The 112,394-nt window shown below is 62.9% G+C and carries 112 protein-coding genes, 2 tRNA genes and 1 pseudogene (2 of these 115 running past the window's edge); 57 read left to right on the top strand and 58 right to left on the bottom strand.

Annotated elements, in window-relative coordinates:
* Positions 1–12 carry the 3' end of a hypothetical protein gene (locus ASF66_RS22865; RefSeq protein WP_056843038.1) on the top strand. Its footprint begins 297 nt before the window's first position, so 12 of the gene's 309 nt are visible here — the last part of the coding sequence; its start codon lies beyond the left edge, outside the window; it ends in the stop codon at positions 10–12.
* A gap of 76 nt (positions 13–88) precedes the next feature.
* Here ASF66_RS22865 and ASF66_RS05415 read toward each other — a convergent pair whose 3' ends face one another.
* The 3 genes from ASF66_RS05415 to ASF66_RS05425 are packed head-to-tail and all read right to left on the bottom strand — an operon-like array spanning position 89 to position 2,167.
* The gene (locus ASF66_RS05415; RefSeq protein WP_236707049.1) at positions 89–682 is read right to left on the bottom strand and encodes a hypothetical protein; all 594 of its coding nucleotides are present in this window, start codon (positions 680–682) and stop codon (positions 89–91) included.
* A gap of 34 nt (positions 683–716) precedes the next feature.
* On the bottom strand, positions 717–1,415 hold the full coding sequence (locus tag ASF66_RS05420; RefSeq protein WP_056843039.1) for a replication protein P: 699 nt from the start codon (positions 1,413–1,415) through the stop codon (positions 717–719).
* Complete coding sequence (locus ASF66_RS05425) at positions 1,412–2,167, bottom strand: DnaT-like ssDNA-binding domain-containing protein (protein ID WP_056843040.1); 756 nt, start codon at positions 2,165–2,167, stop codon at positions 1,412–1,414. Before ASF66_RS05425 ends, ASF66_RS05420 begins: the two co-directional genes overlap by 4 nt.
* A 73-nt stretch (positions 2,168–2,240) precedes the next feature.
* Between ASF66_RS05425 and ASF66_RS05430 the strand changes: the two genes are divergently transcribed.
* Positions 2,241–3,101 carry an XRE family transcriptional regulator gene (locus ASF66_RS05430; protein ID WP_442962758.1) on the top strand — a complete coding sequence of 287 codons (861 nt, stop codon included), beginning with the start codon at positions 2,241–2,243 and terminating at the stop codon, positions 3,099–3,101.
* A gap of 42 nt (positions 3,102–3,143) precedes the next feature.
* Here the strand turns inward: ASF66_RS05430 and ASF66_RS05435 are convergent, their stop codons facing one another.
* From ASF66_RS05435 to ASF66_RS05450, 4 genes are all read right to left on the bottom strand, one after another.
* Positions 3,144–3,488: a DUF1654 domain-containing protein gene (locus ASF66_RS05435; RefSeq protein WP_056843041.1), complete on the bottom strand. Its 345-nt coding sequence runs from the start codon at positions 3,486–3,488 to the stop codon at positions 3,144–3,146.
* Positions 3,489–3,672: 184 nt separating this feature from the next.
* Entirely contained in the window at positions 3,673–4,470 is a 798-nt protein-coding gene (locus ASF66_RS05440) for a sulfite exporter TauE/SafE family protein (RefSeq protein ID WP_056843042.1), read from the bottom strand.
* Between the two features lie 4 nt (positions 4,471–4,474).
* A complete protein-coding gene (locus tag ASF66_RS05445) occupies positions 4,475–6,040 on the bottom strand; it encodes a bifunctional protein tyrosine phosphatase family protein/NAD(P)/FAD-dependent oxidoreductase (RefSeq protein ID WP_082484486.1) in 1,566 nt (521 codons plus the stop codon).
* 41 nt (positions 6,041–6,081) lie between these two features.
* Positions 6,082–6,411 carry an ArsR/SmtB family transcription factor gene (locus ASF66_RS05450; protein ID WP_049859180.1) on the bottom strand — a complete coding sequence of 110 codons (330 nt, stop codon included), beginning with the start codon at positions 6,409–6,411 and terminating at the stop codon, positions 6,082–6,084.
* Positions 6,412–6,502: 91 nt separating this feature from the next.
* On the opposite strand from ASF66_RS05450, the gene ASF66_RS05455 reads away from it, so the two are divergent.
* Together ASF66_RS05455 and ASF66_RS22870 are read left to right on the top strand one after the other, a co-directional pair.
* Positions 6,503–7,366, top strand: coding sequence for an MBL fold metallo-hydrolase (locus ASF66_RS05455; protein WP_056843043.1), 864 nt, complete (start codon positions 6,503–6,505; stop codon positions 7,364–7,366).
* A gap of 3 nt (positions 7,367–7,369) precedes the next feature.
* A pseudogene (locus ASF66_RS22870) lies at positions 7,370–7,567 on the top strand (integrase); the annotation flags it as partial.
* 79 nt (positions 7,568–7,646) lie between these two features.
* Here ASF66_RS22870 and ASF66_RS05460 read toward each other — a convergent pair.
* From ASF66_RS05460 to thrS, 9 genes are all read right to left on the bottom strand, one after another.
* Positions 7,647–7,723: transfer RNA gene (locus tag ASF66_RS05460), tRNA-Pro, on the bottom strand.
* An 88-nt stretch (positions 7,724–7,811) separates the two neighbouring features.
* The gene (locus ASF66_RS05465; RefSeq protein ID WP_056843044.1) at positions 7,812–8,168 is read right to left on the bottom strand and encodes a MerR family transcriptional regulator; all 357 of its coding nucleotides are present in this window, start codon (positions 8,166–8,168) and stop codon (positions 7,812–7,814) included.
* Positions 8,149–8,451, bottom strand: coding sequence for an integration host factor subunit alpha (gene ihfA, locus ASF66_RS05470; RefSeq protein ID WP_002553164.1), 303 nt, complete (start codon positions 8,449–8,451; stop codon positions 8,149–8,151). The genes ASF66_RS05465 and ihfA overlap by 20 nt, the downstream gene beginning before the upstream one ends.
* 3 nt (positions 8,452–8,454) lie before the next feature.
* Entirely contained in the window at positions 8,455–10,833 is a 2,379-nt protein-coding gene (gene pheT, locus ASF66_RS05475; RefSeq protein WP_056843045.1) for a phenylalanine--tRNA ligase subunit beta, read from the bottom strand.
* Positions 10,834–10,860: 27 nt separating this feature from the next.
* Entirely contained in the window at positions 10,861–11,877 is a 1,017-nt protein-coding gene (gene pheS / locus ASF66_RS05480) for a phenylalanine--tRNA ligase subunit alpha (RefSeq protein ID WP_043188391.1), read from the bottom strand.
* A 109-nt stretch (positions 11,878–11,986) separates the two neighbouring features.
* Complete coding sequence (gene rplT / locus ASF66_RS05485; protein WP_043188388.1) at positions 11,987–12,343, bottom strand: 50S ribosomal protein L20; 357 nt, start codon at positions 12,341–12,343, stop codon at positions 11,987–11,989.
* Between the two features lie 27 nt (positions 12,344–12,370).
* Positions 12,371–12,565, bottom strand: a complete 195-nt coding sequence (rpmI, locus tag ASF66_RS05490; RefSeq protein WP_002553160.1) for a 50S ribosomal protein L35 — start codon at positions 12,563–12,565, stop codon at positions 12,371–12,373.
* 60 nt (positions 12,566–12,625) lie between these two features.
* Positions 12,626–13,177 (bottom strand): translation initiation factor IF-3, encoded by a 552-nt coding sequence (gene infC, locus ASF66_RS05495; RefSeq protein WP_177327948.1) that lies wholly within the window; start codon positions 13,175–13,177, stop codon positions 12,626–12,628.
* Positions 13,177–15,099: a threonine--tRNA ligase gene (gene thrS / locus ASF66_RS05500; RefSeq protein WP_049859166.1), complete on the bottom strand. Its 1,923-nt coding sequence runs from the start codon at positions 15,097–15,099 to the stop codon at positions 13,177–13,179. Before thrS ends, infC begins: the two co-directional genes overlap by 1 nt.
* A 343-nt stretch (positions 15,100–15,442) precedes the next feature.
* On the opposite strand from thrS, the gene ASF66_RS05505 reads away from it, so the two are divergent.
* Positions 15,443–15,745: a hypothetical protein gene (locus tag ASF66_RS05505; RefSeq protein WP_056843046.1), complete on the top strand. Its 303-nt coding sequence runs from the start codon at positions 15,443–15,445 to the stop codon at positions 15,743–15,745.
* 290 nt (positions 15,746–16,035) lie between these two features.
* On the top strand, positions 16,036–16,248 hold the full coding sequence (locus ASF66_RS05510) for a cold-shock protein (protein WP_032631434.1): 213 nt from the start codon (positions 16,036–16,038) through the stop codon (positions 16,246–16,248).
* Between the two features lie 64 nt (positions 16,249–16,312).
* Here ASF66_RS05510 and ASF66_RS05515 read toward each other — a convergent pair whose 3' ends face one another.
* Together ASF66_RS05515 and ASF66_RS05520 are read right to left on the bottom strand one after the other, a co-directional pair.
* Positions 16,313–16,630 carry an I78 family peptidase inhibitor gene (locus ASF66_RS05515; RefSeq protein WP_056843047.1) on the bottom strand — a complete coding sequence of 106 codons (318 nt, stop codon included), beginning with the start codon at positions 16,628–16,630 and terminating at the stop codon, positions 16,313–16,315.
* A gap of 149 nt (positions 16,631–16,779) precedes the next feature.
* On the bottom strand, positions 16,780–17,085 hold the full coding sequence (locus tag ASF66_RS05520) for a hypothetical protein (protein WP_056843448.1): 306 nt from the start codon (positions 17,083–17,085) through the stop codon (positions 16,780–16,782).
* Between the two features lie 144 nt (positions 17,086–17,229).
* Here ASF66_RS05520 and ASF66_RS05525 point away from each other — a divergent pair, with 144 nt between their 5' ends.
* Positions 17,230–17,469 carry a hypothetical protein gene (locus tag ASF66_RS05525; protein WP_056843449.1) on the top strand — a complete coding sequence of 80 codons (240 nt, stop codon included), beginning with the start codon at positions 17,230–17,232 and terminating at the stop codon, positions 17,467–17,469.
* Positions 17,470–17,500: 31 nt separating this feature from the next.
* Here ASF66_RS05525 and ASF66_RS05530 read toward each other — a convergent pair whose 3' ends face one another.
* The 8 genes from ASF66_RS05530 to ASF66_RS23165 all read right to left on the bottom strand — a co-directional run bounded on the left by ASF66_RS05530 (position 17,501) and on the right by ASF66_RS23165 (position 25,238).
* Positions 17,501–18,520 carry a nucleoside hydrolase gene (locus ASF66_RS05530; protein WP_056843048.1) on the bottom strand — a complete coding sequence of 340 codons (1,020 nt, stop codon included), beginning with the start codon at positions 18,518–18,520 and terminating at the stop codon, positions 17,501–17,503.
* A 28-nt stretch (positions 18,521–18,548) separates the two neighbouring features.
* Positions 18,549–18,953 carry a D-ribose pyranase gene (gene rbsD, locus ASF66_RS05535; RefSeq protein WP_056843049.1) on the bottom strand — a complete coding sequence of 135 codons (405 nt, stop codon included), beginning with the start codon at positions 18,951–18,953 and terminating at the stop codon, positions 18,549–18,551.
* On the bottom strand, positions 18,950–19,867 hold the full coding sequence (rbsK, locus tag ASF66_RS05540; protein ID WP_056843050.1) for a ribokinase: 918 nt from the start codon (positions 19,865–19,867) through the stop codon (positions 18,950–18,952). The genes rbsD and rbsK overlap by 4 nt, the downstream gene beginning before the upstream one ends.
* A gap of 12 nt (positions 19,868–19,879) precedes the next feature.
* A complete protein-coding gene (locus ASF66_RS05545) occupies positions 19,880–20,902 on the bottom strand; it encodes a LacI family DNA-binding transcriptional regulator (protein ID WP_056843051.1) in 1,023 nt (340 codons plus the stop codon).
* A 1-nt stretch (position 20,903) separates the two neighbouring features.
* On the bottom strand, positions 20,904–21,896 hold the full coding sequence (locus ASF66_RS05550; RefSeq protein ID WP_056843052.1) for an ABC transporter permease: 993 nt from the start codon (positions 21,894–21,896) through the stop codon (positions 20,904–20,906).
* Positions 21,893–23,437: a sugar ABC transporter ATP-binding protein gene (locus ASF66_RS05555; protein ID WP_056843053.1), complete on the bottom strand. Its 1,545-nt coding sequence runs from the start codon at positions 23,435–23,437 to the stop codon at positions 21,893–21,895. Before ASF66_RS05555 ends, ASF66_RS05550 begins: the two co-directional genes overlap by 4 nt.
* A gap of 70 nt (positions 23,438–23,507) precedes the next feature.
* Entirely contained in the window at positions 23,508–24,464 is a 957-nt protein-coding gene (locus ASF66_RS05560) for a sugar ABC transporter substrate-binding protein (protein ID WP_056843054.1), read from the bottom strand.
* A gap of 195 nt (positions 24,465–24,659) precedes the next feature.
* Positions 24,660–25,238 carry a hypothetical protein gene (locus tag ASF66_RS23165; protein WP_442962744.1) on the bottom strand — a complete coding sequence of 193 codons (579 nt, stop codon included), beginning with the start codon at positions 25,236–25,238 and terminating at the stop codon, positions 24,660–24,662.
* A 567-nt stretch (positions 25,239–25,805) separates the two neighbouring features.
* Here ASF66_RS23165 and ASF66_RS23170 point away from each other — a divergent pair.
* The 4 genes from ASF66_RS23170 to ASF66_RS05585 all read left to right on the top strand — a co-directional run bounded on the left by ASF66_RS23170 (position 25,806) and on the right by ASF66_RS05585 (position 31,086).
* Positions 25,806–27,482 (top strand): RHS repeat domain-containing protein, encoded by a 1,677-nt coding sequence (locus ASF66_RS23170; protein ID WP_442962745.1) that lies wholly within the window; start codon positions 25,806–25,808, stop codon positions 27,480–27,482.
* Positions 27,483–27,623: 141 nt separating this feature from the next.
* The gene (locus ASF66_RS05575) at positions 27,624–28,964 is read left to right on the top strand and encodes a cation:proton antiporter (protein WP_056843057.1); all 1,341 of its coding nucleotides are present in this window, start codon (positions 27,624–27,626) and stop codon (positions 28,962–28,964) included.
* Positions 28,965–29,241: 277 nt separating this feature from the next.
* The gene (locus ASF66_RS05580; protein WP_177331292.1) at positions 29,242–30,687 is read left to right on the top strand and encodes an ATPase domain-containing protein; all 1,446 of its coding nucleotides are present in this window, start codon (positions 29,242–29,244) and stop codon (positions 30,685–30,687) included.
* A gap of 21 nt (positions 30,688–30,708) precedes the next feature.
* Positions 30,709–31,086 (top strand): response regulator transcription factor, encoded by a 378-nt coding sequence (locus ASF66_RS05585; protein ID WP_056843059.1) that lies wholly within the window; start codon positions 30,709–30,711, stop codon positions 31,084–31,086.
* 16 nt (positions 31,087–31,102) lie between these two features.
* On the opposite strand, the gene map is transcribed toward ASF66_RS05585, so the two are convergent.
* On the bottom strand, positions 31,103–31,861 hold the full coding sequence (map, locus tag ASF66_RS05590; RefSeq protein ID WP_082484491.1) for a type I methionyl aminopeptidase: 759 nt from the start codon (positions 31,859–31,861) through the stop codon (positions 31,103–31,105).
* A gap of 380 nt (positions 31,862–32,241) precedes the next feature.
* On the opposite strand from map, the gene ASF66_RS05595 reads away from it, so the two are divergent.
* From ASF66_RS05595 to ASF66_RS05620, 7 genes are all read left to right on the top strand, one after another.
* Positions 32,242–33,702: a sugar porter family MFS transporter gene (locus tag ASF66_RS05595; RefSeq protein WP_049859152.1), complete on the top strand. Its 1,461-nt coding sequence runs from the start codon at positions 32,242–32,244 to the stop codon at positions 33,700–33,702.
* Between the two features lie 51 nt (positions 33,703–33,753).
* Positions 33,754–34,083, top strand: coding sequence for a DUF3253 domain-containing protein (locus tag ASF66_RS05600; RefSeq protein WP_201782761.1), 330 nt, complete (start codon positions 33,754–33,756; stop codon positions 34,081–34,083).
* Between the two features lie 92 nt (positions 34,084–34,175).
* Positions 34,176–35,399: an MFS transporter gene (locus ASF66_RS05605; protein ID WP_056843061.1), complete on the top strand. Its 1,224-nt coding sequence runs from the start codon at positions 34,176–34,178 to the stop codon at positions 35,397–35,399.
* Positions 35,400–35,435: 36 nt separating this feature from the next.
* Complete coding sequence (locus ASF66_RS22730) at positions 35,436–35,591, top strand: hypothetical protein (RefSeq protein WP_167375915.1); 156 nt, start codon at positions 35,436–35,438, stop codon at positions 35,589–35,591.
* Between the two features lie 106 nt (positions 35,592–35,697).
* On the top strand, positions 35,698–36,948 hold the full coding sequence (locus ASF66_RS05610; protein WP_056843062.1) for a D-mannose isomerase: 1,251 nt from the start codon (positions 35,698–35,700) through the stop codon (positions 36,946–36,948).
* A 113-nt stretch (positions 36,949–37,061) separates the two neighbouring features.
* The gene (locus tag ASF66_RS05615) at positions 37,062–37,286 is read left to right on the top strand and encodes a DUF6555 family protein (protein WP_049859148.1); all 225 of its coding nucleotides are present in this window, start codon (positions 37,062–37,064) and stop codon (positions 37,284–37,286) included.
* A gap of 171 nt (positions 37,287–37,457) precedes the next feature.
* Positions 37,458–38,747 carry an MFS transporter gene (locus tag ASF66_RS05620; RefSeq protein WP_056843063.1) on the top strand — a complete coding sequence of 430 codons (1,290 nt, stop codon included), beginning with the start codon at positions 37,458–37,460 and terminating at the stop codon, positions 38,745–38,747.
* Positions 38,748–38,912: 165 nt separating this feature from the next.
* Here the strand turns inward: ASF66_RS05620 and ASF66_RS05625 are convergent, their stop codons facing one another.
* Positions 38,913–40,376 (bottom strand): glyceraldehyde-3-phosphate dehydrogenase, encoded by a 1,464-nt coding sequence (locus tag ASF66_RS05625; RefSeq protein WP_049859146.1) that lies wholly within the window; start codon positions 40,374–40,376, stop codon positions 38,913–38,915.
* Between the two features lie 294 nt (positions 40,377–40,670).
* Here ASF66_RS05625 and mfd point away from each other — a divergent pair, with 294 nt between their 5' ends.
* Positions 40,671–44,120 (top strand): transcription-repair coupling factor, encoded by a 3,450-nt coding sequence (gene mfd / locus ASF66_RS05630; RefSeq protein ID WP_056843064.1) that lies wholly within the window; start codon positions 40,671–40,673, stop codon positions 44,118–44,120.
* 1 nt (position 44,121) lies between these two features.
* Positions 44,122–46,446: a DEAD/DEAH box helicase gene (locus tag ASF66_RS05635; RefSeq protein WP_056843065.1), complete on the top strand. Its 2,325-nt coding sequence runs from the start codon at positions 44,122–44,124 to the stop codon at positions 46,444–46,446.
* 17 nt (positions 46,447–46,463) lie between these two features.
* Here ASF66_RS05635 and ASF66_RS05640 read toward each other — a convergent pair whose 3' ends face one another.
* Positions 46,464–47,390 carry a Gfo/Idh/MocA family protein gene (locus ASF66_RS05640; protein ID WP_056843066.1) on the bottom strand — a complete coding sequence of 309 codons (927 nt, stop codon included), beginning with the start codon at positions 47,388–47,390 and terminating at the stop codon, positions 46,464–46,466.
* Between the two features lie 146 nt (positions 47,391–47,536).
* Between ASF66_RS05640 and ASF66_RS05645 the strand changes: the two genes are divergently transcribed.
* The 6 genes from ASF66_RS05645 (at position 47,537) to ASF66_RS05670 (ending at position 54,730) form a co-directional block, all read left to right on the top strand.
* Positions 47,537–48,823, top strand: a complete 1,287-nt coding sequence (locus ASF66_RS05645; protein ID WP_236707050.1) for a nitrate regulatory protein — start codon at positions 47,537–47,539, stop codon at positions 48,821–48,823.
* 273 nt (positions 48,824–49,096) lie between these two features.
* Complete coding sequence (locus ASF66_RS05650) at positions 49,097–50,422, top strand: CmpA/NrtA family ABC transporter substrate-binding protein (RefSeq protein ID WP_056843068.1); 1,326 nt, start codon at positions 49,097–49,099, stop codon at positions 50,420–50,422.
* Between the two features lie 27 nt (positions 50,423–50,449).
* Positions 50,450–51,325 carry a nitrate ABC transporter permease gene (ntrB, locus tag ASF66_RS05655; protein WP_082484494.1) on the top strand — a complete coding sequence of 292 codons (876 nt, stop codon included), beginning with the start codon at positions 50,450–50,452 and terminating at the stop codon, positions 51,323–51,325.
* A 9-nt stretch (positions 51,326–51,334) separates the two neighbouring features.
* Positions 51,335–52,135: an ABC transporter ATP-binding protein gene (locus ASF66_RS05660; RefSeq protein ID WP_056843069.1), complete on the top strand. Its 801-nt coding sequence runs from the start codon at positions 51,335–51,337 to the stop codon at positions 52,133–52,135.
* 337 nt (positions 52,136–52,472) lie between these two features.
* On the top strand, positions 52,473–53,564 hold the full coding sequence (locus tag ASF66_RS05665) for an enoyl-CoA hydratase/isomerase family protein (RefSeq protein WP_056843070.1): 1,092 nt from the start codon (positions 52,473–52,475) through the stop codon (positions 53,562–53,564).
* Positions 53,565–53,578: 14 nt separating this feature from the next.
* Entirely contained in the window at positions 53,579–54,730 is a 1,152-nt protein-coding gene (locus ASF66_RS05670) for an acyl-CoA dehydrogenase family protein (RefSeq protein ID WP_056843071.1), read from the top strand.
* Between the two features lie 56 nt (positions 54,731–54,786).
* Here the strand turns inward: ASF66_RS05670 and ASF66_RS05675 are convergent, their stop codons facing one another.
* Positions 54,787–55,560 carry an enoyl-CoA hydratase gene (locus tag ASF66_RS05675; RefSeq protein WP_056843072.1) on the bottom strand — a complete coding sequence of 258 codons (774 nt, stop codon included), beginning with the start codon at positions 55,558–55,560 and terminating at the stop codon, positions 54,787–54,789.
* A 243-nt stretch (positions 55,561–55,803) separates the two neighbouring features.
* Here ASF66_RS05675 and ASF66_RS05680 point away from each other — a divergent pair, with 243 nt between their 5' ends.
* Complete coding sequence (locus tag ASF66_RS05680; RefSeq protein WP_056843073.1) at positions 55,804–56,820, top strand: alpha/beta fold hydrolase; 1,017 nt, start codon at positions 55,804–55,806, stop codon at positions 56,818–56,820.
* A gap of 9 nt (positions 56,821–56,829) precedes the next feature.
* Entirely contained in the window at positions 56,830–57,789 is a 960-nt protein-coding gene (locus ASF66_RS05685) for a D-2-hydroxyacid dehydrogenase family protein (protein ID WP_056843074.1), read from the top strand.
* 6 nt (positions 57,790–57,795) lie between these two features.
* Here the strand turns inward: ASF66_RS05685 and nagZ are convergent, their stop codons facing one another.
* Both nagZ and ASF66_RS05695 read right to left on the bottom strand, forming a co-directional pair.
* Positions 57,796–58,806, bottom strand: coding sequence for a beta-N-acetylhexosaminidase (gene nagZ / locus ASF66_RS05690; RefSeq protein ID WP_056843075.1), 1,011 nt, complete (start codon positions 58,804–58,806; stop codon positions 57,796–57,798).
* A 43-nt stretch (positions 58,807–58,849) separates the two neighbouring features.
* Complete coding sequence (locus ASF66_RS05695; RefSeq protein WP_056843076.1) at positions 58,850–59,557, bottom strand: TetR/AcrR family transcriptional regulator; 708 nt, start codon at positions 59,555–59,557, stop codon at positions 58,850–58,852.
* Between the two features lie 229 nt (positions 59,558–59,786).
* Between ASF66_RS05695 and lexA the strand changes: the two genes are divergently transcribed.
* Complete coding sequence (gene lexA / locus ASF66_RS05700) at positions 59,787–60,395, top strand: transcriptional repressor LexA (protein ID WP_049859132.1); 609 nt, start codon at positions 59,787–59,789, stop codon at positions 60,393–60,395.
* Positions 60,396–60,404: 9 nt separating this feature from the next.
* A complete protein-coding gene (sulA, locus tag ASF66_RS05705) occupies positions 60,405–60,881 on the top strand; it encodes an SOS-induced cell division inhibitor SulA (RefSeq protein ID WP_049859131.1) in 477 nt (158 codons plus the stop codon).
* A gap of 62 nt (positions 60,882–60,943) precedes the next feature.
* Here sulA and ASF66_RS05710 read toward each other — a convergent pair whose 3' ends face one another.
* The 7 genes from ASF66_RS05710 to ASF66_RS05740 form a co-directional block, all read right to left on the bottom strand.
* Entirely contained in the window at positions 60,944–61,177 is a 234-nt protein-coding gene (locus ASF66_RS05710) for a hypothetical protein (protein ID WP_049859130.1), read from the bottom strand.
* Positions 61,178–61,227: 50 nt separating this feature from the next.
* Complete coding sequence (locus tag ASF66_RS05715; RefSeq protein WP_056843452.1) at positions 61,228–61,749, bottom strand: DUF6586 family protein; 522 nt, start codon at positions 61,747–61,749, stop codon at positions 61,228–61,230.
* A 126-nt stretch (positions 61,750–61,875) separates the two neighbouring features.
* Positions 61,876–64,488, bottom strand: coding sequence for a type I DNA topoisomerase (gene topA, locus ASF66_RS05720; protein ID WP_056843077.1), 2,613 nt, complete (start codon positions 64,486–64,488; stop codon positions 61,876–61,878).
* 99 nt (positions 64,489–64,587) lie between these two features.
* Positions 64,588–64,839: a DUF1653 domain-containing protein gene (locus tag ASF66_RS05725; protein WP_056843078.1), complete on the bottom strand. Its 252-nt coding sequence runs from the start codon at positions 64,837–64,839 to the stop codon at positions 64,588–64,590.
* A gap of 104 nt (positions 64,840–64,943) precedes the next feature.
* A complete protein-coding gene (gene fadA / locus ASF66_RS05730; protein ID WP_056843079.1) occupies positions 64,944–66,119 on the bottom strand; it encodes an acetyl-CoA C-acyltransferase FadA in 1,176 nt (391 codons plus the stop codon).
* A gap of 3 nt (positions 66,120–66,122) precedes the next feature.
* Positions 66,123–68,300, bottom strand: coding sequence for a fatty acid oxidation complex subunit alpha FadB (gene fadB / locus ASF66_RS05735; protein ID WP_056843080.1), 2,178 nt, complete (start codon positions 68,298–68,300; stop codon positions 66,123–66,125).
* A 319-nt stretch (positions 68,301–68,619) separates the two neighbouring features.
* A complete protein-coding gene (locus ASF66_RS05740; protein WP_056843081.1) occupies positions 68,620–69,057 on the bottom strand; it encodes a hypothetical protein in 438 nt (145 codons plus the stop codon).
* 109 nt (positions 69,058–69,166) lie between these two features.
* On the opposite strand from ASF66_RS05740, the gene ASF66_RS05745 reads away from it, so the two are divergent.
* Positions 69,167–69,610 carry a universal stress protein gene (locus ASF66_RS05745; protein WP_049859124.1) on the top strand — a complete coding sequence of 148 codons (444 nt, stop codon included), beginning with the start codon at positions 69,167–69,169 and terminating at the stop codon, positions 69,608–69,610.
* A gap of 59 nt (positions 69,611–69,669) precedes the next feature.
* On the opposite strand, the gene ASF66_RS05750 is transcribed toward ASF66_RS05745, so the two are convergent.
* The gene (locus tag ASF66_RS05750; RefSeq protein ID WP_056843082.1) at positions 69,670–71,583 is read right to left on the bottom strand and encodes an ATP-binding cassette domain-containing protein; all 1,914 of its coding nucleotides are present in this window, start codon (positions 71,581–71,583) and stop codon (positions 69,670–69,672) included.
* A gap of 180 nt (positions 71,584–71,763) precedes the next feature.
* Between ASF66_RS05750 and ASF66_RS05755 the strand changes: the two genes are divergently transcribed.
* Positions 71,764–73,695, top strand: a complete 1,932-nt coding sequence (locus ASF66_RS05755; RefSeq protein WP_056843083.1) for a transglycosylase SLT domain-containing protein — start codon at positions 71,764–71,766, stop codon at positions 73,693–73,695.
* A 33-nt stretch (positions 73,696–73,728) separates the two neighbouring features.
* On the opposite strand, the gene ASF66_RS05760 is transcribed toward ASF66_RS05755, so the two are convergent.
* The 3 genes from ASF66_RS05760 to yegS all read right to left on the bottom strand — a co-directional run bounded on the left by ASF66_RS05760 (position 73,729) and on the right by yegS (position 76,523).
* Positions 73,729–74,544, bottom strand: coding sequence for an MOSC domain-containing protein (locus tag ASF66_RS05760; protein WP_056843084.1), 816 nt, complete (start codon positions 74,542–74,544; stop codon positions 73,729–73,731).
* 64 nt (positions 74,545–74,608) lie between these two features.
* Complete coding sequence (locus tag ASF66_RS05765; protein ID WP_056843085.1) at positions 74,609–75,538, bottom strand: chemotaxis protein CheV; 930 nt, start codon at positions 75,536–75,538, stop codon at positions 74,609–74,611.
* An 82-nt stretch (positions 75,539–75,620) separates the two neighbouring features.
* Positions 75,621–76,523, bottom strand: a complete 903-nt coding sequence (yegS, locus tag ASF66_RS05770; protein WP_056843086.1) for a lipid kinase YegS — start codon at positions 76,521–76,523, stop codon at positions 75,621–75,623.
* A 342-nt stretch (positions 76,524–76,865) separates the two neighbouring features.
* Here yegS and ASF66_RS05775 point away from each other — a divergent pair, with 342 nt between their 5' ends.
* Positions 76,866–78,335 carry a mannose-1-phosphate guanylyltransferase/mannose-6-phosphate isomerase gene (locus ASF66_RS05775; protein WP_056843087.1) on the top strand — a complete coding sequence of 490 codons (1,470 nt, stop codon included), beginning with the start codon at positions 76,866–76,868 and terminating at the stop codon, positions 78,333–78,335.
* Here ASF66_RS05775 and ASF66_RS05780 read toward each other — a convergent pair.
* On the bottom strand, positions 78,332–79,546 hold the full coding sequence (locus ASF66_RS05780; RefSeq protein WP_056843088.1) for a molybdopterin molybdotransferase MoeA: 1,215 nt from the start codon (positions 79,544–79,546) through the stop codon (positions 78,332–78,334). The genes ASF66_RS05775 and ASF66_RS05780 overlap by 4 nt on opposite strands.
* On the bottom strand, positions 79,539–80,078 hold the full coding sequence (gene moaB / locus ASF66_RS05785) for a molybdenum cofactor biosynthesis protein B (RefSeq protein ID WP_056843089.1): 540 nt from the start codon (positions 80,076–80,078) through the stop codon (positions 79,539–79,541). Before moaB ends, ASF66_RS05780 begins: the two co-directional genes overlap by 8 nt.
* Positions 80,079–80,150: 72 nt before the next feature.
* On the opposite strand from moaB, the gene mobA reads away from it, so the two are divergent.
* The 3 genes from mobA to ASF66_RS05800 all read left to right on the top strand — a co-directional run bounded on the left by mobA (position 80,151) and on the right by ASF66_RS05800 (position 81,209).
* Positions 80,151–80,735 (top strand): molybdenum cofactor guanylyltransferase MobA, encoded by a 585-nt coding sequence (gene mobA, locus ASF66_RS05790; RefSeq protein ID WP_056843090.1) that lies wholly within the window; start codon positions 80,151–80,153, stop codon positions 80,733–80,735.
* Positions 80,736–80,848: 113 nt separating this feature from the next.
* Positions 80,849–81,070: a YgdI/YgdR family lipoprotein gene (locus ASF66_RS05795; protein WP_049859114.1), complete on the top strand. Its 222-nt coding sequence runs from the start codon at positions 80,849–80,851 to the stop codon at positions 81,068–81,070.
* A 62-nt stretch (positions 81,071–81,132) separates the two neighbouring features.
* A tRNA-Pro gene (locus ASF66_RS05800) sits at positions 81,133–81,209 on the top strand.
* A gap of 41 nt (positions 81,210–81,250) precedes the next feature.
* Here ASF66_RS05800 and ASF66_RS05805 read toward each other — a convergent pair.
* A complete protein-coding gene (locus tag ASF66_RS05805; RefSeq protein ID WP_056843091.1) occupies positions 81,251–82,141 on the bottom strand; it encodes a pseudouridine synthase in 891 nt (296 codons plus the stop codon).
* 55 nt (positions 82,142–82,196) lie between these two features.
* Positions 82,197–82,511: a hypothetical protein gene (locus ASF66_RS05810; RefSeq protein ID WP_056843092.1), complete on the bottom strand. Its 315-nt coding sequence runs from the start codon at positions 82,509–82,511 to the stop codon at positions 82,197–82,199.
* A 180-nt stretch (positions 82,512–82,691) separates the two neighbouring features.
* On the opposite strand from ASF66_RS05810, the gene ASF66_RS05815 reads away from it, so the two are divergent.
* From ASF66_RS05815 to ASF66_RS05845, 7 genes are all read left to right on the top strand, one after another.
* The gene (locus tag ASF66_RS05815; protein ID WP_049859771.1) at positions 82,692–83,006 is read left to right on the top strand and encodes a DUF883 family protein; all 315 of its coding nucleotides are present in this window, start codon (positions 82,692–82,694) and stop codon (positions 83,004–83,006) included.
* Position 83,007: 1 nt separating this feature from the next.
* Entirely contained in the window at positions 83,008–83,397 is a 390-nt protein-coding gene (locus ASF66_RS05820; RefSeq protein WP_049859111.1) for a phage holin family protein, read from the top strand.
* Positions 83,394–83,765, top strand: a complete 372-nt coding sequence (locus ASF66_RS05825; RefSeq protein WP_049859110.1) for a hypothetical protein — start codon at positions 83,394–83,396, stop codon at positions 83,763–83,765. The genes ASF66_RS05820 and ASF66_RS05825 overlap by 4 nt, the downstream gene beginning before the upstream one ends.
* Positions 83,766–83,940: 175 nt before the next feature.
* The gene (locus ASF66_RS05830; RefSeq protein WP_056843093.1) at positions 83,941–85,272 is read left to right on the top strand and encodes a deoxyguanosinetriphosphate triphosphohydrolase; all 1,332 of its coding nucleotides are present in this window, start codon (positions 83,941–83,943) and stop codon (positions 85,270–85,272) included.
* 188 nt (positions 85,273–85,460) lie between these two features.
* The gene (locus ASF66_RS05835; protein ID WP_049859108.1) at positions 85,461–86,087 is read left to right on the top strand and encodes a response regulator transcription factor; all 627 of its coding nucleotides are present in this window, start codon (positions 85,461–85,463) and stop codon (positions 86,085–86,087) included.
* Between the two features lie 8 nt (positions 86,088–86,095).
* Entirely contained in the window at positions 86,096–86,425 is a 330-nt protein-coding gene (locus ASF66_RS05840) for an Hpt domain-containing protein (RefSeq protein WP_056843094.1), read from the top strand.
* A 103-nt stretch (positions 86,426–86,528) separates the two neighbouring features.
* Positions 86,529–86,873, top strand: a complete 345-nt coding sequence (locus tag ASF66_RS05845; protein WP_056843095.1) for a YggL family protein — start codon at positions 86,529–86,531, stop codon at positions 86,871–86,873.
* Between the two features lie 53 nt (positions 86,874–86,926).
* On the opposite strand, the gene ASF66_RS05850 is transcribed toward ASF66_RS05845, so the two are convergent.
* The 9 genes from ASF66_RS05850 to rlmM form a co-directional block, all read right to left on the bottom strand.
* Entirely contained in the window at positions 86,927–87,838 is a 912-nt protein-coding gene (locus ASF66_RS05850) for a hydroxymethylglutaryl-CoA lyase (RefSeq protein ID WP_056843096.1), read from the bottom strand.
* Positions 87,825–89,759 carry an acetyl/propionyl/methylcrotonyl-CoA carboxylase subunit alpha gene (locus tag ASF66_RS05855; protein WP_056843097.1) on the bottom strand — a complete coding sequence of 645 codons (1,935 nt, stop codon included), beginning with the start codon at positions 89,757–89,759 and terminating at the stop codon, positions 87,825–87,827. The genes ASF66_RS05850 and ASF66_RS05855 overlap by 14 nt, the downstream gene beginning before the upstream one ends.
* Positions 89,756–90,556, bottom strand: a complete 801-nt coding sequence (locus ASF66_RS05860) for an enoyl-CoA hydratase-related protein (protein ID WP_056843098.1) — start codon at positions 90,554–90,556, stop codon at positions 89,756–89,758. The genes ASF66_RS05855 and ASF66_RS05860 overlap by 4 nt, the downstream gene beginning before the upstream one ends.
* 32 nt (positions 90,557–90,588) lie before the next feature.
* The gene (locus ASF66_RS05865) at positions 90,589–92,196 is read right to left on the bottom strand and encodes a carboxyl transferase domain-containing protein (protein WP_056843099.1); all 1,608 of its coding nucleotides are present in this window, start codon (positions 92,194–92,196) and stop codon (positions 90,589–90,591) included.
* Between the two features lie 50 nt (positions 92,197–92,246).
* Entirely contained in the window at positions 92,247–93,425 is a 1,179-nt protein-coding gene (locus tag ASF66_RS05870) for an isovaleryl-CoA dehydrogenase (protein ID WP_201782769.1), read from the bottom strand.
* An 80-nt stretch (positions 93,426–93,505) separates the two neighbouring features.
* Positions 93,506–93,874 carry a MerR family transcriptional regulator gene (locus tag ASF66_RS05875; RefSeq protein WP_056843100.1) on the bottom strand — a complete coding sequence of 123 codons (369 nt, stop codon included), beginning with the start codon at positions 93,872–93,874 and terminating at the stop codon, positions 93,506–93,508.
* Positions 93,875–94,018: 144 nt separating this feature from the next.
* Positions 94,019–94,624, bottom strand: a complete 606-nt coding sequence (locus ASF66_RS05880; RefSeq protein ID WP_049859100.1) for a tRNA-(ms[2]io[6]A)-hydroxylase — start codon at positions 94,622–94,624, stop codon at positions 94,019–94,021.
* Positions 94,625–94,711: 87 nt separating this feature from the next.
* On the bottom strand, positions 94,712–94,957 hold the full coding sequence (gene tusA / locus ASF66_RS05885) for a sulfurtransferase TusA (protein ID WP_049859099.1): 246 nt from the start codon (positions 94,955–94,957) through the stop codon (positions 94,712–94,714).
* A gap of 110 nt (positions 94,958–95,067) precedes the next feature.
* Positions 95,068–96,132, bottom strand: a complete 1,065-nt coding sequence (gene rlmM, locus ASF66_RS05890) for a 23S rRNA (cytidine(2498)-2'-O)-methyltransferase RlmM (RefSeq protein WP_056843101.1) — start codon at positions 96,130–96,132, stop codon at positions 95,068–95,070.
* A gap of 138 nt (positions 96,133–96,270) precedes the next feature.
* On the opposite strand from rlmM, the gene acnA reads away from it, so the two are divergent.
* From acnA to ASF66_RS05940, 10 genes are all read left to right on the top strand, one after another.
* A complete protein-coding gene (acnA, locus tag ASF66_RS05895; RefSeq protein WP_056843102.1) occupies positions 96,271–99,021 on the top strand; it encodes an aconitate hydratase AcnA in 2,751 nt (916 codons plus the stop codon).
* 298 nt (positions 99,022–99,319) lie between these two features.
* Positions 99,320–100,534, top strand: coding sequence for a PepSY-associated TM helix domain-containing protein (locus ASF66_RS05900; RefSeq protein ID WP_056843103.1), 1,215 nt, complete (start codon positions 99,320–99,322; stop codon positions 100,532–100,534).
* Positions 100,531–101,073 carry a hypothetical protein gene (locus ASF66_RS05905; RefSeq protein ID WP_056843104.1) on the top strand — a complete coding sequence of 181 codons (543 nt, stop codon included), beginning with the start codon at positions 100,531–100,533 and terminating at the stop codon, positions 101,071–101,073. The genes ASF66_RS05900 and ASF66_RS05905 overlap by 4 nt, the downstream gene beginning before the upstream one ends.
* On the top strand, positions 101,070–101,405 hold the full coding sequence (locus ASF66_RS05910; protein WP_056843105.1) for a hypothetical protein: 336 nt from the start codon (positions 101,070–101,072) through the stop codon (positions 101,403–101,405). The genes ASF66_RS05905 and ASF66_RS05910 overlap by 4 nt, the downstream gene beginning before the upstream one ends.
* Positions 101,402–101,965, top strand: coding sequence for a DUF6162 family protein (locus ASF66_RS05915; protein ID WP_056843106.1), 564 nt, complete (start codon positions 101,402–101,404; stop codon positions 101,963–101,965). Before ASF66_RS05910 ends, ASF66_RS05915 begins: the two co-directional genes overlap by 4 nt.
* Before the next feature lie 26 nt (positions 101,966–101,991).
* Positions 101,992–102,921, top strand: coding sequence for a metal ABC transporter substrate-binding protein (locus ASF66_RS05920; RefSeq protein ID WP_056843107.1), 930 nt, complete (start codon positions 101,992–101,994; stop codon positions 102,919–102,921).
* On the top strand, positions 102,918–103,667 hold the full coding sequence (locus ASF66_RS05925) for a metal ABC transporter ATP-binding protein (RefSeq protein ID WP_056843108.1): 750 nt from the start codon (positions 102,918–102,920) through the stop codon (positions 103,665–103,667). Before ASF66_RS05920 ends, ASF66_RS05925 begins: the two co-directional genes overlap by 4 nt.
* On the top strand, positions 103,667–104,566 hold the full coding sequence (locus tag ASF66_RS05930; RefSeq protein ID WP_056843109.1) for a metal ABC transporter permease: 900 nt from the start codon (positions 103,667–103,669) through the stop codon (positions 104,564–104,566). The genes ASF66_RS05925 and ASF66_RS05930 overlap by 1 nt, the downstream gene beginning before the upstream one ends.
* A complete protein-coding gene (locus ASF66_RS05935; RefSeq protein WP_056843110.1) occupies positions 104,567–105,445 on the top strand; it encodes a metal ABC transporter solute-binding protein, Zn/Mn family in 879 nt (292 codons plus the stop codon).
* A gap of 145 nt (positions 105,446–105,590) precedes the next feature.
* Complete coding sequence (locus ASF66_RS05940; RefSeq protein WP_056843111.1) at positions 105,591–107,156, top strand: methyl-accepting chemotaxis protein; 1,566 nt, start codon at positions 105,591–105,593, stop codon at positions 107,154–107,156.
* A gap of 55 nt (positions 107,157–107,211) precedes the next feature.
* On the opposite strand, the gene ASF66_RS05945 is transcribed toward ASF66_RS05940, so the two are convergent.
* Positions 107,212–107,868, bottom strand: coding sequence for an alpha/beta family hydrolase (locus ASF66_RS05945; RefSeq protein WP_056843112.1), 657 nt, complete (start codon positions 107,866–107,868; stop codon positions 107,212–107,214).
* Positions 107,869–108,032: 164 nt separating this feature from the next.
* On the opposite strand from ASF66_RS05945, the gene ASF66_RS05950 reads away from it, so the two are divergent.
* The 4 genes from ASF66_RS05950 (at position 108,033) to ASF66_RS22455 (ending at position 110,510) form a co-directional block, all read left to right on the top strand.
* A complete protein-coding gene (locus ASF66_RS05950) occupies positions 108,033–108,242 on the top strand; it encodes a DUF6434 domain-containing protein (protein ID WP_043188013.1) in 210 nt (69 codons plus the stop codon).
* Positions 108,243–108,326: 84 nt separating this feature from the next.
* Positions 108,327–109,214, top strand: a complete 888-nt coding sequence (gene yghX / locus ASF66_RS05955) for a YghX family hydrolase (protein WP_056843113.1) — start codon at positions 108,327–108,329, stop codon at positions 109,212–109,214.
* 37 nt (positions 109,215–109,251) lie between these two features.
* Positions 109,252–110,190 carry a class I SAM-dependent methyltransferase gene (locus ASF66_RS05960; protein ID WP_056843114.1) on the top strand — a complete coding sequence of 313 codons (939 nt, stop codon included), beginning with the start codon at positions 109,252–109,254 and terminating at the stop codon, positions 110,188–110,190.
* A 176-nt stretch (positions 110,191–110,366) separates the two neighbouring features.
* Positions 110,367–110,510, top strand: coding sequence for a hypothetical protein (locus ASF66_RS22455; protein ID WP_156463138.1), 144 nt, complete (start codon positions 110,367–110,369; stop codon positions 110,508–110,510).
* A 60-nt stretch (positions 110,511–110,570) separates the two neighbouring features.
* On the opposite strand, the gene ASF66_RS05965 is transcribed toward ASF66_RS22455, so the two are convergent.
* Positions 110,571–112,394, bottom strand: the 3' portion of a protein-coding gene (locus tag ASF66_RS05965) for a hybrid sensor histidine kinase/response regulator (RefSeq protein WP_056843115.1). It continues 237 nt past the right edge of the window; 1,824 of the gene's 2,061 nt are visible here — the last part of the coding sequence; the start codon falls outside the window, past its right edge; its stop codon occupies positions 110,571–110,573.

Consider the following 112,394-nt stretch of genomic DNA (forward strand, 5'->3'; position numbering starts at 1 on the left):
TCGGGTGTTTAAAATTGTTTTCTTTGAGCAGAGTTCTGAAGACGAAATGCTCAAGATGGGAAAATGATGCCTGAGCGCCGACAAAAGATCAAGCAACTTCTTTCATGGCAGCGATTGTTTTTGCAACGGGCGCCAACGCGGCCTTATCCAGTTGGCTGCAGGCATCGAAACAGCGATCGACGAAACTTCCCCAGTCCCTGGCCCACTGATCACCCACCAGCCGCACCCCTGAAGTTTCCAGAATGTACTCGCGCATCTTCTCCACTGTTGGTAGAGGGTCGATCCCCTCCCCCTGCCCGCCCTGGTTCAGACGCTTGTAGCGCAACAGCACCACTTGAGCCACATACCGTGCCTTCTCCAACTTGCGCGCCGTCATCTTCGGGCCGGCGGCGTAAGCGATGTGCAGCACGCGCTCCTGCGCCTCTTCTTGCTCATCGATATCGCTGAGCGGACTGTACAGATGGTTGCCAAAGGCCTGCAGATAACCTGGCAGTGTTGCGATCGCCTGCTGGATCCGCGCAGAGATCGACTGGTGCATCGCGTGCCGGCTGTTGATCGATTTCGCGGTCTTTTGCACCGAGCAGCCCAGACGGCCGATCTGTTCGAAGTGCGCACCTTGGCGGTCCCATGGGGTATAGAAAGCGTCGTGCCAGGCTGCCCGGGCGGTGTTGAGTTGCATCATGCTGTTCTCTCCTTGAATTCGCCGCAGTCAGTCATCACGAAATGCTCCGCTTGCCCAATGTCGCCATCAGCAGCTCGCGGGCCTGAGCACCGTCCGCTGGAATACCCTGCTGAATCATCCGCGCCTGCACCTGACGATCGGCGTGTTCATCAGCACGCTGCAGCTCGGTCTTGCGCCGCTCCTGGTCAATCTGGATCACGGCTTCCATGGGGCGGCCCGCCTGCGCGCGCAGCAGGATGACCGCATAGTGGCGGTCGAAGCGCTGGCGCAGACCCTTGTCGTCCGGCCTGGCCCCACGCAGATCGAACAAGCCGGTGGCCCTGGCCGCCAGATGGACGCCCTCATGGCTATAAGTGCCCATCAGCACTTCGATCCAAGCTTCCATCGCCGAGGGCATGCCCAGGCATTCGGGGCCTGGCCTGCACATGGCGATGAACTCACCCACGCTCGGTGCGAACGGCTTCTGCGCCTTGCGGCAGTTCTGGATACCGAACTCGATCTGCTCCAGCGAACGGATACCCTGCACCGCGAACCCCTGGATCCACTCTTCCTTCGCCGCGTTCAGCGCCTCAGTCGATGGCCACGCCTGGCGCCAGGCCGGGAAGATCCCGCGCAGCTTGCGAAACAGTGCATTGACGACCGCGGTGGTTTCCGCCGAAACCGGCACAGCCTCGACCGTCTCGACCGCAGGCAGATTGTGAGCGGATGCCAGCAATTGATTCACGGATTTCATGCCTTCACCATCAGCCCTTCGGCCCACGAGGTGTCATCGAAATCAGGCTCGCTGGCTTTGCGCAATGGGAACGGATGGACGCTCGCGCCGGTGGCCGCATCGCGCTTGATCCACTTCACCAGCAGACTCACCCAGGCCAGCTGCGTCTCGAAACGGCCAGAGGCGGCGTAGTGGCAGACGAACGCACCGATGGCCTCATGCGTGAACAGCGCCTCAGCCAGGCCCATGCGTTTGGCGAAGGCGGCGAGCAAGCGCGGGTCGGGCTTCCACTCGAGGCTCATCTGGCAAGCCGCTGTGGGATCAACTGATTCAGGCAGATTTTCAACGCCCGCGCCGAGTGGGTTGTGTTGATCTTGTCCTGTTCCATTCCCTTCCCTTCCGGCGTCGAGCGGTCGGCGATCGCTCGACGACTCGTTGTAGAGCGCCGCCGGAAAAGGCGGATGCCTGAAGTTCTTTTTCTCGATCTTCTGGTGCTTCCAGCCCATGACATGCAAGTACTGCTTGCCCTCGGCGGTGTAGCGACGCGTCAGCTGGGCGCCTTCCAGCTCGTCCAACAGTTCGCCGACCTCATCGCTGGTCATGTCGTCGCCGGGAAACACAAGCGCCTTGATCGTCCTGGGTGACAGCGGATGGTTGCCGCCGTCGTCGCAGAAATTCCAAAGACCAATGAACAGCAGACGGGCCAATGGGCGGCAGGACATGACCTGCTCGCTAGACCAGAACTCGGGTTTGACGGTGCGGATACGGGCCATTTGCTGAGCCTCCCTGTAAATATATGCACACAATAATGCACTGGTGCATATATGTAAACAGAGTGCATCCTTGATGTATGCACCGCTTGAAGCGACGATTGCACTCATGCATAAAACTATCGATAAAATCCTGGCCGAGCTGATGGCTCGCGAAGGACTGAACCAGGCCAGGCTTTCAGCCCTGACGAAGGTCGGTCAGCCCACGATCTCGCGAATACTCAAGCCCAACGGCCCCAGGGGAATCAAGAACCCGACCGACACCCAGGTGCGGCCGATCGCCGATCACTTTCGGATCAGCACCGATCAATTGAGAGGCTATGCGCCACTGGATGCTGCCGCGACCCAGGACTCGGCAGCACAGGCCGAGCCGGCTTCGGCCATCGCGCTGGTGAAGGACATGCTGGCGCGCGCTTCCAAGCTGCCGGAAGGCTTGAAGCAAAGGATTCTTGCCACTGCCGAGCACGGAGACAACGTTATCACGGTCGATTTCTCGCGCCCTGGCCAGGTCGGGGATGAAGTGTGGATTGCCCATTACGACGTGCGCGCCGCCATGGGTGGCGGGCAGATCCCCCATGAATACCCGGAAATGCTCCAAGACATCAGGGTCAGCCCGCAGCACCTTCGCGAAATGGGGGTCAGGTTCAAGGAGCACTTCCACCTGAAGATGATCACCGGCTGGGGCCAGTCGATGGCGCCGACGATCAAGGATCGCGATCCCCTGCTGGTAGATGTGACCATTCGCGAGTTCACCGGCGACGGCATCTACCTTTTCTCCCACGATGAGATGCTCTACGTGAAGCGTCTTCAGAAGAAAGGCAAAGATCGGTTCAAGATGATCTCGGACAACGAGCGTCACGACCCGGAAGAAATCCGCATAGACGATACGCACATCCTGGCCCGGGTGTTGTACGTGTGGAATGGGCAGCCCGTTTGACGTGCGACTGAAGCTCAATAAGGGCAGGCGCTATCTGTACATTCAGAATGGCGCCGATCTGGAGTCGGAGGCCCAGGGATCCGTTTCCACCTGGCTATCCTGCTCCCATTCATCCACGCCCGGCCTGCCTTTCTTCTCGGGCTCCTCCCACCGGACCGTTACGCTGCCGTCATCATTGTGCGACAACTCCAGTTCGTCGGTATCGGCCAGTATGCCCAGCACCTCGTGCCACTCCCTGTCGCCATCGCTGTCCAGCCTGGCAATAGTCACCCATCGCTGAAGTTGGGCGATCGGATGATTGATCATTTCGGACACGCGCAAGCTCAGGCGCTCCATCCCTGTCAATCCTTGGCGCTCCTCGTGCGCCGCCTCCACGTGCCCCACCATACCGCCCCCTGAAGCTGTATGCATATCCAGTAGTAGGCGGAAGCATAACGAGGGCTGCGGGAAATGGGAACCCTGCGTTGTGGGATTTTTCCTTCAAGCATGCAGAGGTCGGATGATGCACCGGCGCATGCCCGCACAAGCGGCATCCTTCGGACAGCACTGCAGCATTGACTGTCTCGACCGCTCATCCAATGGCAAAGAAAGCCTTGCCCAGCATCAGCAGGCTCACGCAGACGCAGAGCACAGAAAACATTTGCTGCAAAAGCCGTGCAGGCAGGTTCGGTGCCGCAAGGCGACCGCCAATCATTCCAACCAGTGCTGCCGCAGTGAACAAAGCGCCTGCCGAGGAAAACGTCATACCCTGGCTGAACAGATGGCCCAGAGTGCCCAGCGAGACCAGCGTGACGACCATCAACGAGGTGGCGACCACACCGTGCATGCGCACATCGCTGAACTTTCGAAAGGCGGGGACGATGAGAAACCCTCCCCCCACGCCCAGCAGGCCGGTCAGAAATCCCGACGCTGCGCCGATCGAGGCCAGGGTGGCCAGGCAGCGGGCATTCCAGTCGAGTCGGCCCGTGGCGGGATCGAGCATGCAGTTGCGCTGCAGCGTGCCTTGCGCTTCGTTGTCAGCCCTGGCCTGCAGGTACATTCGACAAGCCACCACCAGCATGACTGCGGCGAACAAGATCATCAGCGCCGTGCCAGGGATCCGCGCGGCGACGTAAAGTCCCAGCGGCGCAACCAACCAGCCTACGGCGGCCATGGTGGCTGCCGCCTTGTAGCGCACCAGGCCTTGGCGCAGCCCCTGCATCGCGCCGATCAGCGCCGCGCTGCCCACCGCGAGCAAGGCGACGGGGGTGGCCTGGGTCACCGACCAACCCAGCCCCAGGGTCAGCGCCGGAATCGCCAGGATGCCACCACCTGCGCCGGTAAGCCCCAGCACCAGGCCCACGCAGGCCCCCAGCAGGAAAGTCAGCATCCGCTCACTTCGAGGCGCAGTCGGTGAACCACTCGCGCCCCTTGAGCATGCCGTTCCAATAGAACCATGGCAGCAATCGCGCCTTGAGGAACCACGCCGACCGGCGCGGGATGGTCGGGTCCATGGGAAACGTCGGCAGCAGTTTCCCGCCATAGCCGAACTCGGCCAATATGACCTTGCCCTTCTCGACAGTGAGTGGACACGAACCGTAGCCGTCGTAACGACGAGGCGGTTCAAGGCCTTTGCGCAGTGCCATGAGATTCTCCGCAACCACCACGACCTGCTTGCGGGCTGCCGCAGCGGTCTTAGCGTTGCTGGTGCCGCAGACATCGCCTGCGGCGAAGATTTCCGGATAGCGCGGATGCTGCAAGGTCGCCGAGTCGACCTCGAACCAGCCTGCCTTGTCGGCCAGTTCGCTGCGACGAATCACATCCGGCGCTTGCTGGGGTGGCACGACGTGCAGGACATCGAAAGGCTTCTGCACACGGGTCACATTGCCGTGCGCGTCCGTGACATCGAACCAGGCGGTTTTGCCGGGACCGTCGACCTTGACCAGATTGGACTGGAAAACCAGTGCTGCGCCGTACGCTTCGACGTACTTCATCAGCGGGGCGACGAATGTGGCAACCCCGAACAACGCAGGCCCCGCCAGGTTGAATTCCACGGAAATCGACTTCAGCACGCCCGCCTTGCGCCAATGATCGCAGGACAGATACATCGCCTTCTGCGGTGCGCCTGCGCATTTGATCGGCATCGCCGGCTGGCTGAACAAGACGTTCCCGCTGCGCAGAGCGCGCACCAGTTCCCAGGTGTAGGGCGCAAGGTCGTGTCGGTAGTTCGACGTCACCCCATGCTTGCCAAGCGTGTCTTCGAGACCCTCGATTTTCTCCCAGGCCAGCTGCAGGCCGGGGCAGACGATGAGCTGCTGGTAACCCAGCTCGGTACCATCGCTGAGCAACACACGCTGACGGCCGGGCGCGAAGGCCGATACCGACGCCTTGATCCAGTGTGCGCCTTGGGGAATGACGCCGGCCATTGGACGCAGGGTGTCATCGATGTTGTAGGCGCCCCCGCCCACGAGCGTCCAGGCGGGTTGGTAGTAATGCTCGCTGGCGGGCTCGACGATCGCAACGCGTAGCGATGAATCCCGCTTGAGCAGACTGGCCGCGGCAGCGATGCCGGCAGAACCACCGCCCATGATCACGACCTCGTACTGCCGGGTTTCAGGGCTGCCCTTGGTTGCCAGCTCGTAAAGTCTGGCGGATCGATTGCCGGTACGGCAGTAGGCAAGAATGGGCTTGGGCAGTCGGCCCAGCAGTGCCTTCAGCGCTTGACCCTGCGCATCGGTGGCACCAGAGCTGGCCACAGGCAGATAGTGAAACTCCAACCCTGAGGCGGCGGCCGCGCGCTCCATGGCCAGATGATCGGGTTGCTCCGCCCCACCCTCTTGATCCGGACGATTGCAGATCACGCTGGCGAAGCCTTGGACCCGCACCTGCGGCAGATCACCCGGTTCGAGCTGGCCCGCCACCGAGAACCCTGCATCTATACGCTTTACCACTTGCTCCATTGCAAACTCCAGGCATGTACGCTGTGTGAGGGTGCAGAGGCTTACTTCTTGAGCGCCTGGCCGCAGTACAGGCCCGACAGCGTCTGCATCAACGAGACCACTTCGAAGCTGGCCAACGAGTAGTAGATGTACTTACCCATCCTGCGCGTGTTGACCATGCCCTCGTCACGCAGCACGCCCAACTGCTGCGACAACGTCGGCTGCCTGATCCCGGACAATGCCTCCAGTTCTCCCACGTTGCGCTCGCCCTGCGTCAGTTGGCACAGCAACAACAGACGGTCCTCGTTGGCCAATGCCTTGAGCAAGGCACACGCCTTGGAGGCTGAATCGCGCAGCAGACCGATTTCCTCGGCAGACAATTGAGCAGACATGGCAAGCCCCGACGGTGGAAGATCGACAGTCTACGATTGGATAGTATATCTTTCAATATAGTGTAATGACGTGCATTGAAGGAGGCTGCCAATGGCCGCGCAGATCGAAGGTTTCTACGACACCGCCACGGCAACCGTGAGCTATGTCGTTTTCGAGGCCCCGGGAGGACCTTGCGCGATTGTGGACCCGGTGCTGGATTACGATGCCAAGGCCGGACGCATCCACACCGACAACGCAGACCGTATCATCGCGTTCGTGAACGAGCACCGGCTGCAGGTGCAGTGGCTGCTGGAAACCCACGCGCATGCGGATCACCTCTCTGCCAGTGCCTACCTCAGGGATGCACTCGGCGGCCAGATCGGCATCGGTGCGCAGATCACTGCGGTGCAGAAAGTGTTTCGCGACATCTACAACCTCGAACCCAGCTTCCTGCCCGATGGTTCGCAGTTCGACAGGCTGTTCGAAGCGGACGAGACGTTTCACATCGGCGCGATCCTGGTGAAAGTTCTGCATGTACCTGGACACACGCCGGCGGACATCGCCTATCAGGTCGACGACTCACATGTCTTCGTCGGCGATACGCTGTTCATGCCTGATGTGGGCACCGCCCGATGCGACTTTCCGGGCGGGGATGCCGAACAAATGTACGGATCGATCAAACGCCTGCTGAGCCTGCCCCTACACACCCGACTGTACATGTGCCACGACTACCCTCCCGCTGGCAGAGAGGCGTGCTGGACAACCACCGTGGCCGAGCAGCGGAAGAAGAACATCCACGTCAGCGACGCGTCGGATCTGGCGTCGTTCGTGCGCATGCGCACAGCGCGTGATGCCAGTCTGTCGGTTCCTGCGCTGTTGTTGCCGGCGATACAGGTGAACATCCGGGCCGGGAATCTTCCGCCTGCGGATGAAAGCGGTTTGTGCAGCTTGAAGATTCCGGTGAACAGGTTTTGAAAATGGAAGGAAGAGGAAGCGCCAGGCTTTCATGAGATCCGCGCCCTGTTGCTGCACCTGTAAAAGCGTGCCGGAAAGGACGGACAAAAGATCGCCGGCCACGCCAGCGAAGAGATGACGCGCACTTACAAGATAAACCATGCGGACGTGGTCTGGTCGGAGGTCCAAGCAGACTTGGATATCAGCGGTATTGCGAGATAGTTTTGCGCATGTTTTACGCAGGCACAAAAAAGCCACTTTCAGAAAGTGGCTTAATTGTCTGATTTTACTCAGGAATAAATGGTCGGGACGGAGTGATTCGAACACTCGACCCCTTGCACCCCATGCAAGTGCGCTACCGGGCTGCGCTACGCCCCGACCGAGCGTAAAGCTGTTCCAGAACCTCTGAGAACGTCGAGAAATATACCTTAAGCATTTGAATTATGGAAGTATTTTTTTCAAAAATTCACTTCTTCAGGACACTCAAGACATCTTCGAGCTCGGAGATCGTCTGGCGAATCAATTGCTTGTACTGCGTGGTGTCATCCTTGGCTTCGTCACCGGACAGACGCAGACGCGCACCGCCGATGGTGAAACCCTTGTCATACAGCAGCGCGCGGATCTGGCGGATCATCAGCACGTCCTGGCGCTGGTAATACCGACGGTTTCCGCGACGCTTGACGGGGTTGAGCTGAGGAAATTCCTGCTCCCAGTACCGCAGCACATGAGGCTTGACGGCACACAAGTCGCTGACTTCACCGATGGTGAAGTAGCGCTTGCCGGGAATGGGCGGAAGTTCGTCGTTATGACTTGGTTCCAGCATAGGCCTCAACTCGGGCTTTCAGTTTCTGCCCTGGACGAAAGGTGACCACGCGGCGAGCCGTGATCGGGATTTCTTCACCGGTTTTCGGATTGCGGCCAGGCCGCTGGCGTTTGTCCCGAAGGTCGAAATTGCCGAAACCCGACAATTTGACCTGCTCGTTGTCTTCAAGAGCGTGCCTGATTTCTTCGAAGAACAGCTCGACCAATTCCTTGGCCTCCCGCTTGTTCAGGCCCAACTCTTCATAAAGACGTTCCGCCATTTCAGCTTTCGTCAAAGCCCCCATGCGCTACTTCCTTAACGTGGCGTTCAACCTTTGTTCGAGCGAGGTGAGGATGGCTTGTGTCGTGGTATTCACCTCATCGTCGTTAAGAGTGCGCGATGGATGCTGCCAGGTCAAGCCAACAGCGAGGCTTTTTCTATGAGGATCAATGCCTTTACCCTGGTAGACGTCAAACAACCTGAGGTCGGTGAGCCATTCCCCGGCGTTCTCGCGAATGACCTCCATTACTGCACTGGCAGCCACATCACGATCGGCCAGCAATGCCAGGTCACGACGCACTTCGGGGAAACGCGACAGCTCCTGGAATTTCGGCAGGCAACCTTCGGAAACTTCGGCAAGCACCAGCTCGAACACGAAGACGGCGCGGTCCAGACCCAACGACTTCACCAGCTCCGGATGCAAGGCACCCAGGTAGCCTACTTCCTGACCATCGCGTTCGATACGGGCGGTCTGGCCTGGATGCAGCGCCGGGTGCTGACCCGGAACGAAGGTGAAGGCGTCCAGCGCACCGGCGAAGCCCAGCACGGCCTCCACATCAGCCTTGACGTCGAAGAAGTCCACGGTTTCGCGGCCCTGGGCCCAGCCTTCGGGCAGGCGACTGCCGCAGACGACGCCAGCCAGCATGGGCTCCTGCTTCAAACCCTCCAGTTGGCCAACGAAGCGCAGGCCGCTTTCGAACAGGCGCACGCGGTCCTGCTGGCGGTTGAGGTTGTGCTGCAGGGCCTTGACCAGACCTGGCCACAAGGACGAGCGCATCGCTGCCATGTCGGTCGAGATCGGGTTGGCGAGCAGCAGCGGCTCGACGCCAGGGCTGAACAGCTCGAACAGCTTGGGATCGATGAAACTGTAGGTGATCGCTTCCTGATAGCCACGGGCGACCAGCAGGCGACGCAAAGCAGGCAGGTCGGAGCGAGCTTCCGGGCTGGCCTGCGGCGCCAGACGCGCCTGTGGGTAGCGTACCGGCAGACGGTTGTAGCCGTAGAGCCGAGCCAGCTCCTCGATCAGATCGACTTCCAGGCTGATGTCGAAGCGATGACTCGGCACTTCCACCGACCACTGCCCTTCCCCACTGGCCTTGACGCCCAGACCCAAACCGGTCAGCAGCGCTTCGATCTCGCTGCTGCCCAGCTCCAGCCCCAGCATCTGGCTGACCCGCTCGGCACGCAAGGTGATCGGGGCGATCTGTGGCAGGTGTTCCGGGCTGACGCTTTCGATGATCGGGCCCGGTTCGCCGCCGGCGATGTCCAGCAGCAACGCGGTCGCGCGCTCCATGGCTTCACGGGCGAGGTTCGAATCGACACCACGTTCGAAGCGATGGGAAGCGTCGGTGTGCAGCCCATACGAACGCGCCTTGCCTGCCACCGAGATCGGTTCGAAGAACGCCGCCTCGAGAAACACATCGCGGGTCTTGGCGGTCACGCCACTGTTCTCGCCGCCCATGACGCCAGCGATGCCCAGCAGACGAGCGTGGTCGGCAATGACCAGAGTGTCGCTGCGCAGAGCGACTTCCTGACCGTCGAGCAGGGTGATTTTCTCGCCCTCCTCGGCCATGCGTACCCGGATGCCGCCGTCGATTTCGGCCAGGTCGTAAGCATGCATCGGCTGGCCCAGCTCGATCATCACGTAGTTGGTGATGTCCACCGCGGCATCGATGCTGCGCACTTCGCTGCGACGCAGGCGCTCGACCATCCACAGCGGAGTGGCCCTTGACAGATCCACATTGCGCACTACACGGCCGAGAAAACGCGGGCAAGCTGCCGGCGCAAGCACTTCCACCGGGCGCACGTCGTCGTTGACCGGAGCAACGGCGGCGATGACCGGGCGAGTGACCGGCGCGGCATACAGCGCACCCACTTCACGGGCCAGACCTGCCAGGGACAGGCAGTCACCACGGTTGGGGGTCAGGTCGACCTCGATGCTGGCATCGTCCAGCCCCAGGTACACCCGAAAATCCTCGCCGGTCGGCGCATCGGCTGGCAGCTCCATCAAGCCGTCATTACCTTCGCCAACCTGCAGCTCGGACTGCGAGCACAGCATGCCGTTGGACTCGACGCCGCGCAGCTTGGCTTTCTTGATCTTGAAATCGCCCGGCAACTGCGCACCGATCTTGGCGAATGGAATCTTCAGGCCGGGGCGCACGTTCGGCGCACCGCAGACCACCTGAAATGTTTCATTGCCATCGCTGACCTGGCACACGCGCAGCTTGTCGGCGTCCGGGTGCTGCTCGGTGGCCAGCACCTCGCCCACCACCACACCGCTGAACTCACCTGCGGCCAGGGTTACGCTGTCCACTTCCAGACCTGCCATCGACAGACGCGCAACCAGCTCGTCTCGCGAAGCCTGCGGGCTTACCCAGCCACGCAGCCATTGTTCACTGAATTTCATCCTGCTCTCCTGAAAGATTCGTTACGGCTAGCGAAATTGCGCGAGGAACCGCAAGTCGTTGTCGAAGAACAGGCGCAAATCATTGACGCCGTAACGCAGCATGGCGAGACGCTCCGCGCCCATGCCGAAAGCGAAACCCTGGAACTCTTCGGGGTCGATACCCGACATGCGCAGCACGTTGGGGTGCACCATGCCGCAGCCAAGCACTTCCAGCCAACCGGTCTGCTTGCAGACCCGGCAGCCCTTGCCGCTGCACATCACGCATTGAATATCGACTTCAGCCGAAGGTTCGGTGAAGGGGAAGAACGAAGGGCGGAAACGAACCGCCAGCTCTTTTTCGAAGAACACCCGCAGGAATTCCTCGATGGTGCCTTTCAAGTCCGCGAAGTTGATGTCGCGGTCGATCAGCAACCCCTCGACCTGATGGAACATCGGCGAGTGGGTGATATCCGAGTCGCAACGATAGACCCGGCCCGGGCAGACGACCCGAATCGGCGGCTGTTGCGACTCCATGGTCCGCGCCTGCACCGGAGAGGTGTGGGTACGCAGCAACATGTTGGCATTGAAATAGAAGGTGTCATGCATCGCACGGGCCGGGTGATGGCCTGGGATGTTGAGCGCTTCGAAGTTGTGATAGTCGTCTTCCACCTCGGGACCTTCGGCGATGCCGTAGCCGATATGGGTGAAAAACTGCTCGATCCGCTCCAGCGTCCGGGTGACCGGATGCAGGCCGCCAGTTGTCTGGCCACGGCCAGGCAGGGTCACGTCGATCTGCTCGGCAGCGAGCTTGGCGCTCAGCTCGGCTTCTTCGAAAGCCGCCTTGCGCGCATTGAGGACATCTGTGACACGCTCCTTGGCTTCGTTGATCAGCGCACCCACTTTAGGACGCTCATCGGCAGGCAGGTTGCCCAGGGTCTTCATCACCTGAGTCAGTTCGCCTTTCTTGCCAAGGAATTGAACCCGGATCTGCTCCAGGGCATTGATGTCTTCAGCGTGTTGCACGGCCTCCAAAGCTTGAGAGACCAGCGCATCCAGGTTTTCCATGTACAGACTCCAGATACGAAATAGGGGAAGAGCTTGAAGGCTCTTCCCCTATTCATGACGTTTAACACCCCAACCCGCCGACGGCGGGCCAAGGTGATTGTCGGGGTACTTAGGCCAGCGAGGCTTTAGCTTTCTCGACAATCGCAGCAAACGCCGCTTTTTCGTTCACTGCCAGATCAGCCAGAACCTTGCGGTCGATCTCGATGGACGCTTTTTTCAGGCCGGCGATGAAACGGCTGTAGGACAGACCGTTGACACGAGCACCAGCGTTGATACGAGCGATCCACAGGGCGCGGAACTGACGTTTTTTCTGACGACGGTCGCGGTAGGCGTATTGGCCTGCCTTGATGACCGCTTGCTTGGCTACACGGAATACGCGCGAACGAGCGCCGTAGTAGCCTTTAGCCAGTTTCAGAATTTTCTTGTGACGCTTACGGGCAATGACGCCACGCTTAACACGAGCCATGAGTTAGTCCTCTATCTTTGACCGAAATTAACGAAGGCGCAGCATGCGCTCGACTTTTGCCACGTCAGACGGGTGCAGCAAGCTGCTACCGCGCAGTTGACGCTTACGCTTGGTCGACATTTTGGTCAGGATGTGGCTCTTGAAAGCGTGCTTGTGCTTGATGCCGTTGGCGGTTTTCAAAAACCGCTTCGCCGCACCACTCTTGGTTTTCATCTTTGGCATGTTCGGGTACTCCACATTCAATTGATAAACATAACCGCAAGGCCTGCCGTGCCCTGGTGGTTACTTCTTTTTCTTGGGGGCGATGACCATAATCAGTTGGCGTCCTTCCATCTTCGGATGCTGTTCAACGGAGCCGTATTCAAGCAGGTCACCTTCGACCCGCTTCAACAGCTCCATGCCCAGCTCCTGATGCGCCATCTCACGGCCGCGGAATCGCAAGGATACCTTGGCCCTGTCCCCATCACTCAGGAAACGTACCAGGTTGCGGAGTTTTACCTGGTAATCCCCTTCTTCCGTCCCTGGACGAAACTTGATTTCTTTTACCTGAACCTGCTTCTGATTCTTCTTCGCCGCGGCAACCTGCTTCTTCTTCTCGAAGATCGATTTGCCGTAGTCCATCACCCGGCATACGGGCGGGATGGCATCGGCGGAGATTTCCACCAGGTCCAGCTTCGCTTCTTCAGCGATACGAAGCGCTTCATCGATAGAGACGATGCCAATCTGCTCGCCGTCAGCGCCAATTAACCGAACCTCGCGTGCCGAGATATTCTCGTTGATCGGGGCTTTCGGTGCAGCTCGTTTATCTTGTCTCATTTCACGCTTAATAATAATTACTCCGAATCTGGGCGACCACGCCGGGATACCGCTTGTGCCAGGTACTCGGTGAATTGGGCGATGGGCATGGAGCCCAGGTCAGCACCTTCACGGGTACGCACAGCGACAGTTTGCGTTTCAACTTCCTTGTCCCCGATGACCAGGAGATAAGGAACCTTGAGCAAAGTATGCTCACGGATTTTAAAGCCGATCTTTTCATTTCTCAAGTCGGACTTGGCACGAAACCCGCTTTCCGTCAGATTTTTTTCGACGAGCTGCACGAAATCCGCTTGTTTATCAGTGATATTCATCACCACGGCCTGCACAGGCGCCAGCCAGGCCGGGAATGCGCCCTCGTAGTGCTCGATCAGGATACCGACGAATCGCTCGAACGAACCCAGGATCGCGCGGTGCAGCATCACGGGATGCTTGCGTCCGTTGTCTTCGGTGACGTATTCGGCACTCAGACGGATCGGCAGGTTGAAATCGAGCTGCAGTGTACCGCATTGCCAGACGCGACCCAGACAATCCTTCAGCGAAAACTCGATCTTGGGACCGTAGAAGGCGCCCTCGCCCGGCTGCAGGTCATAAGGCAGGCCAGCGGCATCGAGCGCTGCTGCCAAGGCCGACTCGGCGCGATCCCACAGCTCGTCGGAGCCGACTCGCTTCTCGGGACGCGTGGACAGCTTGAGCTGGATGTCCTTGAAGCCGAAATCGGCATAGACGTCCATGGTCAGCTTGATGAAAGCCGCCGATTCGGATTGCATCTGCTCTTCGGTACAGAAGATGTGCGCGTCGTCCTGAACGAAGCCGCGCACGCGCATGATGCCGTGCAGCGCGCCGGAAGGCTCGTTGCGGTGGCAGGCGCCGAACTCGGCCAGGCGCAGCGGCAGCTCGCGGTAGCTCTTCAGGCCTTGATTGAACACCTGCACGTGGCAGGGGCAGTTCATCGGCTTGATGGCGTAGTCGCGATTTTCCGACTCGGTGGTGAACATGTTCTCGGCGTAGTTGGCCCAGTGCCCGGATTTCTCCCAGAGGCTGCGATCGACCACCTGTGGCGTCTTGATTTCCAGGTAGCCGTTCTCGCGCTGGATCTTGCGCATGTACTGTTCAAGCACTTGGTAGACGGTCCAGCCGTTGGGGTGCCAGAAGACCATGCCCGGCGCTTCTTCTTGAAGATGGAACAGGCCCAGGCGCTTGCCGATCTTGCGGTGATCGCGCTTCTCGGCTTCCTCGATACGCTTGACGTAGGCGGCCAGCTGCTTCTTGTCCGCCCAGGCAGTGCCATACACGCGCTGCAACTGCTCGTTCTTGGCATCGCCGCGCCAGTAGGCACCGGACAGCTTGGTCAGCTTGAAGGACTTGAGAAAACGGGTGTTCGGCACGTGCGGACCGCGGCACATGTCGACGTATTCTTCGTGATAGTACAGGCCCATGGCCTGTTCATCCGGCATGTCTTCGACAAGACGCAGCTTGTAGTCTTCGCCGCGAGCGGTGAACACGTCGATGACTTCGGCACGCGGCGTGACTTTCTTGATCACGTCGTACTCGGTGTCGATCAACTGCTGCATGCGCTGCTCGATCGCCGCCATGTCGTCCGGCGTGAAGGGCCGCTCGTAGGCGATGTCGTAATAGAAGCCTTCTTCGATGACCGGGCCGATCACCATCCGCGCGGTTGGGTACAGCTGCTTGACGGCATGACCGACCAGGTGGGCGCAGGAGTGACGGATGATTTCCAGCCCCTCTTCGTCCTTGGGCGTGATGATCTGCAAGGTGGCGTCGGCGGTGATCAGGTCACAGGCGTCGACCAGTTGGCCGTTGACCTTGCCGGCCACGGTGGCCTTGGCCAGGCCGGCGCCGATGGATGCGGCGACCTCGGCAACGGAAACCGGGTGATCGAACGAACGCTGACTGCCGTCGGGAAGAGTGATGGTGGGCATGGCGCCTCCTCTCCTAGTGGTGACCCCTACCAAAGGTCACATGGGTTGGGATGAGCCAGTACGCGATTCGCCCGGTATGCCCGCCTTACGTTAGCAGGAGCCTTGCGGCCGACCGGAATACGAACCAGAGTGACTGGAGCAATCGAAAAAGGTGAATCCCGCGCTTGGCGCTACCGAACAAGGCAGTGCCGAACGCAAGGCCGAACATCCTAGCACACAAGGTGCGTCGAATTGGTGCGTCATGCGTGCGATGTGGCAACTCACCGGGTCGCTGAACTTGCGGCCCGTTCCACCCCTCAGATGTGGTGAGTCCAAACCGCCTGAAAACAAGGAGCTATTCATTATGGGTCTCAAACGATTTCTTCCCCTGAGTGCCTGCCTGGCCCTGATGCTTCCATTCGCGGCCCAGGCTGCCGCGCTGTCCGCCGACGCCAAGGCCGAATACACCGCTCAATGCCAGGCTGCAGCCGTGCAGCAAGGCGTCGATGCTGCCAAGGCACAGGCACACTGCAGCTGTGGTGCAAAAGTGATCGAGGACAAATTCACCCAAGCCGAGATCGACCAGTTGACCAACAAGCAGGTCGAACCACCGATGGCGCTGCGCCAGAAGCTGATGAAGGAAGTGCTGGTTTGCAAGAACCAGTAACCCCGTTACCTCACCTGAAGAGCACTTCGGGGGTTCTTCAGGCCTGATAACAGCAGACGATCGATTTATTTGCGACGGAATGCGGTTTTTTTTAAAAGAATTTTCAGGTGCAAACCCTAACAAAATAAGGGGTTTAGCCGCTTCGGACAGGTCAAAAGGCGACAACCTTGGCTTCCTGCCCCAATCAAAGGGGGTTCACAGTCCAGCTTTTGGACTATGATAGGGACCGTGTGCCCAGTTGGCCTGAGCAGCACAGCACTACTGAATATTATGTTTCTTGGAGATTCACCATGTCTAATCGCCAGTCCGGCACCGTAAAATGGTTCAACGATGAGAAAGGCTTCGGCTTCATCACTCCTCAAGGTGGCGGTGACGACCTGTTCGTACACTTCAAAGCTATCGAATCCGACGGTTTCAAAAGCCTGAAAGAAGGCCAGACCGTTTCGTTCGTGGCTGAGAAAGGCCAAAAGGGCATGCAAGCTGCTCAAGTTCGCCCAGAGTAATCTCGGCAGCTGAAAAAACCCGTCCATGTGACGGGTTTTTTTTCGCCTGCGATTCGTGCCGCGTTCAGCCGCAGTTGACGCGAGTGATCTGACCGCTGTCGTCGGCGTTCAGATTGAGCCGGTCGGAACGGTACTCCAAGGTGACCATGTCATGGGGACGCAGTATCCGGGCAACCTGGGCGCCTGCCTTGACCCTGGCCTCTTCGAGCAGGTCGGCGGAAGCCGACTTGCCAACGGTGTAGCGTGCGCCATCGGCGTTGCAGCGTCCGTCGAATGCCGGTGCAGCGGCGGCAGACGACTTGGTCGACGTTTCTGAGGTAGAGCAGCCGCTGGCGGCCAGGGCGGCCATCAGGATCAACAGGGTCTTGCGCGGGAAAGGCATGCAGCCTCCTCTTTTTTCAGTAGGTTTTCGAATAGTCAAGGTTGTGCGACCGCCTGCAACTGGATTGGTTGCACACTGGGCAAGTCTGCCCCAAGGCACCGTAACCGAGCGCCAGCGAATTCGTCACGGGATGTGTGGTGACATCGCAGTCAGTACAGATCGATGTAATCGGATCGGGGCACCGGCCAGTGAGTCCGCAACGCGGTATGGATCTGCTGGATCCATTCGGCGTCCTCGGCGGCAGCCGGACCCACGTAGCCCGATCCGGCAGACCAGGTCTCGAGACGGAAACACAGTCCCTGCACGTCCATGCCACCGATCGCTTGGGTGGAAAGGAAAGCGATACCGTCGCGGGTGACGCGTAGCTGGTTATGGACGGCTGGATTTCCTGACGCAATGAGCGCGCGGACCGCCTCGGGAGTCAGCGAGTCAGGCTGCTTGAGATCGATGTGCACATGAGCCTCCATGCAGAAGATTGGCCCCAAGTTTGGCACGAGGCCGGCCATCTGCCCAAGGGCCGGTGTAAAGCGTGGACGAAAATGCTTTACTGGATCACGTGGAGCGAACGTCGTTCGCTTATGACCGTTGGCGAGAGCAACATGGCAAACGTATCGATCAAGGCGGACATCAAGGTCCAGTGGCCTCAGGGCCAGAGCTCTTTCAGTCCCGGCACGCCTGAAGAACTGGCGATCATCGGGGTCGACGTGCTGGTCAAGGCACTGGGCACCGACGCGGCGCGCAGCTTCGTCCTACAGGTGTTCGAGCGCTACGCTCACGAGCATGGGACAGCGTCGGTCAACAGCGTGGGCCATCCACTCAAGAACGCACCCGCGCCATAGCTTACCAAGAGCCCGTCATGGGCTCGACAGATCAAGGCAGACGCTGCAGCCGTTGCGTCAGCAGATCGAAGAACCCTTGCGCGTTGCCGTCGTTTACCCAGAATACATTCGTGGGTTGCTTGAGGGTGCCGTACCAGTCGGCCACGGTCTGACCGAAGGTAGGGCCTTCGCGGCTGTCGATGGTCAGGTTGACTTGGCGACCGCTGAACAGCTCCGGCGCCAACAGGTAGGCAATCACGCTGGCATCGTGCACCGGGCCGCCTGGCAATCCGTAGTGCTCCATATCGGCCTTGACGTATGCCTGGAGGATATCCACCACCCGAGGACCCGCCTTGTTCGACAACGCAGCCAGTTGCTGCAGACGTGCCGGACTGGTGAGGATCTTGTGGGTGACGTCGAGCGGCACGTAGGTGAGCTTCACCCCGCTCGCCAGCACGACCTGAGCGGCGTGCGGATCGGCGAACAGGTTGAATTCCGCTGCCGGCGTGATGTTGCCGCCATTGAAGTGGGCGCCGCCCATGACGATCACTTCCTTGATGCCCTGGGTAATGCCAGGGGCCTGGATCAACGCCAGCGCCAGGTTGGTCTGTGGCCCCAGCATGGCCAGGGTGATGCTGTGGGGTTCGGCATGGCTGAGGGTGTCGATCAGGTATTGCACCGCACTGCCTTCGGCAAGGCCCTTGGCCGGCTCTTGGACGACGATGCCCGGCACGCCCTCCTCGCCGTGCACATTGGCGGCATAGATGGGCTCGCGGACCAGCGGCTTGGGCGCGCCGGCATACACCGGTACGTCCTCGCGGCCTGCCCATTCACGAGCCAGGCGGGCGTTGCGCGAGGTCTTGTCCAGGCGCACGTTGCCGGCCACGGTAGTGAGCGCACGAACGTTGATCTGCTCAGGTGAGGACAGGGCCAGCAGCAAGGCGACGAAGTCATCGGCACCCGGATCGGTATCGATGATCAGATCGATCTTGTCGGCCGCCATGGCGGTGGCGCTGGTCAGCAAGGCCATCAGCGAAAATCCTCGGATCAGGGTCAGGAAAAAACGTTGCATATCACACTCCTTGTGCTCATTGATGAATCTAGAAAGTAACACCCGCCAGCAGGGCAATGTTGCTGTAGGGCTGGCATTCGCCGGTCCGCACGATAGCGCGGGCGCTTTTTGACAGTTCCTTGAAACGCGCATGGCTGACCATCTGGCGCACGCCCAGTGCGCCTTGATCATGCAACTGCTGGATCCTGGTCGATGCCGGGGGCAGTACCTGAAGCATCTCCTCGGCGATCACGTGGCTTTCCACCTGCATTTCGCTGAGCAGCACCTCCAGTGTGCTGACGAAGCTGGGAATGCCCGGCGTGAGGGCCAGGTCGATCAAGGGCACGCCCGGTGGCACCGGCAGGCCCGCATCGCCGATCACGACGATGTCGCCATGACCCAGCGAGGCGACCAACTGTGACAGGGAAATGTTCAGCAATGCAGTCTTTTTCACGATAGCACCTGCTCGACCTGCGCCAGGGTTGGAATGGAAGGCTGCGCACCGGCGCGGGTGACCGACAGCGCCGCAGCGGCCTGACCGAAGGCAATGGCCTGGGACTCGTCCAGGCCGCGGGCCAGGGCCGCGGCAAAGCCACCGACGAAGGTGTCGCCCGCCGCCGTGGTATCCACGGCCTGCACCTTGCGGCCAGGAGAGTGCCGGGACTGCACGCCCTCGGCAAACAAGACGCCGCGCTCGCCCAGGGTGACGATGATCTTGCCTGCACCGGCCTCGCGCAGAAGGCTGGCGGCCTGCTCTGCCTCGGCAACCGAATTCACCGCAAGCCCGGTCATGGCCTGTGCTTCGGTTTCGTTGGGGATCAGGTAGTCGATCCAGCCCAGCCACTGCGACGGCAAGGGTCCGGTCACCGGCGCGGGGTTGAGAATGACGGTCTTTCCCGCTTCGTGAGCGCGTTGCAGGGCGAAAGCGACCACCGGGTAGGGAATTTCCAGCTGGCATACCACCACGTCGGCGGCCTGCAGAAGGCTATCGAAGCGCTCGATGTCGGTGGATTCGAGTTGGCCATTGCCACCTGCCACGATGACGATCGCATTCTGGCTGCTGGCATCGACCACGATCATGGCGATCCCGGTTGCCACGTCCTCGGCCTCCCGCACGCCCTGGCAATCGATGCCCTCATCGACCAGCGCCTGTCGCAATGCCTGACCATAGGCGTCGGCTCCCACACAGCCGATCATTGCGACCTGGCCACCCAGGCGCGCTGCCGCCACCGCCTGATTGGCGCCCTTGCCGCCTGGGACCGTTGCAAAGGACTGGCCCAGCAGCGTTTCTCCCGCACGCGGCAAACGTTCGGCCTGTGCCACCAGGTCCATGTTCAGACTGCCTATTATCAATACGTTCGCTTGCATCGTTTGCCACTCTCAGCGCAATTCATGGGGAAGACCGGCGTATCGCGCCGTGGACTCGCGCACCACGATCTGTGGCGCGATGATGTGTTGCGTGGCGGCTGTGCCGGCGGCGCCAGCGATCCGGGCCAGGAGCCGCTCGGCGGCGCTCTCGCCCAGCTCGCCGATACGCTGGCCCACGGTGGTCAGGGCCGGGTAGACGTAGCGGCTGAGCTGGATGTCGTCGAAGCCGATGACCGATAGCTGCTCGGGCACGCGGATTCCCTGTTCGGCGGCTGCGCGCAGTACGCCCAGACCGATCATGTCGTTGGCGGCGAAAATCGCCGTGGGCCGCTCGCCCGCCAGCAATTGCACCGCCGCCCGGTAGCCGCCCGGGCTGGTGAAGTCGCTGTGCAGGACATGACCTTTCGCGGGCTGTAGACCGTACTCGGCGAGCGCGCGATGGTAGCCGTCCATCCGCAATTGCGCCACATGGGTATGCGCAGGCCCGCTGATGCAGGCAATGGCGCGATGGCCCAGTTCCAGCAGGTGCAGGGTGGCCAGGTAGCCGCCCTGCTCGTGGTCGATGCACACCAGATCGGCCGTCACCTCGTGCAAGCCGCGGTCGACGATGACCATGGGCGTGCGCACCGCCGCCAGCATATCGGTCAGCGCGGCATCGCCACCGACGGACGCGAACACGATGCCGTCGACGCGCTTTTCCAGCAACACACGCAGGTAGTTACGCTGCTTCTGCGGATCGTCATCCGAGTTGCACAGGATCACGCAGTAGCCATTGCGCTCGCAGCAGTCCTCGATACCCCGCGCCAGTTCGGCAAAATACGGGTTGACGCTGTTGGGCACCAGCAAGCCGATGGTCGCCGTGCTGCGCGCCTTCAGCGAGCGGGCCACGGCGCTGGGTACATAGTTGAGTTCGGCGATCGCCGACTCGACCTTACGCCGCACGTGCGCGCTGACCGGGCGGCTGTTGTTCACCACATGGGAAACCGTGGTGTAGGAAATCCCCGCCCGCGCCGCCACATCCTTGATGGTCGCCATGCTAGCTCCGCTTGCGCGCGCGTTGACTGCGGTAGGTGTCCAGGACCACGGCGATGACGATCACGGCGCCGGTGATGATGCGCTTGGTCGGTTCGCTGGCACCGATCTGCGCCAGACCGGCAGCGAGTACGGAAATGATCAGCACGCCGAAGAAAGTGCTGATGACCGACCCGCGCCCGCCCATCAGGCTGGTCCCACCGATGACCACCGCAGCGATCACCTGCAGTTCCAGACCGGCACCGGCGTTGGGATCGGCCGCCTCGAGGCGGGAAATCTGGAACAGCGCAGCCACGCCCGCCAGCAGACCCATGAGGGAGAAAACCAGCACCTTGTAGGGCTTGGGATTGATCCCCGCCAGGCGCACCGCTTCTTCGTTGGTGCCGATGCCGATCAGGTAGCGGCCGAAGACCGTGCGGGTCAGGGTCAGGTGGGCGATGACGATCACCCCCAGCGCGATCAGGAACGAAGGCGCGATGCCGAAGGCCACAGGGTCGGACAGCCAGGCGAAGGCGTCACCGATGTAGGCGGTACGCGAATCGGTCATCTGGTAGGCCACCCCGCGGGCCATCTCCAGCACGCCCAGGGAGACGATGAACGACGGGATGCGCCAGGCCACGGTGATCGAACCGGTGATGGTGCCGGCGAGCGCCGCGCAGCCCATGCCCAACAGTGCGGCGGGCAATACACTCCAACCCCAGCCGAGGATCGCCACGCTGACTGCCGAAGCGGCCAGTGCCAGCACCGAGCCTACCGACAGGTCGATGCCGCCGATGATCAGTACGAAGGTCATGCCAACGGCCAGAACCATCAGGTCGGGGATCTGGTTGGCGATGGTGCTGAAGGTGCTGTACGAGAGAAAGTGACTGCTGAGCACGGAGAACAGCACGATCATGGCCAGCAAGGCGCCGGCCAGGCCCAGGTAGGTACCCAGGCCCAGGTAGGTGCCGCTGGGTTTGGCGCCAGGCGTGGCTTTGGGCAGCGTGGAAGTTTTCATTCAGGGATCCTTGCTGCAGGCTCGGCCAGCAGCGCATCGCGTTTTTGATAACCGGCGAACGCGGCGGCCAGCAGTTCATCCTGGCTCCAGTGTTCGCGCTCGAAAGTGTCGATCAGACGGCCGGCCGAGAGCACCGCGATGCGGTCGCAGATCAGCATCAGCTCGCGCAGGTCGCTGGAGACCACGACCAGCGCCTTGCCCTGACGGGTCAGTTCGCCCAGCAGGGCATAGATGTCGAACTTGGCACCGACGTCTATGCCACGAGTCGGCTCGTCGAACAGCAGCACGTTGCAGTCGCGCTCCAGCCAGCGGCCGATCACCACCTTCTGCTGGTTGCCGCCCGAGAGCTCGGCCACGGTTTGTGCCGGGCTGGAGCTGCGGATGCGCATGGCCTCGATCTGGCGCTGGGCCAAGGCCCGTTCGGCCTGGTTGTCGACGACACCCGCGGCGGAAATCGCCGGCATGTTGCCCAGGGCGATATTGGCGCTGATCGATTGCGACAACAGCAGGCCTTCGCCCTTGCGGTCTTCGGTGATCAAGGCGATGCCATGGGCCACGGCATCGGCGGGACTGCGGATGGTGACAGGCCTGGGTGGCTGGCCAATCGCAACGGTACCGGCATCGCTGGCGTCGGCGCCGAAGATCAGCCGCAGCAGTTCGGTGCGCCCTGCCCCGATCAATCCGGAAATGCCGAAGATCTCGCCCTGACGCACCTCGAAGGACACGTCCTTGACCTTGTCGCCGCGGCTCATGCCTTGCACCTGGAACATGGGCGGGCCAATGCGTCGCTCACCCAGGTCGATGCGTTCGCCCAGTTCGCGGCCCACCATGAGGTTGACCAGTTGCTCACTGTCGTAGCGCGCCATCGGCTCGACACACACCAGGCGCCCGTCGCGCAGCACGGCGATGCGTTGCGCGACCTGGGCCAGTTCTTCGAGGCGATGGGAAATATAGATGATCGACACGCCGCGTTCGCGCAACCGAAGAATCTGCGCGAACAGCATGTCGACCTCGCGCGCGGTGAGCATTGCGGTGGGTTCGTCGAGGACCAGCACCCGGCAGTCGCCGATCAGGTTGCGGGCGATCTCGACCATTTGCTGATGACCGATGCCCAGGTCGCTCACCAACGTATCCGGGTCGATGGCGTCGAGGCCCACCTGAGCCATGGCCTGGCGAGCCTGCTCGCGCAGGCGCCGACGATCGATCCAGCCACCGCGGCTGGGCAGATCGTGAAGAAACAGATTTTCCGCAACGGTCAGCGTCGGCAACAGGTTGAGCTCCTGCATGACCATGCGCACCCCGCCACGCTCGGCTGCGGTACGGCTGCCGGGCAGCCAGGCCTGGCCCTGGAACTGCATCTGGCCGGTGGTTGGCGCTTCCAGGCCACCGATTATCTTCGACAGGGTGCTCTTGCCCGCGCCGTTCTCGCCGGTCAGGGCCAGCACTTCGCCGCGGTGCAGCTCAAGGTCGATATCCCACAGCACGGGCTGGGCATAGGTCTTGCCGATGCCACTGACCGACAGTACAACATTGGATGTCATAGGGTTCTCCAGACGCGCCTGCCGACAGCAGGCCGAGGCAATGCCCAGGCCTGCCGCGAGACGCTCTGCATCAAGGCTTGGTGACGAGCTCGACCGGGGTCTGGATCACGCCGTTGGCGTCGACGTCGAGTTTGTCGCCCTTGATCATGCCCAATGCACTCTGGATGCCGAACACCGCCTGGCGGGCGGCGAACTGGTCGGCCGTGGCCAGTACGCGACCGTCCTTGAGCATTGGCTTGATGGCATTGATGTTGTCGTAGCCCACCACCTGGACCTTGCCCGCCTTGCCCGCGGCACGCACCGCGGAGACCGCACCGAGCGCCATGCTGTCGTTGCCGGCCAGCAGGGCCTTGAGGTCGGGGTATTCATTGAGCATCGCGGAAGCGACGGCATTGCCCTTGTCGATTTCCCAGTTGCCCGACTGCACGGAGACGATCTTCATCTGCGCCGCTTCCATGGCGTCCTTGAAACCGGCCGTGCGCATCTGTGCGTTGGTGGTGGTCGGTACGCCTTCGATGATGCCGACCTGGTCACCGGCAGTGAGTTGCTTGGCCAGGTAGTCGCCGACCAGCTTGGCGCCCTTGCGGTTGTCGGGACCCACGAACGGCACCTGGATGCCTTTGCTTTTGAGTACGCCGGCATCCAGCTGGTTGTCGATGTTGACGACTTTGATGCCGGCATCCATGGCCTTCTTGATGATCGGCACCAGGGCCTTGGAGTCTGCCGGGGCGATGACCAGTGCATCGACCTTGGCCACGATCATCTGCTCGACGATGCGAATCTGATTGGCGGTGTCGGACTCGTCCTTGATGCCATTGGACACCAGATCGAAATCGGCAGCGTGTTCTTTCTGGTAGCTCTTGGCGCCGTCTTCCATGGTCAGGAAGAATTCGTTGGCCAGGGATTTCATGACCAGCGCGACCTTGGGTTTCTGGGTGTCGGCGAAGGAGGATTGCAGTGGGACGATGGTGCCGATGGCAGCCATCAGGGAGACAGCGAGCAGGCGTCCAGCGAAGGGCAGCTTCATGGGGTTACTCCGATCTTATGATTGTTTTCGAGCAACGGTTCGCGGTTATTCGCAAACGTTTGCGTACTGGAAACTATGGCCATGCATCAGTCCTTTGTCAATCTCGTGGAGATGCCTCCACCCAAGCATCTGTAGCGCTCGCCACAACACCGCCCTGCAGGTGCGAGACAGCTCCGCATCACGATACAAAGTCAGTCATCCATTCATCCTCGGGCCGAGCCCAACAAGATTGCCATGACTAACCACGAAGCCCTTGCCCTTCACACTGCAACCCCCAGGCTGCACGTTGTCGACGGCCGTGCACTTGCGCGGCGCGATGTCGTGTACCACAGAGATCAACCCGGTTTCGCGCAGGCACGTATTACCCGCCATGATTACAACGCCGGTGGGCAGCGTGTCTGTAGCATAGACCCTCGCCTGCATGCGGCCCGGTCCGAGCAACCCGACATCGAGCCCAATCTGCAACAACGTTACAGCCTGGGAGGTCGCTGCCTGCGCAGCCGTAGTGTCGACGCCGGCACCACTGTGAACTTGCACGACGCCTGCGGGCGTGAGGCGGTGACATGGCTCGCCAATGGTGTCGAGCAGAGCCGGCACTACGAGGCTGCGCCACTGCCTGGGCGACTCTTGTCGATCACAGCGCTGGGAACCGACGGAGCCACGCGGACAGCCGAGCGCTGGCAATGGGCTGATGGCCAGCCATGGGTGCGAGAGCGCAACCTTGCCGGGTACTGTCACACACGTTTCGACGGCGCCGGCAAGAATGTTGTCCAAAGCCGTAGCTTGCTCGGTTCAATCACCAGCGAGTGCTTGCAGCTGCTGCAAGGCCATGAGGAAAGCGACTGGTCTGGTGACGACCCCTTGGCTTGGGCAAGATGCCTGGAGCCAGAATGTTCGAGCAGTTCGGTGATTGTCGATACGTGCGGCGCGATCGTGGCCAGTGAGGATGCCAAGGGGCATCGTCAACGCCATGGTTTTGATCGCTGTGGGCAGTATCGGGCCAGCTGGGTCACCCCCATGGGCAGCACCGAAACGCCTGTGGTACTGGATGTCAGCTACGACGCCAACGGCCAGAGGCTGATGGAGCATGATGCCAACGGGTTGGTCACCCACCATACCTACGCACCCGACACCCTGAGGCTGGTCGGCAGGAAAACCACCCGCCTGCACGACCGTCGGGTTTTGCAGGATTTGCGTTACCAGTACGACCCTGTCGGATTGGTGACCCAGGTACGCGACCATGCCGAGCAGACGCGATTCTGGCGCAACCAGAAAATAGAGCCACAACAGGACTACCAGTACGACTCGCTATCGCAGCTGATACTGGCCAGCGGGCGTCAAATGGCTGCACTCGGCCGACCTGATAGCCTGCTCCATGCGCTGCCTGTCGACACCCATGCCTACACCCTCTATCAACGCCGCTACACATACGACCAGTCCGGTAACCTGCTGAACATTCGGCACACCGTCCCGGCTACCAGCACCGGCTACACGATCAGGCTTACAGCCTCCGCGCGGAGCAACCGGACCCTCCTGAGCGACCTTTGCGACGACCCCGCATTGATCGATAGCCACTTCGATGCCGCTGGCCAGCAGCGAGCGGTGGACGGAGCTCAACGCGCTGCCTGGAACAGTCGCATGCAACTGGGCAGTGTCACGCGAGACGCAGCAGGTAGCGAGCATTACCTTTACGGCCAGCATCACCAGCGGCTGCGCAAGACTCATGCTCACGGCAGTACTCGCTATTTACCGGGTCTGGAGTTGCAGCAGCACGACAGCCATGCTTTGCACTGCATCAATGTGACCGAGCACATTCGCGTGCTGCACTGGCCTCAGGGCAGCCCAGAGGGTCTGGCCAACGATCAGTTGCGCTACAGCTACACCGACCTGCTGGGCAGTCATGGCTTGGAAATAGATGGCGACGGCTGTGTCATCAGCCGCGAGGAATTCTTCCCGTTCGGTACCACCTCTGTGTGGGCCTGCCGCAATCAGACCGAGGCCAGTTACAAGACTCTCCGCTACTCGGGAAAGGAACGCGACAACACCGGCCTCTACTATTACGGCTACCGCTATTACCAGCCATGGACCGGACGCTGGCTCAGCGCCGACCCGGCGGGCGCTGTGGATGGTCTGAACCTGTACGCCATGGTCCGCAACTCACCGCTGTCAGCAGTGGACGACGACGGTCGTATGCTGCGGATCGTCGTGAAAGGCGGGATCGGTGCAGCCGGGATCGGCTACGAGGCCTATAAGCACAAGGACCGACAGTCCCAGGCGCCAGCACAGCCTGGCGACGCTTCGACGAGCGGCTCCATGGGCGACCGGCGGGCAGACCAGGTGATCGGCAAGATCCAGCGGATGAAGGACGAATTCAGCCCAGGGCAACAGATTCTGAACAGTGCAAAGGGCCGCGCGCAAACGGCGGATCATCTGGCGCATGGTCAATTGCCGGGGGCCAATGCAGTCCTCAAGGGCGCTGAAAGTGTCGCCACTGTGGTCGAGTTCAGCCAGACAGGCGATCTTTCCCAGATCAACAAAGTGCCTCTGGCGAACGCGGTAGCTACAGACGCGGTAAACGGCGTTGCTCACAGCATCAAGGCCACCATCAAAAACACCCAGAAAGCCGTGAAAGGGGCTGCCGAAGTGGCAACGCTTTCCGACACCAAAGCTGCGGAAGTGGACGCGTCACTGGGCGATTTGAAAGAAGTTGCGCAAGACAAACTGATCACGAATGTGTCGCTGGGCGCCACGGTCAAAGCGGGCCTGGATGGAGCCGCCGCGGTGGTACCTCATCCCGTCGCCAAGGTCGGCCTCAGGATCCTGTCTGCGGCGTGGACGGTGACGGGCGTGGTGCATGGTGCCGAAGAGCTGGGTGAGATCGTCAAAACCCACGAGGATCTTCTCGTGAGCAAGACCGGCGAAAACCTCATGGGGCAAATGAAGACGGTGAATGCGTCGAATCGTGGAGTGATCATGGATCGCTTCAAAAAGAGCTACGGCTTCTCCGACACTCCATGAGGCCGGGCGCCGTCTGTTGCCAGCGCAGTAGCGCTGGCTATCTGCGACGTTTTGCCACTCAACTAATGGCCCCACCAACAGTCACAGCTGAATCGGTTACATTTTGTAGCCATTTCAAGGGTGCGAGCCCGAAGAGGCCGGATGAGTTTTATCTTGTGGATGGCCGTGCTGGGCGTCCTGCTGTTGATGCTGGCGCTGACGGCGTCTTACCTGCGCTGGCTGCCGGTGACTACCTCGGCGGTGTGCCTGGCATTCGGCGTGGCCATCGGTCCCATGGGGCTGGGTCTGTTCACCACCGATTTCAAGGACACCGCCTCCTGGCTCGAACGCCTGGCGGAGGCGGCAGTTTTGTTTTCGCTGTTCAGTACCGGCATCAAACTGCGGCTGGGGTTGGGCCGCAGTGCGTGGCGGGCGGCTTATATGCTGTCAGGTCCGGTGATGATCGTTTCGATCCTGGGCGTATGCCTGGTGGCGCACTATGCCCTGGGTTTGTCGTGGGGGGTGAGCATGCTGCTCGGGGCGATGCTGGCGCCGACCGATCCAGTGCTGGCGTCCATGGTCCAGGTGAACAGCGCGCAGGATTTCGACCGCGTGCGCTTCGGGCTGTCGGGCGAGGCCGGGCTCAACGACGGCACGGCCTTTCCGTTTGTGATCCTGAGCTTGCTGATGTTGCATCATGGCAGCCTCGACAGCCACTGGCTGGGTCAGTGGGCCCTGGAAAATCTGGTGTGGGGCGTCCCGGTCGGATTGCTGATCGGTTACGGGATGGGCCGGGCGATCGGCCACTTGATGATCTACCTGCGCGTGCGCCATGCCGACAGCACCAACTCGCCGAACGATTTTCTGGCGCTGGCCTTGATCGCACTGTCCTACTTTGCTGCCGCTTCCGTGGGCGCCTTTGGTTTTCTCGCCGTGTTCGCCGCAGGGCTGGGGCTGCGGCAGGCAGAGGTACGCACGTCGAACTCCGAGGTGCCTTCGGAGCATCTGGCCAAGCCGATCAGCGGGCACCGTGACATGGCTCCCGAAGAAGGCACCGTCACCCATCCCAACGATCTCGAAGACGGGCAGCTGGCCGCAGGGGTGATGATGGGCGACATCCTGGTGTTCGGCAATCTGGTGGAACGGTCCATGGAGGTACTGCTGATCACCATTCTGGGGGCGACCTTGTCCGCCTATTGGGATTGGCGAGCGGTGGGCCTGGCGGCCGCGCTGTTCTGCGTGATTCGGCCATTGAGCGTGTGGCTGCTGGTGAGCCGGCGGTTGCTCGACGGGCATCAGCGCGCGTTGCTGGGCTGGTTCGGCATCCGCGGGATCGGGTCGATCTATTACCTGTGCTATGCCCTCGCCCACGAACTGCCCGAGTCGGTCGAACAGGTCTGCATCAGCCTGACGCTGTCGGTGGTGGCGTTGAGCATTCTGGTGCACGGCATCAGCACCCAGCCGCTGCTGGAACATTACGAGCGTCGAAGAAAGCCGGTTTAGTGGCGGATGACGTGAGTCAGGGAAGGCGCGGTGCTGCCGGCGGTGTGGATCCACCCCGTGCCGCGATCCCTGTAGCAGCGGCGCGAGCCGCGTCGGCGGTGCGTGCGGTGTGCCTGGAGGTTCGCGGTGTTGCCGGACGCGGCTCGCGCCGCTGCTACAGGGTATCGGTTCGGATGCACCGGCTCGGTCAAAAAGGTATAGAATCCCCAGCATTTGAAGGATCGGTCGTTGTCATCCAGACGGGATCGATCGCGCATAACCCATACAGGCAGATCGGATATTGGAACAGCTAAAGCGCCTCGCTAGCGGGATTGAAGGGCTCGATTTGTTGCTCAAGGGTGGGCTGGTGGCCGGTGCGTCCTACATCGTGCAAGGCCGTCCCGGCTCAGGCAAGACGATCCTGGCCAATCAGTTGGGCTTCAATCACGTGCGTCAGGGCGGCCGCGTGCTGGTTGCCACACTGCTCGCCGAGTCCCATGAGCGCCTGTTCCAATACCTCTCCACCCTGAGCTTTTTCGACGCTTCGAAGATCGGTAATGAAATCCAGTTCGTCAGCGCTTTCGACACGCTGGAAAACGAAGGCCTGGATGAGGTGGTCAAGCTGCTGCGCCGCGAAATCAGTCGCCAGAAAGCAACCATCCTGATCGTCGACGGTGTGCTGAACGCCCGCTCCAAGGCCGATTCGCAGATCGACACCAAGAAATTCATCTCCGAGTTGCAAGGACATGCCGCGTTCGCCGGGTGCACCGTGCTGTTCCTGACCAGTTCGCGCCTGGACGACGGCAGCCCCGAACACACCATGGTCGATGGCGTCATCGAGCTGGGTGAAGAACTGTTCAACACCCGCTCGGTGCGCCGCATCCAGTTGCGCAAGACCCGTGGCAGCGGCGCGCTGTCCGGCCTGCACGAGTGCGAGATCACCGACGACGGGTTGGTAGTCTATCCGCGCCTGGAAAGCCTCTACAGCCGCCCTTCCTGCCCTGACCTCACCGATCTGAGCCGAGTGCCCAGCGGCATTCCTGACCTGGACAATCTTATCGGTGGTGGGCTGCCGCGTTCCTCTGTGACCCTGGTCATGGGCCCCTCGGGTATCGGCAAAACCAGCCTGGGTATCAACTTCCTGGCGGCCTCGACCCCTGAGGAACCCGGACTGTTGTTCGGCATGTACGAATCCGAGCGCCGCCTGCAAGTGAAGGCGCGATCGCTGGGCCACGATTTCGAGACCCTGCAGGCCAGCGGCGCCCTGCACGTGTGCTGGCAGCCGACCACCGAAGGCCTGCTCGACGGGCTGGGTGCGCGCCTGCTGCATCAGGTCGAGATTCACGGCATCAAGCGCGTGCTGATCGACAGCCTGGGCGGCATGGCTCGCACCGCGACCAGTACCGTGCGCCTGACCGAGTTCTTCAGCACCTTGATGAGCGAGCTGCGCACCCGTGGCGTGACCGTATTCGCCACGTGGGAAATCCGCGGCCTGTTCGGTCCGGAGATCACCTCGCCGGCTCCTGATCTTTCCAGCATCGTCGACAACATCCTGCTGACGCGATTTGTCGAACATGAGTCTGAACTAAAGCGGCTGATTTCCATTCTTAAGGTCAGAGACAGTTTTTATGATCCGTCGCTATTGGAGCTGGTCATCCATGGTCATGGAATCGACCTGAGAAAGGCGTTCAAAAATGCAGAGGCAGTGTTATCAGGTAGCGCCTCCACGATATCGAATCCGTGATGTTGCCGGGGTCGAACTGACATGGCCACTATCCTGATCGTCGACGATGAGTATCTCATCGCCGACATCCTTGGTTACGCTCTTGAAGACGAAGGCTACATGGCCGTGACGGCTGGCAATGGCAAGCGTGCATTGGAGATCCTCGATCGCGAGCGTCCCGCGCTGGTCATTACCGACTTCATGATGCCAGGCATGAACGGCCTTGAGCTGGCGCAAAGAATTCGCGGTAACGAATCGTTTTGCGCCGTGCCCATCCTGTTGATGAGTGGCGCGCAAGGCAGCGTCGGGCGTGCCACGCCCGACCTTTTCGCTGCCGTCTACGATAAGCCATTCGATATCAACGAAGTGGTGGCGAAGGTTCGCGAGCTGGTGCCGCTGGAGCCCCTCAAGCCGCATTGAGCGATAGCTTGCCTTGCTACAGCGTCAGGATCTCGTAACCATCAGCCGTGACCGCCACCATGTGCTCCCACTGAGCGGACAACGACTGGTCACGCGTAACCACCGTCCAGCCATCGGCCAATTGACGAGTGCCCGCCTTGCCGGCGTTGATCATGGGCTCGATGGTGAAAATCATGCCCTGGGTCAGCCGCATCCCCTCGCCCTTGCGGCCATAGTGCAGCACCTGCGGTTCGTCGTGATAGATCTGGCCGATGCCATGCCCGCAGTACTCCCGCACGACGCTGAAGCCTTCACGGTGCGCGACGCTCTGGATTGCGTGACCGATGTCACCCAGGGTGGCGCCCGGCTTGACCACTTCAATACCGGCCAGCATCGCTTCATGGGTGGTTTCCACCAGACGCTTGGCCAATGGGCTTGGCTTACCCACGTAGTACATCCGACTGGTGTCGCCGAACCAACCGTCCTTGATGACCGCCACATCGATATTGACGATGTCGCCGTCGGCCAGCACGACCTTGTCGCTGGGCACCCCGTGGCAGACCACCTGATTGACCGAGATGCACGCCGTCTTGGTGAAACCATGGTAGCCAACGTTGGCCGGGATCACCTTCATCTCGTTCACGATGTAGGCGTTGCACAGCTCGTCCAGGTATTGTGTGGTGACGCCTGCCTGCACGTGCGGGGCGATCATGCGCAATACGTCAGCGGCCAGGGCACCGGCGTGGCGGGCCATGGCGATTTGCTCCGGGGTGCGGCTCAGATTCTTGCGGCTCACTGATTTCTCCTGCTGTTGGAACCCCTATGCTAGCAGAGCGCCGGTGCATTGCCTCTCCGCGGCGCGATGACCTGATTTAATTACAAATCCCACAAAACTTTTTGTAACCATTTCGTTCATAAGACTCACAGCCCAGCGCCACACCGGCAGATGGTCGCGAAAAGCGCACAGGCAGTGACTTCGAACGCGGTTCGAAGACTTCAAGCTCCAAGCAGTTCGACATAATCATAATATCCGCTGGCACCGACGGCCCTTGGGACCGTCCCCCTCCATGCCCGGCATCGCACCACCGAACGCTGAAACTTGCCTTGCTCTTTTCGTGCGCGATCCTGCGTGACGCATCACGACCTATTGCCTGCGAGCAATGAAAGGAATGAGCCTTGTCCAGTTCCAACACCACTGCACCTGATACATCGCCCGCGGGCGAAGAAAATGACGCAACCCGTACCAGCCCTGGCCAGATCGTGGTGCGCGTGGCGATCATCGCCACCATGGGCGCTCTGGCTTTCGGCTACGACACCGGGGTGATTTCCGGCGCCCTGCCCTTCATGACCCAGGGGCCGGACCAAGGCGGTCTGGGGCTCACTCCGTTCACCGAGGGCCTGGTAGCGTCCTCGTTGATCCTCGGCGCCGCGTTTGGCTCGCTGTTCGCCGGTCATCTGGCCGACAAGTACGGCCGCCTGACCGCGCTCAAGGGCCTGGCCATCCTGTTCATGATCGGCGCCCTGGGCTCGGCCCTCGCCCCGACCGTGGCCATCATGGTCGCCACTCGATTCGTGCTCGGTCTTGCGGTGGGGGGTGCATCGGCGATCGTGCCGATGTTCATTGCCGAGATAGCCGGGCCCAACAAGCGAGCCCGACTGGTCAGCCAGAACGAACTGATGATCGTCACAGGGCAACTGGTGGCCTATATCTCCAATGCCTTGCTGGCGCATTTTGCCCACACCCCTGACGTGTGGCGCTGGATGCTGGCCATCGCAGTGATCCCGGCGGCCTTGCTGTGGATCGGCATGCACTTCGTTCCGACTTCGCCACGCTGGCTCGCCAGCAAGGGACGTATGGAAGAAGCCCGCGAGGTGCTGGAAAAGATCCGCTCGAGCAAGAAGCAGGTCGACAAGGAAATGAAGGAGATCCAGGCTCAGAACGACGAGGAACGTGCCGACGTGAGCTGGTCCTCGATCTGGGCCGAACCCTGGCTGCGTCGCCTGCTGCTGGTGGGCATGGGCCTGGGCTTCGTCGCCCAGCTCACAGGGGTCAATGCGTTCATGTACTTCACCCCGGTGATTCTCAAGTCCACGGGACTGGGCACCAACGCGGCGCTTACCGCGACCATCGGCAACGGTGTCGCTTCGGTGATCGCTACCCTGATCGGCATCTGGCTGGTCGGTCGCCATGGCCGTCGGCCGATGCTGATGACCGGGCTGTGCTTCGTGGTCCTGGCGCAGGTGCTGCTGTGTGGCGTGCTGACCATGCTGCCCTCCTCGCTGCTGCAAAGCTACCTGGCGCTGGCCTGTATCCTGATGTTCCTGCTGTTCATGCAGACCTTCATCGCCCCGGTCTACTGGCTGCTGATGTCCGAACTGTTTCCTTCCCATCTGCGGGGCATGATGACCGGTACGGCGGTGTGCTTCCAGTGGCTGTGCAACGCGTCGGTGGCGTTCCTGTTCCCCATTGCCCTGGCTGGCTTCGGCCCCTACACCTTCATGCTGTTCGCCGCGATCAACGTCATGTCGCTGATCTTCGTGGCGATGTGCGTGCCGGAAACGCGCGGCAAGTCGCTGGAGCAGATCGAACGGCACATGGAGAAGGAATTCACCCCGGACGAACCCGCCAGCGCCTGAGGCGATACCGATCGCGGCTCGATATGTCCAGTCAGAGGTGTTGCAGGTAACATGGCTGAAGTTGTTTTCATCTTCAGCCTGTCGCCTGCAAGGAAGAGCGCCCCCATGACCCACCCCGACGACGTCATCGCCAGCCGCGTTCTGCACCTGCTCGAACAACGCGCCGTCGGCGCGTCCATCTGCCCTTCGGAAGTGGCGCGCTCGCTGGAGCAGGACGAGCCCGCGTGGCGCGCGCTGATGCCGGAGGTTCGCCGGGTGGCTCGGGCCCTGGCGGCCGCCGAGATCATCGACCTGACCCAGGGCGATGCCCGGCTGAATCCCGATATGGAACCGGAGGGGCCGATCAGACTGCGCCGGGGTGCGCATTTCAAGCACCCTTGAGGTCAATCCGCAGACGTGCGTTTGCAGACGTATACCTGACGGCCGCAGTTTGCTAGGTTTCCCGACCGCCTTCCCCGATCTGGCCGAAATCCATGACCCGTACTCCTCCCGACGCTGCCAACGGCGCACCTGATCAACCGTCCCACCAAGCGAGCTTCTGGCTGATCGCCGTGGCCTTTCTGATCACCATGGTCGGCACCACCCTGCCGACGCCGCTCTACGCCTTGTATCAACAGCATCTGGGCTTCGGTCCGACCTGGGTGACCCTGATTTTCGCCATCTATGCGGCCGGGGTGATCAGTGCATTGCTGGCCGTCGGCAGTTGGTCCGATCAACTGGGTCGAAGACCGATGCTGCTGGCAGGCTTGGCCATGGGCGCGATCAGCGCGGTGATTTTCCTGTGCACCGACTCCATTGGCGGACTGCTGATCGCTCGGCTGATCTCGGGCTTCTCGGCCGGGATCATGACCGGTACCGGTACGGTGGCAGTGATCGAAGCGGCGCCCAAGCGCTGGCAGAACAGCGCGACATTGGTGGCCACGGCGGCCAACATGCTTGGCCTGGGGCTGGGCCCGCTGCTGGCCGGTTTCACGTCACAGTTTCTGCCCTGGCCGGTGCACCTGGCCTTCGTCGTGCACCTGGTCCTGCTGCTGGCAGCCGCGGCGGCCATCCTGGCCGTCGGCGAGACGGTGCAGCGACCCGCCAAACCACGCCTGGGATTTCAGCGCCCGAGCCTGCCGGCAGCAGTGCGCGGCCCGTTCGTGCCCGCCGCCATCGCCGGCCTTGCCGGGTTCAGCGTGACCGGATTGTTCACCTCGCTGGTACCGGCGATCATGCGTCAGGTCATGGGGCACGCGGGAGGCCTGGTGATCGGTGCAGTGATTCTGGTGCTGTTTGCTGGCTCAATCGTCGGCCAGGCGTGGGTCAGGCGAATTCGCGAAGCCGCGCAGATGACCGTTGGTTGCACTGTGCTGATCCTCGGTGTCGCCTGTCTGGGCCTGAGTATCGCCAGCGCCCAGCTCTGGCTGCTGGTGCTCGGCGGCGCTCTGAGCGGAATCGGCCAAGGCCTGACCTTTCGGGCCGGCATGGGCGCGGTGGCCAATGCCGCGCCCGTCGGCCAGAAGGCCGGGGTCACCTCGGCACTGTTCATCGTCTATTACCTGTCCATGTCGGTGCCGGTGATCGCGGTGGGCGTGAGCATTCCCGTGTTCGGGCTGCATCATTCCGCCGAGTTCTTCAGCGCCGTGGTGGCACTGATAGCGGTGCTGGCAATGCTCAGCATGAACATCGTGCGCGCCCGAGCGTCCAATGCCTGAGTCGACCGTCTGCAGGTCGCCAACAGGAGAATGACCATGACACCTGAAACCGAAGGCAAAGAAGAAAAAGGCCCCAATGGCGTGCCCTTCATCAACGATCCAGGCAGCGAAGACCCAGGCTCGGTGACCACCGAAGATGCCACCGTGCCGCTTCAGGAAGAAGATGACGAGGATGACGAGTCCTATCAATAGGCCGAATCGGCCACAAGCCTGACTCTGAGGGTCGGCGCCACCCAAGCGCCATTGCGCCCCGCTATGCTGGATGCTTCCTGCATCCCCTAGCGAGGCATTCGTACCGATGGAGACCCTCACTCCTGTCGCGAACAGTTGGTTGACCCTTCCCGCGCACCGGCACTGGCTGGCCCAGCAAGGCCAGCGATTGCTGGAATTCGCCAAGGCGGCGCGCATCGAAGACGGCTTTGCCGACCTCGACAACCGGGGCCGTCCGGTGCTGGCCAGCGGTGCATTGACCATCCAGACCGCCCGCATGACCCACAGCTTCGCCCTGGCCTGCCTGCAGGGCATCCCAGGCAGTGCGGCCATGGTCGACCATGGTATCCGCGCGTTGCAGGGTCCATTGCGCGATGCACGGCACGGTGGCTGGCACGCCAGCGCCAGGCCGGCCTCCACGTCGCGCAAGCAAGCCTATCTGCATGCATTCGTGGCACTGGCGGCGAGCTCGGCCGTAGCGGCCGGACGACCAAACGCCGCGGCATTGCTGGCCGACGCGGTCGACGTTCTGGAACGGCGCTTCTGGTGCGAAGCCGAGCAGGCATTCGTGGAATCCTTCGCTGAGGACTGGAGCGACCAGGAAGACTACCGGGGTGGCAACAGCAACATGCACGGGGTGGAGGCCTGCCTGGCCCTGGCCGACGTCTGCAACGACACCAGGTGGCTGGATCGCGCGCTGGCGATCAGCGAGCGGCTCATTCACCAACACGCGGCAGCGACCAACTACCTGCCAGTCGAACACTTCGACGCCCACTGGCAAGCGCTACCCGACTACAACCATGACCGCCCCGGGGACGAGTTCCGTCCCTACGGGCAAACGCCAGGGCATGCCTTCGAGTGGGCGCGGCTGCTCCTGCACCTGGAAGCCGCACGGCACCGGATCGGCCTGGCCAACCCCAGCTGGCTGGCCGAAGACGCCCAGCATCTGTTCGCCGCAGCCTGCCGGGTCGGCTGGGCGGTGGATGGCCAGCCGGGAATCGTCTACACGGTAGACTGGCAACAACGGCCGGTGGTCGCGCAGCGTCTGCACTGGACGCTGGCAGAAGCGGTGGCTGCCGCCGCGGCGCTGTACCAGCGTACCGGCGATGCCAGCCATGAGCGCTGGTACCGTGAGTTCTGGGACTACATCGACCTCTACCTGATCGATCGCGAGCATGGCAGCTGGCACCATGAACTCGATACGGACAATCAACCGGCGCAGACCATCTGGCCAGGCAAACCCGACCTCTATCACGCCTATCAGGCGACCCTGTTGCCAACTCTGCCACTGGCGCCCAGCCTGGCGACCACGCTGGCGCGCCAGTCTGGACTGGGATAAGCGCCACACGCTTCATGGGATTGGCGTGGCTGCGCCAATCCAACTGAATTTTTCAGACGGGCCGGACTCCGAAACTCAACGCGACGCACCTCACAAGGAAGATCTTCGGCCCCATGAACAACGCAAAACTGTTCGTCATCGATTACACCCTGCACGGCGACCCCAAGTCGTTCATCATCCGAGCCGAGAAAATGGACAGCAGCGAGGCCTGGCATTGGGCAAGCTGCGATGCAGGGGTCGGCCGCATCGGTCGATTCGGCCGTGAGCATGTGAAAAAGACCAGTCAGCCATCGGCCGAAAAATTCGGCATCAATGGTGTCAGCTGGCGTCCGGCCTGAGCGTCAAAGACCTGCGTCACTGCTTGGCTGGCGAACGAATTCACTTTACCTGAGGTTGATCTGGAACATATTGTTACAAGATATGTTCCCGGCGTTGGACCGTTGTGCCCGAAAGCTCGACGCGTCTACCGCCATGGGTCATCTATAAGATCAAGTAAAGTGAGCACAGCCATGACGTCTGAGGTGGGTAAAGGCAAGGCGATCTTTCGCGTTGTCAGCGGCAATTTTCTGGAAATGTTCGATTTCATGGTCTATGGCTTCTACGCCACGGCCATCGCCAAGACATTCTTTCCGACCGACAGTGCCTTCGCTTCGCTGATGCTGTCGCTGGCGACCTTCGGTGCCGGCTTTCTCATGCGCCCCTTGGGGGCCATCTTTCTGGGTGCGTACATCGACCGGCACGGACGGCGCAAAGGGCTGATCGTGACCTTGGCCTTGATGGCTTTGGGCACGGTGTTGATTGCCTGCGTACCTGGCTATGCGACCTTGGGCGTCGCGGCGCCGCTGCTGGTGCTGCTTGGGCGATTGTTGCAGGGCTTCTCGGCAGGCGTGGAATTGGGCGGTGTGTCGGTGTACCTGGCCGAAATCGCCACGCCGGGGCGCAAGGGTTTCTTCGTCAGCTGGCAGTCGGCCAGCCAGCAGGTCGCCGTGGTCTTCGCCGGCCTGCTCGGGGTGTTGCTCAATCACTTTCTCGATGCGCAACAGATGGGTGATTGGGGCTGGCGGGTGCCGTTTCTGGTGGGCTGCATGATCGTACCGGTGATTTTCTTCATTCGTCGTTCGCTTGAAGAGACGCCCGAGTTCGAAGCGCGCACCCATCGACCTACGCTCAAGCAGGTCGTGCATTCGGTGGCGCAGAATTTCCGTCTGGTCCTGGCCGGCATGGCGCTGGTGGTGATGACAACCGTTTCGTTCTACCTGATTACCGCCTATACGCCGACGTTCGGCAAGAACGAGCTGCACCTGTCGGATATGGATGCACTGCTGGTGACCATGGCCGTGGGCCTTTCCAACTTCATCTGGCTGCCGATCATGGGCGCACTGTCGGACCGCATCGGGCGCAAGCCGTTGCTGCTCGCGGCCACGGTGCTGGCGATTCTGACGGCCTACCCGACCTTGTCGTGGCTGGTGGCGGATCCCAGCTTTGGCCGTCTGCTGACGGTCGAGCTGTGGCTGTCGTTCCTGTATGGCTCGTACAACGGCGCCATGGTCGTGGCGCTGACCGAGATCATGCCGCTGGACGTGCGCACCACCGGGTTTTCGCTGGCCTATAGCCTGGCCACGGCGACGTTCGGCGGGTTCACTCCAGTGGCGTGCACCTACCTGATTCACGCGCTGGACAACAAGGCGGCACCGGGCATCTGGCTCAGTGGCGCAGCGGTGTTGGGTCTGGTAGCGACGTTGGTGCTGTTTCGCGGCGACCGGCATGCGCAGCGCACGGCTTTGACGGCGCAGGCCTGATACCGCGGTGCGCCCTTCGCGGGCAGATGGCTCGCCGCCCGCCCCGCTCCCACAATTGCCTGTATCTTGTGGGAGCGGGCTCTGCCCGCGAAGAGGCCATACCTGACACCCCACGCAAAAAAACGCCCCGAACCAGTCGGGGCGTTTTTCATTCAGCGCTCAGGCTCAGTGTGGAAAGGCTGGAGGGTTGACGCCCGCCATGTCTTCCATCACACGGACCACCTGGCAGCTGTAACCGAATTCGTTGTCGTACCAGACGTACAACACGACGCGGTTGTCGTTGCAGATGGTGGCCTCGGCGTCGACCACACCGGCGTAGCGCGAGCCGACGAAGTCGGTCGATACCACTTCCTGGGAGTTGACGAAGTCGATCTGCCGGGAGAGGTCCGAGTGCAGCGCCATGTAGCGCAGGTACTCGTTCATCTCTTCACGGGTGCTGGCCTTCTCCAGGTTCAGGTTGAGTATGGCCATGGAGACGTTCGGCGTCGGCACGCGAATGGCGTTGCCGGTCAGCTTGCCGGCCAGTTCGGGCAGCGCCTTGGCGGCAGCGGTGGCAGCGCCGGTCTCGGTGATGACCATGTTCAACGCAGCCGAACGGCCGCGACGGTCGCCCTTGTGGAAGTTGTCGATCAGGTTCTGGTCGTTGGTGTACGAGTGAACGGTTTCGACGTGGCCGTTGACGATGCCGAACTTGTCGTTGACCGCCTTGAGCACCGGCACGATGGCGTTGGTGGTGCAGGACGCCGCCGACACGATCTTGTCGTCGGCAGTGATCGTGCCATGGTTGATGCCGTGCACGATATTCTTCAGCTTGCCCTTGCCCGGTGCGGTCAGCACCACGCGGTCGATGCCTGGGCAGGCCAGGTGCTGGCCAAGGCCGTCGGCATCGCGCCAGACGCCGGTGTTGTCGACCAGCAGGGCATTCTTGATGCCGTACTGGGTGTAGTCGACTTCGCTCGGGTTCTTGGCGTAGATGACCTGGATCAGGTTGCCATTGACGGTCAGGGTGCTGTTCGCTTCGTCGACATGGATGATGCCGTCGAACGAGCCGTGCACCGAGTCGCGACGCAACAGGCTGGCGCGCTTGACCAAGTCGTTGTCGGCGCCTTTGCGCACGACGATCGCACGCAGACGCAGGCCGTCGCCGGCACCCGCCTTCTCGACCAGGATGCGCGCCAGCAGGCGACCAATGCGGCCGAAACCGTACAGCACCACGTCGGTACCGGTACGCTCGCCCTGGTTCTGCTTGCCGACCACGTCCGCCAGCTCTTCACGCACGAACTGTTCGGCGCTGCGCCCGTTGCCGCTTTCCTTGAACTTGACCGCGAGCTTGCCCAGATCCACGGAGGCGGCGCCCAGCTTGAGTTCGCTCATCGCCTTGATCAGCGGGAACGTCTCGTGCACCGACAGCTCCGAGGAATCGGACTGGCGATGGCGAGCGAAGCGGTGCGCCTTGAGCAGCTCGATCACCGAACGGTTGATCAGGCTGCGGCCGTAGATGGAGGTGACTACGTTGTTATTGCGGTAGAGCTGGCCGATCAAAGGAATCATCGCTTCAGCGAGTGCTTCACGATCGATCCATTCACCAAGACACTGGTCGGGCTTCTGAGTCACGGTAACCTTCCACATGTAGGGGCTGAGAAAACGGGCTACATTATGACTTCGCCGCGCGGCCGGAGCAATCTGCGCTTATCGACGTCGTGAAGTTTGGCGAATAGGACCGTCAAAAAAACCGAGGCGCGCCAACGAGGTAGCTCATACCCGGCGGTTTTATGACAAGAGGCCGTGCGAAGCACCATGGCACGCCCTTCGCCGCCCGCTCGAGCCGCCGCAATGGCACAACCCCATCACAGCACCTGACAGCCCACCGTCGCCCCGGTACAATCCCCGTTTTCCGCCGCAACGCTTGGAGCTCAACCTCCCGTGCCTGTTCTGCGCCTTCCGCAACTCCCTGCCTCGGCAGGCAAACACGCCTGGGGCAACCTGCCCGGGGCCGCCCTGAGCCTGGCGATCGCCGAAGCGGCCAATGCCGCCAAGCGTTTCACGCTTCTGCTCACTGCCGACAGCCAAAGCGCCGACCGGCTGGAGCAGGAACTGCGTTTCTTCGCTCCGCAGTTGCCGGTGTTGCATTTCCCTGACTGGGAAACCCTGCCGTACGACCTGTTCTCGCCGCACCAGGACATCATCTCCCAGCGTATCGCCGCCCTCTACCGCCTGCCCGAGCTCGCGCACGGGGTTTTGGTAGTGCCCATCACCACTGCCCTACATCGGCTGGCGCCGACCCAGTTCCTGCTGGGCAGCAGCCTGGTGCTGGACGTGGGGCAACGCCTGGACGTAGAGCAGATGCGCACGCGTCTGGAGGCCAGCGGCTACCGCTACGTCGACACGGTGTACGAGCACGGTGAATTTGCCGTGCGCGGCGCCCTGATCGACCTGTTCCCCATGGGCAGCAAGCTGCCCTATCGGATCGACCTGTTCGACGACGAGATCGAGACGCTGCGCACCTTCGATCCGGAGACCCAGCGCTCCATCGACAAGGTCGAATCGATCCGCCTGCTGCCGGCCCGCGAATTCCCCCTGCAGAAGGAAGCGGTGACCCGTTTCAAGGCACGCTTTCGCGAACGTTTCGACGTCGACTTTCGTCGCTGCCCGATCTTTCAGGACCTCAGCAGCGGCATCACCCCTGCCGGTATCGAGTACTACCTGCCGCTGTTCTTCGAAGAAACCTCGACCCTGTTCGACTATCTGCCCCAGGACACCCAGGTGTTCTCGCTGCCGGGCATCGAACAGGCCGCCGAGCATTTCTGGAGCGACGTGCGCAACCGTTACGAGGAGCGGCGGGTCGATCCTGCGCGTCCGTTGCTGCCGCCTGCCGAACTGTTCATGCCGGTGGAAGACTGCTTCGCCCAGCTCAAGACCTGGCCACGCATCATCGTCAGCCAGGATGATCTGGAGCCGGGGCCGGGCCGTGAACGTTTCGCCGCAGCGGCGCTGCCGGACCTGGCCATCGAGGCCAAGGCCACCCAGCCCCTCGCCGCGCTGGCCGGATTCCTCGACCAGTTTCCGGGCCGGGTGCTGTTCACCGCCGAATCCGCCGGTCGCCGTGAAGTGCTGCTGGAGCTGCTGGAGCGGCTCAAGGTCCGCCCTCGCACGGTGGACGGCTGGAACGAGTTCGCCGAGGGCAAGGAACGTCTGGCGATCACCATCGCGCCGCTCGACGAAGGCCTGCAGATTCTCGACCCGGCCCTGGCCCTGATCGCCGAGAGTCCGCTGTTCGGCCAGCGCGTGATGCAGCGGCGGCGCCGCGACAAGCGCGCCGACGCGGCCAACGACAACGTCATCAAGAACCTCACCGAGCTGCGCGAAGGCGCGCCGGTGGTGCACATCGACCACGGTGTGGGCCGCTACCTGGGGCTGGCGACGCTGGAGATCGACAATCAGGTCGCCGAATTTCTCACCCTGGAATACGCCGAGAACGCCAAGCTCTACGTGCCGGTGGCCAACCTGCATCTGATCGCCCGCTACACCGGTAGCGACGACGCGCTGGCCCCGCTGCACCGGCTTGGCTCGGAGGCCTGGCAGAAAGCCAAGCGCAAGGCCGCCGAGCAGGTGCGCGACGTGGCCGCCGAGCTGCTCGACATCTATGCCCGCCGCGCCGCGCGCGAAGGCTATGCGTTCGCCGACCCGGCCCTGGACTACGCCACGTTCAGCGCCGGCTTCGCTTTCGAGGAAACCCCGGACCAGCAGTCGGCCATCGAGGCCGTGCGCCACGACATGCTCGCGCCCAAGCCCATGGACCGCCTGGTGTGCGGCGACGTCGGCTTCGGCAAGACCGAAGTGGCCATGCGCGCGGCGTTCATCGCCGTGCACGGCGGCCGCCAGGTGGCCATTCTGGTGCCGACCACCCTGCTCGCCCAGCAGCACTACAACAGCTTCCGCGACCGTTTCGCCGATTGGCCGGTGACGGTCGAAGTGATGAGCCGCTTCAAGTCGGCCAAGGAAGTGGGTGCCGCCGTCGAGCAACTGGCCGAAGGCAAGATCGACATCGTCATCGGTACCCACAAGCTGCTGCAGGACGACGTCAAGATCAAGAACCTGGGCCTGGTGATCATCGACGAAGAACACCGCTTCGGGGTCCGTCAGAAAGAGGCGCTCAAGGCCTTGCGCAGTGAAGTAGACATCCTGACCCTGACCGCCACGCCGATTCCGCGCACGCTGAACATGGCCGTGGCCGGCATGCGCGACCTGTCGATCATCGCCACGCCACCGGCGCGGCGCTTGTCGGTGCGCACCTTCGTCATGGAGCAGAACAAGAGCACCGTGAAGGAAGCGCTGCTGCGCGAACTGCTGCGCGGTGGCCAGGTGTACTACCTGCACAACGATGTGAAAACCATCGAGAAATGCGCCGCCGACCTCGCCGAACTGGTTCCCGAGGCGCGCATCGGCATCGGCCACGGACAGATGCGCGAGCGCGAGCTGGAACAGGTGATGAGCGACTTCTATCACAAGCGCTTCAACGTGCTGATCGCCTCGACCATCATCGAGACCGGTATCGACGTGCCCAGCGCCAACACCATCATCATCGAGCGCGCAGACAAGTTCGGTCTGGCGCAGTTGCACCAGTTGCGCGGGCGCGTCGGCCGCAGCCACCACCAGGCCTACGCCTACCTATTGACTCCGCCGCGCCAGCAGATCACTCCGGACGCCGAAAAGCGCCTGGAGGCGATCGCCAATACCCAGGACCTGGGCGCCGGTTTCGTCCTGGCGACCAACGACCTGGAAATCCGCGGTGCCGGCGAGCTGCTTGGCGAAGGCCAGAGCGGACAGATCCAGGCGGTCGGTTTCACCCTGTACATGGAGATGCTCGAACGTGCGGTCAAGTCGATCCGCAAGGGCGAGCAACCCAATCTCGACCAGCCCCTGGGCGGCGGGCCGGAGATCAACCTGCGTCTGCCTGCTCTGATTCCCGAGGACTATCTGCCCGATGTGCACGCTCGCCTGATCCTCTACAAGCGCATCGCCTCGGCGGTGGACGAGGACGGTCTCAAGGACCTGCAGGTGGAAATGATCGACCGCTTCGGCCTGTTGCCCGAACCGACCAAGAATCTGGTGCGCCTGACCCTGCTCAAGCTTCAGGCCGAGCAGTTGGGTATCACCAAGGTCGATGGTGGTCCGCAGGGTGGGCGCATCGAATTCGGCCCGAGCACGCCGGTCGATCCGCTGACCCTGATCAAGCTGATCCAGAGCCAGCCCAAGCGCTACAAGTTCGAAGGCGCCACGCTGTTCAAGTTCATGGTGCCGATGGAGCGTGCCGAGGAGCGTTTCAACGTCATCGAAGCGCTGTTCGAGCGCCTGACGCCAAAAGCCGGTTGATATGCCCGATGAGCGCCTGATCGATACGCTGCAACCGCGGCCACGGCTGTGGCTGGGCAGCGTCGAGTTCAGCGCTTTCGAACCGCGCAACGGCAAGATGCAGCGTTACGTGCAGCATCGTGCGGCGCTGGCCTACGGCTACGCCGGCGAATACGTCAGCGGGCCCCGCCCCACCAGCGTCGCGCGCCAGTGGCAGAACCAGAACGCTCGAATCCTGCGCCAGCCGGCCGCCGAGCGAGCCCTGCGCGAGCAGTTGCAGGGCATCGGCTTCAAGCTGGCGACCCGGCAGAGCAAGGCGCTGCCGGAAAGCGCCGGCGAGATCTTCGAGCTGCCCAGCGATGCTGCCTGGTTGCGCTTCATCCTCAACGAGCTTCCGGGCTTGCGCGAGCAAGGCTGGGAAATCGAATACGCCGAGGCGTTCGCCTTCGACCTGACGCCGGTCGAGCGCTGGTACGCCACCATCGAGGAGGGCCCCGAGCGCGACTGGTTCGATCTGGAACTGGGCATCGTGGTCGACGGCGAACCGCTGAGCCTGCTGCCGATCCTGCTCAACCTGCTGCGCAGCCACCCGGAACTGCTCAACCCGAGCCACCTGGCGCGCCGTCGCGACGACGAACAGATCCTGGTGCCCGTTCATACGGCGCAAGACGGCGTTCAACGAACGTTGCAGGTCGCCCTGCCCTATGGCCGCTTGAAACCGGTGCTGGCAACGCTGGGGGATTTCTACCTGCGCGAACCGGGCGATACCTCGATACGCCTGGCCACCGCCGACGCCACGCGCCTTGAAGGGCTGCGGACGTTGCCTCTGGACTGGCAAGGTGGCGAGCGGGTACGTCACTTTGCCGAACGCCTGCGCGACATCCGCCACTGTCCGGTGACCGCGCCCGACGGTTTGAACGCCACGCTGCGCCCGTACCAGCTGGAAGGCGTGAGCTGGATGCAGGCGCTGCGGCAACTGGAAGTGGGCGGCATCCTCGCCGACGACATGGGCCTGGGCAAGACCCTGCAAACCCTCGCCCATCTGCTGATCGAAAAACAGGCCGGGCGTCTGGATCGCCCGGCCATGGTGGTGATGCCCACCAGTCTGGTGCCGAACTGGCAGGACGAAGCCGCCCGCTTCGCGCCCGCACTCAAGGTCCTGGCCCTGCACGGCGCCAGCCGCAAGAAACACTTCGCGCATCTGGCCGAGTACGACGTGCTGCTGACCACCTATGCCCTGCTGCCCAAGGACATCGAAGTCCTCGAACAGGTGCCGCTGCACGTACTGGTGCTCGACGAAGCCCAGTACATCAAGACCCCCGGCAGCAAGGCGGCGCAGGCGGCGCGCGAGCTGAAGGCGCGGCAGCGTCTGTGCCTGAGCGGCACGCCCCTGGAGAATCATCTGGGCGAACTCTGGTCGCTGTTTCATTTCCTGATGCCGGGCTGGCTGGGCGACAGCAAGCAGTTCAGCCGCGACTACCGTCTGCCGATCGAGCGACAGGGCGACGAGACGCGCCTGCAGCACCTGAACGCGCGTATCAAGCCATTCCTGCTACGCCGCACCAAGGAGCAGGTGGCCACCGAGCTGCCGGCCAAGAGCGAAATCGTCCACTGGGTCGAACTCAACGAGGCGCAGCGCGACGTGTACGAGACCGTGCGCTTGGCCATGGATAAAAAGGTTCGCGCCGAAATCGACCGCAAGGGCGTGGCGCGCAGTCAGATCATCATCCTCGAAGCACTGCTCAAGCTGCGTCAGGTGTGCTGTGACCTGCGCCTGGTCAACAGCGTTGCAGCACCGCCGCCGGGCCACAGTTCGGGCAAGCTGGCCAGCCTGCTGCGATTGCTCGACGAACTGCTGGGCAGCGGTCGGCGCATCCTGCTGTTCTCCCAGTTCACCTCCATGCTGGGCCTGATCGAACAGGAGCTGCAGCAGCGAGGCATCCCCTACGCATTGCTCACCGGTACCACGCGCGATCGCCGGGCACCGGTCAGGGACTTTCAGGACGGCAGGCTGCAGATCTTCCTGATCAGCCTCAAGGCCGGCGGCGTGGGCTTGAACCTGACCGCAGCGGACACGGTGATCCACTACGACCCTTGGTGGAACCCAGCCGCGGAAAACCAGGCCACCGACCGCGCCTACCGCATCGGCCAGGAAAAACCGGTGTTCGTCTACAAGCTGATCACCCGTGGCACCGTGGAAGAAAAGATCCAGCACCTGCAGCAGGAAAAGTCAGCCTTGGCGGCCGGCATTCTCGATGCCCGCGAGAGCGGCGACTGGCGCCTGCAGGACAACGATATCGACGCCCTGCTCGCGCCGCTGCCGAGCCCACCGGCCAAACGCCGATAGCTGCCTGAACGGCGTTTTCAGTCGACGAAATCGGCGACCGTTGCGCGCTCCCCGAGCAGAAACCCGTCGGCCACCAGACGCAACGGCTGCAGATCGGTGTCACTGCTACCGCCCTCGATCAGTCGCGCGAAGTGCCGGTAGAGCAACGGGTATTCACCTACCGTTTCGAGCGTCTGCGGCACATCGTCGATGAGCAGTTGCGCACCGCCGTGGGTCAGGCGCAGGCATCCTTCGTCGCACCGTACCTCGATCTGCCAGAGCTCGTCGTGGCCATGGTCCCAGTCGAAGGCGGCGCTGACCTGCAAGCCGTTCGCGTCGCTCATGCTCAGGTCAGCCGCGATCGGCGCCTGGCGATTGCCGGGAAAGCGCAGGCTGGCCTTAGTGACGAACAGGGCTTCAGGCAGCACGTGGCTGATGATCGACAGGGCGTTGATGCCCGGATCGAACACGCCGAGGCCGCCGGCCTGCCAGATCCACTGCTGGCCCGGGTGCCACTTGCGCACGTCTTCCTTCCACTGCACCGTGACCGATTGCAGGCGTTTGCCCGCCAGCCAGGCGCGGGCGCTTTCGACCCCTGCGGCGAAGCGCGAATGCCAGGCGAACAGGCAGGTCACACTCTGCTCGGCGGCCAGTTCGACCAGGGCCATGGCCTCGCCGAGGCTGGCGCAGGGCGGTTTTTCCACCAGCACGTGCTTGCCGGCCAGCAGCGCTTCGCGGACCTGCGCATAGCGACCCTGAGGCGGTGTGCAGAACGCCAGCGCCTGGATATCCGCGGCCTGTTCGAGCAACTCGTGCAGGCTGCCGAAATGCGTGACGCCGGGGCATGGCTCGCCGAGGGTGGCCACGGCGACCAGCTCGAAGGATGGGTCATTGCACAGGGCGGGGACGTGCTGATCCTGGGCAATCTTGCCGTAGCCGACCACGCCGAGACGAATGGGGGACATCGCTGACTCCTTTTTTATTGTTGGGCCTGGGCGTTATAGCAGTTACGCAGCCGTCGGCATACGTGGCAATGCAGGCGACGGGCGCAACGTCGGGACCGGGTTTTGCATGCAACCGTGCCGTCCCTCACCGAAGTTGCGAGCCCGCCATGCCTGATCGCGCCCTGCCTGATCGTCCTATGCCCCCTGCCCTGCGTTTCATGCTGGCCGCTCGCCGCAGCGAGCTCGAAGGCCTGCGCGGGCTGGCCGACACCTGTGAACTGGTGACGCTGATCAGCCGCCTGGTGCATGCCCTGCAGCGTGAGCGTGGCTACACCAACCTCTATCTGGGCAGCCAGGTGGAAACCCACCGCCGGCAACTGGACCTGCACACCGAGCAGGCTCAGGCACTGGAGCACGACGTACTCCAGCGCTTGCAGGTCGTGGACCTGAATGCGGCCAGCGCAGCCGACCGGGCCCGCCTGTTCAACCGCGTTGCCTACGTCCTGCACGGTTTCGACGAATTGCCCGGCTTGCGGCGGCGCATTCGCGAACGCCTGCTCGCACCCAGCCTGGCCACGGCGGCCCTGACTCGCCTGATCGGTGGACTCATGGCCGTGGTCTTCGAGGCGGCCGACACGGCCATCGACCCGGACATCACCCGGGTGCTGGTGGCGCTGTTCAACTTCATGCAGGGCAAGGAGCTGGCGGGTCAGGAGCGGGCCACCGGCGTGGCCGGCTTCTCGGCGGGGTTTTTCGACGCCAGTGTGCAGGAGCGCATCCTGCACCTGACGCAAAGCCAGGAGCGCTGCTTCCAGACCTTCAGCGAATTCGCCGACCCGCTGGCCGGTCAGCGCTGGGCCGAGCTGCAGCGCAGCGAACTCACCACGCAGTTGTTGCGCCTGCGCGAAGTCGGCATGCGCACCTCGGCGCAACATCCGGTGGACCCGGGCCTCTCGCAGCTCTGGTTCGAACTGCACAGCCAGCGCATCGATCAGATGCACGAAGTGGAGAAGCACCTTGCCGAGCAACTGTTGGCCAGTTGTCAGAGCAGCATCAAGCTGGCCAATGCCGACCTCGACAACCACCGCGTGCTGTTGCAACGCCTGGCCAGTCTGGAAACCATGGGCTGCGGCGATGCCCGGCTGTTCAGCGTGCATGCCAGCGATCTCGACAGCCCCGCGCCCGACGGTCACGGACCGCAGATGGGCCGCTCGCTGCTGGACCTGTTGCAGGCCCAGACCCATCGTCTGCAGGATGCCAACCTGCAACTGGACGAGGCCCGCCAGGCGCTCAATGAACGCAAGCTGGTAGAACGGGCCAAGCAATTGTTGATGAATGAATATGCCCTCAGCGAAAGCGAGGCGTACACCCGACTGCGGCAATCGGCGATGTCGCGGGGGCTGCGCATGGTCGACATGGCGCAGAACGTATTGGCCGTGGCTGGCAAAGGTTGAGGCACAGACTGCGCCCTATTTGCGCACCCTGCCAGTGGCATGCTCCGCATCCGTGCACACGGGCGCTCCATTGCGCGGGGACCACTGCGTCCCGTGCGGCTCTCGACGCCTTGGCACGCAATCTGCTTTGAGACACACAGGACCGCAGCCAACTGCGGTCGACTATTCGAATCCTGGACAACGGCGTCCACGCGTTCCGGCAGCACTGCCCGGAGCGCGTGACCGCCGTTTTTTTTTGCATTTTTTTGGCCGCCAGCAGCAGGGGAATCAGCGATGGATGACACGCCTTTCAAAGCACACCCGCACGACGCCAAGCGTCGGCACTTTCTCAAGCAGTCGTTGACCGTGGCCGGTGCCGGTGCAGCCCTTGGACTGCTGCCACCCGGGCTGTCCTCGGCGGTCTGGGCAGCGGGCAGCGACGGTCTGGAAACCACCACGGCCAAGCTGGGCTTCATCGCACTGACCGATGCCGCGCCGCTGTTCGTCGCCGACGAGAAAGGCTTTTTCGCCAAGCACGGCATGACCGGGGTGGAAGTGCTCAAACAGTCGTCCTGGGGCACCACGCGGGATAATCTGGTGCTGGGTTCGGCCGCCAACGGCATCGACGGCGCACACATCCTCACACCCATGCCCTACCTGATCGCTGCTGGCAAGGTCACGCCCAACAACCAGCCAGTGCCCATGTACATCCTCGCGCGGCTGAACCTGTCCGGCCAGTGCATCTCGGTGGGCAACGAACACGCCGACCTCAAGCTGGGCCTGGATTCCGCACCGTTCAAGGCGGCGCTGGCCAGCAAGCGTGCCAGCGGCAAGACCGTCAATGCCGCGATGACCTTCCCCGGCGGCACCCACGATTTGTGGTTGCGTTACTGGCTGGCCGCAGGCGGCATCGACCCGAACAAGGACCTGTCCACCATCGTCGTACCCCCGCCGCAGATGGTCGCCAACATGAAGGTCGGCAGCATGGACAGCTTCTGCGTCTGCGAACCGTGGAACGCCCAGCTCATCAACCAGAAGATCGGCTACACCGCCAATACCACCGGCGAGATCTGGGACAAGCACCCCGAGAAAGCTCTGGCCCTGCGCGCCGACTACGTGGACAAGCACCCCAACGCGACCAAAGCCCTGCTCAAGGCCGTGATGGAAGCGCAGATGTTCTGCGAGCGGCCGGAGAACAAGGACGAAGTGGCAGAGATCTGCGCCAAGCGTCGCTGGATCAACGCGCCGGTGGCGGACATCATCGAGCGCATGAAAGGCAACTTCGACTACGGCACCGGCAAGGTCGTCAAGGACAGTCCGCACATCATGCGCTACTGGGACGACTTCGCCTCCTACCCGTTCAAGAGCCACGATCTGTGGTTCCTCACCGAAAACAAGCGCTGGGGCTACCTGCCCAAGGATTTCGACAGCCAGACCTTGATCGCCAAGGTCAATCGCTCCGACCTCTGGCGCCTGGCCGCCGCAGAATTGAACGTGCCGACCGCGCAGATTCCCGATTCCGACTCGCGCGGTGTCGAGACCTTCTTCGACGGCAAGACCTTCGATCCTCAGAACCCGCAGGCCTATCTCGACAGCCTGTCCATCAAGGCCCTGGCCTGATGTTTCCCGCACTCACCGGAGGTCACCATGAATGCTGAAGTGAAGAAGCTGCACAGCGCCGCCCAGGCCGTCGCCAAGGCCCAGGTCAAGCCGCCGGTGATGGCGAAACTGCTGAAGAACGCCCGCCGCTTCGTGTTGCAGCAGTGCCTGCCACCGGTGGTGATCGGCGCCCTGCTGTTGCTGGTCTGGCAACTGGTGTGCAGCGGCAAGGGCGCGGCGCTGCCGCCGCCCACTCAGGTGATCAGTGACACCTGGGAGCTGATCGTCGATCCGTTCTACGACAATGGCGGCAATGACAAAGGCATGGCCTGGCAGCTGCTGGCCAGCCTGTCGCGGGTTGCCTATGGCTATGCCCTGGCCGTGGTGGTGGGGATCAGCCTGGGCGTGCTGGTGGGACAGTCGACCTGGGCCATGCGCGGGCTCGATCCACTGTTCCAGATCCTGCGTACGGTACCGCCGCTGGCCTGGCTGCCGCTGTCGCTGGCCGGTTTCAAGGACAGCTACCCTTCGGCGATCTTCGTGATCTTCATCACCGCCATCTGGCCGATCATCATCAACACCTCGGTGGGCGTGCGCAACATTCCCGAGGACTATCGCAACGTGGCCAAGGTGCTGCGGCTCAACGGCGTCGAATACTTCAGCAAGATCATGCTGCCGGCGGCCGCGCCCTACATCTTTTCCGGCCTGCGCATCGGCGTCGGACTGTCGTGGCTGGCGATCATCGCCGCGGAAATGCTGATTGGCGGTGTCGGTATCGGGTTCTTCATCTGGGACGCCTGGAACGCCTCGCGCATCAGCGACATCATTCTCGCCCTGGCCTACGTGGGCATCGTCGGCTTCTGCCTCGATCGCCTGGTGGCGATGGTCGGACGCCTGGTCACCCGCGGCACTTCGCAAAGCTGAGGAGGCAACATGAGCCATTACTTGAGTATCGAAAACGTCGACAAGCACTTCGAGCGCGACGGTGTCACCAGCCAGGTGCTGCGCGGGATCAACCTGAACGTCGCGCGCGGCGAGTACATTTCCATCATCGGCCACTCGGGCTGCGGCAAGTCGACGGTGCTGAACATCGTCGCCGGGCTCATCGAATCGAGCAACGGTGCGGTGATTCTCGACGGCAAGGAAGTGCGCCAGCCGGGGCCGGACCGCAGCCTGGTGTTCCAGAACCACTCGCTGCTGCCCTGGCTGACCGTCTACGAGAACGTGGCTCTGGGTGTGGCCAAGGTCTTCAAGCACAGCAAGAGCAAAAGCGAGCGCCATGCCTGGACCCTGCACAACCTGGAAATGGTCAACATGACCCACGCCTTGCACAAGCGGCCGAGCGAGATTTCCGGCGGCATGAAGCAGCGTGTGGGCATCGCCCGCGCGCTGGCGATGCAGCCCAAGGTGTTGTTGCTCGACGAGCCGTTCGGCGCGCTGGACGCGTTGACCCGCGCGCACTTGCAGGATGAGGTGATGCGCATCCAGAGCGAGCTGCACAACACGGTGATGATGATCACTCACGATGTCGACGAGGCGGTGCTGCTGTCCGATCGCATCGTGATGATGACCAACGGCCCGGCGGCGACCATCGGCGAAATCCTCACCATCGACCTGCCCCGCCCCCGCAGCCGCCTGGCCCTGGCCGACGACCCGCGCTACAACCAGTACCGCCTGGCGGTGCTCAGTTTCCTCTACGAGAAACAGGGGAAAGTTGTCGAAGCCGTCGCCTGAACCACCGCAAGCGCCGCGTTCCCTGTAGCAGCGGTGCAAGCCGCGTCCGGCCTCACCGCGGTGCCCCTGACCCACCGCAACCACCGCCGACGCGAGCGCCGCGTTCCCCTGTAGCAGCGGCGCAAGCCGCGTCCGGCCTCACCGCTTCAGGTCCTGAAACCACACCGAACCCCGCTACGATGGCTAGGTCTAATTGATGCCGGCCAGCGTCCATCACCCGTGCAAATTTGCAGGCATTACCTGCATTAATCTGCATTGAAAGCCGCAAACTTGCCTGTCACGATCACCTGGTCCGCTTATTTATCTCAGGAAATCAATAACAAGCAGGGATTCAGCGATGACAACTCAGGTCTTTCCACCTCCCCAGCGGTCTTCCCTGGGACTCGATGACCAGGTACTCGGCGAAGTCCGTAACCACATCGGCCACTTGACCCTCAACCGCCCCGCCGGTCTGAATGCACTCACCCTCGACATGATCCGTGCCCTACGCGGCTATCTCGACGCGTGGGCGCTGGACCCGCACATCCATGCCGTGGTGCTGCGCGGCGCTGGCGACCGCGGCTTCTGCGCCGGCGGCGACATCCGCAACCTCTACCTCAGCTACCGCAGCCAGGAAATCCTGCACGAAACCTTCTTCGACGAAGAATACGCCCTGGACCAGTGCCTGCATCAGTATCGCAAGCCCGTGCTGGCCCTGCTCGACGGCTATACCCTGGGCGGTGGCATGGGCCTGGCTCAAGCGGCCGAACTGCGCGTCGTCACCGAGCGCAGCAAGCTGGGCATGCCTGAAGTCGCCATCGGCTATTTCCCCGATGTCGGCGCCAGCTATTTTCTGAGCCGCATCCCCGGTGAAATCGGCACCTACCTGGGCGTCACCGGGGTCCAGATCGAAGCCGCCGATGCACTCTATTGCGGTCTGGCGGACTGGTACCTTGAAAGCGACCGTTTGACCCTGCTCGATGAACGTCTGGACAGACTGCAATGGGGCGACAATCCTCTCAAGGACCTGCAGGGCGTCCTCGCCCGTCTCGGCGTGCAAAGCCTGCCTGACGCCCCGCTGCACCGGCTGCGGCCGGCCATCGATCACTTCTTCAGTCAGGACGACTTGACCAGCCTGGTCGAGCAACTGGAAAACGTGAACGTCGCCGACAGTCAGCAGTGGGCGCAGAACACCGCGCGGCTGATGCGTACCCGCTCGCCATTGGCGATGGCGGTGACCCTCGAACTGCTGCGCCGCGGTCGCCATCTCAGCCTGGACGAATGCTTCGCCCTGGAGCTGCACCTCAACCGCCAGTGGTTCGAACAGGGCGACCTGATCGAAGGCGTCCGTGCTCTACTGATCGACAAAGACAAGAACCCGCGTTGGAACCCACCGACGCTAGACCGGCTCACGCCTGCGCGCATCGAGCCCTTCTTCCAAGGCCTCTGAGGCCGGAGTCTGCCATGCAAGACCTGGAACTGAGCGAAGAACAGATCATGATCCGTGACATGGCGCGCGACTTCGCCCGCGCCGAAGTTGCCCCCCATTCCCGTGCCTGGGAACAGGCCGGCTGGATCGATGACGCCCTGGTGGCGCAGATGGGCGCCCTCGGGCTGCTGGGCATGGTAGTGCCCGAGCAATGGGGCGGCAGCTACACCGACTACGTCGCCTACGCCCTGGCGGTGGAAGAAATCTCCGCCGCCGATGGCGCGCTGGGGGCGTTGATGAGCGTGCACAACTCCGTGGGCTGCGGCCCCTTGCTCAACTATGGCAGCCCGGCCCAGCAGGACACCTGGCTGGCGGCGCTGGCCAGCGGAGAGGCCATCGGCTGCTTCTGCCTGACCGAACCTCAGGCGGGCTCCGAGGCGAACAACCTGCGCACCCGCGCCGTGCTCGATGGCGAGCATTGGGTCATCGACGGTGCCAAACAGTTCGTCACCAACGGTCGTCGGGCCAAGCTCGCTATCGTCTTCGCAGTCACCGACCCGGAACTGGGCAAGAAGGGCCTGTCCGCCTTTCTGGTGCCCACCGACACGCCGGGGTTCACCGTCGACCGCAGCGAGCACAAGCTCGGTATCCGCGCCTCCGACACCTGCGCCATCACCTTGAGCCAGTGTCGCATCCCTGCCGACAACCTGCTTGGCGAGCGCGGCAAGGGCCTGAACATCGCCCTGTCCAACCTGGAAGGCGGCCGTATCGGCATCGCCGCCCAGGCACTGGGCATCGCCCGCGCGGCGTTCGAAGCGGCATTGGGCTACGCCCGCGAGCGCGTGCAGTTCGGCAAGCCGATCATCGAGCACCAAAGCGTGGCCAACCTCCTGGCCGACATGCAGGTGCAGGTCAACGCCGCGCGACTGCTGGTGCTGCATGCTGCGCGCCTGCGCAGTGCAGGCCTGCCCTGCCTGTCCGAAGCCTCCCAGGCGAAGCTCTTCGCCTCGGAAATGGCCGAGCGAGTGTGCTCCAGCGCCGTGCAGATACACGGTGGCTATGGCTATCTGGAAGATTATCCGGTGGAGAAGTATTACCGCGATGCGCGCATTACTCAGATCTACGAAGGCTCCAGCGAAATACAGCGCATGCTGATCGCCCGCGAGCTGCGCAACTATCTACTGTAACTGCGCTGTAATCACCGCATAGCGACAGGGCTGGCTATGGACCAGCCCCGTTTCGATCAATTCCCCTTGAACTGCGGCTCACGCTTGGCGATGAACGCCGCCATCCCCTCTTTCTGATCTTCGCTGGCGAAGGCGGCGTGGAACACCCGACGCTCGAAACGAATCCCTTCTGCCAAGCTCACCTCGAACGCACGATTGACGCTTTCCTTGACCATCATCGCGATCGGCAACGATTTCGCTGCAATCTGTGCGGCAACCTCCATGGCTTCATCCAACAACCGGTCGGCGGCCACGATGCGGGCCACCAGCCCTGCGCGTTCGGCTTCTTCGGCGCCCATCAGGCGCCCGGTCAGGCACAGCTCCATGGCCTTGGCCTTGCCCACCGCATGGGTCAGGCGCTGCGTCCCGCCCATGCCCGGCAGCACGCCCAGCTTGATCTCCGGCTGGCCAAACTTGGCGTTGTCGGCGGCCAGGATGAAGTCGCACATCAACGCCAGTTCGCACCCACCGCCCAAGGCGAAACCGGCCACGGCGGCGATGATCGGCTTGCGTCGGTTGGCGACCCGGTCGCTCTCGTGAAACAGATCGTCGAGGTAGATCTGCGGATAGCGCAGTTCGGCCATTTCCTTGATGTCCGCGCCGGCAGCGAACGCCTTGGCCGAGCCGGTGAGAACGATGCAGCCGATCTCACGATCGCCTTCAAGAGCATCCAGAGCCTGATTCAGCTCGTCGATCAACTGAGCGTTGAGAGCGTTCAGCGCCTGTGGGCGGTTGAGCGTGATCAAACCCACGCGACCGCGGGTTTCCAAGAGGATGGTTTCAAAAGCCATGGCCTATCTCCAGGTGGAGGCATTGTCTGCCTCGATGGTTATTGTTGTAGCGATCCATGGACGGCTCCCCGGCCATGATCGTGCGTCGTGTTTGTAGCATTCTGAAACCTGATGCGGGACATTTCTCGTCGCAGCCGGGCACCACCGGGCCATGTCGGCCTCCAATAGGTGCTACGGTGCTGGCCGGCAACACCCTGCAACCGTACGTCCATCCTGCGCCACCGTCCATTCCAGGAGGTCTCCATGCTTCGCCTGTCTCTGCTGGCGCTCGCCAGTGTCTTCGCCCAGCCGCTGCTGGCCGCCGAATCCTCGCCCGCCTACGGTCCCGAACTGCAGGGCTTCGACTATCCGTACACGCTGCAACATTACGCCTTCGAGTCCCAAGGCAAAAGCCTGCAGATGGGCTACCTGGACGTTGCCGCCAATGGCAAGGCCAACGGCCGCACCGTGGTGCTGATGCATGGCAAGAACTTCTGCGCCGCCACTTGGGAAAGCTCGATCAAGGCGCTCAGCGATGCCGGCTACCGAGTGGTCGCACCGGACCAGATCGGCTTCTGCACCTCCAGCAAGCCGGAACACTACCAATACAGTTTCCAGCAGCTGGCCAACAACACCCATGACCTGCTGACCCGCATCGGGGTCAAGGAAGCGGTGATCATGGGCCACTCCACCGGCGGCATGCTGGCGACCCGCTACGCCTTGATGTTTCCCGAGGACACCGAGCGCCTGGCCATGGTCAACCCGATCGGCCTGGAAGACTGGAAAGCCCTGGGCGTGCCCTATCGCAGTGTCGACCAGTGGTTCGAGCGCGAGTCCAAGGTCACCGCCGAGGGCATCCGCAACTACGAGCGCACCACCTACTATGGCGGTCGCTGGAAGCCGGAATACGAACGCTGGGTGGACATGCTCGCCGGCCTGAACAAAGGCCCGGGACATACCTTGGTGGCATGGAACTCGGCGCTGATCTACGACATGATCTTCACCCAGCCGGTGATTTATGAGTTCAAGGACCTGAAGGTGCCGACCCTGCTGCTGATCGGCGACGCCGACACCACGGCCATCGGCAGCGATATCGCACCGCCCGAGGTCAAGGCACGGCTGGGCAAGTACGCCGTGCTGGGCAAGCAGGCCAGCCAGATGATCCCCCACAGCACTCTGGTGGAGTTCGCAGGCCTGGGCCATGCACCGCAAATGGAAGAACCGGCACGCTTCCACAAGGCCCTGCTCGACTGGCTGGACGCTCCCCAGAAACCGCTCTGACAAGAGGCAATGCCCATGCGAATAGCCGTCATCGACGATTGGCAATCGGTGGCTGAAAACGTGGTCGACTGGACCCCGCTGCAGGCTGTCGGCCAGCTCGACTTCATCCACGATTACCCAGCCGACGGCCGCGCGCTGGCCGAGCGTCTGGCGGCCTATACCGTCATCTGCGTGATGCGTGAACGCACCTGTTTCGACGCAGCCCTGCTCCAGCAGCTGCCGCAGCTCAAACTGCTGGTGACCGGCGGCATGCGCAACGCCGCCATCGACCTGCAGGCCGCGGCCCGACTGGGCATTCAGGTCGCCGGTACCGACAGCTACAAGCATGCCGCGCCGGAACTGACCTGGACCCTGCTGATGGCCTTGACCCGTGACCTGCTCGGCGAAGCCCATTCGCTGCGCAGCGGTGGCTGGCAAATCGGCCTGGGTGGCGATCTGCATGGCAGCACCCTGGGCTTGCTGGGCCTGGGTAGCATCGGTGCAAAAGTAGCGCGCTTCGGCCAGGCGTTCGGCATGCGCGTGATCGCCTGGAGCCAGAATCTTACGCCGCAACGCGCCGCCGAAGTGGGCGTGGAGTACGTCGACAAACAGCAGTTGTTCGAACAGGCCGACGTGCTCAGCGTGCATCTGGTGCTCAGCGAGCGCAGCCGTGGGCTGGTCGATGCACAGGTGTTGGCGTGGATGAAGCCGGGGGCGCGGCTGGTGAACACTTCACGCGGCCCGATCATCGACGAGACCGCGCTGATCCAAGCCCTGCGCGGGGGCCGCCTCGCTGGCGCGGCACTGGATGTGTTCGACGAAGAGCCGCTGCCGCAAGACCATCCGTTCCGCACGCTGCCCAACGTGCTGGCGACGCCACACATCGGCTACGTCACCGGCAACAACTACCGGCTGTTCTTCACTCAGATGATCGAAGACATACTGGCCTGGCATGCCGGCCAGCCCGTGCGCCTGCTGGCCGGCCAATAACCGCGTTCAGTCGATCAATGCCGCCGCGCGCAGTGCAGCAGTCGCCTGCTGCCAGCGCGGATGCTGACGGTATTCGACATTGGCGCAGGCCTGGCCGCGCATGGCGGCGATGCGTGGCGAAGGCTGCACGCCCATGCGCTGGGCAGCGCTCAAGGCCAGTTCGGCCGCAGCGCGGTCGTTGCACACCAGGCCCATATCGCAGCCCGCGCTCAGGGCCGCCTCGATCCGACTGGCAGCGTCACCCACGACGTGAGCGCCGGCCATCGACAGGTCATCGCTGAAAATCACCCCTTCGAAACCCAGTTCGCCGCGCAGAATGTCCTGCAGCCAGCGACGCGAGAAGCCTGCCGGGTTGCCGTCGACCTGCGGGTAGATGACGTGGGCCGGCATGACCGCCGCCAGCTGGCCGGCCAACCGCGCGAAGGGCACCAGATCGCACGCGCGAATCTGCTCCAGAGAACGCTCGTCGGTGGGAATCGCCACGTGGGAGTCGGCTTCGGCCCAGCCATGGCCGGGAAAATGCTTGCCGCACGCTGCCATGCCCGCGGCATTCATGCCTCGGATGAACGCCCCGGCGAGCGCTGTCGCGCGCCCTGGATCGCCCTCGAAGGCACGCGTACCGACCACGGCGCTGTGGCCATGATCGAGGTCCAGCACCGGCGCGAAACTCAGGTCCAGGCCCACAGCCAACACTTCCGCGGCCATCAACCAACCACAATGCTCGGCCAGACCGATCGCATCGGCATGACGCGCCAGCTCGCGCATGGCCGGTAGCCGCACGAAGCCCTGACGCAAACGTTGCACACGCCCACCCTCCTGATCCACAGCCAGGATCAGCTCCGGCCGTACGGCGCGGATGGCCGCGGTCAGCTCGCGCACCTGGCGTGGATGCTCGATGTTGCGCGCGAAGATGATCAGTCCGGCGACTTCGGGTTGGCGCAACAACTGCCGGTCCTCGGCGGTGAGCCAGGTACCGGCGACGTCGACCATCAGGGAGCCTTGCAGACGAGCGCTCATGAGGTTTCCTTGTAGAGGGGAACGGGGGTTGGCCGCACAGGCCTCAGGCCTTGGCGGCGACCGGAGTGCTCTTGCTGCGCGGGCGCAACTGAGCCGCAGCCATGGTCGGGTCGGTCACCGCACTCTGCGCGCGCATGCCCGCCGCGAGGAATGGCACCATCAGACGCATGACCTGCTCGATCGAGGTGTCCACGCCAAAGTCGGTTTCGGCGATGGCACGCAGCGCCTTGATCCCGGACATGCTGAACGCGGCGGCGCCGAGCATGAAATGCACGCGCCAGAACAGCTCGATGGGAGGAATGCGCGGCGCCGCTTCGTTGACCAGGAGCATGTAGCGGCGGAACACCTTGCCGTACATGTCTTCGAGGTAACGACGCAGGTGACCCTGACTCTGGCTGAAGGCCAGGCCCAGCAGGCGCATGAAGATGGAAAGGTCGTTGCCACTGCGCGGTTGCACCACCAGGGCCTGCTCGACGAGAATCTCGAGGAGCTCCTCGAGGCTGGCCTTGGGCGTGGCACTGGCCTGACGCCGCTCCAGCTCGCGGTCGAGGCTGGCACAGAAAGGCCCCAGGAATCGCGAGAACACCGCCTGGATAAGCGCCTTCTTAGAGCCGAAATGGTAGTTCACCGCCGCCAGATTGACCCCGGCCTTGCTGGTGATCAGGCGCAGCGAGGTTTCCGCGAAGCCTTTTTCCGCAAAAAGCTGTTCCGCGGCATCGAGGATGCGTTCAACGGTTTCCGACTGGGCCATGGCAACTCCGCCTGACAAACACTTGTTTGAAACATACGTTTCAAAGCGCCCGACTGTCAAGTCCGGGCGGGCTGTTTGTGGCCATGCGGTCACGTATTAAAACATACAAATTCATCGCCTTAGCGCAGCATGCGAACATCCACCGACCTTCGCTCCAGAAAACGATGTTGCCAAGCGCAATCCACTGTATATAATCCCAGTCACTGTACAAAAAGACAGAGCCATCCAAATGTTGAAATTGACGCCACGCCAAGCTGAAATTCTCGCCTTCATCAAGCGCTGCCTTGACGACAATGGCTTCCCGCCTACCCGTGCAGAAATCGCCCAGGAACTGGGCTTCAAATCCCCCAACGCCGCTGAAGAACACCTCAAGGCCCTGGCGCGCAAAGGCGCGATCGAAATGACACCGGGCGCCTCACGCGGCATTCGTATTCCCGGCTCCGAGGCGCGCAACGACGATTCCAGTCTTCCAGTGGTCGGCCGCGTTGCAGCGGGCGCGCCCATTCTGGCGCAGGAACACATCGAGGAGTCCTGCAAGATCAATCCGGGCTTCTTCCATCCACGCGCCGACTATCTGCTGCGGGTACAGGGCATGAGCATGCGCGATGTCGGCATCCTCGACGGCGACCTGCTCGCCGTGCACACCTGCCGTGAAGTGCGCAATGGCCAGATCGTCGTGGCCCGTATCGGCGATGAAGTGACGGTCAAGCGGTTCCAGCGCGAGGGCAACAAGGTTTTCCTGGTTGCGGAAAACCCCGACTTCGCACCCATTGAAGTCAACCTCAAGGATCAAGATCTGGTCATTGAAGGTCTGAGCGTCGGCGTCATTCGTCGATAAGGAGGCGTCATGCAGTTTCCCCTTTCATCCCAACAAGCACAGATGTCGCTGTTCGAAGCTTTCATGTCTGCACCGGTGGCGCCGCGATTCAAGGAGGCCGTCGAGTCGCCCTGGACCGTTGCCGAGCCGGATGTATTCAGCGAGATGTCGCTGCGCGGTGCTGCGGGGAACTGCCTGAACCTGCTGGCCCCCATGCTGCGCGAACTGAGCGAGGAGCAGGACGCGCGCTGGATGACCTTGATCGCGCCACCGGCGAGCCTGACCCAGGCCTGGCTGCGCGATGCCGGGCTCAATCGCGAACGGATCCTGCTGTTGCAGCCACGGGGCACGCAGAGCGCACAGCAACTGGCGTGCGAAGCGCTGCGTCTGGGTCGTAGTCATACTGTGGTGAGCTGGCTCAATCCGCTGCCGGCCGTGGCCAGGCAACAATTGATCACGGCCGCACGCCAAGGCGGCGCGCAGAGCTTGAACATTCGATTGGGATAGCCAAGAAACACACTGGGTACTGTCCGCCCAGGCAAGCGCGAGGCGCTCGCTGAGCGGCAGCATCAGTGCAGGACGCGCGGCCCGTCGTCCTTGTCGATTTCACCTTCCACCAGCTTGCCGGCCATCTGTACGCCGACACTGAGCATGGCCTTGGCCACTTCCACGTGCTGGCCCTGCAGAAATGCCTTGGCATCTTCGGAAAAATTCAGCGTCACCAGCGAACCTTCGTCCTCGGCACGACGCAACTCGATGCGGCCGTCAGGCAGCTCGACAATCTCAAGAAAGGACGTAGGCATAAGGACATGTTCTCCACGAAAGGCGAGCATTGTAGCAGCGCCACGCTGAATCAGCACTCACTCAACCCTTCTCTGAAGCGAACGGTCAAGCCCTTGAGCTGCTGACGCCAGCTTTCAAGCACCTCGCGACTCAGCTCCGGCTCTTCCACCTCGTCCAGATTGACCGCCTGTATCAACGGCTGCGTCACATCTCCCTTGGGCTTCTTGGGCGCCCTTGGCGGTACGAACAGCGCACCATGGGCGGCAAGCAACTGCGCCAGCCAGGTATGCGGATGCTGGGCCAGCTCCACCAGTTCACCGAGTTCGGGAATCGATGCGCCATCCAGCGCCTGCGGCGTCAGCAGGGTTTCGGCGCGCGCCGTGCCGGCCTGTGGCAGGCGGTAGTAACCGGCGATCTCATGGCACAGCCCAAGCAAAGCGCCGTAGAGGTGGAACAGCGCCGACTCGCGCTGCGCCTGCAACTGCGCCTGGGCGTTGATCGCCTGGCCTTGCTCGGCCTTGCCCATGGCTTCCAGCGCCAGCCCGGCGAAATAGATTTTCTGGTTGGTACGGGTGTAGAGCTCATAGGCCATGGTGGCGGTCTCCGCAATGAACACTGATCGCCTACAGTGTCGGGAACCCGCAGAGCCAGTGCAAGCCACAAATGAAAAAGGCCGCACGGTCCTGGCGGACGGTGCGGCCTGTGTGCAACCAGCGACTCAGCGCTTGTCTTCGACCTTCCAGGTCTTGCCGTCGTAGAAAGCCTTCCAACCAGTCGGCTTGCCCTCGACCTCGCTCTGCACGTACTGCTCCTTGGTCTTGCGGCTGTAGCGGATCACGGTCGGGCGTCCGTCCGGGTCCTTGATCGGCGCATCGAACAGGAAGCTGTACTTGGGATCGATCTCGTCCTTGTGCGGAATGATCTCCAGTACCAGCGGCGCGCGGGTCTCACGGTTCTTGGGGAACTGGCTGGCGGCCAGGAACAGACCCGAAGCGCCGTCGCGCAGCACGTAGGTGTCATTGACCTTTTCGCACTTGAGCTCGGGCATCTTCACCGCGTCCATTTTCGGCGGCGCCGCTTCGCCGCTCTTGAGCAGCTTGCGGGTGTTCTTGCATTCGGGATTGGTGCAACCGAAGAACTTGCCGAAACGGCCTGTCTTGAGTTGCATCTCGCTGCCGCACTTGTCGCATTCCAGGCTTGGACCTTCGTAGCCCTTGATGCGGTAGTTGCCCTCTTCGATCTCGTAGCCTGGGCAGTCGGGGTTGTTGCCGCAGATGTGCAACTTGCGCTTCTCATCGACCAGATAGGCATCCATGGCAGTCGCACAGATCGGGCAGCGATGCTTGCCGCGCAGGATCTGCGACTCGGACTCGCCCTCGTCGTCGGCCGCGATCTCATCGCCCGGAATCAGGTTGATGGTCGACTTGCAGCGTTCCTTGGGCGGCAACGCGTAGCCCGAGCAGCCCAGGAACACCCCGGTGGAAGCGGTGCGGATCATCATCGGGCGGCCGCACTCGCGGCAGGCGATGTTGGTCAGGGTCGGCAGGTTGGCCCGCATGCCGCTGTCGGCGGCGCCCGCGACGTCGAGCTTGCCCTTGAAGTCGCCGTAGAACTCGTCGAGCACGTTCTTCCAGTCGCGCTCGCCGTGAGCCACGTCATCGAGATTCTCTTCCATGCCGGCGGTGAAGCCGTAGTCCATCAGGTTGGAGAAGCTCTCGGACAGGCGCTCGGTGACGATGTCACCCATCTTTTCCGAGTAGAAGCGACGGTTGTGCAGCGCCACGTAGCCGCGGTCCTGGATGGTGGAGATGATCGCCGCGTAGGTCGAAGGTCGACCGATGCCGCGTTTTTCCATCTCTTTCACCAGGCTGGCTTCGGAATAGCGCGCAGGCGGCTTGGTGAAGTGCTGGGTCGGGTCAAGGTGCAACAGCTTGAGCTGTTCGCCCTGGTTCATGTCCGGCAGCACATCGTCGTCGCCCGGCTTGCTGATCTGCGGCAGCACACGGGTGTAACCGTCGAACTTGAGAATGCGGCCCTTGGCGCGCAGCTCGAAATCGCCGGCCGCCACGGTAACCGTGGTGGACAGGTACTGGGCAGGCGGCATCTGGCAGGCCAGGAACTGACGCCAGATCAACTCGTACAGGCGCTCGGCGTCACGCTCCATGCCGGCCAGCTTGCTGGGATGGGTGTTCACATCCGAGGGGCGAATGGCTTCGTGCGCCTCCTGGGCGCCTTCCTTGCTGCCGTAGACCACCGGCGCTTCAGGCAGGTACTTCTTGCCGAATTCGCTTTCGATGTAGGCACGCGCCATTTGCACGGCGTCCACCGACAGGTTGGTGGAGTCGGTACGCATGTAGGTGATGTAGCCGGCCTCGTACAAGCGCTGCGCCATCATCATGGTCTTCTTCACGCCGTAGCCCAGGCGGTTGCTTGCGGCCTGCTGCAAGGTCGAGGTGATGAAGGGCGCCGAAGGCTTGCTGCTGGTCGGCTTGTCCTCGCGCTTGACGATGCTGTAGCTGGCGTCCTTGAGCTTGGCCAGCGCGGCCATGGCCTGCGCTTCGTTCAAGGGCTTGAAGGCCTCGCCGTTCTCGCGGGCCACTTCGAAACGCACCTTGGCGGCCTTGGCCGACGCCAGGTCGGCGTGCACTTCCCAGTACTCTTCGGGGTTGAACGCACGGATCTCGCGTTCACGCTCGACCACCAGCTTCACCGCCACCGACTGCACACGGCCTGCCGACAGCCCACGGGCGATCTTCTGCCACAGTAGGGGCGAGACCATGTAGCCGACGACGCGATCGAGGAAACGTCGCGCCTGCTGCGCATTGACGCGGTCGATGTCCAGCTCGCCAGGACGCGAGAACGCCTCCTGGATGGCTTTCTTGGTGATCTCGTTGAACACCACGCGCTTGTAGCGGCTGTCGTCACCACCGATGGCTTCGCGCAGGTGCCAGGCGATGGCTTCCCCCTCGCGGTCCAAGTCCGTCGCCAGATAGATGGTGTCGGCATCCTTGGCCAACCGGCGCAGCTCTTCGATGACCTTTTCCTTGCCGGGAAGGATCTCGTACTTGGCCTTCCAGCCCTGGTCCGGATCCACGCCCATGCGCGCCACCAATTGCTTGCGGGCCTTTTCCTTGGGCGAAAGCGCCGGTGCGTCGCTGGCGGCAGCCTTGCCGCGCTTGGCGGCCGGCTCCTTGCTGGCGCTCGCCGAACCGCTGGTGGGCAAGTCTCGGATATGGCCGATACTCGACTTCACCACGTACTGGTCACCCAGGTACTTGTTGATGGTCTTGGCCTTAGCCGGGGATTCCACAATGACCAGCGATTTGCCCATGGATCGGAAAATTCCTGAATTCTTGAAATGAAAGGCATGCGGCGCCTTGCGAGGCCCCGCTATATATAGTGGTGAGAACCTGAGGTCAAGCGCCGGGGTTCAAGCGGTCGGCGCCTGCGGAACTGAAAACAGGCTGGGTTCGGCTTCGATCAAAGCAAAGCGCGGGACGCTCTCGCCGTCAACCTCGACCGACTCCAGAAACATGCTCAGCGGTCGAACCCAGAGGCCGTATTCGCCGTAGAGTGCCTGATAGAACACGACTTCCTGCTCGCCCTCGGAACTGCGCGCGACGCCGTAGACACGATACTCGGGGCCTTTGTAGTGACGATAGAGCCCTGGCTGTAACTGCATGGTGCGCCTCGCTTGAAATACGTGTTGAAAAACTTTTTGGGTAAACCGGAAAAAAGCAAAACCGGGACACTGGGCCCCGGTTCGCTCGACTCCACGCGCCTGGACTAGACGCGTTCGAAAACCGTGGTGATGCCCTGCCCCAGGCCTACGCACATGGTAGACAGACCGAACGTACCACCGTTCTGCTTCATTACGTTGAGCAGCGTGCCGGAAATTCGAGCACCTGAACAACCGAAAGGATGCCCCAGGGCGATGGCGCCGCCATGCAGGTTAACCTTCTCGTTCATCTTGTCGAGCACTTTCAGATCCTTGAGCACGGGCAAGGCCTGTGCCGCGAAGGCTTCGTTGAGCTCGATGAAGTCGATGTCGGCAATGCCCAGACCTGCGCGCTTGAGCGCTTTCTGGGTCGCCGGCACCGGTCCGTAACCCATGATCGCAGGGTCGACGCCGGCAACGGCCATCGAACGGATCACCGCCAATGGCGCGATGCCCAGATCCTGGGCACGCTGCGCCGACATCACGATCATGCATGAAGCGCCGTCGGTGATCTGCGACGAGGTACCGGCCGTAACCGTGCCGCCTTTGGGGTTGAACGCAGGCTTGAGCGCGGCGAGGCTTTCCAGGGTGGTGTCGGGACGAATGGTTTCATCGTAGTCGAACACCTTGATGAAGCCGTTTTCGTCACAGCCCTGCATCGGGATGATCTCATCCTTGAACTTGCCCTGCACCGTGGCCTGGTGCGCCAACTGGTGCGAGCGCACACCGAAGGCGTCCTGTTGTTCACGGGTGATGCCGTGCATTTTCCCGAGCATCTCGGCGGTAAGGCCCATCATGCCCGATGCCTTGGCGGCGTACAGCGACATGTGCGGGTTCGGATCGACGCCGTGCATCATGCCGACGTGGCCCATGTGCTCGACGCCACCGACCACGAACACGTCGCCGTTGCCGGTCATGATGGCCTGGGCCGCGGTGTGCAGCGCGCTCATCGAGGAGCCGCACAGACGGCTGACGGTCTGGCCGGCGGCGGTGTGCGGGATCTGCGTCATCAGCGAGGCCATGCGCGCGATGTTCCAGCCCTGCTCCAGGGTCTGGTTGACGCAGCCCCAGATCACGTCCTCGACTTCGGCCGGGTCGACCTTGGCATTGCGTTCCAGCAGCTTGCTGATCAGGTGCGCCGACATGTCCTCGGCGCGGGTGTTGCGGTGCATGCCGCCCTTGGAACGGCCCATCGGGGTGCGACCGAAGTCGACGATCACCACGTCTCTAGGATTCAAGCTCATAAGTCATTCACCCTTGTTCTGTACGTTGGCCGCTTGCCCGAAGAACGTCTGCCCGGCACGCGCCATTTCACGAAGCTTCTGCGTAGGCTGGTACAGCGGACCCAGTTCGGCGTAGCGGTCGGCCAGTGCAACGAATTCGGCAACGCCCAGCGAATCGATGTAACGCAGCGCACCGCCGCGGAAGGGAGGGAAGCCGATGCCGTAGACTAGACCCATGTCGGCCTCGGCTGCGGTTTCGACGATGCCGTCTTCCAGGCAGCGTACGGTTTCCAGGCACAGCGGGATCATCATCCAGTTGACGATATCCTCGTCGCTGACTTCGCGCTGTTCGTAGATCACTGGCTTGAGCACATCCAGAACCGCGGGATCGGCGACCTTCTTCGGCTTGCCGCGCTTGTCGGTCTCGTAGGCGTAGAAGCCCTTGCCGTTCTTCTGCCCCAGGCGGTTGGCTTCATAGAGCGCGTCGATGGCCGAGCGGCGCTCGTCCTTCATGCGGTCCGGGAACCCTTCGGCCATCACGTCGCGGCCATGATGGCCGGTGTCGATACCGACCACGTCCATCAGGTAGGCCGGGCCCATGGGCCAGCCGAACTTTTCCATGACCTTGTCGATGCGCACGAAATCGACACCGGCGCTGACCAGTCGGGCAAAGCCGCCGAAATACGGGAACAGCACACGGTTCACCAGGAAGCCAGGGCAGTCGTTGACCACGATTGGGTTCTTGCCCATCTTGCGGGCGTAGGCGACGGTGGTCGCGACGGCGACTTCACTGGACTTCTCGCCACGAATCACTTCGACCAGCGGCATCATGTGCACCGGGTTGAAGAAGTGCATACCGACGAAGTTCTCCGGACGCTTGAGCGCCTGGGCCAGCAGGTTGATGGAAATGGTCGAGGTGTTGGACGCCAGGATGGTGTCGTCCTTGACCTGGGCCTCGACCTCGGCCAGTACGGCCTGCTTGACCTTGGGATTTTCCACTACAGCTTCGACGACGATGTCGACATGGCCGAAATCGCCATAGGACAGCGTCGGCCGAATGTCGTTGAGCGCTTCGGCCATCTTCGCTGCGGTCAGACGCCCTTTTTCGACACGGCCGCCCAGCAGTTTGGAGGCTTCGGCCAGGCCCTGCTCGATGCCTTTCTCGTTGATGTCCTTCATCAGGATCGGCGTGCCCTTGAGCGCCGACTGATAGGCGATGCCGCCACCCATGATGCCGGCACCGAGCACGGCAGCCTGGCTCACGTCGCGTGCCACCTTGTCGTAGCCACGGGCCTTGCGCTTGAGCTCCTGATCGTTGAGGAACAGACCGATGAGGCTTTGCGCAGCCGAGGTCTTGGCCATCTTGGCGAAACCGGCGGCTTCGATTTCCAGGGCTTTCTCACGACCGAAGCTGGCAGCCTTCTGGATGGTCTTGATCGCCTCGACCGGCGCCGGGTAGTTGGGCCCGGCCTGGCCGGCAACGAAACCCTTGGCGGTTTCGAACGCCATCATCTGCTCGATGGCGTTGAGCTTGAGCTTGGCCAGCTTGGGCTGACGCTTGGCCTTGAAATCGAACTCGCCGCTGATGGCGCGCTTGATCAGGTCGAGCGCTGCGGCGTCCAGCTTGTTCGCTGCCACGACCGCATCGACCGCGCCCACCTTGAGCGCATCGTCGGCGCCGTTTTCCTTGCCGGAGGCGATCCACTCGATGGCATTGTCGGCGCCGATGATGCGCGGCAGGCGCACCGTGCCACCGAAACCCGGGTAGATACCCAGCTTGACTTCGGGCAGGCCGATCTTGGCTTCGCTGGACATGACCCGATAGTCGGCGGCCAGGCACATTTCCAGGCCGCCGCCCAGGGCGATGCCGTTGATGGCGGCAACCGTGGGAACCTCGAGGTCTTCGAAGTCGCTGAAGATACGGTTTGCCTGCAGGTTGCCCGCGACCAGTTCGGCCTCGGGCAATTTGAAATTCTCGACGAATTCGGTGATGTCCGCACCGACGATGAAGACGTCCTTGCCGCTGGTGACGATCACGCCCTGGACCGAAGCGTCGGCCTTGATCGCCGCGATCGCTTCGCGCAGCTCTTCGAGCGTGAGACGGTTGAACTTGTTGACGGACTCGCCCTTGAGGTCGAACCGCAGTTCGACGATGCCGCTTTCAAGAGCCTTCACCGAGATGGCTTTACCTTCGTAAATCATCCACTGATCTCCACGATATGGAAGCTGAACAGTACACGCCGGACGCTGGGTAAAAAGGGGGCGGTACATGGCCGCCGCTCTCTGTAGCCAGGCATACCCGTCAGCGCGGTAGTCGGGATAGTGCTGGAGCGCGAGAGAAAAACGCTCGATTCATACGCCCGTTTGATTGGGGTGCGTGTACATTCACGGAAATGCGGGCGATTGTCAAATGCCGCGCTAGGCCTTTGAAAACGCGACTTTGCGGTCATTTCTGGAATGGGGAATAACACGCACCTGCGACAGCCTGCCGCAGGCATATGACGATAGCTGGAGATCGGGATCAAGCCAGCGCTTGCAGGACCCTGGCAATATCCTGAAGCACCTTTTCATCACCCTTCTCGCCCCAGTACAGGGCCAACATCTGCGGACCGGCTTCGAGCTTGTAGGCATCGGACGGCAGGGTCGCCAGGTGCGGCAGCAGATGCGGATCGACGCAGGTTTCGCGCCATTGGTTGCACCACACGCCCGGTTCAGTTTGCCAGTAGCTCCAACTGTCGACCCGGCCCTTGCGGCGTGGTCGATGGTATTGCGCGCAGGGGTCGGGTGGCTCGACGCTCAACCAGTGTGGCCATTGCTGCGGCGCCAGTTGCATCGCCAGACCCATGCGGCGGGCCTGCATGCGCACGGCCATGCGCCCGCTCTGGCTGCGCGAGGGCCGCAGCCATACCATGGGGCTGAGAATCAGCGCAAGGATTGACACGACTATCCACACCGTCATAAAGAGTACACCCGCTAAGCGTTTCAAATAGGCCGGCGAGGGATGTTCATGTCGCACCTCGCCCAAACAGTTCATACTCAAGCTATCGCAATCGTCAGGAGTGCTTCTCATGCCCTACCAACACATTCTGGTCGCCGTCGACCTCACCGAAGAGTGTGACCCGGTCATCAAACGGGCCAGGGAACTGGCGGTCAGCAATGGCGCCAAGCTCTCGCTGGTGCACATTGTAGAACCGATGGCCATGGCATTCGGCGGGGATGTGCCGATGGATCTCTCGCAATTGCAACAGCAGCAGTTCGACCAGGCCAAGGAGCGCCTGGAAACGCTGAAGCTCAAGTACCCGGACCTGGTGGTGGGCGACTGCCATCTGACCTACGGCCAGCCGCGCCAGGAAATTCACAACCTGGCGAAGAAGTCCGAGTGCGATCTGGTCGTGGTTGGCAGCCATGGCCGTCACGGCCTGGCGCTGCTGCTGGGCTCGACGGCCAACGACGTGCTGCACGGTGCGCCGTGCGACGTGCTGGCTGTACGCCTGGTCAAGCGCGCCGAGTAAGGATCATCGGCGGGGCCGAGCGGCAGCTGCGGCCTCGCTGAAGATTTCGGTGTCGTGCCTCAGGCGTCGAGCTCGGCCCAACGCTCGACCATGGCTTCCAGCTCTGCCTGCGAAGCTTCCAGTTTGGCTATGACGGCGGCGGTCTGCTCGGCAGGTCGCTGGTAGAACCCGGCATCGGCCATCTCGGCCTCCAGCGCCGCGATTTCCTGCTCCTTGGCGTCGATCTGGCCCGGCAGGGCTTCCAGCTCACGCTGAAGCTTGTAGCTGAGCTTCTTCTTCGTCGGCGCTGGCGCTTCGACTGGTTCGGGCTCCGGGGCCTTGACCACGGCACTGTTGAGCTCGGCCTTGCCCGACTTGTTCTCGGTCACGCCCAGCAGCTTGGGCGAGCCGCCCTGGCGGATCCAGTCCTGATAACCGCCCACGTATTCACGCACCTTGCCCTCGCCTTCGAACACCAGGGTGCTGGTCACGACGTTGTCGAGGAATGCCCGGTCGTGGCTGACCATCAGCACGGTGCCCTTGAAGCCGGACAGCACTTCTTCGAGCAGCTCAAGGGTCTCGACGTCGAGGTCGTTGGTCGGTTCGTCCAGTACCAGCAGGTTGGCCGGCTTGCTGAACAGCTTGGCCAGCAGCAGGCGCGCACGCTCACCGCCCGACAGCGCCTTGACCGGCGTACGGGCACGCTGGGGACTGAACAGGAAGTCGCCCAGGTAGCTCAACACGTGGCGGCTTTGCCCGTCGATGTCGATGAAGTCGCGACCTTCGGCGACGTTGTCGATAACGGTCTTCTCCAGGTCCAACTGGTGGCGCAACTGGTCGAAGTAGGCGACGTCCAGGCGTGTGCCGACGTCGACCGAACCGCTGGTGGGCTGCAGGTTGTCGAGCATCAGCTTGAGCAGGGTGGTCTTGCCGGTACCGTTGGCGCCCAGCAGGCCGATACGGTCCTCGCGCTGCAGGACCATGGAGAAATCCTTGATCAGCATCGGCCCACCCGGATGGGCGAAGCTGACGTTATCGAGCACCATGACCTGCTTGCCGGACTTGTCGGCGGTATCGAGCTGGATGTTGGCCTTGCCGGTGCGTTCGCGACGCTCGCCACGTTCCACACGCAGCGCCTTGAGCGCACGCACACGGCCTTCGTTGCGGGTACGCCGGGCCTTGATGCCCTGGCGGATCCACACCTCTTCCTGGGCCAGGCGCTTGTCGAACAGCGCGTTGGCGGTTTCCTCGGCGGCCAGCATGGCTTCCTTGTGCACCAGGAAACTGGCGTAGTCGCCGTTCCAGTCGATCAGGCCGCCGCGGTCCAGTTCGAGAATGCGGGTGGCCAGGTTCTGCAGGAAGGAACGGTCGTGGGTGATGAACAGTACCGCGCCCTGGAAATCCCTGAGGGCTTCTTCGAGCCAGGCGATGGCGCCGATGTCCAGGTGGTTGGTCGGTTCGTCGAGCAGCAGCAGATCCGGCTCGGACACCAGCGCCTGGGCCAGCAGCACGCGACGGCGCCAGCCACCGGAGAGTTGCTTGAGGGTCTTGTCGGCTGGCAGCTGCAAACGGCTCAGGGTACTGTCGACCAACTGCTGCAGGCGCCAGCCGTCTCGGGCTTCGAGGTCCTGCTGGACATGCATCAGCTTGTTCAGGTCTTCGTCGGTGACGATGTTCTGGCTCAGGTGGTGGTATTCGGCGAGCAATGCGCCGACGCCGTCCAGGCCTTCGGCAACCACGTCGAACACGGTCCGTTCGTCGGCTACCGGCAGTTCCTGGGGCAATTCACCGATTTTCAGCCCGGGCGCGCGCCAGACGGCGCCGTCATCGGGTTTCTGTACGCCCTTGACCAGCTTCAGCATGCTGGATTTGCCAGTGCCGTTGCGGCCGATGATGCACACCCGCTCACCACGGGCGATCTGCCAGGACACCTTGTCCAACAACGGCATCGCGCCGAATGCAAGGGACACATCGCTGAATTTGAGCAGGGTCATGAGCTTCTCCAAAAACCGGGCGCGCATTCTAACCGACTTTTGCCCTGGCAGACCGAAGGCGGCAATAAAATGAATGATCCTGAACGCTTTCATCGCGCCTGCTCTAGAGGCTAAGCTAGGCTCACTTCTTTAGTGCTGGCACTGCCGACACTTGTCACGTCCTCTCTGCCTGGAAGTCTCATGCGCAGTCGCCTGTTCAGCCTGTTTTCCTGCCTTATCCTGTCTGCTTCCAGTGTCGCCACTGTTCAGGCCGCCGACCTGGCCACCCAGCGCCAGTACTACGACGAAGCCAAGCGCGCCCTGGCCAAGGGCGACAGCGGGCCGTACATGCGCTACGCCGCCGAGTTGCAGGATTACCCTCTGGAGGCGTACCTGGCCTACGACGAGCTCACGCCGCGCCTGCGCAGCGCGAGCAACGCCGAAATCGAGGGCTTCCTGGCCAAGCATGGCGACCTGCCCCAGGCCAACTGGATGAAACTGCGCTGGCTGCGGCAATTGGCCGAGCGCGGCGAGTGGGCACCGTTCGTCAAATACTACGACCCCAAGCTCAACTTCAAGGAGCTTGACTGTCTGTACGGCCAGTACCAGTTGAGCAACAGCCAGCTGCGCGCCGAAGGCTATGCCAACGCCGACAAGCTGTGGCTGACCGGCAAAACGCTGCCCACGGCCTGTGACGGCCTGTTCCAGCGCTGGGCCAGTGAAGGCCAGCTCACCGAGAACAAGCGCTGGCAGCGCGCCAAGCTTGCCGCCCAGGCGCGCAACTATCCATTGGCGACCAGCCTGGTGCAGAGCCTGACCACGCTGTCGAACCAGGGTCGCCTGTTGCTCGATGTCGCGCAGAAGCCCGAATTGCTCGACCAGCCTTCGCGCTTCATGCCGGTGGACGAAGCCATGTCCGACGTGGTCGGGCTGGGTCTGCGCCGCCTGGCTCGGCAGGATCCGGACAAGGCCATGCTCATGCTCGACAGCTATGCCAGCAGCATGCGCTTTTCGGCCGAGGAGAAAGTCGCCATCGCCCGCGAGATCGGCCTGACCCTGGCCCGCCGCTACGACCCGCGCGCGCTTGAGCTGATGACCCGCTACGACCCGGAGCTGCGCGACGACACCGTCACCGAGTGGCGCCTGCGCCTGCTGCTGCGACTGGGCCGCTGGCAGGACGCCTACGACCTGACCACCCGCCTGCCCAAGGACCTGGCGCAGACCAACCGCTGGCAGTACTGGCAGGCACGCAGCCTGGAGCTGGCCCAGCCGCAGAGCGCCAAGGTGCCGCAGCTGTACAAGGCCGTCGCCAAGGAACGTGACTTCTACGGATTCCTGGCGGCCGACCGCCTGCAGGCGCCCTACTCGCTCAACAACAAGCCCCTGGTGATGAGCCAGGCACTGGTCAACAAGGTGCGTAATACCGCCGGTATCCGTCGTTCGCTGGAGCTGTATGCGCGCGGCCAGATCGTCGATGCGCGGCGCGAGTGGTATCACGTCAGCCGTCATTTCGATCGCGATGAGATGGTCGCCCAGGCCAAGCTGGCCTACGACATGCGCTGGTATTTCCCGGCCATTCGCACGATCAGTCAGGCACAGTACTGGGACGATCTGGACATCCGTTTCCCGATGGCCCACCGCGACACCTTGATCCGCGAAGCCAACGTGCGCGGTCTGCACACCAGCTGGGTGTTTGCCATCACCCGTCAGGAAAGCGCGTTCATGGACGACGCCCGTTCCGGCGCCGGCGCCATGGGGCTGATGCAACTGATGCCGGGCACTGCCAAGGAGACGTCGCGCAAGTTCAGCATTCCGCTGTCGTCACCCCAGCAAGTATTGGACCCCGACACCAACATCCAGCTGGGCGCGGCCTACCTGAGCCAGGTGCACAGCCAGTTCAACGGCAATCGGGTACTGGCCTCGGCAGCGTATAACGCAGGTCCGGGTCGTGTCCGGCAGTGGCTCAGAGGCGCCAACCATCTGAGCTTCGATGTCTGGGTGGAATCCATTCCGTTCGACGAGACACGCCAGTACGTGCAGAACGTGTTGTCCTACGCGGTCATCTACGGTGAGAAGCTCAACGCGCCGCAGCCGGTGGTGGATTGGCACGAGCGTTTCTTCGACGACCAATGAGCCAGTGGCGGCAGCTGCACGGCTGCCGCCCGCTCACTCCAGAACAGTGATGGGCATGCCCACTTCGAGCACGCCGGCGCCATCACAGACCAGGTTCTGGCCGAACATGGCATGGCCGTCCTGAAGCCGGTAGGACTTGAGTGTGGCCAACGGCTCGCGATCGGGGCTGCGCTCGCCGGTCTGCGGATCCAGAGTGGTGAGAATGCAACGCGCGCACGGCTTGAGCACGCGGAAATCCACGTCACCGATACGAATGCGTTTCCAGCCATCCTCGGCGAATGCCGGGCTGCCCTGCACCACCAGGTTGGGGCGAAACCGGATCATTTCCAGCGAGCGGCCGACCCGTGCAGACAGATCGTCCAGCGAACCCTGGCCGATCAGCAGCAGCGGAAACCCATCGGCGAAGGCCACCTTGTCGCCGTTCTCGCCATAGACGGCACTGACCGTTCGGGCGCGGTCAGCGGGCATATAGACCAGCCGAGTGGGTTTTCCGAGGAAATCGCTCACCCAGTGCGCGGCAGCGTCGCCCGCGTCAGGGACTTCGAAGGTGTCGTGCCAGACCTTGATCTGGCGCAAGTTGGCGGACAAGGCACGTGATACGGGCACTGATACATGCAGATCGGCAAAACCCTTCGCGCTCAACATCAAGTCGCCTTCGGGAGAGACCTGCGTGTGCAGTTGCGTCAGGCGTGGCACCGAGCGCTGCGAGAGGAACAGGCCACGCTCCGCGTCGACCAGCATCCAGCGTCGATCACCCAGCAGCCCCAGGCCGTCGACGGCCGACTGTTGCAGGGACTGACCCAGTGCTGACTTGAGCGGATAACGATACAACGCGGCAAGGCTCGACATGGCCTGTTTCCCTTGAACAAAGAATCGAGTCTAGCGGAACCGGCACAGTGCTGACGAGCTGCGATCAGCGTCGATCCAGCTCCAGGCGCTCGCGGACTACATCCACCAGCTTGTCGGGCTGAAACTTTGACAGGAAGTTGTCGCAGCCGACCTTTTTCACCATCGATTCGTTGAAGCTGCCGGACAGCGAAGTGTGCAGCACCACGTACAGTTCGCGCAGCCGCGGGTCGTTGCGAATCTCGGTGGTCAGGCGGTAGCCGTCCATTTCCGGCATTTCGGCGTCGGTGAAGACCATGAGCAGCTTGTCGGTCATGCGCTCGCCGGTGTCGGCCCAGGCCTTGAGCTTGTTCAGCGCTTTCAGGCCATCGCTGGCCACGTGCATCTTGATGTCCAGCTGCGACAGCGTATCGCGCAGCTGCGCCAGAGCCACCGAGGAGTCGTCCACCAGCAGCACTTCACGGCCACGTGCGCGCGCCAGGATCGGATCGTCGAGTTTGTCCCGGGAAACACGGGCGTTGTAGGGGACGATTTCGGCGAGCACCTTTTCCACGTCGATGATCTCGACCAGTTGCTCGTCGACTCGGCTGATTGCGGTGAGGTAGTGCTGGCGCCCGGCACTGGCCGGAGGCGGCAGGATCGATTCCCAGTTCATGTTGACGATGCGGTCGACACCGCCGACCAGAAAAGCCTGAATCGAGCGGTTGTACTCGGTCACGATGATGGTGCTGCTGGGCCCTGGCACCAGCGGGCGCATGCCGATCGCTTGGGAAAGATCGATCACCGGCAGGGTCTGCCCGCGCAGGTTGATCACGCCGCAGACGAAGGGGTGACGCTGCGGCATCAGCGTCAGCTTGGGCAACTGCAGGACTTCCTGGACCTTGAACACGTTGATCGCGAACAGTTGCCTGCCAGCCAGGCGAAACATGAGCAGTTCCAGCCGGTTTTCGCCCACCAGCTGCGTACGTTGGTCAACCGTGTCGAGAATGCCGGCCATGTGAAGCTCCAAAGCCCAAGTGAAAGAAGAGGTACCGGGCTATCGGCGCTGACGGCGAAATCTTGACTGCAGTCGTTCCTCTTTAGTGAGTCAATCGGCGGCTGAGCAGTGGCGATCCGGCCGGCAAATGAACCTTCAAGGCTTTGGGCATGGCGCTGAAGCGCAGATTCTCGCCCCGCAGGGGTTCGCCATCGAGGTTGATGTCGAGGTTTTCCTTGCTATTGATTTCCACCCACGGTAGCCGTGCACGGACGAACAGGGTTTCCAGCCCACCCCCGCCCAGCAGGCTTTTCAAGGTGCCGACCACTTCGGTGGGTGCCGGCAGGATGCTGATCTCCAGCAGCCCATCGTCGACCACGGCTTCGGGGCAGAGCTCGTGGCCACCGCCGGCCTGACGACCGTTGCCGATGCCCAGTGCCAACAGGTCGCCTTCCCAGTGGAAGTCCGGACCGCTGAGCGACGCGGAGGCGGCGCGCAATTCGCTGAACCGCGACAGACCGGTGAACAGGTAGGCCGCGCCACCGAGCACTTTCTTCAGGTCTTCGGAAGTGTTGGCCGTGACCTGGCTGCCGAAGCCACCGGTGGCCATGTTGAGGAACACCTGTCCGCCCACCTCGCCCAGGTCGATCGCCTGAGGTTCGCGGGCAAGCAGCGCCAGCGCAGGTTCGGGTTCCAAGGGCACCCCGGCGGCACGGGCAAAATCGTTGGCCGTGCCCAGGGGCATCAGGACCAGACTGGCATCGGTCTTGGCCAATGCCATGGCTTCGGCGACATCGCGCAGGGTGCCGTCGCCACCGCCGGCGATGATGTGGGTATACCCCGCTTGCAACGCCTCCTCGACCAGACGCTGGGCATCACCGCCCTCCCAGGTCAGACGCACGGCCAGGTCATTGCCCTGCTCCCGGTAGCGCTCGACCGCAGCGCGTACCTCTTCGTTGGAAGCTTGTTTGCCGTGCAAAATCAGGATTGCCTTGCGCTCGCTCATGCTGCATGTCTCCGGTGACCAATGAGTTGAACTCTGCCTGATGTGACCACAGCCGCAGCAAAAAAAGCCCGGACGAAAAGTTTTTAACCATTCGTGCATTTACCACTCGCCAACGGTTCTCGTTTGGGCTTTACTGCGACGCAACTGGCCATCATCGAAGTGGCCGTTACCCCTCCGATTCCTGCACGTCCGGCCCGTCTCCGGCTGGCGGTAGCATTCCCGAATCGCTGAATCCTGCGTTCTGCCCTTTTTCCATCGACCCTTTCATGCATCCAGCCTGGCTGGACGTGTGCGCCTGTTCATGCAGGTGCCGCCCGCCTTCTCCAACTCGAGGCTCGACCTATGACGACTCTGATTCCCTGCATCATCGCCGGGGGCTCCGGCACCCGCCTGTGGCCCGTATCGCGCGAAGCCATGCCCAAGCCCTTCATGCGCCTGCCGGACGGCGAAAGCCTGTTGCAGAAGACCTTCACCCGTGCCTCGCAACTGCCGGGCGTGGATCGGGTGCTGACCGTGACCAACCGCGAGGTGTTCTTCCGCACCCTGGACGACTACCGCCAACTGAACGATCGCAACGCCCTGCTCGATTTCATCCTCGAGCCTGCCGGCCGCAACACCGCACCCGCCATCGCCAGCGCCGCCCTGCACGCGGCCAAGCACTACGGCGCCTCGGCGCAGTTGCTGGTGCTGCCGGCCGACCACCTGATTCGCGACATCGACGCGTTTCAGGCAGCGGTCAGCGCGGCACGCAAGAAAGCCGACGAGGGCTGGCTGGTCACCTTCGGCCTGGTGCCACAAACGCCGGAAACTGGCTTTGGCTACATCGAGCGCGGCGCCGATCTGGGCGACGGCAGCTACCAGGTAGCACGGTTCCGCGAGAAGCCGGATCAGGTCACCGCCCAGGCCTACCTGGACAGCGGTGACTACCTGTGGAACGCCGGCATGTTCTGCATGCGCGTCGACGTGCTCCTGCGCGAGCTGGAAAAGCACGCACCGGACGTGCTGCTGGCCGCCACCACCTGCCTGCAGGTCAGCGACACCAAGCAGGGCAACCGTGAGCTGCAGGTCGAACTGGACAGCAGCACCTTTGCCCTGGCACCGGACATCTCGATCGACTACGCGCTGCTCGAACGCTCCGACAAGGTCGCAGTGATTCCCTGCCAGATGGGCTGGAGCGACATTGGTTCGTGGCAAGCGGTGCGCGAGCTGACCCCAGCCGACGCACAAGGCAACCAATGCAACGGCGAGACCGTATTGCATGACGTGAGCAACTGCTACATCGACTCGCCCCGCCGCCTGGTCGGCGCGGTCGGCGTAGACAATCTGGTGGTGATCGACACCCCGGACGCGCTGTTGATCGCCGACGGCAGCCGCACCCAGGACGTCAAGCTGCTCGCCCAGCAACTCAAGCGCCAGGGCCACGACGCCTTCCGCCTGCACCGCACGGTCACCCGCCCATGGGGCACCTACACCATTCTGGAGGAAGGCAAGCGCTTCAAGATCAAGCGAATCGTGGTCAAGCCCGGCGGCACGCTGTCGTTGCAGATGCACCACCACCGCAGCGAGCACTGGATCGTGGTCAGCGGCATGGCTCGGGTCACCAACGGTGACAACGAATTCCTGCTCGACACCAACGAGTCGACCTTCATCAAGCAGGGCCACGTGCACCGCCTGGTCAACTCCGGCGTGATCGACCTGGTCATGATCGAAGTACAGAGCGGCGAGTACTTGGGCGAAGACGACATCGTGCGCTTCACCGACATCTACGGCCGCGCACCGGCAGCCGTGGAGTCGGACAAGAGCAAGGTCTAGAACAGCTCGCTGAACGGGATGAAGGTGACCAGGTCGCCTTCAGCCACCGTGCAACCTTCACCGATCTCGACCAGTCCATGGGCCCAGGCGGCGCTGAGCAGCACGCCTGAGCTCTGATTGGGGTAGATCACCGCCCGCCCCTGTTCGACACGCCCGCGCAGGTACTCACGACGGGTGCCGGCGCGAGGCCAGGCGAACTCGGCGGGCAGTTGGTAGCGTAGCGGCGCGACGTCCTGTACACCCAGGCGGCGCAGCAGGTAAGGCCGTGCCAAGAGGGTGAAGGTCACCAGTGTAGAAGCGGGATTGCCCGGCAGACCGATGACCGGCACGCCACGAAAGTGGCCGAAGGTCAGCGGCTTGCCGGGTTTGATCGCCAGTTTCCAGAGGGCCAATTGACCCTCCTCGCGCAGGGCGATGCCGAGAAAATCGGCTTCGCCCACCGAGACGCCCCCCGTGGACAGAATCAGGTCCACATCACCCAACGCCGCCAGGCGCTGGCGTGTCTGTTGCAGATCGTCGGGCAGAATCCCGGCGTCCACCACTTCGCAGCCCAACCCACTCAAGGCACTGCACAGCACCTGACGATTGCTGTTGTAGATCTGTCCGGGCCCCAGCGGCTGACCCGGTTCGACCAATTCATCGCCTGTCGACAGTACCGCCACCCGTGGTCGGCGAACCACGTCGATATGGGCCTGCCCCATGGACGCCAGCAATCCCAGCTCGATCGCGCCCAAGCGACTGCCCGCCGTCAGCAGGCGGTCGCCGATACGGGTTTCCTGCCCTTGCGGACGGATGTTCTGGCCAACTCTCAAGGCCTGGTTGAAGCTCACCCGCTCATCATCTTCGATGCGAGCGTTTTCCTGCATTTCCACGCAGTCGGCGCCGTCCGGCATCGGTGCGCCGGTGAAGATGCGTGCGCAGGTGCCGGGCTCTAGCGCCTCGGGCACGGCGCCGGCGAAGATACGCTGGCTGACGCGCAGGGGTTCACCCTGCCAGTCGTCTCGGCGCAGCGCGTAGCCGTCCATGGCGCTGTTGGGCCAGGGCGGCAGGTCGAGGGTGGCAATCAGGTCATCGGCGAGCACCCGACCGCTGCCTTGGGCCAGGGCGATCTGCTCACGCTCGCGAATGGGCGCGGCATCGGCCATGGCCAGCAGTTGTGCCAGCGCCTGTTCGACCGGCAGCAGCGGCTGCGCCGCCGGCAACTCAGCCACGGCTGACGCAGGGCTCGGCCTGCTTGAGGTGCACGACGAAATTGCAGGGCCGGTGACGGACGTCCAGCTGCTCGGCAAGAATGCCGTCCCAGCCGGTGCGGCAGGCATTGGTCGAGCCCGGCAGGCAGCACACCAAAGTGCCATTGGCGAGCCCGGCCAGGGCGCGGGACTGCACGGTCGAAGTGCCGATGTCGGCCACGGAAATCTGCCGGAACAGCTCGCCGAACCCGTCGACCTGCTTGTCCAGCAGGCAGGCGACGGCTTCCGGGGTGCTGTCGCGCCCGGTGAAGCCGGTGCCGCCGGTGATCAACACCACCTGGCATTGGTCGTCGGCGATCCACTGCGCCACCTGGGCGCGGATCTTGTACAGGTCGTCCTTGAGCAGCGCGCGGGCATAGAGGCCGTGGCCGGCTGCACTGAGGCGATCGACGAACAACTGACCGGAGGTGTCGGTTTCCACGGTGCGGGTGTCGCTCACCGTCAAGACGGCAATATTGAGGGGCACGAAGGGTACATCTGCCTTGGCTTTCATTGGCGAGGTCCGGTTGTCTGATGGAATGGGCGGTGTTATATCACAGCCCCCAGCCACTGTCCGAGCGCCCGAATGAACGCTGCCGATACCCTGCCCCTGTGCTCTGTCCTGCTCTTGGCAGGTGGCCGCGGCCAACGCATGGGGGGCCGTGACAAAGGCCTGATCGACTGGCGTGGCCAGCCGTTGATCCAGCATCTGCAGCGCTGTGTACGGCCAATGACCGATGACCTGATCATCTCCTGCAACCGCAACCACGAGCACTACGCCGCCTTTGCCGATCGGTTGGTGCACGACGAGAGCAGCGACTTCCCGGGACCGATGGCCGGGATGATCGCCGGGCTGGAGGCTGCGCGGCACCCATTGCTACTGGTGCTGCCCTGCGACGTGCCGGGCGTGGACGACGCATTGCTCGCTGCCATGCGCCAGACCCAGCAAAGGCACCCGGAACAGCCACTGATGGTCCGCCAGGGCGAGTTCTGGGAACCGCTGCTGTGCATCGTGCCCAAGGCCCATCTGACCGCGATGCGTCAGGCCTGGGATGCCGGCGAACGCAGTCCGCGGCGTGTGCTCCTGGCGCTCGGCGCACAGGCACTGCAATGCGCCGAGGATGATCCACGCTTGGCCAATCTCAACACGCCGCAATTGCTGGGTCGCTGACAGCGTTCTCAGGCGCTAGACTGTGACGGTCGGACCAACGGAACTTTGCTGGCACAAATACCGTCTCACCCCCGTATACGCCAGTACCCTTTTTTGTTTTGTGGAGAAACATAATGACTCACCGGATCCTTCCCGCCTTCATGCTCGCGCTGGGCCTGGCATCGCTCGCCGGTTGCGCATCGCCTACCGTGATCACCCTCAATGACGGTCGTGAAATCCAGGCAGTGGATACTCCCTCCTACGACGAAGACGCTGGCTTCTACGAATTCAAGCAGCTGGACGGCAAGACCACTCGGGTCAACAAGGACCAGGTGCGGACCGTCAAGGAGCTGTAATGGCCGGGCGCTTTTTGCGGTGACATCACCGCAGCCGCGCCCTGCAGCAGGTTTGAAGATCACGGAGTGTAGCGCAGCCAGGTAGCGCGTCTCGTTCGGGACGAGAAGGCCGCAGGTTCGAATCCTGCCTCTCCGACCATCTGCAAGAAAAAGCCCGCCTTTCGGCGGGCTTTTTTCGTTCTAGAACGCCAGGCTCAGGCGCGTTTCGAAGCTGCGCAATCGCCCGTCGAGCGGATCCTGGAACTGCAGCGACCGAGCCAGCAGCTTCAAGGGCCGGGCATAGTCGTCCACCTCGGTGTCGATCAACTGCGGGTAGAACGGATCGTTGCAGATACTGGCGCCCAGTGCGGTCATGTGTACCCGCAGCTGATGGGTCTTGCCCGTCACCGGGTTGAGCACATAGCGCCACAGGTGCTCGCCTTTCTCGGCGACCTCGATGCGGGTTTCGCTGTTGCTCTGCCCCGGCGCCTCGCGCATGCGGAAGAACGGTTCGCCGTGTTCCAGGCGGCTCCGGTGCACGAGGGGAAATTGCAGCTCGGGCAGCGCGGGAGCGATGGCTTCGTAGCGCTTTTCGATCTGGCGGGTGGGAAACAGTTGCTGATAGGCACTGCGCGTCTGCGGGTTGGCTGAGAACAGCACCAGGCCGGCGGTGTGTCGATCGATGCGGTGCAGCGGCACCAGATGCGGGTTGTCGAGACGACGGATGAGGCGGCGAAGCAGCGTGTGCTCGACATATTCGCCCGTTGGGGTCACCGGCAGAAAGTGCGGCTTGTCGGCAACCACCAGGTGTTCGTCGACGTGCAGCACCTGCTCTTGCGCCGCGATCGGCCGCTCGTTCGGTACTTCACGGAAATAGTGGATGCGCAGACCCTGCTTGTAGGCATGGGCGGGACCGATGGGCACGCCCTCGGCGTCCAGCACCCGGTCTCGGGCCATGCGGCTCAACCACTGGGCGCGGTCGATGGCCTGGAAATGTTCGCAGAGGCAGTCCAGCACTGTCGCCCAGTTGCCAGGGGGCAGGCACAGGGTACTGGCCTGGTGAGCCGCGGGGTCGAACTTGGGTGCAGACATGCCTTGATTCCACGATCGTTTCAGACCGCGATTATCGCCCACAGCGACACGGCTGTCATCGCGCGTGGACGGCCTGAGCCGCGTCGGTGAATTCCTTGAGCCAACGCAGGACGTCCACTGCATCCCAGCGGGTGGGATCGTACAAGGCATACAGCAAGCCGTTATAGCCGACCACGTCCAACGGACGGTGATAACCGGCACGCTGGAAAAGTGCCTCGACTTCGGCGAAGCAGGTGTTGAAGTGCAGCTTGCTGAAGGGCGTCTTGCCTTCGGTGACCAGGCCGTCGAGACGCAGCTCGAGCACCGCCTCCCGGACTACATCCGGACTCATGCGGTTGACGCTGTACTTGAGTTGTTCGACGTTGAGCATGGGTGACGAGTTATCCATATACTGTATCTTTATACAGCATAAGCGAGCTGCCAATGGCCAGTCAATTGCACCCACACAGGTGATTTTGGGCTATACAGGAGAAAGCCCCGCGTAATGGCACTGAACCTTCGGGATCACCCCTACTCGAAACATCCAGACGCCACCCATATGGAGATCAACATGGCCACCCCGACCACCAAAGCAGCTCAAGAAGTTCTCAAAGCGGATTTTCAAGCACTGGTCCGTGACACCGAAAAACTGCTCGAGCACACTGCGAGCATCGCCGGTACCCAGGCTGAAGAGCTGCGTGCGCAGATCAACGAAAGCCTGCTCAAGGCTCGCGAATCCCTGCAGCAGACCAAGGAAACCGCAGCCGAGCGCAGCCAGGAGGCCGTAGTCGCGGCCGAAGGCTACGTGCAGGAAAATCCTTGGCAGTCCGTCGGCATCGCTGCCGGTGTAGGCTTCCTTCTGGGCCTGCTGGCTACAAGGCACTGATATGTCCCTCCTCGACTCCGATACCACAGACAACAGCACCGGCTCCACGTCCCGGCGCCTGGGTGCTGCCATGCTCGGCCTGCTGCGCAGTCATGTCGAACTGTTCGGCATCGAGTTGCAGGAGCAGAAATCACGAACCGTCAGCCTGTTGCTTTTCGCAGGGCTGGCCCTGGTCTTCGCGCTGCTGGCACTGGTCGCGTTGTCCGGTCTCATCCTGATTCTGCTGTGGGACAATTACCGCATGGCCGGCATGGTCGGCCTGGCGGTGTTCTACGTCTTGGCCGGTATCTTCTGCGCCTTCCGCCTCAAGGCGGCGGTGTTCGATGAATCCTCGCCGTTCAGTGGAACACTGGAAGAACTGGCCAACGACAGGGAGCGACTGCTGCCATGAGCCGAACCGAACCCACCAGCGCGCAATCGCGGCGCGACATGCGCAAATCGTTGATTCGCCTGCGCATGGAGATGCATCGTCAGGAGCTGCGGCATGAGTCGCGGCAACTGGTCAATCCGCTCAACCGCCTGCGCGGTCTGGGTCAGTCGGTGCAGACCGGCATGGGCATCAAGCATGCTTCGCTCTGGGGTATTGCCGGGGTCACGCTGATGGGCTTCCTGACCGGACGCGGGGCTGGCAACAGCGTCCGTGCCCCGGTGGTGGCTCCGGTGCGTGCCCCTGGTCGCCTGTCTCGACTGGCGAAAGTCGGCGCCACCCTGTTGCCGCTGATCAAGCTGGCCATGCAGGGCACTGCGCGCAGACGCTAGCATTGCAGCACAAGGCAACCCGGATGCGGTCTTCACTGCGTCCGGGTTGCTTTTTTTTGCTCGACGTTCAGGCCCGCAATGCACTTTTCGATACGTTCACGGCCCGCTGCCAGCCTTGCCAGCCGGCCTGCGCAGGCCGACACTGCAGGCTCGATTGGCTCCCGGAGGAATCGCCTTGGATTGGCACACACTGCTTACACGCGAACGCTTGGGCAAGCCCCTGCACAGCCCTGAAGAACTGGGCCGCAGCCCGTTCCACAAGGATCACGACCGCATCATCTTTTCCGGTGCCTTCCGCCGACTGGGGCGCAAGACCCAGGTGCATCCTGTTTCCAGCAACGACCACATCCACACGCGCCTGACCCATTCGCTGGAAGTCAGTTGTGTCGGCCGCTCCCTGGGCATGCGCGTGGGCGAAACCCTGCGCGATCAACTGCCGCAATGGTGCGAGCCCAGCGACCTGGGCATGGTGGTGCAGTCGGCCTGCCTGGCCCATGACATCGGCAACCCGCCCTTCGGCCATTCCGGGGAAGACGCGATTCGCCACTGGTTCCGCCAGGCGGCAGGACGTGGCTGGCTCGATGCGATGAGCGAAGTGGAGCGCGACGATTTCCTCAACTTCGAGGGCAATGCCCAAGGCTTTCGTGTGCTCACCCAGCTGGAGTATCACCAGTTCGACGGCGGCACCCGGCTGACCTATGCCACCTTGGGTACCTACCTCAAGTATCCCTGGACCGCACGCCATGCCGACGCCCTGGGCTACAAGAAGCACAAGTTCGGTTGCTATCAGAGTGAGCTGCCGCTGCTGGAGCAGATTGCCGGCAAGCTGGGCCTGCCGCTGCTCGAAGAACAGCGCTGGGCCAGGCACCCACTGGTGTACCTGATGGAGGCGGCGGATGACATCTGCTATGGCCTGATCGACCTGGAAGACGGCCTGGAAATGGAGTTGCTCGACTATGCCGAGGTCGAAGCCTTGCTGCTCGATCTGGTGGGCGACGACATCCCCGACACCTACCGCCAACTGGGGCCGCTGGACTCGCGCCGACGCAAGCTGGCGATCCTGCGGGGCAAGGCCATCGAGCACCTGACCAATGCGGCCGCACGCGCTTTCGTCGAACAGCAAGAGGCGCTGTTGGCCGGCCGGCTGAGTGGCGATCTGGTCGAGCACATGCACGGCCCAGCCAAGCGCTGCGTGCTCGATGCCAAGGACATGGCGCGCAAGAAGATCTTCCAGGACAAGCGCAAGACTCTGCACGAGATCGGCGCCTACACCACGCTCGAAGTGTTGCTCAACGCCTTCTGCGGCGCGGCGCTGGAGCAGCACACCACTGGCAAGCTGTCGTTCAAGCATCAGCGCATTCTCGATCTGCTGGGTCACAATGCACCGCAACCGGATTGGCCGCTGCATAAATCGTTTCTGCGCATGATCGACTTCATCGCGGGCATGACCGACAGCTATGCCGCGGAGATGGCCGGCGAAATGACCGGGCGTTCCAGCTCGTTCTAGTAGAGCGTATTGAAATAAACGAATACAAACGATAGTTGACTCTTTTGAATCAAACTATCTTTGTATTCCGTTACGCTTAATTCTGTAGGAAGTTTCCTAGAATCATACTTTGCTGGGTCCGTTCGTATGCCCTTTTGAGCAACTGGGCTAAGGTGCGCGCTTTTACTGGATCGTTCAGGAGAGGCTGCATGCGTAATGTATTCATCATCGATGATCACCCTGTCATTCGGCTGGCCGTCAGAATGATTCTGGAAAACGAAGGCTACTGCGTTGTCGGCGAGAGCGACAACGGGGTGGATGCGATGCAGATGGTGCGCGAGTGCCAACCCGATCTCCTGATTCTCGATATCAGTATTCCCAAGCTCGACGGGCTGGAAGTCCTGACCCGGTTCCACGGCATGAACGTGCCGTTCAAGATCCTGGTATTGACCGCGCAGGCTCCGGCCTTGTTCGCCATACGCTGCATGCAGTCGGGCGCCGCCGGTTTCGTCTGCAAGCAGGAGGCACTCAGCGAGTTGATCAGCGCCGTGCGCGCGGTGTTTTCCGGTTATAACTATTTTCCCAGCCAGGCGTTGATTCCCTCACGCGAAGACGATGGGCAACTTCAAGAGCTTGAATTGTTCAAGGCCATCAATGACCGCGAGTTGATGGTCCTGCAATTGTTTGCCCAAGGCCGCAGCAACAAGGAAATAGCCACTGGCATGTTTCTGAGCAACAAAACCGTCAGCACCTACAAAAAGCGTCTCATGCAGAAACTTCAGGCCAACTCACTGGTGGAACTTATCGAAATGGCCAAGCGCAATGCATTGGTGTGATTGAGCGCATGGACACGATCGACCAACTTCAGGCCCTGACCGGGGGCAACAGGTCATTGACGCGGCGACTGCTCGAGGAAGTGCTGCGCAGTTGCACGGACGACGGACAGCAATTGCTCGCCATTGCACACGATGACCACCCACGGATGGTGGACATTGCCCACAAGATCCATGGCGCCGCCCGGATCGTTCAGGCACGTGCCGTGTACGAAGCGTGCGAGTCACTGGAAGCGAGCGCGGCACAGGACGACCTGCGGCCGCTGCGCGAAGCGCTGCACCTGGCCCTGACGCAATTGCAGGCCGAACTGGGGCAGACCTTGGCCGAACTGGACCCGTGATCGCCAGGGACAGGCCGGCAGTGGTTCATTTTGTCACTGAATCGGACAGGGTCTTGGCTTAACTGGTAGACTGCGCCGCGATATTACCTAAGAGGATTGTTCCATGGCCACTAACCGCTCCCGTCGTCTGCGCAAAAAACTGTGCGTCGACGAATTCCAGGAATTGGGTTTCGAATTGAACCTGGACTTCAAGGAGGATTTGGGTGACGAGGCAATCGACGCATTCCTCGACGCATTCCTGACCGAGGCGATGGATGCCAACGGCCTGGACTATGTTGGCGGCGACGACTTCGGTCTGGTGTGCTCGGCCAAGCGTGGTTCGGTCACCGAAGAGCAGCGCAGCACCGTCGAAGCGTGGCTCAAGGGCCGCGAAGAACTGACCCGCGTCGAAGTCAGCGAATTGCTGGACGCCTGGTACCCAGAGAAGCCGATCAACCCGGCTGCTTGATGTACCCCTGAAAAAGGCCATCTGCGGATGGCCTTTTTTGTGGGCGCGATTTGCTAGCGCGCCCCGGTAGCGCCAATCAGGGCGCGTGCCACGCGCGACGCGCTCTGCCGACCCAGCGCGAGCATGATCGCCTGGCCGGCCTGGACGACCCGATCCAGATCCACACCGGTCGAGATGCCCAGCCCGTGCAGCAGATAGAGGACATCCTCGGTCGCCACATTGCCGCTGGCGCCGGGGGCATAGGGACAACCGCCCAGCCCTGCCACGGAACTGTCGAACACCTGGACGCCCTCCAGCAGGCAAGCGTAGATATTGGCCACCGCCTGGCCATAGGTGTCATGAAAGTGCCCGGCCAGTTGCCCTCGTGGCACCCGCTGCGCGACGGTGTCGATCAATCGTCTTGCCGCACCAGGCGTACCGATGCCCAGGGTGTCGCCCAACGACAGTTCGTAGCAGCCCATCTGCAGCATGGCATCGCCCACGTCGCGCACCCGCTCCGGCGCGATGTCGCCCTCGTACGGACAGCCCAGCACGCAGGACACATAGCCGCGCACCTTGATGCCGTGGGCGACGGCGGCGGCCAGCACCGGTTCGAAGCGTTGCAGGCTCTGCGCGATGGAACAGTTGATGTTGCGCTGGGAGAAGGACTCGGACGCGGCGGCGAACACCGCCACCTCGGACGCGCCAGCGGCGATGGCCGCTTCGAAGCCTTGCAGGTTGGGCGTCAGTGCAGCATAGGTCACACCCGGCGCGCGCGCGATGGCGGCGAAGACCGCCGCGCTGTCGGCCATCTGCGGCACCCAACGCGGCGATACGAAGCTGCCGACTTCCACATGCTTGAGGCCCGCCGCGACCAAGGCGTCGACCAGCGCCACCTTGTCCTCGGCACGCACTTGGCCCTGTTCGTTCTGCAAGCCGTCACGCGGGCCCACTTCGACGATCCGTACCTGCTCAGGCAGCATGATCGGCCTCCTGCATCTCGATCAGCACGGTGCCTTCGCTGACCATCTGGCCTTCCTCGCAGCACAACGCCTGGATCACGCCGGCCCGGTTGGCGCGCACGGTGTGCTCCATTTTCATGGCCTCCAGCACCACCAGACCATCGCCCTGCTCGACCACCTGACCTGGGCCGACCAGCAGGCGGACGATGCTGCCGTTCATGGGCGCCGCCAGCGAACCCTCCAACGCCGCGCCTGCGGTACCCGTAGACAGGGCGTCGACATGGCTGACCTCGTAGGGGTCGCCTCGCCACTGCAGGTAAACGACGTCCCCACGCCGGCCGACCAGCCGTGGTTCATCCAGATCGGCGGGCGGCGTTGCCAGGTTGACGGTGCACAATTGGGAGTGCGCGCCACAGCGCAGATCCAGCGTGGCTTGCGCAGGGGCCAGCAGGCGCCAGCCCGTCGGTGCGCTCCAGGGTGAATGCCGGTCCTGCTCGCACACACTGTTCGGGATCGAACGCAGATACGCCTGCGCGGCGCTTTGCCAGAAGGCCTGGGTCAACGTCGGGGGGGTGGGCAACAGCGCTGCGGTGTGCCGTTCGATGAAACCCGTGTCGACTTCGCCCGAAGCGAAGGCCGGCGTGGCAAGGATGCGTTGCAGCAGCGCCAGATTGCTCTTGATTCCGCCGACCGCGGTTTCGCCCAGCATGGCCAGCAGGCGCAATCGGGCCTCTTCGCGGGTTTCACCCCAGGCAATCAGTTTGGCGATCATCGGGTCATAGAACGGCGAAATGGTATCGCCTTCGCGCACCGCGCTGTCCACCCGCCGGCCGGGCCCGGCTGCCGGCTCTCGGTACAGCGCCAGTTGTCCGCTGGCAGGCAGGAAGCCGCCCGCAGGGTCCTCGGCGTACAGACGTACCTCGATGGCATGGCCGAGCAAGGGCACCTGTTCCTGAGTCAGCGGCAAGGCTTCGCCGCGGGCGACACGGATCTGCCAGGCCACCAGGTCCAGCCCGGTGATGGCTTCGGTCACAGGATGCTCGACCTGCAAGCGGGTGTTCATCTCCATGAAGTAGAAACGAGCGTCGCCATCGAGCAGGAACTCGACGGTGCCCGCGCCGACGTAGCCAATGGCCTGGGCGGCGCGCACGGCGGCTTCGCCCATGGCTCGGCGCAAGGACGCATCGAGCCCCGGCGCCGGTGCCTCCTCGAGCACTTTCTGATGCCGGCGCTGGATGGAGCAATCACGTTCATGCAAATAGAGACAGTGCCCGTGCTTATCGGCGAAGACCTGGATCTCGACGTGCCGCGGGGCCGCCAGGTATTTCTCCACCAGCATGTGCCCGTCGCCGAAGGCGGCCAGCGCCTCGCGCCGTGCGGAGTCCAGGGCAGGCCCCAGTTGGGCGGCCGATTCGGCCACCTTCATGCCCTTGCCGCCGCCGCCCGCCGCGGCCTTCAGCAGCACCGGGTAACCAATGCGCTGGGCGGCGTCGACAAACGTCTGCAGGTCCTGGGCACTGTCGTGATAGCCCGGCACCAGTGGCACCCCGGCCTGTTCCATCAAGGCCTTGGCTGCGGACTTGCTGCCCATGGCTTCGATGGCCTCGGCGGGCGGGCCGAGAAACAGGATGCCCTCGTGCGCGAGGCGCCGGGCGAAGGCGGCGTTTTCCGAGAGAAAACCGTAGCCGGGATGAACCGCATCCGCCCCACAGGCCAGCGCCGCAGCGACCACTTTGTCGATCTGCAGGTAGCTGTCGGCAGGCTTGCTGCCACCCAGGGGGATGGCAAGATCGGCCTCGTGCACATGGCGAGCATCGGCGTCGGCTTCGCTGTAGATCGCTACGCTGCGGATGCCCATGGCTCTGGCGGTACGAATGATGCGACAGGCGATCTCGCCGCGGTTGGCGATCAACAGGGTTCCGAGGGTCTGGGTGGACGGTTTCATGGCAACACCTCGGCCCAGGCGGGCGCGCGTTTTTCGAAAAAGGCTTGCATGCCTTCCTGACCCTCGGCGCTGGTACGCAGGCGAGCGATCAGGGCTTGCGCGCAGGCTTGGCGTGGCGCCGTGGCCTGGCCATCACCGATCTCCAGCAGCAGCGCCTTGCAGGCACGCATGGCTTCGGGACCGTTGCCGAGCAGGCGGCGCGTCCAGTCCTGCACCGCCTGTTCCAGCTCGGCACGTGGATACACTTCATCGAGCAGCCCCAACTCCCTGGCTCGCGGGGCATCGAAGCGCTCGGCGGTCAGGGCGTAGCGGCGCGCCGCGCGCGGCCCCATGGCCTGGACCACGTAGGGACTGATCACCGCCGGAGCCAGACCCAGGCGCACCTCGCTCAGGCTGAACAGCGCATCGTCGGCGGCGATGGCCATGTCGCAACAACTGACCAAGCCCATCGCCCCGGCGAACGCAGCCCCTTGCACCACCGCGACCGTCGGCAGTGGCAGGCGCTGCAGTTGCTCCATGAGCTGACCCAAACGCGCGGCTTCAGCGAGGTTTTCCGCGTAGCTCAAGCGAGCGCTGGCCTGCATCCAGGCCAGATCGGCGCCCGCGCTGAAGTGGCGGCCATGGCCGCGCAGGAACATGAAGCGCAATGCCGGCTGTTGGCTGATCCGATCGAAGGCTTCATGCAGCTCCTCCAGCATGAGCGCATTGAAAGCATTGTTTTTGTCCGGCCGATTGAGCCAGACGCTGGCGACCTGGTCGGCGCTGATGTGCAGCTGTACCGTGGAAAATTCGTGCATACCTTGATCCCCGATTCCTGATGAGTGCATGGCTACATGCGGAAGACGCCGAAGCGGGTTTCGGCCACCGGCGCGTTCAGCGCCGCCGAAAGCCCGAGTGCCAGCACCGTTCGGGTCTGCGCCGGATCGATCACCCCGTCATCCCACAGCCGCGCCGAGGAATAGAACGCGTGGGCCTGATGCTCGTACTGCGCCACCAGGGGTTCGGCCAATTGCCGCGCCTGTTCGTCGCTGAACGCCTGTCCCTGGCGCTGCGCCTGCTCCTGCTTGACCTGCACCAACACGCCAGCCGCTTGCTGAGCGCCCATCACGCCGATCTTCGCGTTCGGCCACATCCACAGGAAACGCGGATCGTAAGCGCGCCCGCACATGCCGTAATTGCCCGCGCCATAGCTGGCGCCGATGATCACGGTGAACTTGGGCACCTGCGCGCAGGCCACCGCGGTGACCAGCTTGGCGCCGTGCTTGGCAATGCCGCCGGCCTCGTATTTCTGGCCGACCATGAACCCGGTGATGTTCTGCAGGAACACCAGAGGAATGCCGCGCTGACAGGCCAGTTCGATGAAATGGGCGCCCTTCTGCGCAGCTTCGGCGAACAGCACGCCATTGTTCGCCAGAATCGCCACGGGGTAGCCGTGGATGTGGGCGAAACCACAGACCAGGGTCGGCCCGAACAGTGCCTTGAACTCGTCGAAGGCCGAGTCGTCGACGATGCGCGCGATGATTTCGTAGATCGGCAAGGGCTGCTTGGGGTCGGTGGGCACCAAGCCGTAGAGCTCATCCGCCGCATGGCGTGGCGGCAAGGGTTCGACGCAGGCCAGCCACCCTTGCTTGCGCCAGTTCAGGCGGGCAACGCAGCGACGGGCGATGGCCAGCGCATGCTGATCGTTTTCCGCGTAGTGATCGGCGACCCCCGACTGCCGGCAGTGCAGGTCGGCGCCGCCCAGCGCCTGAGCGCTGACCACCTCCCCGGTGGCCGCCTTGACCAGGGGGGGACCTGCGAGAAAGATGGTTGCCTGATCGCGGACCATGATGGTTTCGTCGCTCATGGCCGGCACATAGGCGCCCCCGGCCGTGCACGAGCCCAGGACCACGGCAATCTGGGCGATGCCCTGGGCGCTGAGGGTGGCCTGATTGAAGAAGATCCGCCCGAAATGCTCTCGGTCCGGGAACACTTCGTCCTGGCGCGGCAGGTTGGCGCCGCCGGAATCGACCAGGTACAGGCAAGGCAAGCGGTTGTGCTGGGCGATTTCCTGGGCGCGCAGGTGCTTCTTCACGGTCAGCGGGTAATAGCTGCCGCCTTTGACCGTGGCGTCGTTGGCGATGATCATGCATTCGACGCCGGACACCCGGCCGATGCCGGTGATCAGTCCGGCGGCCGCGACCTGTTCGCCGTACACCTCGTGAGCGGCCAGCAGCCCGACTTCGAGGAACGCCGAGCCGGGATCGAGCAGCACATCGATGCGCTGGCGTGGCAGGAGTTTGCCGCGGGCGACATGGCGCGCCTGGGCGGCTTCGCCTCCGCCCTGGTGAATCTGCGCTGCGCACCGCTGCAGCGTATCGAGTTGCTGCAGCATCGCCTCGCGGTTGGCGAAGAAGTCGGCTGAACGTGTGTTGACCTGACTGTGGAGAATGGCCATGGGCATTTCCTGTGCGGGTACGGCACCGATGGGAGGGGCAGCGAAAAACGTCAGCGCGTCTGCTCGAACAGTTCACGACCGATCAGCATGCGGCGTATCTCGCTGGTGCCTGCGCCGATCTCGTAGAGCTTGGCGTCGCGCCACAGGCGCCCGGCAGGAAACTCGTTGATGTAGCCGTTACCGCCAAGGATCTGAATGGCCTCGCCGGCCAGCCAGGTGGCTTTTTCAGCGGCATACAGGATGACACCGGCGCAGTCCTTGCGGACCTGACGGATCGGCGCCTGGCCCAGCCCGTCCAGGTGCCGACCGACCGCATAGAGGTAGGCGCGGCACGCCTGCTGCGTGGTGTACATGTCGGCGAGCTTGCCCTGAATGAGCTGGAATTCGCCGATGCTCTGGCCGAACTGCTGCCGGTCGTGAACATAGGGCAGCACAAGGTCCATGGCCGCCTGCATCAAGCCCAGCGGGCCGGCACTGAGCACGGCGCGCTCGTAGTCCAGGCCACTCATGAGCACGCCTACCCCCTGCCCCGGTTGGCCAAGCACGTTCTCCACCGGCACCTCGACGTCCTGAAACACCAGTTCACCGGTGTGCGAACCGCGCATGCCCAGCTTGTCGAGCTTCTGCGCGACGCTGAAGCCCGGCGCGCCTTTCTCCACGATGAACGCGGTGATGCCCCTGGCGCCGGCCGCCATGTCGGTCTTGGCGTAGACCACCAGCACGTCGCAGTCCGGGCCGTTGGTGATCCACATCTTGGTGCCGTTGAGCACGTAGCGGTCGCCCCTGAGGTCGGCACGCAGGCGCATCGAAACCACATCGGAACCGGCGTTCGGCTCGCTCATGGCGAGGGCGCCGATGTGCTCCCCGCTGATCAACCTGGGCAGGAAACGCGCCTTCTGCTCGGCGCTGCCGTTGCGGTTGATCTGGTTGACGCACAGATTGGAATGGGCCGCGTAGGACAGGCCGATGCCGCCCGAGCCGCGGGAGATTTCCTCCATGGCAACCATGTGCGCCAGATAGCCCATGCCCGTCCCGCCCCACTCTTCAGGCACGGTCAGGCCCAGCAAGCCCATGTCGCCGAACTTGCGCCACAGGTCGGCTGGGAACTGGTCGGTGCGATCGGCTTCGGCGGCGCGCGGGGTGATCTCCCGCGCTACGAAGGCCGCCACCGAATCGCGCAGCATGTCGATGTCTTCGCCAAGGAAGAAATCCAGTCCCGGTACTGAAATCATGTTCATCACTCGCTTTTTTTGTATTTATCAAGGAGATCAAGAAGGTCGAGGAGATCGCAGGGAATGCCCAGCCGCGATCAGGTTTGCAAGGCCACGCGGCACCGCTCCTCGGCGGTGTCGAGTTCCACCTGCATCTGTTCGATGTCGAGCATCTGCTGCTGCAGTTGCGCCCTGCGCTCGGCGATTTTCTCCAGGAACCGGTCGAGCTGCTTGCGGTTGCCCGAGGGGTCGTACATGTCGATGAGCTCCTTGCATTCGGCCAGGGAGAACCCGATGCGCTTGCCCCGCAGGATCAACTTCATGGCCACCAGATCGCGCGCCGAGTAGACCCGTTCCTGCCCCCGACGCGTGGGCGCCACCATGCCCTGCTCCTCGTAGAAGCGCAGCGTTCTGGGCGTGACGTCCAGCAGTTGGGATATTTCGGAGATGCTGTAGAGAGTGCTCACGTGAATCTGTTCCAGATGCTTTACGTTAACGTAAACGTCAAGATGCAGTGTGTCAACACGCGGACTGGCATGACGCGCAGATCATGTGTGTATTGAAGGAGGGATAGTCAGAAGCGGCGCAACGAATGCGCCGCACAGGCGCGGTCAGGCGAAGGCAGGAACGCCGCTGTGGAAACGAAATTCCGGATCGGGACTTTCGATCAATTCGGCTTCGGCCACACGGACCTTGTCGACGGTGCGGGCAATGTCGGCGGCATCGCCGTATTGATGGGCCAGTTTCAGATAGCCCTGGTAGTGCCGTGCCTCGCTCATCAGCAGGCCGTTGTAGAAGGTGCCCAGTTCTTCGTCCAGATGCGGAACCAGCGCCGCGAAGCGCTCGCAGCTGCGCGCCTCGATGAAGGCGCCGACCACCAGGGTGTCGACCAGCTTGACCGGCTCGTGATTGCGTACCTGCTTGCGCAGCGCAGAAGCATAGCGGCCTGCCGACAGCGGTTGCAGCTCGATCTTGCGGCGTTTCATCAGGCGCAGAACCTGCTCGTGATGGACCAGCTCTTCGCGCGCCAAGCGCGACATCATATTGATCAGGTCAACGTGGGTGCAGTACTTGGCGATCAGGCTCAGGGCCGTGGACGCTGCCTTGAACTCGCAGTTCTTGTGGTCGATCAGCAAGGTGTGCTGGTCGGCCAGCGCGGCCTGAACCCAGGCATCGGGCGTGGGGCAGCCGAGAAAGGCGTGAATTTCAGACAACATGGCCAGGCACCTGGAAAAAAGGGGGCGATTATACCCAGCTCGCCTGCAACTGGGTATGTGCGCCGCACACGGGCCGGGCTGGGACGATCAGTCGCTTTTCTTGCGGATCCAATAGAGGTAGGTACCGCCCTCTTCTTCTTGTTGCACCAGCTCGTGGCCCAGGAAGACGCAGAACTTGGGAATGTCGCGGCGGGTCGAGGGATCGGTGGCTATGACTTTGAGCAGGCCACCGGCAGGCAGGTCGCGCACGTGCTGGTGCAGCATCATCACCGGTTCCGGACAGCTCAGGCCAGTCGCATCCAGGGTGTGGTCGGCAGACAGGGTTTGGGTCATGAAAAACTCCAGATCAAGCGGGCATTCAGGCAGACGGTCGAGACGGACAGTGTAGCGGCGCAGCGCAGGCCGGACGCACAGTGCGACCCCAGGCCGCGGCACATCGGGGGTCAGCGTCGGACGCTGTCGAGTCGGCGCAGGTGGCAGGTGACTTCCTCGCGATCATGGTACAGCTGCTTGCAGCCGATCTGGACCTTGATGCCACGGGCCTTGAAGCCATCCTCGATACGGTCGAGCAACCGGCGCACTTCGGCATACCGCTGTTTCATCGGCAACTTCAGATTGACCACCGCTTCGCGGCAGAGGTTCTCGCCCAACCAGGTTTCCAGCAGGGCAGCGTTGCGCGCGGGCTTCTCGACGATGTCGCAGACCATCCAGTCCACGGTCTGCTTGGGCTTGTAGGTGAAGCCGTCGGCCATCAGATGAGTGACCAGGCCGGTGTCCATCAGGCTCTGCGCCATCGGCCCGTTGTCGATGGCAGTGACCAGCATGCCGCGGCGAACCAGTTGATAGGTCCAGCCACCCGGCGCGGCGCCCAGGTCCACGCCGGTCATGTCGCCGTGCAGGCGCTCGTCCCACTGCTCGCGGGGAATGAAGTGGTGCCACGCCTCTTCCAGCTTCAGGGTCGAGCGGCTGGGCGCTTCACGCGGGAACTTCAGCCGCGGGATGCCCATGGGCCACATGGCGAAGTTGCCCGCCTCGGCCACCCCGAGAAAGACTTCGCGGCCGCTCTTGAAGGTGAGCAGCAGGCGCGGCAGGTGGGGATCATCCACCAGACGGCCAGTACCGAGCAGGGCCTTGCGCAGCGGAACCTCAAACTTCTTGCAGAAGTTCGACAGCTCCTTGCCATCGTTGGTGTCGAGCACTTCCAGCCACAGGCTGCCGCAGACTGGATAGGACGACAGCTGTTCGAGCAGCACGCTGATGCGATCGGTCTCGGGCAACTGCACGAAGTCGCCACGCGCCCACTGCCGGGGAAATATCAAGTCACTAAACCGCAACTCGCTCATCAGCCGTGCCGGACCGGCCGGTTCGTGGCAGATGAATTCGGCGCAGGCGGTCTGCGGCTTGGCCTTGGCATAGCCGGCAACCCCCAGCCGTGCGGCGTGTTCAGCGATCTCCGAGCAGACCTCGCCTTCGAAGCCGGGGCGGCAATGCATAAACAACGTATTCATAAAGAGACTTTCACTGCCTGGGGCCGAAATCGGCGCATGATAAAGGAAATCGGAACCCCCGGCATGTACCGGAAGTCCCTCACTGAAAGAACCTGATTATTCAGCCCGTGCCGTGCGGGCCCGAAAAGGAGCTGACAGATGCCTTCCCTCGATAGCCTGAAAACCCTCAACACCCTGGACGTTGCCGGCACGTCCTATCACTACTTCAGCCTGCCCGAAGCCGCCAAGAGCCTGGGCGATCTGCAACGACTGCCGATGTCGCTCAAGGTGCTGCTGGAAAACCTGCTGCGCTGGGAAGATGGCAAGACCGTCACCGGTGAAGACCTGCGCGCCCTCGCCGACTGGCTGCATGAGCGCCGCTCCGACCGCGAGATCCAGTACCGCCCGGCGCGCGTACTGATGCAGGACTTCACCGGGGTGCCGGCCGTGGTCGACCTGGCAGCCATGCGCGCCGCAGTGGCCAAGGCCGGTGGCGACCCGCAGCGCATCAATCCGCTGTCGCCGGTGGATCTGGTGATCGACCACTCGGTGATGGTCGACCGTTATGCCAGCGAACAGGCGTTCGAGGAAAACGTCGACATCGAAATGCAGCGCAACGGTGAGCGCTATGCATTCCTGCGCTGGGGCCAGAGCGCGTTCGACAACTTCAGCGTGGTGCCACCGGGTACCGGCATCTGCCACCAGGTCAACCTGGAGTATCTGGGCCGTACGGTCTGGACCAAGGATGAGGACGGCCGTACCTACGCTTTCCCCGACACCCTGGTGGGGACCGACTCGCACACCACCATGATCAACGGCCTGGGCGTGCTGGGCTGGGGCGTCGGCGGCATCGAAGCCGAAGCGGCCATGCTCGGCCAGCCGGTGTCGATGCTGATCCCCGAAGTGATCGGCTTCAAGCTCACTGGCAAGCTCAAGGAAGGCATCACCGCCACCGACCTGGTGCTGACCGTGACGCAGATGCTGCGCAAGAAAGGCGTGGTCGGCAAGTTCGTCGAATTCTACGGTGACGGCCTGGCCGATCTGCCTTTGGCCGACCGCGCGACCATTGCCAACATGGCGCCGGAGTACGGTGCGACCTGCGGCTTCTTCCCGGTGGACGACGTGACCCTGGGCTATCTGCGCCTGTCCGGTCGGCCGGAAGCGACGGTGCAGTTGGTCGAGGCCTACTGCAAGGCCCAAGGCATGTGGCGCCTGCCTGGTCAGGAGCCGGTGTTCAGCGACACCCTGGCGCTGGACATGGGCGAGGTCGAGGCCAGCCTGGCGGGCCCCAAGCGTCCCCAGGACCGCGTGGCACTGCCCAAGGTCAGCGCAGCGTTCAACGATTTCATCGGTCTGCAGCTCAAGCCGACCAGCAAGGAAGAAGGCCGCCTGGAAAGCGAAGGTGGCGGTGGCGTGGCCGTGGGCAATGCCGACCAGACCGAAGGCACGCCCTATACCTGGCGTGGCCAGACGCACAATCTGCAACACGGAGCGGTGGTCATCGCCGCCATTACCTCGTGCACCAACACCTCCAACCCCAGCGTGATGATGGCTGCCGGGCTGGTGGCCAAGAAAGCGGTCGAAAAAGGCCTGACCACCAAGCCTTGGGTCAAGACGTCGCTGGCGCCGGGCTCCAAGGTGGTGACCGACTACTACAGGGCAGCTGGCCTGACCCAATACCTGGACACCTTGGGCTTCGATCTGGTGGGTTACGGCTGCACCACCTGCATCGGCAACTCGGGGCCGCTGGACGAGCCCATCGAGCAGGCCATCCAGAGCGCCGATCTGACCGTCGCTTCGGTGCTCTCGGGCAACCGCAACTTCGAGGGCCGGGTGCATCCGCTGGTGAAGACCAACTGGCTGGCTTCGCCGCCACTGGTGGTGGCCTATGCCCTGGCCGGCAGTGTGCGCACCGACATCAGCAGCGAACCGCTGGGCACCGGCACCGATGGTCAGCCGGTCTACCTGCGTGACATCTGGCCGACTCAGCAGGAGATCGCCGACGCCGTGGCCAAGGTCGATACGGCCATGTTCCACAAGGAGTACGCCGAAGTCTTCGCCGGCGATGCACAGTGGCAGGCCATCGAGGTGTCACAAGAGCCCACCTATGTATGGCAGGCGGATTCGACCTACATCCAGCACCCGCCTTTCTTCGAGGACATTGCCGGTCCGGCCCCGGTCATCGCCGACGTGAAGGACGCCCGCATTCTGGCATTGCTGGGGGATTCGGTGACCACTGACCACATCTCCCCTGCCGGCAACATCAAGGCCGACAGTCCCGCTGGACGTTACCTGCGCGAAAAGGGCGTGGAACCGCGAGACTTCAACTCCTATGGCTCGCGCCGTGGCAACCACGAAGTGATGATGCGCGGCACGTTCGCCAACATCCGTATCCGCAACGAAATGCTCGGTGGCGAAGAAGGCGGCAATACCCTGTTCATTCCGACGGGCGAAAAACTGCCGATCTACGATGCAGCCATGCGCTACCAGGCAGCAGGAACACCGCTGGTGGTCATTGCCGGTCAGGAGTACGGGACCGGTTCCAGCCGCGACTGGGCGGCCAAGGGGACCAACCTGCTCGGCGTCAAGGCCGTGGTGGCCGAGAGCTTCGAGCGCATCCATCGCTCCAACCTGGTCGGCATGGGTGTGCTGCCGCTGCAATTCACCAACGGCCAGAGCCGCAAGAGCTTGGGGCTGACCGGGCAGGAGACGCTGGATATCGTTGGTTTGACGGGTGCGCATCTGCAGCCCCACATGCGTCTGGACCTGCTCATCCGTCGTGAAAGTGGCCAGGAAGAAACGGTGGAGCTGCTGTGCCGGATCGACACCCTCAATGAGGTGGAGTATTTCCGCTCCGGTGGGATCCTGCATTATGTGCTGCGTCAGTTGATTGGTAATCCGGTGGTGTGATTGAGCCACGCCTGGTTTGTACGTGGTGAATCGGCGACACCGTGGATGACGCTGACGCGGCTTGCGCCGCTGCTACAGGGATCTGAAGTTTCTGTAGCAGCGGCGACACCGCGTCGGGGTCCTTCTGCTTGATTGAAACATTCGGTTTCAAATAAACGCGCTCCATATTCATTTGGTTCTTGTTCTCATTCTTGTTTATCCAGTGCAATAGCGGCCTTCCAAATCGGTGGCCACCTGTTCGCTGGAACCACAGCCTGCCCGTCCGGCTGTCGGGATCGCGAATCGAGAACGTTTTCCCATGTCCAAGAAATCCCGCTCGAAAATCTGGTTTCTGGTGCACAGCTGGTTGGCCCTGCCGATCTGGTTCTTTGTGCTGATCGTTTGTGTCACCGGCACGCTGGCGGTGGTCAGCACCGAAATCATGTGGCTGATCAACCCGGAAATGCGCGCCAACAAGCCGTCCGATGACGCCCAGCCCTTGAACTACGACCAGTTGATGACCGCCATCCAGCGCGATCACCCCGAACTGCGCGTCAGCAACCTCACCCATCCGGACGGCGACTACTTCGCGGTCAACGCCAGCGTGACCTACCCGGACGGCCGTTCACCCACGGTCTACGTGAACCCCTACACCGGCGCACTGCAAGGCGTCAGTCCGGCATTCGATTTCCCGGCCTTCACCCGCGCCCTGCATGGCTGGTGGCTGGTGCCCTTCACCAACGGCTTCTCCTGGGGCTGGTACCTGGTGTCGTTCCTCGGGCTGCCGTTGCTGGTGTCGCTGATCACCGGGCTGGTGGTCTACAAGAAGTTCTGGAAGGGCTTCCTCAAGCCCACCCTGCGCCTGAACCAGGGCGCCCGGGTGTTCTGGGGCGATTTCCACCGCCTCAGTGGCATCTGGTCGATCTGGTTCATCGCCGTGATCGCGATCACCGGCGTGTGGTTCCTGATTCGCGCCATCCTCTACGACAACCAGATCAGCATCTCCAGCTATTCGCCGGTGACCTCGGTGATCGCGCGGGCCGACGTACCGCTGGTGGCCAATGGCACCCCGGCACCAATGATTCCGGTCGAACAGGCGATTGCCGTGGTCAAGCAGCAGGTGCCTGACCTGGATGCCAGCTACGTGTCCCTGCCGCTCAATGCCTACAGCCCGATGGAAGTCGGCGGCCGTAGCTGGTACCCGCTGATGTTCCAGACCGCCACCATCAACCCCTACACCGGGCAATTGATCAGCTCGCACCTGCTGGGCGACCGCAACGCGCTGGAATTCGTCACCGAATCCATGCGCCCGCTGCACACCGGTGACTTCGGGGGCCTGTGGATCAAACTCATCTGGGCCTTCTTCGGCCTGCTGCTGAGCATGATGGTGCTCAGCGGCCTGATGATCTGGAGCAAGCGCACGGCCCTGGCGACCGCACAGGCGTTCAAGCGAAGCAATCGCCAGGAAGCCTCGCAGATGCCCGTCGGCGACCTGCGTCCAATGGCCCATACCACCGCGGAGCGCAGCCTGTGAGCCGAGTCGTCACCGCCCCTTCGCCCTCGCCGCTGTCGCGTTTGTGGCGCAAGTGGCGCTTCCACATCAACGTGTTGCTGGTGCTGATTCCACTCGGCTTCATGCCGCACTACTTCGCCGAAAACGCCATGGATCGCGGTGACAGCGGCCTGGGCGAACGCACCGTCGGCGACATCGCCGTCGGGCCCTGGAGCCTGACCCTGGCCGAGCGCCGCATCGAAGGCCCGACCGCCGAAAGCGGTCAGGACATCAAGTACTTCACCGCTGCCCTGTGCAAGTCCTGCATCGATCAGGTCAAGGCTACCTACCTGCGCATCGGCAAGCCGCGCAGCCTGAGGGCTGCGGGCGTGATCTTCTTCGGCAGCGGCTACCGCATGTTCGCCGGCCTGCCGGTGCCGAGCAAAACCGAGACCGATGCGCAGCTGTGGATCACCATGGAAGGCTGGGACGGCTCCATGCATCAGACCTCCATTCCCTTGAGCCAGGCGTCGCCCGCAACGGTGGCCTGGCTGAAGAACCGCCAAGGAATCCAACCATGATCCGCGTTTCATTCCCCCGCTGGCCCGCCCTCATGCTCGGACTGCTCGCCGCCGCCTGCAGCAGCGTTGCCCTGGCCCACAACCCCATGTGCGAATGCAAGCAGATCGACGACCAGCAGATTCGCTGCACCGGGGGGTTCTCCGATGGTAGCGGCGCGCCGGGGGTGACCCTGGACGTGGTCGGCTATGACGAAAGCATTCTGGTGCCTGGCAAGCTGGGCAGCGATTCGACGGTGACCTTCAAGCGTCCCGATGCCGAATTCTATGTGCTGTTCGATGCCGGTCCCGGCCATGTCGTGGAAATCGACCAAGCCGACATCCAAGCACCATGAGTACGCCGGTCACCCAGATCGTCCGCCCTGCCGGGGCGGGTCATGAAACCCTCTACGTCGGCCTGCTCTGCCTGTTCATCCTGCTGGCTGCGGCCGGCGTGGTGGCCTGGCACGGTGTCAGCCACGAGCCCGTGGCGGTGCCGGCCCATCAGCTCGACGCACGGCGCGACCTGACGCCTGCCGAACAGGGCATCTACGCCGACTTGCGGGTGACCCTGGACGAGGTGCGCCTGATCGCCGAGGAACAGCCCGAACCGGTGACGCCTGCGCAGTTGGCCAGCGAAGGCTTCCCACCCTTCGCCCAGGACGCCAGCTCGGTCAGCCGGGGTAGTCATGCGTGGGAAATGATTCAAAGCTCCTATGTGGGCCTGAGCCAGGCGCCCGAGGTGGCCGGTTCGTTCCTGCTGCGGGTGAACGGGCCCGACGCGGATGTCTGGATCAATCGCGCTTCTTCGGCCAGCACACCTTCGCAGATGGATGACAAGACGCTCGCCGCCGCCGGCTGGCAACAGGTGATCGCCCAGTTCGACACCGGTGTCACCCGCCAGCACCGCCATTGAATACGCCCTCTTCCCCAGGATTTTCCATGCCCCGATCTATCGCCCGCCGTCCGTTGCTGCGACTCCTGTCCGTCGCAGTCCTGGGCACCCTGCTCTACAGCACCGCCTGGGCCGCCGACGGCAAACCGCTGCGCATCGGCATCACCCTGCACCCCTACTACAGTTATGTGGCGAACATCGTCGGCGACAAGGCCGAGGTGGTGCCGTTGATCCCGGCCGGGTTCAACCCCCATGCGTACGAGCCTCGGGCCGAGGACATCAAGCGCATCGGCAGCCTGGACGTGGTGGTGCTCAATGGCGTCGGCCATGATGATTTCGCCGACCGCATGATCGAAGCCAGCGAAAAGCCTGATATCGCCGTGATCGAGGCCAACGCCGACGTGCCGCTGCTGGCCGCCACCGGGACCATGGCCCGCGGCGCCGGCAAGGTGGTCAACCCGCACACCTTTCTGTCCATCAGCGCTTCCATTGCTCAGGTCAACAACATTGCCCGCGAACTGGGCAAGCTCGATCCGGACAACGCCAGGTTCTACACCGCCAATGCCCGGGCCTACGGCAAGCGCCTGCGCACGCTGCGCGCCGATGCCCTGGCCAAGCTGACCCAGGCACCCAACGCCGAGCTGCGGGTCGCCACGGTGCACGCGGCCTATGACTACCTGCTGCGCGAGTTCGGTCTGGAAGTCACTGCCGTGGTCGAGCCGGCCCATGGCATCGAACCCAGCCCCAGCCAGCTGAAGAAGACCATCGACCAGTTGCGGGCACTGGACGTCAAGGTGATCTTCTCGGAAATGGATTTCCCCTCGACCTACGTCGAAACCATCCAGCGCGAATCGGGCGTCAAGATGTACCCGCTCTCGCACATTTCCTATGGCCAATACAGCGCCGACAAGTACGAGAAGGAAATGGGCGGCAACCTCGACACCGTGGTACGGGCGATTCAGGAGGCCGGCGCATGACCGCGGCCGAACCCTTCGCTCTGGCTCACTGCGGACCAGCCATCGATTTCGATCAGGTCGGCCTGGTGCTGGGCCGTACGCAGATTCTCGACGATGTCAGCTTCCGCGTGGCCAGCGGCAGCGTGCATGCGCTGGTCGGGCCCAACGGCGGTGGCAAGAGCTCGCTGATCAAGACCCTGCTGGGGCAGATGCCCCACCGCGGGCAACTCAGTCTGCAATGGCCGGGCAGTCCCGGCGTGATCGGCTACGTGCCGCAGGCGCTGGAATTCGACCGTGGCCTGCCGATGACGGTCGACGACTTCATGGCCGCCATGTGCCAGCGTCGGCCGGCGTTTCTCGGCCTCTCCCGGCACTATGCCGGCGCCATTGGCGAAGCGCTCGAACGCGTGGGCATGCAGGACAAGCGCAAACGGCGCATGGGCGCGCTGTCGGGCGGTGAACGCCAACGCGTGCTGCTGGCGCAAGGCCTGATCCCGGCGCCGCAGTTGCTGATTCTCGACGAACCCATGTCTGCCCTCGACGAGGCCGGTATCCAGGTGTTCGAGCGGTTGCTTCAGGATTGGCAGCAGGCCGGCATCACGGTGATGTGGATCGAGCACGACCTGGAAGCGGTCAAGCGCCTCGCCGACCGGGTCACCGGGCTCAACCGGCGCGTGCTGTTCGACGCCACACCGGCCGAGGCACTCACGCCGGACCGACTGCTGACGCTGTTCTCCACCCATCCCCGCGCCGGAGGTCTCGCCTGATGGACTACGAACAGTTTCGTCTGGCCATCCAGAGCCTGGCTTCGGACGGTTACCTGCCCGCTGCGCTGGCCTACGGATTCGTGGTCAACGCCTTGATCGCCGGCCTGCTGATCGGTCCGGTCCTGGGCGGCCTGGGCACCCTGGTGGTGGTCAAGCGCTTCGCGTTCTTCTCCGAAGCGGTAGGCCATGCCGCACTGACCGGCGTGGCCATCGGCATCCTGCTCGGCGAACCCTACACCGGCCCTTACGGCAGCCTGTTCGGCTACTGCCTGTTGTTCGGCATCGTGCTCAACTACCTGCGCAACCGCACCGGCCTGGCGCCGGATACCCTGATCGGCGTATTCCTCTCGGTATCCCTGGCCCTGGGCGCCAGCCTGCTGCTGACCCTGGCCGGCAAGATCAACGTACACATTCTCGAGAACGTGCTGTTCGGTTCGGTGCTGACGGTGAACGGCAACGACCTGCTGGTACTGGCCGTGGTCGGCGCGCTGGTGCTGAGCCTGAGCCTGCCGCTGTACAACCGCATCATGCTGGCCAGCTTCAACCCGCAACTGGCCGCCGTACGCGGCGTGGCGGTGAAAGCGCTGGATTACCTGTTCGTGATTCTGGTGACGCTGATCACCGTGGCGGCAGTCAAGGTCATCGGCGCGATCCTGGTCGGTGCGCTGCTGGTGATACCGGCAGCGGCGGCGCGGCTCTTGAGCCAGTCGCTGAAGGGGTTCTTCTGGATCTCGGTGATCATCGCCACGCTGAGCACGCTGTGCGGGATCCTACTGCCGATCCTCTTCGATCTGCCGGTGCCGTCCGGTGCCGCCATCATCCTGGTCGCAGGCGCGGCTTTCGCCCTCGCCGCCATCGCCCGCGGCACCTTGCCCAGCCTCAGAGGGAACATCGGATAAATGCCTATTCTGCGCAAACTGACAGCGGCCCTGACCCTGTGTGCGGTGCTCGCCCCCGCTGCCTTCGCCGCCGAGCCGGTGAAAGTCCTCGCCAGCCTGCCGATCACCTACGGCCTGGGCCAGTTGCTGCTCAAGGACAGCGGCGTACAGCTGGAGCGTGCAGCCGCAGCCAACCTGCCCGGCTCCCGGCAGAATGCCTATTTCACCGGCCGCGGTGCAGAAGCCCTGGCCAGCCTGGCCAGCTCCGCCGATGCGGTGATCGGACTGCGCTCGCTGTGGCCCGATGATTCGCTGTACCCGCTGGCACGCCGCAGTAACATTCGCATCGTCGAGATCGACGCGGCGCGCCCGGTGGACGGGGTACTGCCCGGTATCGCCGTGCAGCCCGGCGTCAGTGGCTTGAACAGCCAGCCCTGGCTGTCGAGCAACAACATGGGGCGCATGGCCGATGTCATGGCTGCCGATCTGGTGCGTCTGGCACCCACCGCCAAGCCGCGGATCGATGCCAATCTGGCCGCGCTCAAGCAGCAGTTGCTCAAACTCAGCGCCGACAGCGAAGCCCGCCTGGCCAAGGTCGACAATGTCAGCGTGATCAGCCTCAGCGACCGCTTCGCCTACCTGACCGCAGGCCTCAACCTGGACACGGTCGCCACCCAGGCGCTCACCGACGAGCAATGGGATGCCGCGCAACTGGAGAACCTGAGCACGACGCTCAAGGACAACGACGTCGCCCTGGTCATCGACCATCGGCAACCCCCCGAAGCGGTCAAGGCGGCCATCACCGCAGCAGGTAGCGAACTGCTGGTACTGGCCGAGGAAAGCGATGACCCGATCGCCGACCTGCAGGCGCACATGAACGCCGTCATCCAGGCCCTCTGACCACTTCCTGGCCAAAGACGACGCGCACGCTTCGCCCTTGGCCTGACGGCGCACGCATCCCGCCTCGCTCCTGGGGAAATTCGATTCAACCTTTTCCCGATTTGGCCGAGAACCTGTCAAAGCCCCACGGAATGAATGGACACTCATGCGTAACAATCAGCCTATCACTCAGCGCGAACGGACTTTCCCTGCTCAACAGCGCCTGATTTCTACGACCGACACCCAAGGAATGATCACCTACTGCAACGACGCGTTCGTGGAGATCAGCGGGTTCACCCGAGATCAACTGATTCGCGCGCCGCACAACACCGTGCGCCATCCGGACGTCCCGCCGGCGGTGTTCGAGCACATGTGGGCGACCCTGCGCCAGGGTCTGCCATGGATGGGTATCGTCAAGAACCGCTGCGAGAACGGCGACTACTACTGGGTCAATGCCTACGTCACCCCGGTGCTGGAAAACAAGCAGGTGGTGGGGTACGAATCGGTTCGGGTCAAGCCGACCGCCGAGCAGGTACGCCGGGCTCAGGCGCTCTATGAACGGTTGAACAAAGGTAAATCCGCAGTACCCGGCCGCGATCGTTGGATGCCGGTGGTACAGGATTGGCTGCCGTTCATTCTGGTCAGCCAGATCAGCTTCATGATCGGCGCCTGGCTCAATACGTCGTGGGGCTTCGCCCTGGCGGCCGGCCTGTCGATTCCTTTGGGCCTGATCGGCCTGAGCTGGCAGCAGCGCGGCATCAAGCGCCTGCTCAAGCTGGCGGACCAGACCACGTCCGACCCGCTCATCGCGCAGATGTACACCGACAGCCGCGGCGCCCAGGCGCGTCTGGAAATGGCCATCCTCAGTCAGGAAGCGCGCCTCAAGACTTGCCTGACCCGTCTGCAGGACACCGCCGAACACCTGACCGGCCAGGCCCGGCAGTCGGACGCCCTGGCTCACCAGAGCTCCCAGGGCCTGGACCGTCAGCGCCTGGAAACCGAACAGGTCGCCGCAGCGGTGAACCAGATGGCTGCCACCACCCAGGAGGTCGCCAGCCATGTACAGCGCACTGCAGACGCCACTCAGGAAGCCAATCGCCTGACCAGTCGCGGCCGCGACATCGCCGGCGAAACCCGCGAGGCGATCCAGCGATTGTCGGTGGTGGTGGGCGAAACCGGGCAGACCGTGACGCAGCTGGCCAAGGACAGCGACGAGATCGGCGGCGTGGTGGATGTGATCAAGGGCATCGCCGACCAGACCAACCTGTTGGCGCTCAACGCGGCCATCGAAGCGGCGCGCGCAGGCGAAATGGGGCGTGGCTTTGCCGTGGTCGCCGATGAAGTCCGCCAGCTGGCACAACGCACCAGCGAATCGACCGGACAGATCCACGGGCTGATTGCCAAGCTGCAGCAGACCGCCAACAACGCCGTGCAGACCATGGATGCCGGTCATCGCCAGGCCGAAGATGGCGTGGCCCGGGTGCTGGAGGCCGACCGCGCATTGATCGGCATCAGCGAGGCGGTAGCCAACATCACCGACATGACCACCCAGATCGCCGCAGCCACCGAAGAGCAAAGCGCGGTGGCCGAAGAGATCAGCCGCAACATCACCACCATCTCGCACCTGGCCGATGAAACCAGCGAGCAGGCGCAGAACTCGGCATTGCTCAGCGAAGAGCTGACCAAGACCGCCAACAGCCAGTACTCGCTGGTGGAGCGCTTCAACCGCTGATCGGCCTCTGGATGCGCGGCGCCGCCTCCACGGCAGCCCGCGTCCAGCCTGCAGATCAGGACAGAAAAGCCACGATCCGGTCGGCAGCGGTCTGCAGATGCTGGTCGTGGCTGAACCCCGAGGCCTTCAACGGCTTCAGATCGTGGTCGGCCGCGCTCAGCCAGTACACTTCGATCTCTTCCGACAGTTCATAGCCCGCCACCGTCTCGCAGTTGCCCAGTGCATCGCGTTCGCCCTGAATGATCAGGGTCGGCGTGCGCAGCTGGGCCAGGTGCTCGACGCGCGGTTTCTCCGGTTTGCCCGCCGGGTAGAACGGATACCCCAGGCACACCAGCGCATCGGCGCCCAATTCGTCGGCCAGCAGGCTGGCCATGCGTCCGCCCATGGACTTGCCGCCCACCGCCAGGGTTCCGGTCACCAGGGGACGCACCAGGGCGTAGGCCTGCCGCCAGCTCTCCAGCAGGCTCGCCTGCGGGCTGGGCGGACGTTTGCTGCCGCCACTGCGGCGCTGGGCCATGTAGGGAAACTCGAAGCGCACCACGCTGACACCGGTGGCCGCCAGACGCTCGGCCATGGCGTTCATGAACGGGCTGTCCATGGGCGCTCCGGCACCGTGCGCCAGGATCAGGCAAGGCGCCTGGGCGCCGGTCTGGGCGGGATTCCACAGCCAGCCGTTGTCTTGCATGCGTTGGGTCCACTGGTCTTCGCTCATGATCTTTCCGTCGACGTTTGGCACTATTGGCGATTTACGGACTCTGAGGCAAAACGCGGCGCAGGAACAGTGCCCGATGCAGGATGGCGCTACACTAGGCCGTCGTGTGCAGTGCCATCATCCAGGCACGCCTTCCCAACCTTTTTCGCCAAGGATAGCGACTCATGAACTTCGACTGGCACAGCGCGCCCATCACTCGTTACACCCCGTTGGACCGAGGCTATCGCAACACGCAGAACGTGCGGCGCTTCCTCACCGAGGCCTGCGGCCCCAGCTTTCATTTCGACCGCGCCTTCATGGCCTGGCTCAAGAGTGGCGAGGCCAAGACCATGGGCCAGGTCGCAGATCACTGGAAGCTGATGCATCGGCGCTGACGCATGAAGCGGTGGCCGGGTGGCAAAACGCTGCTTTAATGAGTGCAACCCTTACCGTCCACTGTCCTGCGACAGGAGTACCCGATGGATCGCCTCAGTGCCAAAGACTTCTCCCCCGAGCTGCTCGAGCTGTACGACTTCTACGCTCACGGCAAGATCAACCGCCGCGAGTTTCTCGACCGCGCCGCGTTGTTCACTTTCGGTGGGCTGACCGCGGGCGCATTGCTGGCCAGCCTGAGCCCTAATTACGCGCTGGCCCAGCAGGTGGAATTCACCGACCCGCAGATCATTGCCGAGTACGTCACCTACCCGTCGCCGAACGGTCACGGCCAGGTGCGTGGCTATCTGGTGCGGCCGGCCCAGGCGACCGGCAAGGTCCCCGGCGTGGTGGTGGTGCACGAAAACCGTGGCCTGAACCCCTATATCGAAGACGTCGCGCGACGGGTCGCCAAGGCTGGCTACATGGCGCTGGCGCCCGACGGGCTGAGCTCGGTCGGCGGCTACCCCGGCAACGACGACAAGGGCCGAGCCTTGCAGGAGAAAGTCGACCCGACCAAGTTGATGAACGACTTCTTCGCCGCAATTCCATGGCTGATGCAGCATGAGGGCAGCACCGGCAAGGTCGGCATGACCGGCTTCTGCTATGGCGGTGGCGTCTCCAATGCCGCGGCGGTGGCCTATCCGGAGCTGGCCTGCGCGGTGCCCTTCTATGGTCGCCAGGCCGATGCCAAGGATGTGCCGAAGATCAAGGCACCCCTGCTCCTGCATTTCGGCGAGCTGGACACACGCATCAACGAGGGCTGGCCGGCCTACGAAGCGGCGCTCAAGGCCGCCGGCAAGACCTACGAGGCATACATCTACCCCGGCGCCAACCATGGCTTTCACAACGATTCCACCCCTCGCTACGACAAGGCCGCAGCCGACCTGGCCTGGGAGCGTACTCTGGGCTGGTTCGAAAAGTACCTGAGCTGACGTAGAATGCCGGCCCTTTGCAGCCGTGATTTGAACCATGAACGCCGACGCCCTTGCCACCTTGCACCAACACCTGCTTCAGGCCCTCACTCAGCCACCGCTGGAAACCCGCCGGCTGTTTCACGGCCGCGGACGGCGCTGGCCAGGGCTTGAGCAACTGACGGTCGATTGGCTGCAGGGCATCGTGCTGGTGTCGCTGTTCAAGGAGCCGCCGCCCGAGCAACTGACCGCCTTGCAACATCTACTGGTTCAACTGGGCGACTCGCCGGAGTGGGCCAGCAGCGGCGCGCGCAGCCTTGCCCTGCAATACCGCTACCTACCCACCAGCGACGTGCAATGGCTTGTGGGCGAGGCGCAAGAACAGGCGATCCTGACCGAAAATGGCCTGCAGTACCGCATTGACCTGGGGCGCAAGCAGAACAACGGGCTGTTCCTGGACATGCGCTACGGCCGCAACTGGGTACGGGAGAACGCCCAGGGCCGACGGGTGCTCAACCTGTTCGCCTACACCTGTGGATTCTCCGTGGCCGCGATCGCCGGTGGCGCCGCCCATGTGGTGAACCTGGACATGTCGCGCGCCGCACTGAGCCGGGGACGTGAGAACCATCACCTCAATGGTCACGACCTGGGCAAGGTCAGTTTCCTGGGGCACGATCTGTTCAAGTCCTGGGCGCGAGTCTGCAGGGACGGCCCGTACGACATGGTCATCATCGACCCGCCGTCGTTTCAGAAAGGCAGCTTTCTGCTGACCAAGGATTACCAGCGGGTGCTGCGTCGCCTACCGGAACTGCTCAGCGAATCAGGTGTGGTACTGGCCTGCATGAACGATCCGGCGCTGGGCCCGGAGTTTCTCGTCGAGGAATTGCGTCGCGAGGCGCCGGGCCTGCGTCTGGAACGACGTCTGGACAATCCGCCGGAGTTTGCCGACATCGATCCGGCCAGTGGCCTCAAGGCGCTGGTGTTCGTGCAGCGTTGAATTGATATGGCGAAGGGAAGATCTGCGAGGGCCTAACATACCGTACGGCGACTGACCATCTTAAATATTGAACGCTTTTGCGTGCCTGGCGAACCAAGTAAAAGAGAGCCACCGGGAGGTGAGAGTCCCGGCGGCTCGGGTGACACATCGAATGAAACCCTTGAGAGGTATCCGCCATGTCAGCGCAGGAATATAACACCATCCGCCACACCCCTGTCAGTGCATTGGGCTCGATCCCGGCCAGTCAGTTGATCGCTTTTGTCGAAGCCTGCCGTCCGCTGGTGCGCGACGCGATCCTGAATGCCAGATTGACCCGATGAGCCTGCCGGTAGTGTGCAGCCCCGCCATGGCGGGGCTTTTTAATGTCTGCAGAACCGGTTTCAAGGCTGACGCTGGGTGATCAGGGTGCGCACCCGCTCGCTCAGCGCTTCCAGCGCAAACGGCTTGGTCAGCACCTCGGTGCACGGCTGCAGATGGCACTTGTCCAGTGTCAGGTTCTGCGCATAGCCGGTGATGTACAGTACAGGCAGTCCGGGTCGAGTCACCCGCCCCAGCTCTGCCATCTGCCGGCCATTCAGGCCGCCCGGCAGGCCCACGTCCGTCACGAGCAGATCGATGCGCACCGTCGACTGCAGCAGGTCGCGCCCCTGAGCGCTGTCTGCGGCCTGCAGGACCACATAGCCCAGACTTTCCAGCAACTCGGCCACGGCGTCGCGCACCGATGCCTCGTCGTCGACCACCAGCACCGTCTCGCCGGCACCGCCCGTGTCGATGGACGCATGACCCGCATCGACGGGGGCGACATCCATGCCAGCACAATGCCTGGGCAGGTACAGGCTGACCGTAGTGCCGTGGCCCGGCCGCGACTGGATCTTCACCAGTCCGCCGGATTGCCGGGCGAATCCGTAGATCATGGACAAGCCAAGGCCGGTGCCCTCGCCGACCGGTTTGGTGGTGAAGAACGGCTCGAACACCTTGGCCATCACTTCGTCGGTCATCCCCGAGCCGTTGTCGGTGACGTGCAGCGCCAGGTACTCGCCAGCCTGCACCTCGTGATTGTATTCGTCACTGTAGGGCAACCACTGGTTCGCGGTTTCGATGGTGATGCGGCCACCCGCAGGCATGGCGTCGCGAGCGTTGATGCACAGGTTGAGCAACGCGTTTTCCAGCTGCGTCGGATCGATCAGGGCGGTCCATAACGCGGGGGTATCGCGCACACTCACTTCGATGGCCGGTCCAACCGAACGCCGCACCAACTCTTCCAGGCCACTAATCAGCGCGTTGACGTCGGTCGGTACCGGCGCCAGAGTCTGGCGACGGGAGAACGCCAGCAGGCGATGGGTCAGCGACGCGGCGCGCTTGACCGCGCCCTGGGCCACGTTCAGGTAGCGTTCCAGATCATCCATACGCCCCTGCTTGAGGCGCATGTGCATCAACTCCAGGCTTCCGGACAGGCCCGCCAACAGATTGTTGAAGTCGTGGGCGATGCCGCCGGTCAGTTGGCCCACAGCCTCCATCTTCTGCGCCTGATGCAGGGCCGCCTCGGCCTTTTCCCGTTCGGCGATGGCGATGCGCACGCGCTCTTCGAGGGTCTGGTTCAGCTCCATGACGGCAGCCTCGGCCTTCTTGCGTGCCGTGACGTCGATGGACGAGCCGATCAAACCGATGACTTCGCCGTCCTCGTCCACCAGGGGCGTCTTGAGCGACAGCCAGGTCGCCGCCGTGCCGTCGGGAAGGCGCACTTCTTCTTCCACTTCCTGGGTGTGGCGGCCTTCCATGATGCGCCGGTCGGTCTCCATGATCACCCTGGCCTGGACCTTGTCTTCCAGAAACTCCAGGTCGGTGCGGCCGATGTACTGCTCGGGCGGTTTGCCGATGAGTTCGCTGGTGCCGCGGTTGGCCACCAGCATCCGCCCCTGGCGATCCTTGGCGTAGACCACACCCGGCACGGCAGCGGTGAAGGTACGCAGCAGGTGGGTCATGCGATCGCGTTCCGCCTCGGCGGCGCGGCGCTTCTGAATGTCCAGCAGAACACCGGGAAAGCGCTGCGGCCGGCCGGCTGCGTCGAATTCCACATGGCCGTTGGCTTCGATCCAGCGATAGCTGCCATCGCTTTGCAGCACTCGATACTCGCAGCGGTAATGACCGCCGTTGCCGAGCGTCTCGAACACGGCCGCCTCGACCCGGGGCCGATCCTGCGGGTG

This window comes from Pseudomonas sp. Leaf129, from assembly GCF_001423465.1.
Classification (GTDB): domain Bacteria; phylum Pseudomonadota; class Gammaproteobacteria; order Pseudomonadales; family Pseudomonadaceae; genus Aquipseudomonas; species Aquipseudomonas coleopterorum.

Bases quoted from the DNA above. Each gene is read 5' to 3' on its own strand.
- ASF66_RS05415 (WP_236707049.1), bottom strand. From the start codon at position 682: ATGATGCAACTCAACACCGCCCGGGCAGCCTGGCACGACGCTTTCTAT.
- ASF66_RS05420 (WP_056843039.1), bottom strand. From the start codon at position 1,415: ATGAAATCCGTGAATCAATTGCTGGCATCCGCTCACAATCTGCCTGCG.
- ASF66_RS05425 (WP_056843040.1), bottom strand. From the start codon at position 2,167: ATGGCCCGTATCCGCACCGTCAAACCCGAGTTCTGGTCTAGCGAGCAG.
- ASF66_RS05430 (WP_442962758.1), top strand. From the start codon at position 2,241: ATGTATGCACCGCTTGAAGCGACGATTGCACTCATGCATAAAACTATC.
- ASF66_RS05435 (WP_056843041.1), bottom strand. From the start codon at position 3,488: ATGGTGGGGCACGTGGAGGCGGCGCACGAGGAGCGCCAAGGATTGACA.
- ASF66_RS05440 (WP_056843042.1), bottom strand. From the start codon at position 4,470: ATGCTGACTTTCCTGCTGGGGGCCTGCGTGGGCCTGGTGCTGGGGCTT.
- ASF66_RS05445 (WP_082484486.1), bottom strand. From the start codon at position 6,040: ATGGAGCAAGTGGTAAAGCGTATAGATGCAGGGTTCTCGGTGGCGGGC.
- ASF66_RS05450 (WP_049859180.1), bottom strand. From the start codon at position 6,411: ATGTCTGCTCAATTGTCTGCCGAGGAAATCGGTCTGCTGCGCGATTCA.
- ASF66_RS05455 (WP_056843043.1), top strand. From the start codon at position 6,503: ATGGCCGCGCAGATCGAAGGTTTCTACGACACCGCCACGGCAACCGTG.
- ASF66_RS05465 (WP_056843044.1), bottom strand. From the start codon at position 8,168: ATGCTGGAACCAAGTCATAACGACGAACTTCCGCCCATTCCCGGCAAG.
- ihfA (WP_002553164.1), bottom strand. From the start codon at position 8,451: ATGGGGGCTTTGACGAAAGCTGAAATGGCGGAACGTCTTTATGAAGAG.
- pheT (WP_056843045.1), bottom strand. From the start codon at position 10,833: ATGAAATTCAGTGAACAATGGCTGCGTGGCTGGGTAAGCCCGCAGGCT.
- pheS (WP_043188391.1), bottom strand. From the start codon at position 11,877: ATGGAAAACCTGGATGCGCTGGTCTCTCAAGCTTTGGAGGCCGTGCAA.
- rplT (WP_043188388.1), bottom strand. From the start codon at position 12,343: ATGGCTCGTGTTAAGCGTGGCGTCATTGCCCGTAAGCGTCACAAGAAA.
- rpmI (WP_002553160.1), bottom strand. From the start codon at position 12,565: ATGCCAAAGATGAAAACCAAGAGTGGTGCGGCGAAGCGGTTTTTGAAA.
- thrS (WP_049859166.1), bottom strand. From the start codon at position 15,099: ATGCCCACCATCACTCTTCCCGACGGCAGTCAGCGTTCGTTCGATCAC.
- ASF66_RS05505 (WP_056843046.1), top strand. From the start codon at position 15,443: ATGGGTCTCAAACGATTTCTTCCCCTGAGTGCCTGCCTGGCCCTGATG.
- ASF66_RS05510 (WP_032631434.1), top strand. From the start codon at position 16,036: ATGTCTAATCGCCAGTCCGGCACCGTAAAATGGTTCAACGATGAGAAA.
- ASF66_RS05515 (WP_056843047.1), bottom strand. From the start codon at position 16,630: ATGCCTTTCCCGCGCAAGACCCTGTTGATCCTGATGGCCGCCCTGGCC.
- ASF66_RS05525 (WP_056843449.1), top strand. From the start codon at position 17,230: ATGGCAAACGTATCGATCAAGGCGGACATCAAGGTCCAGTGGCCTCAG.
- ASF66_RS05530 (WP_056843048.1), bottom strand. From the start codon at position 18,520: ATGCAACGTTTTTTCCTGACCCTGATCCGAGGATTTTCGCTGATGGCC.
- rbsK (WP_056843050.1), bottom strand. From the start codon at position 19,867: ATGCAAGCGAACGTATTGATAATAGGCAGTCTGAACATGGACCTGGTG.
- ASF66_RS05545 (WP_056843051.1), bottom strand. From the start codon at position 20,902: ATGGCGACCATCAAGGATGTGGCGGCGCGGGCGGGGATTTCCTACACC.
- ASF66_RS05550 (WP_056843052.1), bottom strand. From the start codon at position 21,896: ATGAAAACTTCCACGCTGCCCAAAGCCACGCCTGGCGCCAAACCCAGC.
- ASF66_RS05555 (WP_056843053.1), bottom strand. From the start codon at position 23,437: ATGACATCCAATGTTGTACTGTCGGTCAGTGGCATCGGCAAGACCTAT.
- ASF66_RS05560 (WP_056843054.1), bottom strand. From the start codon at position 24,464: ATGAAGCTGCCCTTCGCTGGACGCCTGCTCGCTGTCTCCCTGATGGCT.
- ASF66_RS23170 (WP_442962745.1), top strand. From the start codon at position 25,806: ATGGCTGCACTCGGCCGACCTGATAGCCTGCTCCATGCGCTGCCTGTC.
- ASF66_RS05575 (WP_056843057.1), top strand. From the start codon at position 27,624: ATGAGTTTTATCTTGTGGATGGCCGTGCTGGGCGTCCTGCTGTTGATG.
- ASF66_RS05585 (WP_056843059.1), top strand. From the start codon at position 30,709: ATGGCCACTATCCTGATCGTCGACGATGAGTATCTCATCGCCGACATC.
- ASF66_RS05600 (WP_201782761.1), top strand. From the start codon at position 33,754: ATGGCTGAAGTTGTTTTCATCTTCAGCCTGTCGCCTGCAAGGAAGAGC.
- ASF66_RS05605 (WP_056843061.1), top strand. From the start codon at position 34,176: ATGACCCGTACTCCTCCCGACGCTGCCAACGGCGCACCTGATCAACCG.
- ASF66_RS22730 (WP_167375915.1), top strand. From the start codon at position 35,436: ATGACACCTGAAACCGAAGGCAAAGAAGAAAAAGGCCCCAATGGCGTG.
- ASF66_RS05610 (WP_056843062.1), top strand. From the start codon at position 35,698: ATGGAGACCCTCACTCCTGTCGCGAACAGTTGGTTGACCCTTCCCGCG.
- ASF66_RS05615 (WP_049859148.1), top strand. From the start codon at position 37,062: ATGAACAACGCAAAACTGTTCGTCATCGATTACACCCTGCACGGCGAC.
- ASF66_RS05620 (WP_056843063.1), top strand. From the start codon at position 37,458: ATGACGTCTGAGGTGGGTAAAGGCAAGGCGATCTTTCGCGTTGTCAGC.
- ASF66_RS05625 (WP_049859146.1), bottom strand. From the start codon at position 40,376: ATGTGGAAGGTTACCGTGACTCAGAAGCCCGACCAGTGTCTTGGTGAA.
- ASF66_RS05635 (WP_056843065.1), top strand. From the start codon at position 44,122: ATGCCCGATGAGCGCCTGATCGATACGCTGCAACCGCGGCCACGGCTG.
- ASF66_RS05640 (WP_056843066.1), bottom strand. From the start codon at position 47,390: ATGTCCCCCATTCGTCTCGGCGTGGTCGGCTACGGCAAGATTGCCCAG.
- ASF66_RS05645 (WP_236707050.1), top strand. From the start codon at position 47,537: ATGCCTGATCGCGCCCTGCCTGATCGTCCTATGCCCCCTGCCCTGCGT.
- ASF66_RS05650 (WP_056843068.1), top strand. From the start codon at position 49,097: ATGGATGACACGCCTTTCAAAGCACACCCGCACGACGCCAAGCGTCGG.
- ntrB (WP_082484494.1), top strand. From the start codon at position 50,450: ATGAATGCTGAAGTGAAGAAGCTGCACAGCGCCGCCCAGGCCGTCGCC.
- ASF66_RS05660 (WP_056843069.1), top strand. From the start codon at position 51,335: ATGAGCCATTACTTGAGTATCGAAAACGTCGACAAGCACTTCGAGCGC.
- ASF66_RS05665 (WP_056843070.1), top strand. From the start codon at position 52,473: ATGACAACTCAGGTCTTTCCACCTCCCCAGCGGTCTTCCCTGGGACTC.
- ASF66_RS05670 (WP_056843071.1), top strand. From the start codon at position 53,579: ATGCAAGACCTGGAACTGAGCGAAGAACAGATCATGATCCGTGACATG.
- ASF66_RS05675 (WP_056843072.1), bottom strand. From the start codon at position 55,560: ATGGCTTTTGAAACCATCCTCTTGGAAACCCGCGGTCGCGTGGGTTTG.
- ASF66_RS05680 (WP_056843073.1), top strand. From the start codon at position 55,804: ATGCTTCGCCTGTCTCTGCTGGCGCTCGCCAGTGTCTTCGCCCAGCCG.
- ASF66_RS05685 (WP_056843074.1), top strand. From the start codon at position 56,830: ATGCCCATGCGAATAGCCGTCATCGACGATTGGCAATCGGTGGCTGAA.
- nagZ (WP_056843075.1), bottom strand. From the start codon at position 58,806: ATGAGCGCTCGTCTGCAAGGCTCCCTGATGGTCGACGTCGCCGGTACC.
- ASF66_RS05695 (WP_056843076.1), bottom strand. From the start codon at position 59,557: ATGGCCCAGTCGGAAACCGTTGAACGCATCCTCGATGCCGCGGAACAG.
- lexA (WP_049859132.1), top strand. From the start codon at position 59,787: ATGTTGAAATTGACGCCACGCCAAGCTGAAATTCTCGCCTTCATCAAG.
- sulA (WP_049859131.1), top strand. From the start codon at position 60,405: ATGCAGTTTCCCCTTTCATCCCAACAAGCACAGATGTCGCTGTTCGAA.
- ASF66_RS05710 (WP_049859130.1), bottom strand. From the start codon at position 61,177: ATGCCTACGTCCTTTCTTGAGATTGTCGAGCTGCCTGACGGCCGCATC.
- ASF66_RS05715 (WP_056843452.1), bottom strand. From the start codon at position 61,749: ATGGCCTATGAGCTCTACACCCGTACCAACCAGAAAATCTATTTCGCC.
- topA (WP_056843077.1), bottom strand. From the start codon at position 64,488: ATGGGCAAATCGCTGGTCATTGTGGAATCCCCGGCTAAGGCCAAGACC.
- ASF66_RS05725 (WP_056843078.1), bottom strand. From the start codon at position 64,839: ATGCAGTTACAGCCAGGGCTCTATCGTCACTACAAAGGCCCCGAGTAT.
- fadA (WP_056843079.1), bottom strand. From the start codon at position 66,119: ATGAGCTTGAATCCTAGAGACGTGGTGATCGTCGACTTCGGTCGCACC.
- fadB (WP_056843080.1), bottom strand. From the start codon at position 68,300: ATGATTTACGAAGGTAAAGCCATCTCGGTGAAGGCTCTTGAAAGCGGC.
- ASF66_RS05740 (WP_056843081.1), bottom strand. From the start codon at position 69,057: ATGACGGTGTGGATAGTCGTGTCAATCCTTGCGCTGATTCTCAGCCCC.
- ASF66_RS05745 (WP_049859124.1), top strand. From the start codon at position 69,167: ATGCCCTACCAACACATTCTGGTCGCCGTCGACCTCACCGAAGAGTGT.
- ASF66_RS05750 (WP_056843082.1), bottom strand. From the start codon at position 71,583: ATGACCCTGCTCAAATTCAGCGATGTGTCCCTTGCATTCGGCGCGATG.
- ASF66_RS05755 (WP_056843083.1), top strand. From the start codon at position 71,764: ATGCGCAGTCGCCTGTTCAGCCTGTTTTCCTGCCTTATCCTGTCTGCT.
- ASF66_RS05760 (WP_056843084.1), bottom strand. From the start codon at position 74,544: ATGTCGAGCCTTGCCGCGTTGTATCGTTATCCGCTCAAGTCAGCACTG.
- ASF66_RS05765 (WP_056843085.1), bottom strand. From the start codon at position 75,538: ATGGCCGGCATTCTCGACACGGTTGACCAACGTACGCAGCTGGTGGGC.
- yegS (WP_056843086.1), bottom strand. From the start codon at position 76,523: ATGAGCGAGCGCAAGGCAATCCTGATTTTGCACGGCAAACAAGCTTCC.
- ASF66_RS05775 (WP_056843087.1), top strand. From the start codon at position 76,866: ATGACGACTCTGATTCCCTGCATCATCGCCGGGGGCTCCGGCACCCGC.
- moaB (WP_056843089.1), bottom strand. From the start codon at position 80,078: ATGAAAGCCAAGGCAGATGTACCCTTCGTGCCCCTCAATATTGCCGTC.
- mobA (WP_056843090.1), top strand. From the start codon at position 80,151: ATGAACGCTGCCGATACCCTGCCCCTGTGCTCTGTCCTGCTCTTGGCA.
- ASF66_RS05795 (WP_049859114.1), top strand. From the start codon at position 80,849: ATGACTCACCGGATCCTTCCCGCCTTCATGCTCGCGCTGGGCCTGGCA.
- ASF66_RS05805 (WP_056843091.1), bottom strand. From the start codon at position 82,141: ATGTCTGCACCCAAGTTCGACCCCGCGGCTCACCAGGCCAGTACCCTG.
- ASF66_RS05810 (WP_056843092.1), bottom strand. From the start codon at position 82,511: ATGCTCAACGTCGAACAACTCAAGTACAGCGTCAACCGCATGAGTCCG.
- ASF66_RS05815 (WP_049859771.1), top strand. From the start codon at position 82,692: ATGGCCACCCCGACCACCAAAGCAGCTCAAGAAGTTCTCAAAGCGGAT.
- ASF66_RS05820 (WP_049859111.1), top strand. From the start codon at position 83,008: ATGTCCCTCCTCGACTCCGATACCACAGACAACAGCACCGGCTCCACG.
- ASF66_RS05825 (WP_049859110.1), top strand. From the start codon at position 83,394: ATGAGCCGAACCGAACCCACCAGCGCGCAATCGCGGCGCGACATGCGC.
- ASF66_RS05835 (WP_049859108.1), top strand. From the start codon at position 85,461: ATGCGTAATGTATTCATCATCGATGATCACCCTGTCATTCGGCTGGCC.
- ASF66_RS05840 (WP_056843094.1), top strand. From the start codon at position 86,096: ATGGACACGATCGACCAACTTCAGGCCCTGACCGGGGGCAACAGGTCA.
- ASF66_RS05845 (WP_056843095.1), top strand. From the start codon at position 86,529: ATGGCCACTAACCGCTCCCGTCGTCTGCGCAAAAAACTGTGCGTCGAC.
- ASF66_RS05855 (WP_056843097.1), bottom strand. From the start codon at position 89,759: ATGAAACCGTCCACCCAGACCCTCGGAACCCTGTTGATCGCCAACCGC.
- ASF66_RS05860 (WP_056843098.1), bottom strand. From the start codon at position 90,556: ATGCACGAATTTTCCACGGTACAGCTGCACATCAGCGCCGACCAGGTC.
- ASF66_RS05865 (WP_056843099.1), bottom strand. From the start codon at position 92,196: ATGGCCATTCTCCACAGTCAGGTCAACACACGTTCAGCCGACTTCTTC.
- ASF66_RS05880 (WP_049859100.1), bottom strand. From the start codon at position 94,624: ATGTTGTCTGAAATTCACGCCTTTCTCGGCTGCCCCACGCCCGATGCC.
- tusA (WP_049859099.1), bottom strand. From the start codon at position 94,957: ATGACCCAAACCCTGTCTGCCGACCACACCCTGGATGCGACTGGCCTG.
- rlmM (WP_056843101.1), bottom strand. From the start codon at position 96,132: ATGAATACGTTGTTTATGCATTGCCGCCCCGGCTTCGAAGGCGAGGTC.
- acnA (WP_056843102.1), top strand. From the start codon at position 96,271: ATGCCTTCCCTCGATAGCCTGAAAACCCTCAACACCCTGGACGTTGCC.
- ASF66_RS05900 (WP_056843103.1), top strand. From the start codon at position 99,320: ATGTCCAAGAAATCCCGCTCGAAAATCTGGTTTCTGGTGCACAGCTGG.
- ASF66_RS05910 (WP_056843105.1), top strand. From the start codon at position 101,070: ATGATCCGCGTTTCATTCCCCCGCTGGCCCGCCCTCATGCTCGGACTG.
- ASF66_RS05915 (WP_056843106.1), top strand. From the start codon at position 101,402: ATGAGTACGCCGGTCACCCAGATCGTCCGCCCTGCCGGGGCGGGTCAT.
- ASF66_RS05920 (WP_056843107.1), top strand. From the start codon at position 101,992: ATGCCCCGATCTATCGCCCGCCGTCCGTTGCTGCGACTCCTGTCCGTC.
- ASF66_RS05925 (WP_056843108.1), top strand. From the start codon at position 102,918: ATGACCGCGGCCGAACCCTTCGCTCTGGCTCACTGCGGACCAGCCATC.
- ASF66_RS05930 (WP_056843109.1), top strand. From the start codon at position 103,667: ATGGACTACGAACAGTTTCGTCTGGCCATCCAGAGCCTGGCTTCGGAC.
- ASF66_RS05935 (WP_056843110.1), top strand. From the start codon at position 104,567: ATGCCTATTCTGCGCAAACTGACAGCGGCCCTGACCCTGTGTGCGGTG.
- ASF66_RS05940 (WP_056843111.1), top strand. From the start codon at position 105,591: ATGCGTAACAATCAGCCTATCACTCAGCGCGAACGGACTTTCCCTGCT.
- ASF66_RS05945 (WP_056843112.1), bottom strand. From the start codon at position 107,868: ATGAGCGAAGACCAGTGGACCCAACGCATGCAAGACAACGGCTGGCTG.
- ASF66_RS05950 (WP_043188013.1), top strand. From the start codon at position 108,033: ATGAACTTCGACTGGCACAGCGCGCCCATCACTCGTTACACCCCGTTG.
- yghX (WP_056843113.1), top strand. From the start codon at position 108,327: ATGGATCGCCTCAGTGCCAAAGACTTCTCCCCCGAGCTGCTCGAGCTG.
- ASF66_RS05960 (WP_056843114.1), top strand. From the start codon at position 109,252: ATGAACGCCGACGCCCTTGCCACCTTGCACCAACACCTGCTTCAGGCC.
- ASF66_RS22455 (WP_156463138.1), top strand. From the start codon at position 110,367: ATGTCAGCGCAGGAATATAACACCATCCGCCACACCCCTGTCAGTGCA.